General features: G+C 47.1%; 94 protein-coding genes (2 of these 94 cut by a window edge). 47 read left to right on the forward strand and 47 right to left on the reverse strand.

Annotated elements, in window-relative coordinates; genetic code table 11:
• The 3 genes in view from KOD92_RS03745 to KOD92_RS03755 are tightly spaced (at most 23 nt apart) and all read left to right on the forward strand, a layout consistent with a single transcriptional unit that may run on beyond the window.
• A protein-coding gene (locus tag KOD92_RS03745) for a GEVED domain-containing protein (RefSeq protein ID WP_215232166.1) crosses the window boundary here: on the forward strand, positions 1 to 217 show its 3' end. 3,647 nt of this gene lie to the left of the window's left edge; only the last 217 of its 3,864 coding nucleotides appear in the window; its start codon lies beyond the left edge, outside the window; it ends in the stop codon at positions 215 to 217.
• A gap of 23 nt (positions 218 to 240) precedes the next feature.
• Positions 241 to 543: a phage tail protein gene (locus tag KOD92_RS03750; protein ID WP_215232167.1), complete on the forward strand. Its 303-nt coding sequence runs from the start codon at positions 241 to 243 to the stop codon at positions 541 to 543.
• Between the two features lie 4 nt (positions 544 to 547).
• Positions 548 to 925 (forward strand): phage tail protein, encoded by a 378-nt coding sequence (locus KOD92_RS03755; protein WP_215232168.1) that lies wholly within the window; start codon positions 548 to 550, stop codon positions 923 to 925.
• Here the strand turns inward: KOD92_RS03755 and KOD92_RS03760 are convergent.
• From KOD92_RS03760 to KOD92_RS03820, 13 genes are all read right to left on the reverse strand, one after another.
• Entirely contained in the window at positions 906 to 1,538 is a 633-nt protein-coding gene (locus tag KOD92_RS03760; RefSeq protein WP_215232169.1) for a response regulator transcription factor, read from the reverse strand. The two genes, KOD92_RS03755 and KOD92_RS03760, sit on opposite strands and share 20 nt — an antisense overlap.
• Positions 1,539 to 1,641: 103 nt before the next feature.
• Positions 1,642 to 4,758 (reverse strand): ligand-binding sensor domain-containing protein, encoded by a 3,117-nt coding sequence (locus KOD92_RS03765; RefSeq protein ID WP_215232170.1) that lies wholly within the window; start codon positions 4,756 to 4,758, stop codon positions 1,642 to 1,644.
• Positions 4,759 to 4,971: 213 nt separating this feature from the next.
• Positions 4,972 to 7,266 (reverse strand): GEVED domain-containing protein, encoded by a 2,295-nt coding sequence (locus KOD92_RS03770; protein ID WP_215232171.1) that lies wholly within the window; start codon positions 7,264 to 7,266, stop codon positions 4,972 to 4,974.
• Between the two features lie 108 nt (positions 7,267 to 7,374).
• On the reverse strand, positions 7,375 to 7,671 hold the full coding sequence (locus KOD92_RS03775) for a hypothetical protein (protein ID WP_215232172.1): 297 nt from the start codon (positions 7,669 to 7,671) through the stop codon (positions 7,375 to 7,377).
• A gap of 4 nt (positions 7,672 to 7,675) precedes the next feature.
• Complete coding sequence (locus tag KOD92_RS03780) at positions 7,676 to 9,325, reverse strand: S8 family serine peptidase (protein WP_215232173.1); 1,650 nt, start codon at positions 9,323 to 9,325, stop codon at positions 7,676 to 7,678.
• A gap of 75 nt (positions 9,326 to 9,400) precedes the next feature.
• Positions 9,401 to 9,712 (reverse strand): hypothetical protein, encoded by a 312-nt coding sequence (locus KOD92_RS03785; RefSeq protein WP_215232174.1) that lies wholly within the window; start codon positions 9,710 to 9,712, stop codon positions 9,401 to 9,403.
• A 237-nt stretch (positions 9,713 to 9,949) separates the two neighbouring features.
• A complete protein-coding gene (locus tag KOD92_RS03790; protein ID WP_215232175.1) occupies positions 9,950 to 11,410 on the reverse strand; it encodes a RagB/SusD family nutrient uptake outer membrane protein in 1,461 nt (486 codons plus the stop codon).
• Between the two features lie 12 nt (positions 11,411 to 11,422).
• Entirely contained in the window at positions 11,423 to 14,530 is a 3,108-nt protein-coding gene (locus KOD92_RS03795; protein ID WP_229254505.1) for a SusC/RagA family TonB-linked outer membrane protein, read from the reverse strand.
• A gap of 70 nt (positions 14,531 to 14,600) precedes the next feature.
• The gene (locus KOD92_RS03800) at positions 14,601 to 16,094 is read right to left on the reverse strand and encodes a PQQ-dependent sugar dehydrogenase (protein ID WP_229254506.1); all 1,494 of its coding nucleotides are present in this window, start codon (positions 16,092 to 16,094) and stop codon (positions 14,601 to 14,603) included.
• A gap of 1 nt (position 16,095) precedes the next feature.
• The gene (locus tag KOD92_RS03805) at positions 16,096 to 17,160 is read right to left on the reverse strand and encodes a dihydrodipicolinate synthase family protein (protein ID WP_215232176.1); all 1,065 of its coding nucleotides are present in this window, start codon (positions 17,158 to 17,160) and stop codon (positions 16,096 to 16,098) included.
• A gap of 19 nt (positions 17,161 to 17,179) precedes the next feature.
• Entirely contained in the window at positions 17,180 to 18,196 is a 1,017-nt protein-coding gene (locus KOD92_RS03810) for an NAD-dependent epimerase/dehydratase family protein (RefSeq protein ID WP_215232177.1), read from the reverse strand.
• A 6-nt stretch (positions 18,197 to 18,202) separates the two neighbouring features.
• Positions 18,203 to 19,435, reverse strand: coding sequence for an Nramp family divalent metal transporter (locus KOD92_RS03815; RefSeq protein WP_229254507.1), 1,233 nt, complete (start codon positions 19,433 to 19,435; stop codon positions 18,203 to 18,205).
• A gap of 188 nt (positions 19,436 to 19,623) precedes the next feature.
• A complete protein-coding gene (locus KOD92_RS03820; protein WP_215232178.1) occupies positions 19,624 to 20,682 on the reverse strand; it encodes a LacI family DNA-binding transcriptional regulator in 1,059 nt (352 codons plus the stop codon).
• A 204-nt stretch (positions 20,683 to 20,886) separates the two neighbouring features.
• Between KOD92_RS03820 and KOD92_RS03825 the strand changes: the two genes are divergently transcribed.
• The 4 genes from KOD92_RS03825 (at position 20,887) to KOD92_RS03840 (ending at position 22,450) form a co-directional block, all read left to right on the forward strand.
• Positions 20,887 to 21,309 (forward strand): helix-turn-helix domain-containing protein, encoded by a 423-nt coding sequence (locus KOD92_RS03825; RefSeq protein ID WP_215232179.1) that lies wholly within the window; start codon positions 20,887 to 20,889, stop codon positions 21,307 to 21,309.
• Positions 21,310 to 21,316: 7 nt separating this feature from the next.
• A complete protein-coding gene (locus KOD92_RS03830) occupies positions 21,317 to 21,619 on the forward strand; it encodes a nucleotidyltransferase family protein (RefSeq protein WP_215232180.1) in 303 nt (100 codons plus the stop codon).
• Positions 21,609 to 21,947 carry a HepT-like ribonuclease domain-containing protein gene (locus tag KOD92_RS03835; protein WP_215232181.1) on the forward strand — a complete coding sequence of 113 codons (339 nt, stop codon included), beginning with the start codon at positions 21,609 to 21,611 and terminating at the stop codon, positions 21,945 to 21,947. The genes KOD92_RS03830 and KOD92_RS03835 overlap by 11 nt, the downstream gene beginning before the upstream one ends.
• A 128-nt stretch (positions 21,948 to 22,075) precedes the next feature.
• Positions 22,076 to 22,450 carry a hypothetical protein gene (locus KOD92_RS03840; protein ID WP_215232182.1) on the forward strand — a complete coding sequence of 125 codons (375 nt, stop codon included), beginning with the start codon at positions 22,076 to 22,078 and terminating at the stop codon, positions 22,448 to 22,450.
• Positions 22,451 to 22,464: 14 nt separating this feature from the next.
• On the opposite strand, the gene KOD92_RS03845 is transcribed toward KOD92_RS03840, so the two are convergent.
• From KOD92_RS03845 to KOD92_RS03875, 7 genes are all read right to left on the reverse strand, one after another.
• Positions 22,465 to 23,679 carry an ABC transporter substrate-binding protein gene (locus tag KOD92_RS03845; protein ID WP_215232183.1) on the reverse strand — a complete coding sequence of 405 codons (1,215 nt, stop codon included), beginning with the start codon at positions 23,677 to 23,679 and terminating at the stop codon, positions 22,465 to 22,467.
• A gap of 110 nt (positions 23,680 to 23,789) precedes the next feature.
• Positions 23,790 to 26,150, reverse strand: a complete 2,361-nt coding sequence (locus KOD92_RS03850) for a glycoside hydrolase family 31 protein (RefSeq protein WP_215232184.1) — start codon at positions 26,148 to 26,150, stop codon at positions 23,790 to 23,792.
• 23 nt (positions 26,151 to 26,173) lie between these two features.
• Positions 26,174 to 28,075, reverse strand: coding sequence for a glycoside hydrolase family 44 protein (locus KOD92_RS03855; protein WP_215232185.1), 1,902 nt, complete (start codon positions 28,073 to 28,075; stop codon positions 26,174 to 26,176).
• A gap of 202 nt (positions 28,076 to 28,277) precedes the next feature.
• Positions 28,278 to 29,444, reverse strand: coding sequence for a glycan-binding surface protein (locus KOD92_RS03860; RefSeq protein WP_215232186.1), 1,167 nt, complete (start codon positions 29,442 to 29,444; stop codon positions 28,278 to 28,280).
• 19 nt (positions 29,445 to 29,463) lie between these two features.
• Positions 29,464 to 31,089 (reverse strand): RagB/SusD family nutrient uptake outer membrane protein, encoded by a 1,626-nt coding sequence (locus KOD92_RS03865; protein ID WP_215232187.1) that lies wholly within the window; start codon positions 31,087 to 31,089, stop codon positions 29,464 to 29,466.
• Between the two features lie 34 nt (positions 31,090 to 31,123).
• A complete protein-coding gene (locus tag KOD92_RS03870) occupies positions 31,124 to 34,342 on the reverse strand; it encodes a SusC/RagA family TonB-linked outer membrane protein (protein WP_215232188.1) in 3,219 nt (1,072 codons plus the stop codon).
• Between the two features lie 303 nt (positions 34,343 to 34,645).
• Positions 34,646 to 38,782: a hybrid sensor histidine kinase/response regulator transcription factor gene (locus tag KOD92_RS03875; protein ID WP_215232189.1), complete on the reverse strand. Its 4,137-nt coding sequence runs from the start codon at positions 38,780 to 38,782 to the stop codon at positions 34,646 to 34,648.
• Between the two features lie 175 nt (positions 38,783 to 38,957).
• On the opposite strand from KOD92_RS03875, the gene KOD92_RS03880 reads away from it, so the two are divergent.
• Entirely contained in the window at positions 38,958 to 40,322 is a 1,365-nt protein-coding gene (locus KOD92_RS03880) for a glucuronyl esterase domain-containing protein (RefSeq protein ID WP_215232190.1), read from the forward strand.
• 119 nt (positions 40,323 to 40,441) lie between these two features.
• Here the strand turns inward: KOD92_RS03880 and KOD92_RS03885 are convergent, their stop codons facing one another.
• Positions 40,442 to 41,395: a ClpXP adapter SpxH family protein gene (locus KOD92_RS03885; protein ID WP_215232191.1), complete on the reverse strand. Its 954-nt coding sequence runs from the start codon at positions 41,393 to 41,395 to the stop codon at positions 40,442 to 40,444.
• 234 nt (positions 41,396 to 41,629) lie between these two features.
• Here KOD92_RS03885 and KOD92_RS03890 point away from each other — a divergent pair, with 234 nt between their 5' ends.
• The 3 genes from KOD92_RS03890 (at position 41,630) to KOD92_RS03900 (ending at position 45,214) form a co-directional block, all read left to right on the forward strand.
• Positions 41,630 to 42,157, forward strand: coding sequence for a hypothetical protein (locus KOD92_RS03890; RefSeq protein ID WP_215232192.1), 528 nt, complete (start codon positions 41,630 to 41,632; stop codon positions 42,155 to 42,157).
• Positions 42,158 to 42,263: 106 nt separating this feature from the next.
• The gene (locus KOD92_RS03895) at positions 42,264 to 42,599 is read left to right on the forward strand and encodes a PadR family transcriptional regulator (protein ID WP_215232193.1); all 336 of its coding nucleotides are present in this window, start codon (positions 42,264 to 42,266) and stop codon (positions 42,597 to 42,599) included.
• The gene (locus tag KOD92_RS03900) at positions 42,596 to 45,214 is read left to right on the forward strand and encodes an ABC transporter permease (protein WP_215232194.1); all 2,619 of its coding nucleotides are present in this window, start codon (positions 42,596 to 42,598) and stop codon (positions 45,212 to 45,214) included. Before KOD92_RS03895 ends, KOD92_RS03900 begins: the two co-directional genes overlap by 4 nt.
• 18 nt (positions 45,215 to 45,232) lie before the next feature.
• On the opposite strand, the gene KOD92_RS03905 is transcribed toward KOD92_RS03900, so the two are convergent.
• Positions 45,233 to 45,988: a beta propeller repeat protein gene (locus tag KOD92_RS03905; protein WP_215232195.1), complete on the reverse strand. Its 756-nt coding sequence runs from the start codon at positions 45,986 to 45,988 to the stop codon at positions 45,233 to 45,235.
• Between the two features lie 64 nt (positions 45,989 to 46,052).
• Between KOD92_RS03905 and KOD92_RS03910 the strand changes: the two genes are divergently transcribed.
• The 7 genes from KOD92_RS03910 to KOD92_RS03940 all read left to right on the forward strand — a co-directional run bounded on the left by KOD92_RS03910 (position 46,053) and on the right by KOD92_RS03940 (position 55,490).
• On the forward strand, positions 46,053 to 46,439 hold the full coding sequence (locus tag KOD92_RS03910; protein ID WP_215232196.1) for a barstar family protein: 387 nt from the start codon (positions 46,053 to 46,055) through the stop codon (positions 46,437 to 46,439).
• Positions 46,440 to 46,520: 81 nt separating this feature from the next.
• A complete protein-coding gene (locus KOD92_RS03915; protein WP_215232197.1) occupies positions 46,521 to 47,465 on the forward strand; it encodes a nitrilase family protein in 945 nt (314 codons plus the stop codon).
• Between the two features lie 255 nt (positions 47,466 to 47,720).
• Positions 47,721 to 48,131: a hypothetical protein gene (locus tag KOD92_RS03920; protein ID WP_215232198.1), complete on the forward strand. Its 411-nt coding sequence runs from the start codon at positions 47,721 to 47,723 to the stop codon at positions 48,129 to 48,131.
• A 68-nt stretch (positions 48,132 to 48,199) separates the two neighbouring features.
• The gene (locus KOD92_RS03925) at positions 48,200 to 49,282 is read left to right on the forward strand and encodes an efflux RND transporter periplasmic adaptor subunit (protein ID WP_215232199.1); all 1,083 of its coding nucleotides are present in this window, start codon (positions 48,200 to 48,202) and stop codon (positions 49,280 to 49,282) included.
• Between the two features lie 28 nt (positions 49,283 to 49,310).
• Positions 49,311 to 52,517: an efflux RND transporter permease subunit gene (locus KOD92_RS03930; protein WP_215232200.1), complete on the forward strand. Its 3,207-nt coding sequence runs from the start codon at positions 49,311 to 49,313 to the stop codon at positions 52,515 to 52,517.
• Positions 52,507 to 53,946, forward strand: a complete 1,440-nt coding sequence (locus KOD92_RS03935; protein WP_215232633.1) for a TolC family protein — start codon at positions 52,507 to 52,509, stop codon at positions 53,944 to 53,946. Before KOD92_RS03930 ends, KOD92_RS03935 begins: the two co-directional genes overlap by 11 nt.
• Before the next feature lie 230 nt (positions 53,947 to 54,176).
• Positions 54,177 to 55,490, forward strand: a complete 1,314-nt coding sequence (locus KOD92_RS03940) for an acyltransferase family protein (RefSeq protein WP_215232201.1) — start codon at positions 54,177 to 54,179, stop codon at positions 55,488 to 55,490.
• Positions 55,491 to 56,120: 630 nt separating this feature from the next.
• On the opposite strand, the gene KOD92_RS03945 is transcribed toward KOD92_RS03940, so the two are convergent.
• The 3 genes from KOD92_RS03945 to KOD92_RS03955 form a co-directional block, all read right to left on the reverse strand.
• A complete protein-coding gene (locus KOD92_RS03945; RefSeq protein WP_215232202.1) occupies positions 56,121 to 57,641 on the reverse strand; it encodes an FAD/NAD(P)-binding protein in 1,521 nt (506 codons plus the stop codon).
• A 94-nt stretch (positions 57,642 to 57,735) separates the two neighbouring features.
• The gene (locus KOD92_RS03950) at positions 57,736 to 60,108 is read right to left on the reverse strand and encodes a glycoside hydrolase family 95 protein (RefSeq protein ID WP_215232203.1); all 2,373 of its coding nucleotides are present in this window, start codon (positions 60,106 to 60,108) and stop codon (positions 57,736 to 57,738) included.
• Between the two features lie 110 nt (positions 60,109 to 60,218).
• On the reverse strand, positions 60,219 to 61,319 hold the full coding sequence (locus KOD92_RS03955; protein WP_215232204.1) for a helix-turn-helix transcriptional regulator: 1,101 nt from the start codon (positions 61,317 to 61,319) through the stop codon (positions 60,219 to 60,221).
• A gap of 147 nt (positions 61,320 to 61,466) precedes the next feature.
• Here KOD92_RS03955 and KOD92_RS03960 point away from each other — a divergent pair, with 147 nt between their 5' ends.
• Together KOD92_RS03960 and KOD92_RS03965 are read left to right on the forward strand one after the other, a co-directional pair.
• Positions 61,467 to 64,505: a SusC/RagA family TonB-linked outer membrane protein gene (locus tag KOD92_RS03960; protein WP_215232205.1), complete on the forward strand. Its 3,039-nt coding sequence runs from the start codon at positions 61,467 to 61,469 to the stop codon at positions 64,503 to 64,505.
• A gap of 5 nt (positions 64,506 to 64,510) precedes the next feature.
• Positions 64,511 to 66,022, forward strand: a complete 1,512-nt coding sequence (locus KOD92_RS03965; protein ID WP_229254508.1) for a SusD/RagB family nutrient-binding outer membrane lipoprotein — start codon at positions 64,511 to 64,513, stop codon at positions 66,020 to 66,022.
• Between the two features lie 49 nt (positions 66,023 to 66,071).
• On the opposite strand, the gene KOD92_RS03970 is transcribed toward KOD92_RS03965, so the two are convergent.
• The 3 genes from KOD92_RS03970 to KOD92_RS03980 form a co-directional block, all read right to left on the reverse strand.
• Positions 66,072 to 66,446: a hypothetical protein gene (locus tag KOD92_RS03970; RefSeq protein WP_215232207.1), complete on the reverse strand. Its 375-nt coding sequence runs from the start codon at positions 66,444 to 66,446 to the stop codon at positions 66,072 to 66,074.
• Between the two features lie 129 nt (positions 66,447 to 66,575).
• Entirely contained in the window at positions 66,576 to 67,562 is a 987-nt protein-coding gene (locus KOD92_RS03975; RefSeq protein ID WP_215232208.1) for a glycoside hydrolase family 43 protein, read from the reverse strand.
• A gap of 111 nt (positions 67,563 to 67,673) precedes the next feature.
• Entirely contained in the window at positions 67,674 to 70,049 is a 2,376-nt protein-coding gene (locus KOD92_RS03980) for an ABC transporter permease (protein ID WP_215232209.1), read from the reverse strand.
• Positions 70,050 to 70,172: 123 nt separating this feature from the next.
• On the opposite strand from KOD92_RS03980, the gene KOD92_RS03985 reads away from it, so the two are divergent.
• From KOD92_RS03985 to KOD92_RS04010, 6 genes are all read left to right on the forward strand, one after another.
• The gene (locus tag KOD92_RS03985) at positions 70,173 to 70,664 is read left to right on the forward strand and encodes an RNA polymerase sigma factor (RefSeq protein WP_215232210.1); all 492 of its coding nucleotides are present in this window, start codon (positions 70,173 to 70,175) and stop codon (positions 70,662 to 70,664) included.
• Positions 70,665 to 70,676: 12 nt separating this feature from the next.
• Positions 70,677 to 71,297 (forward strand): hypothetical protein, encoded by a 621-nt coding sequence (locus tag KOD92_RS03990; RefSeq protein ID WP_215232211.1) that lies wholly within the window; start codon positions 70,677 to 70,679, stop codon positions 71,295 to 71,297.
• Positions 71,298 to 71,386: 89 nt separating this feature from the next.
• Positions 71,387 to 71,857: a response regulator transcription factor gene (locus KOD92_RS03995; protein WP_215232212.1), complete on the forward strand. Its 471-nt coding sequence runs from the start codon at positions 71,387 to 71,389 to the stop codon at positions 71,855 to 71,857.
• Between the two features lie 113 nt (positions 71,858 to 71,970).
• Positions 71,971 to 72,519: a DUF4199 domain-containing protein gene (locus tag KOD92_RS04000; protein ID WP_229254509.1), complete on the forward strand. Its 549-nt coding sequence runs from the start codon at positions 71,971 to 71,973 to the stop codon at positions 72,517 to 72,519.
• Positions 72,520 to 72,576: 57 nt separating this feature from the next.
• A complete protein-coding gene (gene bla, locus KOD92_RS04005) occupies positions 72,577 to 73,314 on the forward strand; it encodes a subclass B1 metallo-beta-lactamase (protein WP_215232213.1) in 738 nt (245 codons plus the stop codon).
• 138 nt (positions 73,315 to 73,452) lie between these two features.
• Complete coding sequence (locus KOD92_RS04010) at positions 73,453 to 74,334, forward strand: pirin family protein (protein ID WP_215232214.1); 882 nt, start codon at positions 73,453 to 73,455, stop codon at positions 74,332 to 74,334.
• A 90-nt stretch (positions 74,335 to 74,424) separates the two neighbouring features.
• Here the strand turns inward: KOD92_RS04010 and KOD92_RS04015 are convergent, their stop codons facing one another.
• From KOD92_RS04015 to KOD92_RS04030, 4 genes are all read right to left on the reverse strand, one after another.
• Positions 74,425 to 75,093, reverse strand: coding sequence for an NAD(P)H-binding protein (locus tag KOD92_RS04015; protein WP_215232215.1), 669 nt, complete (start codon positions 75,091 to 75,093; stop codon positions 74,425 to 74,427).
• A 54-nt stretch (positions 75,094 to 75,147) separates the two neighbouring features.
• Positions 75,148 to 75,309 (reverse strand): hypothetical protein, encoded by a 162-nt coding sequence (locus KOD92_RS04020; RefSeq protein WP_215232216.1) that lies wholly within the window; start codon positions 75,307 to 75,309, stop codon positions 75,148 to 75,150.
• A 77-nt stretch (positions 75,310 to 75,386) separates the two neighbouring features.
• Complete coding sequence (locus tag KOD92_RS04025; protein WP_229254510.1) at positions 75,387 to 78,617, reverse strand: error-prone DNA polymerase; 3,231 nt, start codon at positions 78,615 to 78,617, stop codon at positions 75,387 to 75,389.
• Positions 78,617 to 80,116 carry a Y-family DNA polymerase gene (locus tag KOD92_RS04030; protein ID WP_215232217.1) on the reverse strand — a complete coding sequence of 500 codons (1,500 nt, stop codon included), beginning with the start codon at positions 80,114 to 80,116 and terminating at the stop codon, positions 78,617 to 78,619. Before KOD92_RS04030 ends, KOD92_RS04025 begins: the two co-directional genes overlap by 1 nt.
• A gap of 173 nt (positions 80,117 to 80,289) precedes the next feature.
• On the opposite strand from KOD92_RS04030, the gene dinD reads away from it, so the two are divergent.
• From dinD to KOD92_RS04050, 4 genes are read left to right on the forward strand one after another with little or no spacing between them, the layout of a single operon-like run.
• Positions 80,290 to 81,129: a DNA damage-inducible protein D gene (gene dinD / locus KOD92_RS04035; protein WP_215232218.1), complete on the forward strand. Its 840-nt coding sequence runs from the start codon at positions 80,290 to 80,292 to the stop codon at positions 81,127 to 81,129.
• Positions 81,130 to 81,156: 27 nt separating this feature from the next.
• Positions 81,157 to 81,756 (forward strand): alpha-ketoglutarate-dependent dioxygenase AlkB family protein, encoded by a 600-nt coding sequence (locus KOD92_RS04040; protein ID WP_215232219.1) that lies wholly within the window; start codon positions 81,157 to 81,159, stop codon positions 81,754 to 81,756.
• Positions 81,757 to 81,777: 21 nt separating this feature from the next.
• The gene (locus KOD92_RS04045; RefSeq protein WP_215232220.1) at positions 81,778 to 82,071 is read left to right on the forward strand and encodes a DUF1330 domain-containing protein; all 294 of its coding nucleotides are present in this window, start codon (positions 81,778 to 81,780) and stop codon (positions 82,069 to 82,071) included.
• Between the two features lie 56 nt (positions 82,072 to 82,127).
• Positions 82,128 to 83,936 (forward strand): glycoside hydrolase family 15 protein, encoded by a 1,809-nt coding sequence (locus KOD92_RS04050; protein WP_215232221.1) that lies wholly within the window; start codon positions 82,128 to 82,130, stop codon positions 83,934 to 83,936.
• Positions 83,937 to 84,001: 65 nt separating this feature from the next.
• On the opposite strand, the gene KOD92_RS04055 is transcribed toward KOD92_RS04050, so the two are convergent.
• Positions 84,002 to 84,244: a hypothetical protein gene (locus tag KOD92_RS04055; protein ID WP_215232222.1), complete on the reverse strand. Its 243-nt coding sequence runs from the start codon at positions 84,242 to 84,244 to the stop codon at positions 84,002 to 84,004.
• A gap of 362 nt (positions 84,245 to 84,606) precedes the next feature.
• On the opposite strand from KOD92_RS04055, the gene KOD92_RS04060 reads away from it, so the two are divergent.
• Positions 84,607 to 85,764, forward strand: coding sequence for an ImmA/IrrE family metallo-endopeptidase (locus KOD92_RS04060; RefSeq protein WP_215232223.1), 1,158 nt, complete (start codon positions 84,607 to 84,609; stop codon positions 85,762 to 85,764).
• A complete protein-coding gene (locus KOD92_RS04065; RefSeq protein WP_215232224.1) occupies positions 85,761 to 86,183 on the forward strand; it encodes a DUF4411 family protein in 423 nt (140 codons plus the stop codon). The genes KOD92_RS04060 and KOD92_RS04065 overlap by 4 nt, the downstream gene beginning before the upstream one ends.
• Positions 86,184 to 86,321: 138 nt before the next feature.
• On the opposite strand, the gene KOD92_RS04070 is transcribed toward KOD92_RS04065, so the two are convergent.
• Together KOD92_RS04070 and KOD92_RS04075 are read right to left on the reverse strand one after the other, a co-directional pair.
• On the reverse strand, positions 86,322 to 86,687 hold the full coding sequence (locus KOD92_RS04070; protein ID WP_215232225.1) for a DUF4180 domain-containing protein: 366 nt from the start codon (positions 86,685 to 86,687) through the stop codon (positions 86,322 to 86,324).
• A gap of 22 nt (positions 86,688 to 86,709) precedes the next feature.
• A complete protein-coding gene (locus KOD92_RS04075) occupies positions 86,710 to 87,291 on the reverse strand; it encodes a Crp/Fnr family transcriptional regulator (RefSeq protein ID WP_215232226.1) in 582 nt (193 codons plus the stop codon).
• A 139-nt stretch (positions 87,292 to 87,430) separates the two neighbouring features.
• On the opposite strand from KOD92_RS04075, the gene KOD92_RS04080 reads away from it, so the two are divergent.
• Complete coding sequence (locus KOD92_RS04080) at positions 87,431 to 88,498, forward strand: SDR family oxidoreductase (RefSeq protein ID WP_215232227.1); 1,068 nt, start codon at positions 87,431 to 87,433, stop codon at positions 88,496 to 88,498.
• Positions 88,499 to 88,597: 99 nt separating this feature from the next.
• Positions 88,598 to 89,023 (forward strand): EthD family reductase, encoded by a 426-nt coding sequence (locus KOD92_RS04085; RefSeq protein ID WP_215232228.1) that lies wholly within the window; start codon positions 88,598 to 88,600, stop codon positions 89,021 to 89,023.
• A gap of 166 nt (positions 89,024 to 89,189) precedes the next feature.
• Here the strand turns inward: KOD92_RS04085 and KOD92_RS04090 are convergent, their stop codons facing one another.
• Positions 89,190 to 90,011, reverse strand: a complete 822-nt coding sequence (locus tag KOD92_RS04090; RefSeq protein ID WP_215232229.1) for an alpha/beta fold hydrolase — start codon at positions 90,009 to 90,011, stop codon at positions 89,190 to 89,192.
• Positions 90,012 to 90,157: 146 nt separating this feature from the next.
• Between KOD92_RS04090 and KOD92_RS04095 the strand changes: the two genes are divergently transcribed.
• The 5 genes from KOD92_RS04095 to KOD92_RS04115 all read left to right on the forward strand — a co-directional run bounded on the left by KOD92_RS04095 (position 90,158) and on the right by KOD92_RS04115 (position 93,413).
• Positions 90,158 to 90,931 carry an NYN domain-containing protein gene (locus KOD92_RS04095; RefSeq protein WP_215232230.1) on the forward strand — a complete coding sequence of 258 codons (774 nt, stop codon included), beginning with the start codon at positions 90,158 to 90,160 and terminating at the stop codon, positions 90,929 to 90,931.
• Positions 90,932 to 91,006: 75 nt separating this feature from the next.
• A complete protein-coding gene (locus tag KOD92_RS04100; RefSeq protein WP_215232231.1) occupies positions 91,007 to 91,348 on the forward strand; it encodes an ArsR/SmtB family transcription factor in 342 nt (113 codons plus the stop codon).
• Between the two features lie 31 nt (positions 91,349 to 91,379).
• Positions 91,380 to 91,889: an SRPBCC family protein gene (locus tag KOD92_RS04105; RefSeq protein ID WP_215232232.1), complete on the forward strand. Its 510-nt coding sequence runs from the start codon at positions 91,380 to 91,382 to the stop codon at positions 91,887 to 91,889.
• A 96-nt stretch (positions 91,890 to 91,985) separates the two neighbouring features.
• On the forward strand, positions 91,986 to 92,408 hold the full coding sequence (locus KOD92_RS04110) for a VOC family protein (RefSeq protein WP_215232233.1): 423 nt from the start codon (positions 91,986 to 91,988) through the stop codon (positions 92,406 to 92,408).
• Positions 92,409 to 92,540: 132 nt separating this feature from the next.
• Positions 92,541 to 93,413, forward strand: a complete 873-nt coding sequence (locus KOD92_RS04115; protein ID WP_215232234.1) for an alpha/beta hydrolase family esterase — start codon at positions 92,541 to 92,543, stop codon at positions 93,411 to 93,413.
• An 8-nt stretch (positions 93,414 to 93,421) separates the two neighbouring features.
• Here KOD92_RS04115 and KOD92_RS04120 read toward each other — a convergent pair whose 3' ends face one another.
• On the reverse strand, positions 93,422 to 93,799 hold the full coding sequence (locus KOD92_RS04120) for a hypothetical protein (RefSeq protein ID WP_215232235.1): 378 nt from the start codon (positions 93,797 to 93,799) through the stop codon (positions 93,422 to 93,424).
• Between the two features lie 41 nt (positions 93,800 to 93,840).
• A complete protein-coding gene (locus tag KOD92_RS04125) occupies positions 93,841 to 94,290 on the reverse strand; it encodes a hypothetical protein (RefSeq protein WP_215232236.1) in 450 nt (149 codons plus the stop codon).
• A gap of 211 nt (positions 94,291 to 94,501) precedes the next feature.
• Here KOD92_RS04125 and KOD92_RS04130 point away from each other — a divergent pair, with 211 nt between their 5' ends.
• Complete coding sequence (locus KOD92_RS04130) at positions 94,502 to 96,061, forward strand: outer membrane protein assembly factor BamB family protein (RefSeq protein WP_215232237.1); 1,560 nt, start codon at positions 94,502 to 94,504, stop codon at positions 96,059 to 96,061.
• Here the strand turns inward: KOD92_RS04130 and KOD92_RS04135 are convergent.
• Complete coding sequence (locus tag KOD92_RS04135) at positions 96,033 to 96,545, reverse strand: energy transducer TonB (RefSeq protein ID WP_215232238.1); 513 nt, start codon at positions 96,543 to 96,545, stop codon at positions 96,033 to 96,035. The genes KOD92_RS04130 and KOD92_RS04135 overlap by 29 nt on opposite strands.
• 200 nt (positions 96,546 to 96,745) lie before the next feature.
• Here KOD92_RS04135 and KOD92_RS04140 point away from each other — a divergent pair, with 200 nt between their 5' ends.
• The 4 genes from KOD92_RS04140 (at position 96,746) to KOD92_RS04155 (ending at position 100,521) form a co-directional block, all read left to right on the forward strand.
• Positions 96,746 to 97,342: a DUF6436 domain-containing protein gene (locus KOD92_RS04140; protein ID WP_215232239.1), complete on the forward strand. Its 597-nt coding sequence runs from the start codon at positions 96,746 to 96,748 to the stop codon at positions 97,340 to 97,342.
• 11 nt (positions 97,343 to 97,353) lie between these two features.
• Complete coding sequence (locus tag KOD92_RS04145) at positions 97,354 to 99,615, forward strand: response regulator (protein ID WP_215232240.1); 2,262 nt, start codon at positions 97,354 to 97,356, stop codon at positions 99,613 to 99,615.
• A gap of 89 nt (positions 99,616 to 99,704) precedes the next feature.
• On the forward strand, positions 99,705 to 100,031 hold the full coding sequence (locus KOD92_RS04150; RefSeq protein WP_215232636.1) for an ArsR/SmtB family transcription factor: 327 nt from the start codon (positions 99,705 to 99,707) through the stop codon (positions 100,029 to 100,031).
• Positions 100,021 to 100,521 carry an SRPBCC family protein gene (locus KOD92_RS04155; RefSeq protein WP_215232241.1) on the forward strand — a complete coding sequence of 167 codons (501 nt, stop codon included), beginning with the start codon at positions 100,021 to 100,023 and terminating at the stop codon, positions 100,519 to 100,521. The genes KOD92_RS04150 and KOD92_RS04155 overlap by 11 nt, the downstream gene beginning before the upstream one ends.
• A 74-nt stretch (positions 100,522 to 100,595) precedes the next feature.
• Here the strand turns inward: KOD92_RS04155 and KOD92_RS04160 are convergent, their stop codons facing one another.
• Both KOD92_RS04160 and KOD92_RS04165 read right to left on the reverse strand, forming a co-directional pair.
• The gene (locus KOD92_RS04160) at positions 100,596 to 102,308 is read right to left on the reverse strand and encodes a serine hydrolase (protein ID WP_215232242.1); all 1,713 of its coding nucleotides are present in this window, start codon (positions 102,306 to 102,308) and stop codon (positions 100,596 to 100,598) included.
• A 104-nt stretch (positions 102,309 to 102,412) separates the two neighbouring features.
• Positions 102,413 to 103,150 (reverse strand): ImuA family protein, encoded by a 738-nt coding sequence (locus tag KOD92_RS04165; protein ID WP_215232243.1) that lies wholly within the window; start codon positions 103,148 to 103,150, stop codon positions 102,413 to 102,415.
• 167 nt (positions 103,151 to 103,317) lie between these two features.
• On the opposite strand from KOD92_RS04165, the gene KOD92_RS04170 reads away from it, so the two are divergent.
• Positions 103,318 to 105,546, forward strand: a complete 2,229-nt coding sequence (locus KOD92_RS04170) for a S41 family peptidase (RefSeq protein ID WP_215232244.1) — start codon at positions 103,318 to 103,320, stop codon at positions 105,544 to 105,546.
• Positions 105,547 to 105,551: 5 nt separating this feature from the next.
• Here KOD92_RS04170 and KOD92_RS04175 read toward each other — a convergent pair whose 3' ends face one another.
• A complete protein-coding gene (locus tag KOD92_RS04175; protein WP_229254512.1) occupies positions 105,552 to 108,200 on the reverse strand; it encodes a glycoside hydrolase family 95 protein in 2,649 nt (882 codons plus the stop codon).
• A gap of 9 nt (positions 108,201 to 108,209) precedes the next feature.
• The gene (locus KOD92_RS04180; protein ID WP_215232245.1) at positions 108,210 to 109,088 is read right to left on the reverse strand and encodes an SDR family oxidoreductase; all 879 of its coding nucleotides are present in this window, start codon (positions 109,086 to 109,088) and stop codon (positions 108,210 to 108,212) included.
• A gap of 144 nt (positions 109,089 to 109,232) precedes the next feature.
• On the opposite strand from KOD92_RS04180, the gene KOD92_RS04185 reads away from it, so the two are divergent.
• Positions 109,233 to 110,573 (forward strand): hypothetical protein, encoded by a 1,341-nt coding sequence (locus KOD92_RS04185; RefSeq protein WP_215232246.1) that lies wholly within the window; start codon positions 109,233 to 109,235, stop codon positions 110,571 to 110,573.
• 12 nt (positions 110,574 to 110,585) lie between these two features.
• On the opposite strand, the gene KOD92_RS04190 is transcribed toward KOD92_RS04185, so the two are convergent.
• From KOD92_RS04190 to KOD92_RS04205, 4 genes are all read right to left on the reverse strand, one after another.
• Entirely contained in the window at positions 110,586 to 111,398 is an 813-nt protein-coding gene (locus tag KOD92_RS04190) for an AraC family transcriptional regulator (RefSeq protein WP_215232247.1), read from the reverse strand.
• Positions 111,399 to 111,720: 322 nt separating this feature from the next.
• Positions 111,721 to 112,488: a LytR/AlgR family response regulator transcription factor gene (locus tag KOD92_RS04195; protein WP_215232248.1), complete on the reverse strand. Its 768-nt coding sequence runs from the start codon at positions 112,486 to 112,488 to the stop codon at positions 111,721 to 111,723.
• Positions 112,489 to 112,652: 164 nt separating this feature from the next.
• Positions 112,653 to 113,489 (reverse strand): endo alpha-1,4 polygalactosaminidase, encoded by an 837-nt coding sequence (locus tag KOD92_RS04200; RefSeq protein WP_229254557.1) that lies wholly within the window; start codon positions 113,487 to 113,489, stop codon positions 112,653 to 112,655.
• A gap of 72 nt (positions 113,490 to 113,561) precedes the next feature.
• The gene (locus tag KOD92_RS04205) at positions 113,562 to 114,479 is read right to left on the reverse strand and encodes an NmrA family NAD(P)-binding protein (protein WP_215232250.1); all 918 of its coding nucleotides are present in this window, start codon (positions 114,477 to 114,479) and stop codon (positions 113,562 to 113,564) included.
• Positions 114,480 to 114,597: 118 nt separating this feature from the next.
• On the opposite strand from KOD92_RS04205, the gene rbsK reads away from it, so the two are divergent.
• A protein-coding gene (gene rbsK / locus KOD92_RS04210; RefSeq protein WP_215232251.1) for a ribokinase crosses the window boundary here: on the forward strand, positions 114,598 to 115,343 show its 5' portion. Its footprint extends 163 nt past the window's final position; only the first 746 of its 909 coding nucleotides appear in the window; the start codon lies at positions 114,598 to 114,600; the stop codon falls past the right edge of the window.

Genomic DNA, 115,343 nt, shown 5'->3' on the forward strand with positions numbered 1-115,343 from the left:
AGGTACTGGCAAAGTATATATTGAAATCAATGCATTGACCAAGGGAACCTGGAACATAAGCAGTTACGATTTGTCAGGCAAACTAATATCGCAGAAAAGTAAGATTCTGAAAGCCGGGTCGAATATCATTACGATTGACAAGCTGTCTCCCGGTCTAAACATTTTGAAGTTTGACAACGGAAGTATTTCCGAAATCAGGAAAGTTGTAAAAGAGTAGCGAAAGCCTGACGATTACGCAACATGGATTATCCTTACGTAGGCGAAATCAAGCTATTCGCCGGGAAATTCGCTCCTGATGGTTGGATGTTCTGCGATGGGAAGCTGCTTCCTATCGCAGAAAACCATTTCCTTTTTCACGTGCTGGGAACCACTTACGGCGGCGACGGACAGGCCACATTCGGCCTGCCCGATCTTCGGGGTGAGATGCCGGTGCACCAGGACGAGGGACCAGGCGGAGGGGAAAGGCCTTTTCACAACAGCGAGCCCTACCTGTACGTCAATTACATTATTTCACTCTACGGCATATACGCGCCAAAAAGTTAAAGTGATGAGAGAACCATTTCTGGCAGAAATAAAATTTATTCCCGCGCGTAAACTGCCCGAAGGATGGGCCTGGTGCGACGGCCGCGAAATGCGCATTGCGGAACATCCTGCCCTATTTGAACTGCTGGGCACAACTTTCGGAGGAGACGGACAATCAACTTTTGCGCTGCCTAACCTGGCGGGCCGCAAGCCCGTGCAGATCGAATTGCATGCAGAAATGCTTGTAATGGCTAATCAGTCGTCGCGCCCATTGGGACTCGAACGCAAGGTTCAGCAGCAATATGTCAGGCCAACTTATGAATCAACCCATTTTTGTATTGCTTTAAAAGGCATTTTCCCCGTGAGTAACACAGTTCCCGGCGTTACACCAACCTCTCCCTGATCGCCAGACTCACCGCCTCGGTAGCGCTATTGACATAAAGCTTATCATAGATGTTGCGGATGTGGTTATTCACCGTATTGTACGCAATGTCACATTCTGCGGCGATTAATTTATAGCTATAACCTTTAACCAAAAATCCTAAAATGTGCTTTTCACGCTCCGTGAGATGGTAGTCCTTCTTGCTGGCTGCATCAGCCGAAAAGTAACGCAGTACCTTGGTTGCAATGCTGCCGGTCATCGGCGCGCCGCCTTCAAGCGCTTCCCGTAAGCTTTCAATGAATCTTTCTGGGCTTGTTTTTTTGAGCAAATATCCGTTTGCGCCGGCTTGCAGACTACCAAAAATCCTTTCGTCTTCCTCAAAGTTTGTCTGGATGATCACAGGCAATGCACCGAAATGTCTCCTGATCAGGATGGTTGCGTCTATGCCGTTTATTCCGGGCATATCAATATCCATGAGCACCAGGTCGGGCTTCGATTCGGTAATGTTCGCTAAAAGATTGTTGGCATTGGGAAAGGTGCCCGTGCACACAAAACCATCCGAAAGATTGAGCAGCATGGACACACTGTTTAACCTCTCCTGATTGTCGTCGAAAATAATGATCCTTGATGCCATAGGGTACATTAACAGCATTTAATACGATATTGAAATTTCATGCTGCAAAATTAACAATCGAATTTTTTCTACAATATAGCAAATACTAGTCATCCTTATTTGGTCAGATCATCAATGTAATAGTAGTGCCATTGTCAATAGCTGCGTGGATCGTAAGCTGCCCCTTCATCTGTGCCGCACGCTGATGCATATTGGCGAGCCCATTCCCTTTTTTAATAAACTCCGGATCAAAACCCTTTCCATTGTCTTTGATAGTTAGCTTAATACGACCATCTTCGCGGGTCGTCAATACCTCCACAATACTCGCATTCGAATATTTAGCAGCATTGTTCATCGCTTCTTTGAAGATCAAATACAGGTTTTTTCGCGTCTGCATATCCAGTTTCAGGTTCTGGATCTGGCTATCCGCCTCAAAGCGAAAAGCAAAGCCTTTGGAATCTGCCAACGTACTGCCGAATTGAAACATACGTGCAAACACGTCCTCGATCTGGTCGCTGCCTGCTTTTACACTCCATACGATATCACTAAGTCCTTCCTGGACCTGCTGGGCATTATCCTTAATTTTCTGGACCACCTGCTGATGTTCAGTTTTCTCCATTTGCATCAGCAAAGCCTGGCTGTAAAACGTAATGCTGCTTAGCGTGCTCCCGATCTCATCATGCATATCCGCGCTGATCCCGTTACGGATCTTTTGAATATCCATAATCTGCCGGAGCCGGTATTGGTAAAATAGGTAAATCAAGGAACCCACGGCAAGTATACTAAGAACGAAAAACCAGACTGATCTGTACCAGGGCGTAAGTACCCGGACCGGTGACTGCCATTCCTGGCTACTCCAATCGGCGCCTCCCACAGAAACCTGCACTTTAAGCGTGTAATTTCCGGGCGGCAGGCTATTGAAGAGTAGTTTATTGCCACTTTCAAACATTTGCCAGCGATCGTCCCCCCACCCTTCCAGCTTGTAGCGAAACCGGTTCAATGTGGTGTTCTGATAATCCGGACTCATAAATGCAAAGGCAAAAAGACGGTCGCCGGGGTTGAAAACGATCTGTTGGCCAGCCGGATGCGTAATGATCGTGTCCGTCTTATTTCGACTGGCATCGAATTTCGAATAGGAAATAAGTTGTAATGCGCTCTCTTTATTGGAGCTCAAATCAAGCTGCTCCGGATTGAATGCAACAACGCCATTCAGGCCACCAAAATAAAGTGTACCGTCTCTCGATTTCAGATAAGACCCGTGATTGAATTCCATGTGCGGCAACCCGTCCGACATTCCGTAGTTGTGAAATTTTCTGGTTCTTGTATTAAAACGCGACAAACCTTTATTGGTACTCAGCCAAAGATTTCCCTGTTCGTCGGGCAGGGCCGCGTAGATATTGTTGTCAGGCAGGCCGTCATGCGTGGTGAAGAGCTGCGTTTTTTTACTGTTCACGTCAATGCGGATCAGTCCCTGCCCGGTTGCTGCCCACAATACATTTTCATAAAATACTGTGTGAAAGATCTGTAAAGCGGGCAGTTTGATCTTATCCCCCGCCGCCTGTCCATAATGTTCATAAATGCTGGCATCCTGGTTCAGCACATATAAGCCATTTGTGGTACTCACTAAAACACGATTTTGCTTCCATGCCATGAAGTTGTTCACACGTTCATTTTTGATATAACGACCGGCTTTGTCATTTAGCAGAACAGGTTTGAGATCCCGCGTGCCAATAATGCCCATTCCACCCCAGGTACCTGTCCAGAATGTAGAATCATTGAGCTTGTAAAAAGAGGTAAAACCACGTCCGCTCACAAACGGAAAATCCACCTCGGTGTAAGCCTCGTTCTCCGGGTCAATTTTGATGAACTCTATCCCATCTGTTACTGCATAAACTTCGTTTTTGGTGAAAAGCACCTTATAAGGGATTACCATGTTTTTTGAAGTTTTGTTACGACTGTGCAGCGGCATATGTCTGCTCCTGTGGGCCACGGGGTCAATCTGATGAAGCAGATATTGCAGACCATCCCGGTTATAACCATAAGAACAAACCCAGATCATTCCCGAATTATCCTCAGTAATGCCCCTGACGCTGCTGCCGATATCACCCGACTTTTCCAGCGGGACACTCATGTACCTTCTGAAAAGTTCTTCGGTGAGCGTCACTTTTATAAGACCATCCACCCCTGAGACCCAAAAACTGCCATCCGTGCTCAAACAGGTGCCAAAGAAGAAGATATCTGCACCCGATTTCTGTAAAAGGCGGGTTGTCAGGTTTGTAAACTGCCCGGTCTTTTGATTTAAAAAACCAATCTCTCTGGAAGATTTATACCACTTGTAATTTCCCTTATCCGCATAAACCAAATCGGGGGCAACCGGGGAATCAATGTCGGTAAGCGGGCCAAAAATTCTCGCTCCGAGCGCGTATGAGCGCATCCGGAATTGCTTACCCATTCTTTGCTTGTAATATATCAGCAATGAATCGGCACCTGACTGCACAACACCGAAGACACTGAAATCCCGCGGATCCATATCTTTTGCGAACAGCTTGGTCCGGTTGACAAGATTTGCTTTTGCATCAATTTCGTCCAGAAAAATACTGTCGCTGAATGCATATCTCCTGTTTTTTGCGTCCAGAAATAATCTATTAACCTGGCTTCCAATAGCAGCGGGATGTCCGGCGTCGGCTGGCGGCGTGTAGAGAGCGACCGGGGCATGATCCTTATTGATTTTAATTAGCTTACCGCGTGGTATCGACACCCAGGCATTTTGATCACTGTCAAAGAAAATATCCAGATGCTGTTTTGAATCAACACTTTTAAAGACAATAGAAGGTTTAATGGTTTTGCAGGTCAGTTCAAGTGGATTAACAATGCTCACGCCGATGTTATGTGCCACCCAGATTTCCCCGTTGGGCCCCGTCTTGATCTGGTTGATCAGCGTCCCGCCGCCGATGGAGCGGGTAAGCATAACAGTAAAATTCTGGAAATTATACCCATCATAACGCCAAAGTTCCTGACCGGTAGCCACCCACATAAATCCCCGGCCATCCTGTGCCAGCGAACGTGTATTCCGGCTGGGTAAACCCTGCTCAGGGCCAAATAACTGAATATTCACACGCGTTTGCGGCGCCTGCGCATTGCAGATATTTGTAAAAATCAGAAATATGAAAGGTAACAGGCGACACGACCGGGAAAGTATACAAGATACATTCAACTTGAACTGCAAAAGTCTGCGCTGCATGAAGAGACAGGAAGTGTTGGTAAGACGGATGTAACTAGTATACTCTTAAAGTCGATTTATAGATTAAAAGACCTACCATTTTTTTTCTAACCACCAGCAGCAATTTGATTGAACAGATAATTGAATGACCTGAGAATTTCTCTTATAAATAAGAAATGCGGTTGAATCTCAGTTCAACCGCATTTCTTATTAACAATATCGCAATTCGCTTTACTATCTCGCTATGAGCACTTTTTGTGTAGCCACCGTACCATCCAGGTGAATGATTGACATCATGTAAATACCCTGTTTCAGCTTCGAAACGTCGATTCCTTCGTGCAAATGTTTGCGGCTTTCGAAGATCTTGGCACCTGATACCGCATGTAAGGATACTTGTTTCACCAGTTCATCATTGGTGATCATGATCCGGTTGCTCGCCGGGTTGGGGTAAGCCGTAAATGTCGATGTTCTGTCAAAAAGCACATTGATAATTTTACTTAATGCGAAGGTTTTGTCGTGATCGTTCATTTTCAGACGATAGAAATTCTGGCCCTTCACCGGAGCTTTGTGTTCGAATGTATAATTCTCGTAAACGCTGCTTTCCCCTTTTGCGACCACTGTTCCAACAAGATTCCAGTTCTTGCCATTGCTGCTATGTTCAATATCGAAGCGGTCTGCATTGGTTTCCTTGGCAGTCGCCCAGGTGAGTGCTACATGATGTTCGCGGGTAGAAGCCTCAAAAGAAATGAGTGTAACCGGGAGAACGTCCGAAAAAGGTAAGAAGTAATCTTCAACCTCTCCGTTCGTTGCCAGTCCCGTCATATCGGCAGCCGTTATAGGGTCTGTGGTAAGCCGGAACCTCGCAAATGTACCTCTACGGCGAAGAAACCCGCTCATTGTTACCGATGGCCAAGTCAGTGTTGCTGCTGTGCCGCCCGGCGCCAATGTTGTGCAAACTCCTTCTTCTGATTCAAAAGTGCCATTATTGTTCCAGTCAATCCAGCCGCACAGGTTGGCGGTCAATACTCTTCCATTACGGGCCGAAACGTTGACAGTATAATTTGAAATTTCTCCGCCGCCAGCTGCCGAAATAATCGGAAACGAGGAAATTCCGTCCTCGTCGTCCTGGAATGTGTTATCGTCACCTGTCGCCAGCAAACCGGAACCACCATCTGCATCGATATCGATCGTTGTTCCCAGCGTAATAGCCGGATCCACCTCATGAACAGCACCATTGTCTGCCGATTTGGTACCATAGGAATCAGCAGCATCGCCATAATCATAGCCTGCATTGACAAACTCGACATAAACGGTTTGACCTGCACCCACCGTGATAGCTGCATTGCGGATAGAAAGATCTGTGACTACCGGACCGCCAAACGTATTGATGGCAACAAGTTTCCACGCAGGTTGCGTAGGATTCTCTTCTACCCGGTAAGTGCCCGGGGCAACTTCTATCACGATACTGTTAGCAGAGCCCGACTCGCGGACCTTGTGGCCGTTCATCCATGTGCCGTTTTCCCTCCGCTGAATGATTTGTCCCCGCTGAGTTGTGGCTACGTCGTCCTCGGCATTCAGAGTCAAAATGGGTGTATCGCCGTCACGTCCTGCTGATATGCCGGATGTATTGGTCCCGAATCCCACACCCGGGCTGTTTGGATCAGCAACAAAGTTGCCGTTTTCCAGATAATAGCTTCTTAAATCATTCACACCCCAGACTTTCCCGTCGGCTGCGACGGTAATATCCTTAAACGAGAAAGATTGGTACGTTTGGACAACAGTCGCATTGGTGCCGTCAAACAATACCTGTTTGACTGTCGAGGTAGTTTCATCCAGCACATATAAGATGCCATCCGCACCTGCGTCAAGCCTGGTGCCGCAGATGTTTGGGAAATTAACAAAAAACCCCGACCCGCTGCTGCGTGAGAGGGTGTGGCAGCCTGTATTACTTTTAGCCAGCACGAATACACCCGAAACCCCCACTGCGGAAATTCCTACATCCACCGCATTGATATTATTCGATGTCAGTTCAAAAGTGCGTTGATTAGGATTCCACGAGAACAAATCGCCCCGTTCATTGATCAGCGCCGATCTGCCATTCGGGTTGACATCGATCCTCGTGCCATATCCGTCAGACTGCACCCAGTTTGTGGTACCGGCAGCCCGGTAATAAACGGGTCCGTTGCCAATTCCCGACGCGTTAGCAGCAACCGCCCACATGGTATTATTATCGCCCATACCCACATCCTGCATGGAAATGAACGAAGGATCATCATTCAATACGAATGATGGAAGGGCCGGCATGTCCGTAAAAAAGGTAAAGTTGGCTCCAGGAGAAAATTCCGGTTGTGTTTTTTTAGTGATAACGATCGTTCCCACATCAGCATTTACCCTGGCATTCTCATTTATTCCGCTGTCGGCAATTCGTTGCTGCGCATAGGAAATGGACAGAATGTTGAGATACACCAGTAGTAAAATCGATCTCTTGCCAATTAATAATAGCTGGTCATTCAAGTATAGAGTTTTCATATTGAGTAACGAGTAATTTACAATGCTGCATTAATTGCCGCCCTGTAAATTTACCGCGCCAAAAGCTGGCGCGGTATAGCAAATAATTGCTATAAAGCACGTTACTACTTATTTACGTTCGCGTACACAGGTGATGATAATCCAATTACCCTGAACTTTCGAACCATCACTTTCGTCTTTTTTAAAGCGAATCCAGACACGCTTATTTTCCGTGTTGTATGCTGCCGGTATGTTAGCCCGATATTGAATTGAATCCACATAAACGAACCAACCACCACACCAACCGCACATTAACGGATCTGCGCGACCAATTATAGCTTCCTTTTCCTTCGTCTTCACTTCGGAGCAGCTTACCATACCAGCAACAGTTAGGAAAATAACAAGGGACGCTACGTGAGTTTTCATAACTCTACTTCGGATTTGAAATATCGGCAGTACCACCCTTTCTAACGATCTTTTGCGCAAATTCAACTGCTTTGAATGCATCTACAACGCCGCCTGTCCGGCTGAGTGAGCTGAATGGAACAAGCTGCTCCGTCCCCGGTTTTTTCACCGTCACCGCGAGCGGCGTTGCCGAGCTTTCGATGCAGGATTTGACCTGTTTGTAAGTCAGGGAAGGATAATAACTCCAGATAAGGGCCGCAATGCCGGAAACCACCGGCGCGGCGAAACTCGTGCCGCTTTCCGTGAGATAAGTTGTATCTCTGGCTGTTGTGTAAATGTCACTGCCCGGCGCAAAAATGTCCACGTTATTTTTACCATAATTACTGTAATAGGCCACCAACCCGCTGTCCGAGGCGGTCGCCCCCACGTTGATCAGATTGGATGCGCGCTTGCCGCTGAGATAATGCGCCGTTGGAAAAAAATGCAGACTATCCACATTGGTTGACTCATTGCCAGCCGCAGAGACGATCAGCACGCCTTTCGTTTCCGCGTAGGCAACCGCTTTATCTACCAAATTTTTCTGGGGGGAGAAAAATTTCCCGAAACTCATGTTAATGACCTTCGCCCCATTGTCCACCGCATATTCGATCGCGTGCGCTACATCCTTGTCGATCTCATCTTCATTGGCGCTGATAAAAATCCGGACAGGCATGATCTGCACATGATTGGCCACACCATCCATTCCCACGCCATTGTTCCGCCCGGCTGCCACAATTCCCGCGCAGGCCGTCCCGTGATCGTCTTTTGGCAGGATGTTGTTGTTTCCGTAGTTCCTCCCGCTATTGACCTCCGGAGCTGTAATATTTTCCCTGGCCGAATAATAGGTTACATCGTTCTTCGCGATCAGCGTATCCGCAACCGCCAGGGTTGGGCCGAGTGTACTTGACAGGTTTTCAAAAAGGGAAAGCCGCTCGTTCAGGCTGACGCCGGCAAGGTCGGGTTGGGCGAAAAGTTCCAGCGATTCTTGATAATTAGCACGCAAGGTTGCGGTTGCCGTATCAGGAACAGGATATTCGACGAGTAACTGATAATCAACCGTATCCTTACCCGTAGTGTTTTTATAATATTCAAGGATCTCCCTGTAATCCGCAATCCGATTGCTGAAACGCGTCGTCATTTCAGTGTATTCCGCATAAAATTTATCTTTCCCGTCTTTGATCTTTTTCCAGTAAGCATAACCCTTTTTCTTAGTCAGCAAAGTGCTGTCACGCTCGCCTTCAAACTCCTTCCTGAGCCTGATGTACTCCCTGACCACTTCAAATGTCCCTGCCTGGGTGTTGCCCACGAAATTCCAGCCCCGCACATCATCTGGATAACCATTTCGATCATCGTCTTTTCCATTGCCCGCAATCTCCTTTTTATTTTCCCAAACTATACTTTTCAGGTCGGGATGCAGGGTGTCAACCCCGGAGTCAATGATGGCGACAATCACTTTTTTAGTTGGCTTTTTGTCTTTCAGCAAAAGGCGGTAAGTCTTTTCCACACCCGCACCGCGCACACCGTCTTCCTGAATATCTAGCAGATGCCAGTTCCTGGGCCGCTCAGCCAGCTGCGGCGCCTGTCCCAAAACGGAAAAACAGATCAGGGAAAGGAGGATGGCAGGCGTCGCATTCATACAAAAAGGTTTTGATCAGATCCAAGATAGCAAAAAGGTGCATATCCAACATCGATAGGACCTTCTATAAAAGCACTACCCTTTAATTTGCGCCTCCCGCCATCGCATTTTTAAAGCGTTTAATTCAATTGCCTGCTTAAAAATCAGCTCCGTTCTTTTCCGTTGTATCCGAAGTTTGTACCGCTGCATTTGCAAATGTTGCCTGCGAATTTGCAGTGCTTTACTCAAAAAGCTCCCTTCTTCTTCGATTGATTCCAGCTTCCTGAAATGGCGATAAAGAAGACGTTGCTTGCGTTCGGCGGCCTCCTTGTCGTAGTTTGATATCTGTGCTTGATGTTCACGTAGTAGTTTGACAATTTCCTGTCTCAAATCCAATTCACTTAACATTAATTCTACATTGTTTATCTAAAAAATTTGAGTTAAACAATTAATTATCAGGGTGGTACGAAGTAACGTGGCTTCACTAAAAAAGTTATGCCGCAGTAATTAGTTTATATTTCCATGATTGAATTTGTTCCGCATTTCCTCTCCTGATCTTCAATAAAATGAGATAGTTAAGGACTTAATAAAAAGAAAAAGCGGCCTGCCCTGTAAAAAGGGCAGGCCGCTTTGCTGCGTCAGAAATTAATATCCGTTATTCTGTTTCAGTCCCGAAGACAGGTCGATCTGCGCCTGTGGGATCGGGTACACACTCATAAAAGGTTGGGGAGAAAGATTAACTACAACCGGCGTTTTGGAAGCGTAGTTATACAGCCTTTCCTCCTGCTTCATCACAGTCAGGAATTTGCCCGTGCGAACCAGGTCAAACCAGCGCTCGTTCTCGTAAGCAAGTTCCAGCTGACGTTCCAGCAGGATAAGGTCCATTAAATCAGCCGCTTCGTTACCTTTATAATTGTGCGTCGCATTGCCAAAAGCACGCTGGCGCACGCGGTTAAGCTGGGTCAATGCGCCTGGTTTGTCGCCCAATGCATTCAGCGTTTCGGCGTAAAGCAGCACCACATCGGCAAATCGCAGCACAGGAATATCAATGCCCGAAGCGCCATAGGAATGTTTCACGGCATATTTGCTCACATAAGGATACCAGATCGCCGGTGCATTGGGTTGTGCAGGTGATACCCACCATTCCTGAATCGTGGCCGCTTTGCGCTTGTCTCCTTCTTCATATTTTTTCATCAGGCTCCACGAAGGCAGCGAAGTTTCCGCGCCACGATCTGTTACACCTACGATCCCGCCATTGGGTGCGTAGTTGGTCGATAAGCTGTGACCATTTGTGCCGTCGATGTATTTCACGGTGAAAAGTATCTCGCTGTTATCCTCCGTACCCAGTTGCCAGAGTGAGGCGAAATCATTGACCAATGCATAATCAAAATCCTTGATCAGCCGTTCAAACTGCGTTTTTGCATTCGCATAATCTTTCCGGTACACATACACTTTACCCAGCAAACCCACCGCCGCGCCCCGGCTTGCGCGCCCGGTCGCAATCGCATTGCGAAGTGGCAGCTTGGCAGCAGCGTCGGTCAGGTCGGCGATGATCTGCGCGTAAATCTCTTCTTCGCTCGATTTGGGCAATGCTGCGGCCTCCGAAATAGATATTTTTTCTGTCACTTTTGGCACGCCGCCGAAAATTCGCACTAGATCAAAGTAGTAGAGCGCGCGCATGAATTTGGCCTCGCCAATGTACTGATCCTTCGCGCCAGCCGCGTAATTGACTGGGTTATCGATATTCAGCAAAACAGAATTAGCCCGGAAAACTCCGTTGTAAGTCGTGTTCCAGAATGCGGCAGTTAATGCGTTATCGGAGTTAAGCGTCAGAAAATCAACGTCGTTGGAGCCGGCAATCGTAGTGTTGGTCGACATATAAAGGTTGTCTCCCGGCACTTCCATCAGCAGGTAATCCGATGCGCGACGGTTTTGCAGATTGTTGTAAATCCCCAGCACCGCCTGGTTGATATCATTGGCAGTTTTATAAAAGTTATTGGCAGTCAGTACCGATTCAGGAGTCGGATTGAGCAGTTTGTCTTCGCAGCCGGCCAATCCCAATGCCAGCGCGGCAAAGCATTTTATGAGGTTATTTCTGATATCCATGGTCGGTTCAGTTTAAAAATTGAAGTTGATACCCAGCGTGTACACCCGGTTGATCGGCGCAGCACCGTTGTTGAAACCCGGCTTGCTGCCCGTTCCCGCAATCTCACCCCCTGTATACCCTTCCGGATTGTAGCCGTGAAATTCCTTTTTGGTAAACATGAATGGATTGGCCAGCGAAGCGTAGATCCTGAAATTCGACAAATGTGCTTTTTGAACCAGATCCAGCGGGAGCGTATAACCGAGGTTAATGTTGCGGACAGCCAGGAAAGAGGCGTCTTCAATGTAAGCATCCGACGAAGACTGGTATGTCAGCTGGCTCAGCGAGCTGCCCGGCGTCATGCCGTCTCCGGTTTCCGATTGCGACCACCATTGTCTCTCCACGAGCGGGCGGCGCATTGCACCCAGTAATGCACCTTCGTAATATTCATTTTCAAAATTGTAGATCTTCGCACCTACCGAAGCCTGCATGGCAATGCTCAGATCGAAGCTTTTCCAGGCAAAATTGTTGATCAGACCGAAATAGGCTTTTGGCTGAAAGTTGCCGAGAATGACCTTGTCCGCAGAGGTGATCTTGCCGTCGCCGTCCACATCCTGATATCTCGGATTGCCCGGCTTGGAGCCTGACAATACCGGCGAATTATTTACTTCCTCCTGGCTTTGCAGTACACCTGCAATTTTATATCCATAATAAGAGAACATTGGCTGCCCCAATCTCAAAATCCAGCCCATTCCGTACGTATCGGTCGTAATGCGTTCCTGCACGCCGCCGAGGTCTTCCACGGTATTGACATTCTTCGCCATATTGAAAGAAGTCTCCCATTTGAATGCGCCAACGAGGTTTTTGGTGGTTAGCTCCACTTCAAAACCCTTGTTACGAACCGTTCCCACATTGGATAATGAACTCGTAAATCCGGTGATCGAAGGAATGGAAACGTTGTAGAGCAAACCATTGGTTTTTTTGTCATAATAATCCAGGACTACACTAATGCGGTTTCTGAATAAACCCAATTCCAGACCCACGTCATAGCTCGACGTTTTTTCCCAGCTCAGACTGTTGTTACCATAAGAAACCTGCGTCTGGCCTTTGGTAAGCGTATTATTAGGCGCATAATACACATCGCCGATCTGCCCAAGGTATTCAAAATCACCGATATTGAAGTTACCCGTAGCGCCATAGCTGGCGCGCAATTTCAGTTCGCTCACTGCAGAAACGCTCTTCATAAATTCCTCCTGCGACACGCGCCACGCAACCGAGGCGGAAGGAAAGTAACCCCACTTATTATCAGGCCCAAATCGCGAGCTACCATCCGTACGGATCGACGCCGAGAGCAGGTATTTATCTTTAAAACCATAATTCACCCGGCTGAAATACGAGATCAAACCCCACTGCGATCTGGTCGAGTTGGTAGCGGAAGGATTAATGATCGCATTGTTCAATGTCCGGACAATGTCGTTGTTAAATGATCCGTTCACCGCCGCCATGTTCGAATTATTCGAGTTGAATTTCTGGTAAGAAGCCCCCGCGATCGCGCTCAGTGTATGTACTTCTTTGAAAGTCGTATTGTAGCTCAACACGTTCTCATTCGCAATGCTATAACTGTTGCTCTGCGCCAGCGAACCCGAATTCAGGTTGGTACTCTGCGCCCAGGAAGCCTGAAAACGGTCCGTTTGGTTGGAAGCCAGGTTGGTACTGATTGAGGAGCGTAACGAAAGTCCTTTAGCAAGGTTCAGGTTCAAAAACGCCTCTCCCAGGTTATTGACAGTGGTCCCGTAATAATGCGAACCTTCGAGTGTCGCCATCGGATTGGCTTGTCCACTCACCACCGCACCCCAGTATGAGCGTGAATTGGGATAGGTCCCGTCGGGATTCTGAACTGCTACAAAACTTGGGAATTTGATATAATTGTTGATGTCCGTCGAAGCAAAACGTCTTTTGGAATAGGAAGGATTGAGCATAAACCCAAGGCTCACCACCGAGTTGACCGTCACATCCACATTGGCACGCACGCCGTAGTTTTTGTACCAGGTGTTTTTCAAAGCTCCCTGCTCGTCTTTCAGCGTTCCCGACACATAGTACCGCACATGGTCCGTTCCGCCGCCTACCGACAGGTTATAATTCTGCACGGTGGCGCTACCGAGCACTTCATCTTCCCAAACCACATTGTTACCGTTTTTCAAAACATCGCTCACCTGATATGCATTGGGGCGGCGCGGGTCGTTCCAGACGGGTAATGTCGGGTCGCCGCCAATCCACGAATACTCCCTGTTTTGATAGCGGACCGCGTAATCGTAATAGTCCTGCCCTACCAGCCAGTCGCCATGTTTTTTCGGACTCGCAACGCCTGCATATGCATTAAAATTGAACTTCGCCTTTCCCGATTTTCCTTTTTTAGTTGTGACAATGATTACACCACCTGCACCACGCGAACCGTAAATAGCGGCAGCAGAGGCATCTTTCAATACTTCGATGGATTCGATATCATTGGTGCTGATGCTGCCCAGACTACCGCCTGGAAAACCGTCGATCACCACCAATGGATCGTTACCTGCGTCAATAGAGCTCGCTCCGCGGATCCTGATCAATGGTGCGCTGCCGGGTGAAGTGTTTGTCTGTGAAACGTTTACCCCTGCCAGCCGGCCAGCAAGCACCGATTCGGGCCTGCCGACTGGAATCTGGTCCAATACCGTGTTTTCGACTTTGGATACCGCCGCCGTCACCGAGCTTTTCTTCACCGCACCATAACCCACTACCACCAGTTCGTCGAGTACGGTGTTGTTCTGCCGAAGCGTCACATTGATCACCGATTTACTTCCAACCGGCACTTCACTTTTTTCGTAGCCAATAAATGAAAACGTAAGCACATCGCCTGCACCTGCCTGGATCCGGTACTTTCCGTCGGCGTCGGTACTAACCCCTTTGCTGGTCCCCTTGATCACCACGCTCACACCCGGCAGCGAAACGTTTCCGACACTGTCGACCACAATACCGGACACCTCGCCAGCATCTTGCGCGCGACCGGTGAAGGTCATGAGCATTGCCAGCAGGAACATGGGTAATGTCCATTGGGGCAATCTCCATTGCGGCAATGTCCACTTTTTGAAAAAATTTAATCTGTTCATAGGAATTGGGTTTATTGGTTATTTGGAAAAACGCTGGCTCGGGCACGTGCCCGGTATTCATCAAAAAAAATCACTTTACGCGCGCGGCTTTGACTTCCTGTTCAGAAACCGCACTGAGCTGATTTCCAAAGTTCTGTCGTACATAGGTCGCTACTTCGGCAAGATCACTGTCTTTTAGAAATGACATGGCCGGCATGTGCTGGTCATAGGATTTTCCACTTACTTCTATTTTGCCTGAAAGTCCATTGAGCACGATATTGATCAGCTGCTCCTTATCCTTTACCTGGGCGGTTTCCCGCAGCGGTGGAAACACTTCGGCTACCCCTTCTCCATTCTGCTTGTGACAGGAGGCACAGTACTGATTATAAAGGCGTTGTCCCTTCGGCGCTTCCGGTGAAGCGGCAATTTGCGCTACCTGGTCGCCTGCTTTGCCCGGCGTAATGCGTAAAATCTGGTCGTCAGCTGGCTTTGGAAATCCGGTTGCCGGGTTCCAGTCGCGGTTGCTGGTGGAAACGTAGATGCTGCCGTCGGGGCCAATGCAAATGTCGCGTAGCCTGCCATACTTAGCGTCCACTACAATGGTTTCCGACACGATCTTTTTACCCGTTTGATCGGGTTTAAGAATGCGCAAATCACTCTCTTTCAGTGTGGTAAGTAAAATGGCATTCTTCCATTCGGGAAACAGATTTTTATTGTAAAAGGCAATCCCTGCCGGTGCAATCGTCGGTGTCCAGGATTTAATAGGTTCAACGATTTTAATTGAATCACAAAACTGCTTTTCTTTTGGCTGATCACAGAAACCTTCCACTTTCGGCCAGCCGTAGTTGCTGCCTTTTTGAATGATATTCAGCTCATCTTCCAGCGCGTCGCCGTGCTCGGAGGCGTACAACAGGCCATTGGCGCCATAAGTCAATCCCTGAATATTACGGTGTCCCCAAGACCAAACCAGGCTTCCCTTGATCGGATTATCTGCCGGTGCGGTACCATCGATATTCATGCGTAAAACCTTTCCATTCAACGAGTTTGTGTTCTGTGCATTGGTGATCGTAATTGCGTCGCCAGTAGCGAACATCAGTTTTCCGTCGGGTGCAAAAACGATCCTGGAACCATTGTGACCCGTGTGCGCGGGAATTTCAAGCAGTATTTTCGGTTCGGTAAGCTTGTTGTTTTTATAGGTAAACCGAACCAGCCTCGTTGTAATCACCGAATCTTTTTTACACATATAATCCACGAACACAAACGGCTGACGCTTGAAATCGGGGTGGATCGCCATGCCCAACAAACCCAGCGAACGATAGCGGTATACATCATCGATTTTTGTGAGCAAAGTTTTCACGCCCGTTTTCGGATCGACTTTGCTGATCATACCACTTTGCTCTGTAAACCATATCTGATTATCGGGTCCCCAGATGATTTCCCAGGGAACATTCAATCCGGATGCTACGATGCTGACTTTCAATGGCGTATCGACGGGCGTTACGGACCGCTGCGGTTCGTTTTGCCTAACCCAAAAATGCAGCATACCCGTCACAAACAAGACTGCCGCTAACCGATACACCACCATGTTACTGGATCAGATTGACTTCTTTTTCTAAAAATGCGCTTACAAATTCATCATCCACCAGATGCGGATACGCTTCGGTAACCCTCGTAATTTCGTCGGCCTGGCCGGGCGAAAGATCTTCTTTTGGATTCAATGTCCAGATTCCCTCCATTAATCCCTGCCTGCGAAGTACCTCGTGAACACCGGTAATGCAGCCGTGAAAATTATTGGCCGGATCGAAAATCGCCGCATTCATGTCAGTCACTTCCACATTCGCGCTGAGCAGTTTTTCAGTATCTTCTTTGGTGCCGTTCATGGCTTTTTTAATGTCTGCCAATAACTGCACCGACCTTTCCGTCCAAACCGCATAATGCCCCAGCAGGCCGCCTACGAAGCGTTTTTCAACTACATTTCCATTGATATTGAATACAAAGGGAGTCAGTAGGTCAGCTACAATATTATCGTCATTGCCAGTATAAAGTGCGATTTGATCTTTCCTTGTTGAGCTAGCCACGGCGCGAACAACATCCAGCGTCTGGTACCGGTTGAATGCCGCCACTTTGATCGCAGTCACATTCGGTATCTCGGCAAATTTTAGCCAAAAATCATAACTAAAAACCCTCCCTCCGACGGCTACCTGCAGATAAAATCCAAACACCGGAATTTTCTCAGCTACCTTTTTTATATGCGCAATAATTTCATCCTCAGCCTCGGTTTTGAATGCGGCCATGCTCACCAGTCCCAGATCATAGCCGTATTTAATGGCGATATCTGCCTCCTTTAATGCCTGCTCTGTTTTTCCGCAGATCCCTGCCACTTTGATAAATGGCCGGTCTAGCGCTGCTTTGTCAATTTCTTCCGAGGTGATCGCAAGTACTTTCTCAAACAAATTAATGTGCGGATCGCGGATTTCAAACTGGGTGGTGTGCACGCCTATCGCGACTCCACCAGCGCCGCTGGCCATGTAGTATCGCGTCAGTCCGCGCTGCCTCTGCTCGTCCAATTGCAGCTCCCGGGTCAATGCAAGCGGGTGCGCAGGAATGACCGTTCCTTCAAACAGCAGCTTTTTCTTCTGTTCGTCTAACATCTTGTATTCTATTTAATAATTAAAATTGTCCCTTCCGCTCCTGGAAATGCGTGGGCTTGTTAATGGTTTGTCCGCCTTCCAGCAGCCATTGCGCGGTAATGCCGATCATTTGTTTCAATGTGGTGCGCGGATAGCCGAACAAGCGGAATGATTCCGCCGCATTGCTCAGCAGGGCCGTGGGCTGTTCTTCACCCAAAAGTTCGGGAACGGTGTTGAATATACGTCCAAATTCCTGAGCCAGCCAGCGCAGGGATACTGTCTCCGGTCCGGTAATGTTTAAGAGTTTCGCAGGTGCCTCGCAATGCAGCAGCGAGCGGATCGCCATTTCATTCGCATCGCCCTGCCAAATCACATTCACGTGTCCCATGCTCACATCGATCGGCTTCCCGTTCAGTACCGATTTCGCAATTTCCAGCAGTACACCGTAACGGAAATCAATGGCGTAATTGAGACGGTAGATCAAAAGCGGCGTGCCGTGAACGGATGAAAAGTATTGGAACAAACGCTCGCGGCCCAGGCATGATTGCCCATATTCCCCTACCGGATTAGCCCGCAGTTCCTCGGTAGCGCCGCCCGAATTCACCGGCGTAAACGGATATACATTCCCCGTTGAATAAACCACAATCTTCGACCTCCGGAACTTCTCAGCCACGCGGCCGGGCAGGTATGTATTCATGGCCCAGGTATAAGGCTCATTATTGGAGGTTCCAAATTTGGTTCCTGCCAGATAAAGCACATTATCTATCTCAGGAAGATCCTGCAACTGCTTATCATCCAGGATATTGGCAGAAATTGTCTCGATACCTTCTGCATTCAGCTCCTCAGCCAGTCCGCCCTCGCTGAACCGGGAAACTGCTACTACGCGTTTGTCCAAACCAGCGCGCTCGATCGCCTGTTTCGCCAGTCTGCAAATGCTCGGACCGATTTTGCCTCCTGCGCCCAGCACCATGATATCGCCGTCAATGCGCTTGATATCCTCGATCAATGCCTCCGACGGGCTCAGCCATTTTTCTTCCAATGAAGCGATGTCAATCATAAAAAGTTATTTGAAAAGCGGATTATTAAAGAATAGTTCTTTGGAATTAATTATCGCCAGACCGAAAATGACCAGCAGCCCGATTCCCGCCACAATTTTTACGAGCGGACTGTTGACCTTATCGCCCATGATCTGCTTATCATTTCCCACCATATAAATAGCAGTACCGATAAAAGGTACTACGAAAATGGTAACACTCTGCGCAAAAACGATCAGTTCGAGTGGCAGCTTGCCGAAACGTACCGCCACCAATGCACCTATTACCATTACAAGTGCAACGAGGTAACGTACTGATTTTGAGCTAAAATTACTACCCAAACCGAGCGCGTCGCCCAGCAAAGTGCCACCCACGGATGCATTACCGATCAGTGAAGAGAAGCCTGCACCGAACAACCCTATAAGAAATAATGTCGATGCGTTTTCACCAAATATCGGTTCAAGTGCTTTGGCCATATCCGTCGCTGAATTCACGGCAATGCCTTTCGGGTTCAGGATTGCGGCGGCGCAAATGATGACGATGGCGCACATCACGCCCAAAATGATAATTCCGGTTGTACTATCGTTTTTCGCCTGGCGCAATGCAGGATTCATGCGGATCCGTTCCTGAATCAGGTACGATTGGTATAATGCACCGACAATGGAAAAGCACGATGCGACAAAAGCGATGATCAGCCCCTGCGAGCCTTCCGGGATTGCGGGCGTGGTAAAGCCTTTAACAATTTTGACCGGATCGGGCGAAGCCCAGAAAAACGTGGTAATGAATGAAAACAGCATGACAAAAATCAGCACGATCATTGTCCGCTCCAACACAGAATAGAAGCTTCTGAAAAACAACAAACTGATCCCGACCGCATTAAAAAATATAATCCACGGAACGGGAGAAGTATGGTACAGCTCCCCCACCGCAATGCCAACACCCACCGAATTCCCCGCCTGAAACGAAGTAGTCACCAGAAATACGCCCAGTCCCATTGCCACCGAAGCCGGCTTTCCCCACTTTTGCTTCACGGAAGCCAGCAGCGACTGATTCGTCGCTACTCCGATGCGTGTAGACATCGCCGTGAATACAGCCATGAAAACGATCGCAATAATCACCACCCACAAAAGCGAGTAACCGTAAACCGCGCCAATCTTCGAAGTGATCGTCAGCTTACTCGGCCCGAAAACCAATGCGGCGGTGATCATTCCGGGGCCAAGTGATTTGAGCCACCTGAGGATTTTGTCTTTCGGATCTTCCAAGATAAAATGTGTTTTAAGGGTCAGGTAAAAGGGCGTTGATGCAATTTACGGGCACGTGCCCGTAAAGGTAGAAAAGAATTTCAAAATTCTAGTTTTGCCCGATTTATTTGTAGAAAATTCTGTGAAATTATTTATCAGTACCGGATTCTAACGCAAATAGAGGTGAATGCACAAGAAATGCAGGAATGCTAATTGTGGTAGAATTCGTAGTTTTCCTTTGTAACAATATCAATGGGCATGTAGCTCAGCTTGCTCACCTGCGCATTCACCACGAGTGTCTGGTAAAGCGCCATGATCCCGCGGTAACCCTGGTCTTCGGGCCGGTGACAGATCAGGAAATCGATCACGTTGTTTTCAAGATAGGCGACATTTTCCGATATAAAGTCAAAGCCGATCAGCGATACGTGTGTCCGGTGACTGTTTTTCAAAAAAGAAGCAACTGTATGCACGCGAGAGTTGGTCACAAAAGCAGCGCCGATATCTTTATTTAAATGAAAAACATAAGTAAGGTGCCGGGCAACGGACTGGTAGTCTGTTTCACGAATATCAATGCGAACGATCTCACCGGACTGACCACGATCCTGGAAGTAGCTTCTGAAACCCTCTTCTATTTTTTGATAATTAAAATTGTCGATCTCTTTGGAGATATTAATGATCAGGATCTTCTTGTCGCGTTCCAGCCGGTAAGTCAGCAGCTTCGCACCGACGTAGCCACTTTTGAAAAGGTGGGGGCCAATATAAGAAAGGCTGTGAAGTTCGGGGATATTGGAGTCGATAAATACGAACGGGATCTTCCGAAGTTCACATTCGGCGGCAAATTTCGTTGTTTCTTCAATATAAGAAGGCGAAATCAGCACACCCTGAAAATCTCCGCGTAATACCTCTGCGATTTTTCCCGAAAAAGAATCTTTGTCATTGAGATCAAAAAAGAAGACCTGCGTGCTGACACCATATTGCTTGATCTCCGCCTCTGCTCTTCTAACTCCCCGCAGCGGCGCCTCCCAAAAGTCGGTTTCTTCCGACACACTCGGGATCACGATCGCAATACTGATGATTTTTTTGGAAGCCAGCCGGCTTGCGAGCAGATTGGGCTGATAGTCCAGCTCCTTGATGATTTCGTTGATCCGCTTCTTGGTTTTTTCAGAAACGCCGGTGCGATTATGCAGTACGCGGTCCACAGTCGCGGTGGAAACGTTGGCACGACGGGCTATTTCTTTTACTCCTTGAGAGGTATTCTCCTTTTTCATTCGGGGCCTTCGTTTCGGTACCTTTCAGTATGTGTCACTATAAAACCGGAGGGTAAATATAGTCTGCTAAGTGATAACTGCCCACATTCTGCTGGATAATATTGGCAATAGCTTTGTTCGGTAACCTACATGGCAAGCCTGTAAATTATCCGAAAACTTCCCGAGGGATTTATATAAATTGCCTTTTCAAAAACAGCTTTCCGCATGACATCCACTACCTCCAACCCCAACATCCACGAAGGCCGGAACCTGAAACGCTTCCGGGAGATGCTCGGAATTAAGCAGGATTTCCTCGCTTTCGAGCTAGGCGACGATTGGAACCAGCAGAAAATCTCTTTGCTCGAACAAAAAGAAAAGATCGATTCCGATATTTTGGAGCAGGTTTCGGCGATACTTAAAATCCCGGCTGAGGCGATTCGAAATTTTGATGAGGAGCAAGCGATTTATAACATATCCTGCAACTTTTCAGACAATGCAGTAAATAACAATGGTTTAAATATTCAGCACATAAATCCGGTTGACAAAATCATTCAATTGCATGAAGAGAAACTTGCGTTGTATGAGCGAATGTTAAAAGAGAAGGATGATATGATGGCGCGATTAGAGAGGTTACTTGTGAGTAAATAAATCAGCAATGGAAACGTTGGAAAAATATAAAGCCGCGATCATTAATCTTTGTAAAAGGCACAAAGTGAAGAGCCTGTATGCATTCGGCTCAGTTCTAACTGATAAGTTTGACGGAGAAAGCGACATTGATCTAATCGTAGATTTCACAAACATGGAGGTTGAGGAATATGCGGACAATTACTTTGACTTCAAATTCTCTTTGCAGGATATTTTCAAACGGCCGGTTGATCTTTTGGAAGAAAAGGCTATCAAAAATCCTTATTTCCTTCAAAACTTAAACCAACAAAGGCAGCTCGTTTATGGACATTGAGATCAAAACGTGGCTGTTTGATATGCTGAATGCGATTTCCGAAATCGAGAGTTTCGTCGCAGATCGTCCATTGCTCTTTGCTAACTATCAAGCCGATTTGCGAACTAAACGCGCGGTTGAAAGAAACGTAGAAATCATCGGTGAGGCGATGAATCGAATCATGAAGAAGGATACCAGCATTCATATTACCAATTCAAGGAAGCTTGTTGATGTTCGGAACCGGATTATCCATGGGTATGATTCGGTTTCCGATGAAGTGATCTGGGGAATTGTAGTTAAACATATTCCGATTTTGCGGGCAGAGATTGAGGCTCTGCTTGGAAACTAGGCTACCGGCGGCGCGTCACACAAGGTAAGTTCAAGCGCGCTCTGCTCGATAGAATATCACAAAGCCAAGATTTATTTTTATTTTTAGATTAATTAATTGATCTTATCAAAAATAAACTTCACGATAATATGAAAATGAAACGCTACATTCTTTTAATGGTGATCGCAGTCAGTGTTTGCTCGGTTGCAGCCCGGAATGCATTTATCGCCGACGATCTGATCGGTACATGGAAATACCAGATCAGCGACGTTCCGCCGGAATATGAAACCGGATTTTTAGTATTTGAACAAAAAGAAAATAAAACCGTCGGCTACGTCGAAGGGGGTGAAAAGAATGAGATGCAGGCATTAACAGTCGACCAGGGAAAGGTCACTTTTACGACAGAAAACGGGAGCGGCGTGTTCAAATACAGCTTTATGCAAACAGGCGACACGCTCACCGGAATAATCGGCTCGCAATACGGGGATTTTCCGATCAAAGCGATCAGACAGCCGAAAAAGTAACCCTGAGCCAGCCTTTAATTCGATTTCCCGACAAAACTCCACTGGTAATCATTACCTGATTTAACAATTCCCCAATAATCAAACGAGCCGCTGGCCCTGTCACCAAAAGTATCGAGCGTGGTAGGGCCGGTAGCGCCCGTATAAGCGTTGGCCTGGGAAACGAAGCTGCTTTTTAAAGTTTCAATATCGGCAGGAATTCCGCCTTCCGCTTCTACCGTTCTGGCGATTACCCACATCGCGTCATAAACCGCTACGCCGAAAGCATCGGCGTCAATGCCGGATTTTGATTTGATTCTGGCGATCAAAGGCTCCCAGGTTGATTTATAAGCATCTGGTAATCCAAATGTTGGCGTGAAAAATTGCGTTGTCACTGCGAATGCTGCGGCTGCGGGGTCAGCAATTAACGCCGCACTCTGCGTTACACCGTCACCGCCATACCAGCGAACGGAACTCAATACCGGATCAGCTGCTGCTTTCTTGAAAAGCGCCACGCATTCGTCAAATGACGCCAGGTACACACCCACGCCGGCTTTTCCATATTTGGAAGTCAATGCATTGATCTCTGTTTTGATGGCAGCAATTGATTCTGAAAAGTCTGATTCCGTCACACTGTAAGGATTGAGCGACCTGGTTTCGCCGCCCGCGCCGGTGAAGAATTCCCCTGTTGCATTTTGCAGACCCTTATTACCCGCATCGTCACGCGCGATGGTCACAAGCCCTTTTATTCCCTGCGAATAGATCGTTTTCGCAACAGCTGCGCCTTCGATTTTATCGGCCGGACAAAACCTGAAAACCCGGTCGCCTGCAATGGCCAGACTTCCGGCAGTACTGCCCTGACTGATCACAATAGCGTTTTTTGTAGCAGATCTTGGCAGAATAGCCGCCAGCTCCGCACTCGACTGCGGGCCGATGAAAAACCGCGCTCCTGTCAAAGAATCGAACGCCGCGGCCGCATTGCCCGGGATCAGCCTGGTATCAAAAGTATTTACCGAGAACCTATATGTACTTCCCTTTTTTTCGAGGTAGGCGTTAATATCTTCTTCTGCAATGATCATTGCGGCCTGCGAAGTCATTCCCAGCGACGACCAGTTTCCTGTGAGCGAATACAGGCCGTCGACCATGATATAGGAAGTGATTTCGTGATCTTTGATACAACCTTGCAGGAATATTATTGAAAGCAATAATGTGCCAAAGAACAGGCGGGATTTTTGTAAAAATGAGGGTAGCATACAATGAGGAAAGTGATTGAATATGTGCTGATAAGTAGACGCAGAGATACATCTACTATCGCAATTTCAGGGTTAATCCTGCAAACTAATTCTAACCTCCCAATTGTCCGCTATCTCACCTGGTTACCCAGCACTAGCTTCCCGCCTTTTTTCACTATCCTGACATCCTTTACCTCATTTTCGCCTGGTAAAAAGAGCTTTATGCTCGTTTTGTTTTTGTCTGAGTTAAAATCTACCAGCTCAATATTTTTCCAGTCGATCTGATCGGTTGATTGCGCTACTTTCACGTGGGGCAATACCGCGCCTTCTCGCACGAGCATTACTACCTCCAACGCCCCGGCTGCTATCTCGTGCCAGCCGCTTTCGTACACTTTGCGGGTCTGGTAATCCACCCATTTTCCTTTTGGCAAATACACCTGCCGACTTTTCACATTCTCAAAAAGCGGCGCAACCAGTATCTCCGAGCCGAACATATATTGGTTATCCACCAGCCACGCGCCCGGATCTTCCGGGAAATCCAACAGCAATGCCCGAACCATAGGCAACCCTTTTTCCGAAGCCAGTTTCGATTCGGTGTAAATGTATGGCATCAGCTTGTACTTCATTTCAACTGCCTTTCTAAAATAGTTTTGAAAATCTTCGCCGTATTCCCAGGGCTCTTTCGGCGCCTGTCCGTGCGTGCGGGTGTGTGAAGAAAGCAAGCCCATTGGTAACCAGCGGCGGTACAGATCTTCCGGCGTTTTCATCGTAAATCCGCCAATATCGTGGCTCCAAAAAGTAAAACCCGACATGCCGAGCGACAGCCCGCCGCGCAGCTGCGCTTCCATTCCCTTGTTGGTCGTTTCCGCGTCACCACCCCAGTGGATCGGGTACCGCTGGCTGCCCGCCCAAGTGCTGCGCGCCCAGATGATGTTATCTCCGGTCAGCTTTTTCGTCAGCTCGGACACGATTTTATTGTATCGTAATGGATATAGATTGTGTTCATAAAAGCCCGTGCGACCCGATGCATACACGCCGGAAAGTGGCGCAGCTTCACCAAAATCCACCTTAATAGCGCCAACACCCATTTTCAGCAGCCCGGAAATTTTATCTTCATACCACTTAATTGTATTCGGATTGGAAAAATCAAGCACCGCATCTTCATAAGGAATCGTACCATTTGCATTCTTCACGGCCAGCCCTTTTTCCACAATTTCAGGGTAGAGGCTGTTTTTTGGAACAAAATAAGGCAGCTGCCAAAGCGACGTGCGGAAACCCTGCTTTTTGAGGTCGGCGATCATTCCTTCGGGATCTTTGAAGCGGCTTGGCGCGAAGCGGTAGTCGCAGCGCCAGTCGGTCTCAAACCAGCCGGTATCGAAATGAATCACGTCGGAAGGAATGCGGTTTTCACGCAGTTTGGCCGCAACATTCCGTCCATCCTGCTCAGAAAAATAGGTAATGCGGCTCATCCACAATCCAAAAGACCACAAAGGCGGCATCGAGGCTTTGCCGGTCAGATTGGTGTATTCATCCAGAATATCTTTCGGTTTACCCAAAAACACAAAAAGGTCCAGGTTCTCGTCGCCGATCTGCATTGCATTCGACTCACCATAAGTAGCTCCGAAATCGCAGGTAATAGGCGAAGTGGTGTGCATAAACATCCCGTAACCGCGCGAGCTCATGTAAAACGGAATAGGCTTGTACATCGTTTGGGTTTCCACACCATTCGGATCGTGGGTCCATAACACAACTTTCTGCCCGTTCTTGTCAAGCCGCGTAAATGACTCGCCGCAGCCGAATATCTTTTCATCCGGCGAAATAGAAAATACCGCAGCGACGCTCCGCGAATAGTCCGAAGCCCGGCGAACAAATGAAAACGGCAAAGTGGGCGTGTAAGAAGATCTTCCATCCGCCTGCCCGCGTGTCTGCGTCAAAATCTTGCCAGCTGCGTCACGAATCAGGATCTTCCAAGGATTTTCGTAAACAGTAACAGATCCGTGTACATTCGTGTATTCGTGGCCCCCACTAACTTTTTTATATTTCCAGGAAGCATCTTTAACGGGCTCCTTCATAAGCATTAGCGAAAGCTCACCGGAAGGCCCCTGAGCGCCTGTATTCGCACGAATGCGCACCGTGCGCGGCGAAGTAAACTCAACCGAAAACGGCAAAACGGGATCCTGCGCGTATTCAATGGATGGAAATTCATTACTGTACGAACGCTTGTAGCTCAGCATTGAATTATCAAAATTATGCGCCGAAAAAGGCTCGTGCCGTTTCCATTTGATCTTCCCCTGGCCAGTCGCAGGATCAAATGCAGCCAGACTATCCGCAAAGAAAATGGTATTGGAAAAATCCCGGAAATCGCCGCTGATATCTACCGGATCGTTCACGAGTTTACTCTGCTGGGCGACCGCCCGAAACCCGGACACGCTCAGGTTCAGCAACAATACAAGGGCAATTGTTTTTCGTAAAAATGGAAAGGTATTCATCATGGAGTGCAATGTGACGCCCGATATCAGCGGGCAATGATTTTTTTGACAACCGACCGGCCGTTGGAGCCGGTAAGGCGGACCAGGTAAATGCCGCTGGTCAGTTTATAATTAATGGTTATTTCGCGTTGCGACTTTGCAAGCTTCTCTTCGTAAATCCGTCTGCCGCTATTTTCGATGATACTGATCTTCTCAAAATCACTATCAGTCCATTTAACGGTTAAATTTTCCCAGGTCGGGTTTGGGAAAACCTGAAATGCTGCTGTTTCTGTCTCCACGCCCGTCACTTCTCCCCCGCCCCGCAGTACAAATGAAGTCACCGACATCGCAGGAATTGTGATAGGAATGGTATTGTCAGCCACATTCAGTTCCGACTTTTTCAATGCATTTTGTGCACGTGAAACGAAGGTTTCAGCGGCGGGAAGTTGTGATAAAGTGTAAACCGGTACCTGCTCTTTCAAAGGCAGAAAGTTCTCAATCTGGATATTGACAGTCTGATTCTGATCCGGCGAGCGGTTGATCAAAACGACCGTCATGGAATCTTTGGCCGCATTAATGCTCGGGTAAGCAGATATTAGGGTTTCATTCGAGGAAACAGCTTTGACAGAATGCGTTTGGTTGAAGCGGCTCAGCAAATGCAATGTTTCCCACATCCCCGTTTTCCAGCTCCACGGCGTGAATATCTCCACCTCGTTTTTCATAAACTCTCCCAGCGTCGATGCATACCAGACAGCCGTAACGGACGGGGCTATACTTTCGTCAATGCCAGTTTCCGTCACACCGAGTGTTACCCCGTGATCGGTGCCCAGGTATTGCGTCAGCCAATCGTTGCAGCGGGCGAAAATGTATTCCTTCGAAATGCTGTTGTCGTAGCCGCCGTTGATGGTTTTCACACCGTTGGCTTCTGGGAAAATGTAGTTTTTATCAAAATAAACGCGGTGCAGTTGCACCACTTCCTCTGTTTTTTTAGTGCCGGGGTAAAAATGAATATCGAGCACATCTAAAAGCTGCACGCCGCTTTTCTGCTCTTCTTCTGCAATGGATTTAATGAAGTATTCGAGCCAGGGATACGTTTTTCCGTTTTCCGTCACCGGCTTTCCGTCCCAGTTGTACCACTGCCACTCATTTGCGGTAACCGGCCCAACGAGCTTAATATCAGGCGATTTGGCCCGCGCCTTTTTAGCAACATCAATATAAAGCTGCATAAATTCCTGAGGAGATACCTGTTTCGGCATCACATCATCGTGCGTCCCCGACCAGATCTCCGGCTCATTGTCCATATTCCAATACCGGATTCCTTCTTTTTTCAGTCCCAAACCCTTTTCACCAAACCAGTGGTCCAGGATCGCGACCGAAGAATCAGCATTCCATTTTTGAAGATATAAAGTGGTATTCCCTTCGGTTTTGGCTTTGGTACCGGTTGCATTCGGTACGCCGCCGCCGGCCAGGTTTTGGTTCACACCTTCCCACCACTGCGACCGGTTAAAAGTCCAATCCGCAAAATTGGCTGCATTGCTTTTCGCCGCGTAACCCAGAAGTGGAAAAGCCCACATTCCCTGTGCGTTCGGAAAATGCTTTTGCAGTGTCAGCGCAGTCTGGTCCCAGCTGTTGTAGTACACGTTATTATACCAATCCGGGTGACTGCCCAGTTTCCTTCGCCAGTTATATTTAGAAGAATTATTCCCGCCGCTTTCCCGAAAAAACCGCACGCCCGCATCACGCAGCCTGACCAGATCCGCTTCCGGTAACGTCCAGTTCGGATCCGTGGAAGAGAAGGAATTGTTGCGGCCGTAGAGGTAAGGGGAAATAGGTTTGACTTCTGCGGTCGCGTCGATATTAATGACAACTTGCGCAGAAGTAATGGGCAGGGTTAAAAGGAGCAACGCAAAAGCGAGGGCGCCTGATAAAGTAATTTTGCGGATTTGCATGTATCGTAGCGGCCTCTCCCCCTGCCCCCTCTCCTAAAAGAGAGGGGTTTTACTTTTCACTGAAGTGAACGGGAGCAGACATTTTTGCTCTCTTAGAGCTATTTGTAAATCTTAATTTCTACCAGCTGAGAGAACGCTCCTGCAAAGGAGCCATTCCCGCCAACTCCCCTCTCCTGATGGAGAGGGGCCGGGGGTGAGGTCATTATTTCTTCACTATCCGGAAATTATCCACACTACCATTGAATGAAGCGATCGCTACATCCGGTGTGTTGAACAATACTTTCAGATCGGTGATTTTGGATGCATCCAGAATGCTGCCGCCAGCTGCGTTTTTGAACTCTGAAAGCTCGATCACAGCTGTTCTCCAACCGTTGGTCTGGTAGCCAGTTGCTGCGTATTCAGTTGAGTTCCAGGGCTGGAATGAATAGTTGAATTCAGTTCCTCCGGCGGTGATCGTAATATCGTATTTACCCGCTTTCCACGGTTCTGCGATATTGTGCTCGAATTTGAACTGTCTTTCCGAAGCTGGTCCGGCGGCAAGTTTGAAATCGAAGCTGCAAGTAGAGAATACCCAAGCGTCCGCATAGCCCGTTGCCGGTAATTTGGTCTGTTTTATTCTCGAAAACTTACCCGAGATAGCAGCCGGATCTGTGGCTGGTACAATAGGAGCTGCGCCCCAGCAAACTTCTGAGCCCCAGCTTGTTGCCGGAATATCAAAATTGACAAGGTTACCCTCGGTACCATTTACTTTATAGCTCGTTTTTACAGTACCAAACTCTCCTTCAACCGTAATAACATCCGAAACAGCAGTCGCAGGCATTTTTACCGTGATCTGTTTTACAGAGCTGTTCACGATTTGCAGATCGGTCGTACCTACTTTTACAGATTTAATATTATAGAAATAATCTCCGGCGATCACCAGGTTACCGCCTGGTTTTACAAACTCAGAATACAAACCCGAAAGTACCGGAGTCGGGGCTGACAATACGAAATCGTAAGTAGCCTCTCCGCCCTTGGTTTGCACGCGGATCTTGTTGGAAACCCCCGCATCCACCGCTTTGGTTGGTGCATTCGCAGGTATCGTCACGATCACATTGGAATTACTGCCCAGTGCAGCATTGAAAGTAGCCTCAAAATCGTTGAAATACACTTTCATCACACTTCCCAGGTTCTGGCCCTGGATCACGATCAGACTACCCGGTTCAGCCGCATTTAGCGAACTGTCCGCTTTGGTAGGATCGAGCAGACGAACATTGCTGATCATCGGCGCGCCGTCTACATCATCGTCATTACAGCTCTGGAACGAAAGCAGCATTCCTGCCGCCAAGCACAGTCCGAAGGCTGTTTTAAATATATTCCTGAAATTCATTGTCAGTAGTAGATTAGGGTTAGTCAACAAGTTTGCTGAAATCGAAAGGAACCGGCTCGTCTTTCAAAGAAGGCGCATTCACGATCTCTCCTTCCGGAAATGGCAGGTACAAAGTGTTCGCCGCCAGCGGGTAATACTCAGCAGGGGAATACGTTACGGTATATTTTTTCGGATTGGTAGAACCTGGCACATACGTCATCGTATAGTTCTCACGACGTTGTTTAGCGGTATAAGCGATCGCTTTCGCAGGGTTGAAATAATACCAGCGTACCACTTCATTCCAGGAGTTACCTTCAAATACCGTCTCGATCCTTCTTTCCTGGAAAATATCTTCGAAAGTCAGTGAAGTTTTGTTAGCCAAACCTGCCCTTTTACGAACCGCATTGAAGTATTCCAATGCTTTTGCGTCCGAAGTTGAAGCCGCATTACCCAATACTGCATCCGCGTAGATCAGGTATACCTCGGCAAGGCGCAGCATGTAGGAATTGATATTAGCCGCCATAAATCCGCCCAAACCACCATTGTCGGCAGGTGAGCCAACGATGTATTTTTTGATAGCAGCAAGCTGTTCCGGGCGCACATATTTCAAACCGCCGGTCGCTTTTTGGAGATTTGGATACACATCGCTGTCGAACATCGCAATCGCTTTTCTGCGAAGTGAATCTGCCGGATTTTCTGTAAAATACTTTACCAAATCCGCTGAAAGTCCCTGAGCTGCACCCCAGCCGTCGCCGGTTGTAGTGATATTGGCATCGTAGGCAAAATACGCCTGGAACGAATTGTTAACACCCCAGGGATTGCTTACCGGCATCCATTGCAGTGAGAAAAGGCTTTCCGCATTGTTTTTGGATGCATTGTGATTTGCACTTTCGAACAGCTCGCCATAAGTCGGCGCCAATGTGCGGCCGCTTTTTGTGATCACATCCTCCGCATAGTATTTCGCACTGTCCAGGTCCGACTGGTTACGCGTTCCGCTCTGGTTCAGTCCGGCGCGCATCAGGTACATACGGGCCAGCATTCCTTCCGCAGAATATTTTGTCAAACGTCCCTGATCGGCAGTTGCAGGCAGGTTTGCAGCTGCATAGCGATAATCCTGGATCAGCAATTTCCACACATCTTCAATACGGTTACGAACCGGCGCTTCGTTCAGCTGCGCCACGTTGTCGTAAACGATCGGAACTGCGCCCCAGTTGGTCACCAGGTAATAATAGGCAGTAGCGCGCATAAAACGGCATTCGCCTAATCCCTGCGATTTCACAGCCGCCGAAGCAGTGCTTCCCGTTGCTTCATTGATCGCCTTGAAAGCGTTATTGCTTTGCGCGATGATCTTGTAGAAAGATTTATAACCCGGCAAAAGCGTGTTCACGTCCGTTGAAGGAACAGCATGTTTTACATAGGCTGTGCGGTCATTGGAATTGAGGTTACCAGCCCGAGCCTCCTGAAAAGACATATTCGCCTTATCATTGAAATCGAACCAGACGATATTATAAAGCGGCGCGGTACCTGCCAGGATCTCCGCATCGGTTTTGTAAAAATTACCCGAGGTAAGTGCGTCCAGCGGCGGGCGATCGAGGAATTCCTCGCTACATCCCTGCAAAAGCATCAATGTGCTGATAGCCGCCAAGATTTTGATTTTGAATTGCATATAAAAAGGTCTTTTGAAATTAAAATTGAATCGATTAGAAATCAGCCGTCAAACCGAAAGAATACATCCGAACCGAAGGGTAGCGACCAGTATCCACGCCTGCCATCACAGTTCCACCGTAGTTCACCATACCAACCTCAGGGTCATAACCTTTGTATTTGGTAATTGTAAACAAGTTTTGCGCACCAACCGAAGCTTTCAGCCCGCGGATGAAAAGGTCTTTCATCAACGATTTCGGGAAGTTGTAGCTCACTGTGATGTTTTTCAAACGCACGTAGCTGCCGTCTTCAATGAAGTTGGTGCTCATCCGGTTGTTACCATTCGGGTCACCCGGTGCGATACGCGGGATCACGTGGCCCGGGTTGGTCAGCGTTACATTCTCCGCGTCGCCTGCTGCATAGCTGCTTGGACGCGCATAGTTCGCTACTGATTTCCACTGATTTCCAAACACACCACCATTGCCCGGTACTTCTGCGCGGTAGCGCGGGTAGTTCAGAATGTCATTTTTGAAACTTCCTGTCAGGAATGCATTCAGCTCGAAGTTCTTGTAGGTCATATTGTTATTGAAACCCAATGTAAACTTCGGCCAAGGATTACCGATCACCGTGCGGTCTTCTGCATCGATTACGCCGTCGGCATTCAGGTCTTTAAACTTGGTATCTCCTACCCAGCTGCCTGTTTGTGGATTGATGGTCAGTTCGCCGTTTGAAGTCTGGATCGCGTGGTTTCTGATATCTTCCGCATTCTGGAAAAGACCTTCGGCCACGTAGCCGGTCAGCATACTTGCAGGCTGTCCTTCCTCGGTTTTAAAACCAACCGAAGTTGCATTCCATATCGGTGTGATCGGGTTCAGGAGTGAGGTTACTTTATTGCGGTCGAACGAAAGGTTAATACCTGTTCTCCAATAAAAACCACCTTTATCGATATTCACTGTATTCAATGTCAAACCAACACCACGGTTTTTCATCGAACCTGCATTCACAGCCGGCCAGCTCAGGTACCCTGCTGAATAAGCAATGTCACCACCATAAGTGAAAGGATAAGAGTTAACCGTGATCAGACTTGTGATATTCTTGATATAAGCATCCACGATCAGCTCCACGCGGTTGCTGAACATGTGCAGATCCAAACCTCCGTTGATCACATCATCCTTTTCCCAGGTCAGGAATTCGTTGGCAAAGTTGGAGGCCAGAAAGCCCGTTCCCCAACCGGTAGGTACTGTTTGAAGGGTGGAATAAATGGCATTGCCACCGCTTCCCTGGTTACCCGAGCGTCCGATCTCGAACCTCAGTTTCAGGTCATTGATCGCATTCACACCTTTCAGAAAAGCCTCTTCCGACACGCGCCATGCTACCGAAACTGCCGGGAAGTTACCCCAGCGGCGGCCGTCGCGGAATGCAGAAGATCCGTCCATCCGGTAAGTTCCCTGCACGATATAGCGCTCGTTGAAGCTATAATTCACACGTGCAAAATACGATTCGCGTGATCCTGCGCCTTTACCGCTGTTGTTGCTCACATTGGAAATAACCGATGCATCACCACCCGAAAGCTCTTCGATCGTATTGGTAATGAACTTTTTACGTGAAGCTGTAAGTGATTCATAAGTAAATGCCTGCGCCTCGTGGCCAGCCATCAGGTTGATATCGTGTTTGCCCAATTTCAAATCATAGGTCAAACGGCTGTGTAAGCTCCACCAGTTATTTGTATTCGCATCCCTTCTTGAAGTTGCTGCATCCTGCGATACTACAAAACCACCGATTGTATAAGATGGATGGTAGGAATAGTATTTCAAGATCTCAGAGCTACCGTTCACTTCCGTGTGCCAGGTCAGGTTTTTGAATGGTTTGATATCCGCGTACAAACTTCCCAGAATAGAGGTCCGGCGGTTGTAATCGTTATAGATCTTGGAGATCATCACCGGGTTCGTAAACTGGAACTGTGTAGAAACAGGTCCGCCCCAGCTGCCGTCAGGATTCGTTACCGGCACACTTGGATTTTGGTCCAATGCAAGCTGGATAATTCCTCCATTGTTGGTATTTACTTTTTCTTCCGTAATACCAACACTCATATTCGCACCGATTTTCAGCCAGTTGCGTGTCTGATTTTCCAGGTTCAAACGACCGTTATAACGTTTAAAACCAGAACCTTCTACAATACCTTTTTGGTTAAAATACTCACCTGAAAGGTAGTACGTCGACTTTTCAGTACCGCCGCTCAATCCCACAGAGTATTTCTGCAAAGTAGTAGGGCGGAAAAGTGCGCCCTGCCAGTCAGTACCTTCGCCCAGCACAGACGGATCGGCAAACTGCGGTTCAGTAGCAGTACTACCCACAGCGGCAGCTTCGTTACGGAACTGCGCATATTCACGCAGGTTCATCACATCAATATGTTTCGGCTCCGATTGCAGGGTAACCAATGCGTTGAATGTGATTTTAGCTTCGCCGGCTTTACCGCGTTTCGTGGTGATCATCACAACCCCGTTTGCTCCAACCGCACCGTAAATCGCTGTGGCAGAAGGCCCCTGCAAAACGTTGATCGTCTCGATATCGTCCGGGTTAATGCTCGAAAGAATGTTTGAAAAACCTGTCGGGCGGTTGTTCGGATCGTCACGCATGTTATCAGGCTTGATCTGCACACCGTCGATCACATATAAAGGTTGTGTAGTACCTGTCAGCGAGCTCAGACCGCGAATCAAAACCGAAGGCGCAGCTCCCGGCTGACCGGAGTTCTGCTGTACCATTACGTTAGCCGCGCGACCCTGCAAACCTTGTTCTAGTGAAGTATTGATGGTTTTGCTCAGATCTTTACCCGAAACAGTAACCTGTGAACTGGAAACATCTGTTTTTTTCATTTCCCCATACCCTACTACCACCACTTCGTCCAGCGCAGCAATGCTTTCCTGCAATCTGACATCAATTTTAGTTTTGTTTCCCACCGGAATTTCCTGCGTCACAGAACCGATGAAGGAAATTACCAGCGTGTTACCCGCCGCCGCCTCGATCGTAAACTCACCCCTTGCATTGGTAGTAGTTCCATTGGAAGTTCCTTTCACCACCACACTCGCGCCCGGAATAGCATCATCACGTTCAGCCGAAACGACTGTACCAGTGATGGTTTTTTTGGCATCGCCCTGCGCAAAGGCACCCAGCCCAGCGCCCATGATCCCCAATGTCAGAAGAAGAGGTCGTAGCAACCCGGCGAGGAAATGCAAGCTGCGATTAACCCGCCTTGTTTCGTACAAATTTTGTTGCATGTTGTTTGGTTTTATAAGTTACTATTGGTTCACTTCCGAATTTATACTTTTCCGATACCTCTGGGTTAAGGCGCTGGTTTTGGTATAAATCGAATGAATAGTTGGACAAATGTGCCTTTAAAAAACGTGCTGGAAGGGATCTTAATGTTTACAAATAGGGTGTCATTTGTAAACTAGCGCAAAAAATCAGGCTATTTTTTCACCTGTAAGTGCATTTGCAAAGGGATCCTCCAAAAAAATGGGTGAGCAGGTAATGAGCAGGCGTATTTCGCGGATATGTTAGTATCAGGCTGATCTTTTGTACTATTCCTGGTCGACAAACTGCTTGCGGTAGGCAGTCGGAAGCATTTTATATTCTTCTTTAAAGAGCTTCGCGAAATACTTAGGGTTGTTGAACCCGATCTGGTAGGCAATCTCGGAAACGCTCAGCTGACTTTTTTCGAGCAAGCCCGCGCCGCGCCGGATCCTGATAATGCGGATAAATTCGATCGGTGTTTTACCGGTTAATGATAGTATTTTTTTGTAGAGATAAACGCGGCTCATCGACATCGCGTCGCTCAGTTCCTCGACGGTATATTCCGCATTCGCCAGGTTCGCTTCCACTACTTTGACGGCGCTGTTCACAAACTGTTCGTCCAGTGAACGTACCGCCACTTCGCTCGGCCGTATCTCAACGTGCTGCTGGAATTGCTGCTGCAACTGCTCACGCTGGCGGATCAGGTTCGCAACCCTCACCTGCAAAATGTCCAGCCGGAAAGGCTTGGTCACATAAGCGTCGGCGCCGGTCTGGTAGCCTTGCAGCTGCTGCTCTTCCTCGGCCCGCGCCGTGAGCAATACTACCGGGATATGTGAAATCCTGCGGTCGGTTTTGATTACGCGGCAGAGCTCGATCCCGTCCATTTCAGGCATCATCACGTCGCTCACGATCAGGTCGGGGATATGTTCGAGCGTAATTTCCAACCCTATCTTTCCGTTCGGAGCTTCGAGTATCTCGTATTCCTTTTCAAATACTTCTTTCAAATAAGCCCTGAACTCGTCATTATCCTCCACCAGTAATACCAGCGGCTTGTTTTTGACGGGTTTTTCAGCAAGAAGTTCAATTTCCGCGACGGGTTCCAGGGTCGACGGTACGTCTGCTGCGGGTAATGCAGGAATGCGCGCCGGACTGTTCAGCAAAGGCAAAGTGACCGTAAATGTGCTCCCTTCGCCCACAAAGCTTTCCAATTCAATGGTACCTCCGTGCATTCTGACAAATTCCCAGGCTATGGAAAGCCCGATGCCGCTGCCCTGGTTCATGATCTTGTCGGGCATCGGATGCTGGTAAAAACGCTCAAAAACTTTGGCCTGCGCCTCAGGCGGAATACCAATGCCCGAATCAGCGACGCTTATTTCCAAAGTTTCACTATTATCCTGACTTACAATCCTTAAAATAACGGTTACTTCGCCATTTTCAGGGGTGAACTTGAATGCATTCGAAAGCAGGTTATACATCACTTTCGACAATTTATCCTGGTCAAAATCTGCATAGCGCGATGTTACTTCACTCTCAAAACGATAGCGAATATGCTTGTGCTCAGACAGATCCGAAAAAGTCTGTGCGATCTGGCTCAGGAACCTAACAATATCTCCCCGCTCGGGCCGGAACTCCGTTTCCTCCACTTCCAGCTTTTTGAAATCGAGCAATTGCGTTACCAGATTAAATAGTCGCTGAGCATTCCGGTGCACGAGCGAAAGCTGCCGGTGTACTGCATGGTCGGAACTGATGTTTTTCAGCAGGTTTTCCAGCGGCGTAAGCATGAGCGTGAGCGGCGTGCGGAACTCGTGGCTCACATTGGTGAAGAATTTGATCTTCATCATATCCAGCTCATGCATTTGCTGGGCATAGTGCCGCTCCTGTTCCAGCTTAAAGTTCATCCGCTCGCGTTCAATCAGTATCCAGCGCGCGATCATCAATGCGCCGGCCGCGATCAGGAAATAAAGTACATAAGCCCACGGCGTACGCCAGAAAGGCGGCAAGATCACAACCCGCAGGCTGCGTTCCGTGGAAGCGCCGCCTTCTTTCATTTGCACTTTGAACACATAAGTGCCAGGGTCAAGGTTGGTGTAAGTTACCTTTCGCGTATTATCCGCCTCAAACCATTGATCGTTAAATCCTTCCAGCGAATAGATGTAGTGGTTTTTTTCGGGATGAAGAAAATTCAGCGCAGCAAATTCAATCGTAAATACATTCTGGCTGTACTCCAGCACAATGCGGTCAGTAAGCGAAATTGATTTTTCGAGCACCGCTTCCCCATCGAATAACTCGCCTGGCTGTACGCTTTTATTGAATATCTGAAAATCAGTAAGCGTTACTTTTGCGGAAATACGTTCATCAGAGATTTGTTTGGGGTCAAAAATGGAAAAACCATTGGCACCACCGAATACCATTTCCCCTGAACGCAGCCTCAGCGCCGCATTTTCATTGAATCCCCTACCCTGTAATCCATCGACCTCGTTGAAAGTACGCACCTGGAATGCTGTCGGTAATCCGCCGCTTCGTTTGGAAATATTGATATTGACCAAACCTTTGGGCGTACCGAGCCACAGATTTTGCATTTCGTCCACCGCCACTGTCAAAATTGAATTATCCGGCAGCCCGTCGGTCGTATTATAGGATACAAATGCATTATTTGCCGCGTCATACCGGTTCAGACCTTCGGAAGTACCGATCCAGATATTGCCAAAACTGTCCTGTGCGAGCGAAGTAACCCCGTCGCTGCTCAAACTGGCCGGATCGCCAGGCTTATTCGCATAATGCACAAACCGCCCAGTTTGCCTCATTAAAACGTCTACACCGTTGGCAGTTCCGATCCAGAGATTTCCCTGCCTATCTTCGAGCATTGCCGAAATATAGTCCGAGTTGACCGAGTTGGGGGCCGCACGCTGGTAATGCCGGAAAGTCTTTTTGTTCCGGTCAAATAAATCCAGTCCGTCGGCCAGCGTACCTACCCAAAGACGTTTTTGTGAATCTTCGAAAATCTCCCAGACGCGGTCGTCGATCAAACTTGTGGAATCGGCCGGGTTATGCAGATAGCGGGTGAAAGTTTTGCCATCGAAACTGTTCAGTCCGCCAAAGTAGGTACCAATCCAGAGTACATCACTTTTATCAAGAAACAAACTGACAATCACATTGTTACTCAAACTTTTAGGATCACCTGGAATATGCCGGTACTGTTTGAAACTGTTATTTTTTCGGTCAAAATAGATCAGTCCTCCCCCGTTCATACCCAGCCACAGGTTACCTTTCCGATCTTCCACAAACATATTCACATCGTCGAAAGGCAGACTGCCCGGGTCGCCCGGCGCGTGCTGAACGAGTGAAAATTTAAAAATATTCTTGTGATAGCTGCAAAATCCAGTCTTGAAAGTTCCTGCCCAGATCATCCCGGTCTGGTCTTTATACAAAGCCTGAATACTATTCTGGCTGATCGTCCTCGGGTCGCCGGGATTGAACAACAAGGTCGAAACTGTCCCCCGCTTTTTATCTAATACATTAATTCCGCCGTGGTCAGTACCGAGCCAGATACGCCCGTCGGGGCCGGCTACCATCGAGCTTACCGTATTGTTACTTAGCCGGAAATCGGAGCCCGCAGTATTGGCGACGCGTAGAGTGTTGTTTTTAAAATCAAAATAAAACGCGCCCAATGCGGCTTTCACAACATAAACCCAGGGTTCGCCATCGTCATCCACAAAAACCTTGTGATTGGATAAGTTGCCCAGGTTACGGTTCTGCAACATTTCGCTCTGCACATCAACTTTAAGCGTCTGCGCATTCACGCGGGCCAGAAACCCGTCGTCACACACAACCCAGAGGTTGCCCAGTACATCTTCGTCAAAATCAGAGATAACACGTTTCGCAGGAGCAGACGGATCTTCGGACGGACCAAACCTGACCTTTACGATCTTTTTTGAACGTGTCAGGAATTTCAGTAAGCCCAGCCGGTTATGGTTAATCCAGTAGTCGCCCGAGCGGGTTTTGATAATGCGGCTAAAATTTGCGTCGGGCAGTCCCAGTCTTTTGGCCGCCGCGTCCGCATGATGATCAATGCGCTCTGTAACAGGATCATAAATATCAAACCCAACCTGTGTATTGATCCAGATATAACCCTGCGGATCTTCAAAGATCGCGATGATGCGGCGGTCTGATATCGTAGTGGAATCGCCCTGAATGGGCTTGAAGACGCGGAAAGAATAGCCGTCGAACCGGTTGAGCCCATTGGCGGTCCCGATCCAGACAAATCCCCGGCTGTCTTTTAAAAAGCAATTGACCTGGTTGTGAGAAAGTCCACGTTCCGTATTGAACCGGGCAAACTGGTATTCATTGGATTGAGCCTCGCCCTTTTCCACCCAACCCAGCACCCCGGCCACTACCCAACAAAAACGCCAAAACCAACTTTGCATCGCAGAAAGAAACGAACCTTTTACCTCACTTTATACATATTGTTTTCAAAGCAAGTTCGTGCCAGATTCTATTCTTGCCCGGCGCACTACCTTCGGAGCTTACAAATTCGTCGTGAATTAGTTAAATTCTAAGTTGATTGCGGGTGTTACTGGTTTTTTTCGTCTTCTTAAGCACATGAGATCGATACAATTCATTCTTTTATTGAGCTGCCTCAGCTTTTCAGCCCTGGCGCAATCCAACCTTACCCCTGCCCAGCGCGACAGTCTGAAACAGGCCACGGTCGCTGATCACAACAATATGCTGCAACAATTGGGCATCGCCGCAGATCAGCTTCGCAAAGGTCCTTCCGGCAACCCAAAGGATCCGAATGCAGCCAACAGCTCGGAGGAAAAAGTGAACAAATACATATTGCCAGATCCGCTGGTTTTGAAGAACGGACAGAAAGTAAAGAATGCAAAAGATTGGCTTGAAAAAAGAAGACCGGAAATCGTCGCGGATTTTGAAAGTGAAATATACGGGCGAATGCCTGCAAATATTCCTGCTGTAAAATGGCAGCTCGTTTCAACAAAGGACACTTTGGTAGGCAACCAGGCGATCCGGGAAAAAACTTTGAAAGGTATCGTGGACAACTCAGCTTATCCGGCTATTCGGGTCGAGATCAGTCTGATATTGGCGACGCCGCTGGCTGCAAAAGGCGCTGTCCCTGTGGTGATTGAGTTCAGTTTCCCCCGCTCCCAGTTTAACCCGGGCAACGTTCAGGCGATCGGTATGGGCTCAGCCGGCGAACCGACCTGGCAGGAGCAGCTGATCTCCCGCGGCTGGGGGTATGCCGTAATTGCGCCGGCCAGCATTCAGGCGGATAATGGTGCGGGGCTTACCCACGGTATTATCGGACTTGTGAATAAAGGTGCGCACCGGAAACCGGAAGATTGGGGCGCACTGCGGGCCTGGGGCTGGGGAGCGAGCCGCGTGATCGATTATTTAGAGACCGATAAGGATGTTGATACGAAAAAACTGGCAATAGAGGGACTGTCGCGATATGGAAAAGCCGCGGCTGTAGCGATGGCATTTGAGCCGCGCATCGCACTCGGTTTCATCGGATCATCGGGTGCGGGCGGCGTGAAACTATTGAAGAGGGTTTTTGGTGAACAGGTCGAAAATCTCGCTTCTTCGGGCGCCTATCACTGGTTTTCAGGTACTTTTATCAAATATGCCAGCAAGCTCACTGCCGATGATCTCCCGGTGGACGCCCATCAATTAGTGGCACTCTGCGCCCCCCGGCCAATATTCATCAGCGCCGGTTCCCCGGAAGTGGAAGGGCAATGGGGCGACGCCAAAGGAATGTTTCTCGCAGCCGTCCACGCAGGCCCGGTGTATCGTTTATTAGGCAAAAAAGACATGGGTACCACCGAATACCCCCTATTAGGTATGCCGCTTATCGACGGTGATATTGCTTACCGCCAACACGCAGGCGGGCACAGCACCGGCCCGAACTGGAGTACCTGGATCGCCTGGGCGTCGCGGTATTGGGGTTTGTAGGTGCGCCCGAGTGTAATCTGGGTTGGGCGTTTGGGCAATTTTTCCCCTAAATCCCCTGAAGGGGACTTTGCTTGGTTCGATAAACCGACGAATACGGGGACTTTGCGTTGTTCACTAGGTCAAACGAAAAGCCCCCTCCCAGGGGGTTGGGGGGTAATTCCCCTCATCCAAAGCACCCCATTCTTACTAACCAACTTCGTAAGATTCCCTTCGTCAACCAGCTTTTGCAGGATTGCGTCGGTTTCGTTGCGGGGGGTTTGTGAGAGTTCGGAAAATTCTTTGGAAGTGAGGGTTTTATATTTGCCGAACAGATTTTTCCAGGTAGGATCAATATCCTTTTTGACTGCGTCGGGAAGCTGTTTCAGCAGCGCCGATTCGTATACTGAATAGGGTTTGGTACCATACACTTTCTCCTGGTTACCCTCCTGATCGGCGAAAAACATGGTTGGGAAACCACGGACTCCCAGCGACGCAGCGAAATTCAGGTCTTCTTTAAAAAGAGCTTCGGCATTTCCGTTAGAATCTCTTTCAAAAGCCTCCATGTCCAAGCCAACCGCCTTAGCTGCGACTGCCAGATTTTCCCATTTTGCAATATTGATCTTTTTCAAAAAAACCATTTCCCGCAATTCGCGGAGCAAATGCAGCGCCTTACCCTCATCCTGTAACTGCGCCGCTTTGAATGCGATCGAGGGTGGATAGGACGAATGCAGCGGATCTTCCAGCCAAACGTCGCCATCAATAGGCATATCATAATGCTCGCTTACCTCGTCCCAGTGGGGCGCCACGTCGGATGGTTTGCTGATGCCGCCGCTATTATAATTCCAGTCAGGCAGGAGCCCGCCCATTCTGTATTCCACCTGAATATACTCGCCATATTCAAGTTTAAGTTTACGGAGTTGCGGCTCGATACCCCAGCAAGAAGAGCAGATCGGGTCTGTGAAATAGATGATTTTCACCAATTTATCGGCAGCAGCTATCGATGTATCTTCCAGCTTTACCGATGCATCGTCGATTTCACACATGCCCGTTTCGATGTCACACAACAGCGGATTACTATTCTTTATTTCTATCATAATACGGTTTACATTCAGACGCCTTTGAAATTTAGCATCTTATTTGAAACAGTCCAAGAGGACGAAATAGTTGCGTTGAATATTCGACTTTAAATTTGAAAAGTCGGACATCCCGTCGGAAGATTCGTAACGCAACTGGCAAGGTGTACTTTACAACCGGTTTTTTTAGTGTGCGTTGAATGGATTTATAAATATTTGTTGCGGAGTTGCAACAAAATACTGCGCATTTTACTTATGAGCAACGCCTTAAAAACCATGCAGTTTGCATTTTTCTTGTTCACAGCGGCGAGCGCGGGTGCGCAGCAACTCAATCTGACTTTCAAGGACAAAACGCAGATCATTAAACGCGGCGATTTTATACAATGCATTAGCAGCAGGGTCGACCGGAATTCACAGTACTACTTCGGAAAGGTTGAAGTAATTGGAACAGACGGGATTTCTATCAAAAAGAATCCCTTCCTGGCAGGGAGCGGCGGATTTTTGAGATACGAAGACATCACTTCTATTGCAAAAGTCAGGATAGTCAAAAGGTCGATACTGCCAGCGATTATCGGCGGAAGTATCCTCGGGCAGCTCGCATCCATCCGTTACATTCCTTCATCGTTCGGACCACTTATTGGGATGCCGGCAGCGTATGCATTACTCGTCCTGGCGATCAAGTACAACAGGAAAGAGCTAAGACGCAACCAGGTTAACAAAACCGTATTCCTTACCCCGTCGCGTAAACCTTCCGACAACGAGTCCTACTTTGAATATCAGTAGTATCAACAGTTTCAGAAGTCAAAAAACTATTTTACATACAAAACATAAATTAATAAACTCATTTTACATACATTTGGTGATAATATAAAAATGTTTGATTGAATAGATGAAAGGAGCCAATTTAGGGGAATTTGAGGAGCTTGTCCTGCTGACGATCGCCTCTATGGCCAGCGAAGCATACAGCGTGGCAATATGTGATGAGCTTGAAAAATACACCGGCCGCACTGCCAAGCTGGGTGTGGTACATTCGGCGCTCAACCGGCTTGAAGAGAAGGGAATGGCGAAGAGCCGGCTCGGCGAGGCGACAAGCGCGCGGGGAGGAAAACGGAAACGCTTTTATGAGGTAAGCCACGCGGGAAAAGTCGCGCTTGTGAAGTCGAAAGAAGTGCGCGAAAATATCTGGCGGAACATTCCTGGCTTTAATCTGGAAGGTTCGATATGAAACAGCAACCGAAAGCCACCCCACCCCGCTGGGCCACCCGCTTTTTACACTGGTATTGCCGCCCGCGCCTGCTCGAAGACCTCGAAGGCGATCTCAATGAATATTTCGGGCGCAATGTCGCCCGTAAAGGAATCAGGAGCGCCCGGCTGATCTATATCCTCGACGTACTCAAATTCCTCAGACCTTATACCATTCGGAAAATAGAATTTTTCCACTTTTTCATCCACTGGATTATGATCGGCAGCTATTTTAAGACTTCCCGGCGGAGCCTGGTCCGCAACAAACTCTTTTCCCTCATCAACATCGTCGGACTTGCGGTCAGTATGTCGGTTGGGCTGCTGGTGATTTCGATTGTCAGTGACCTGTATTCGTACGATGATTTTCAGGACAAAAAAGACCGGACTTACCGCATAATCACGAAAACGGTGGAAAATGGGCAGACGTCGGAGACCAATCTGGCTTCAACCTCGATTCGGGTAGGCGAGAAAATCAAAGAGTCGGTTCCTGCGATTGAAGACGTGACGGCAATGCGCGTTGGTTTTTCGGGCGATGCGAAAGTCAGTAATTCCACCGTTCCGATCGAGGCGACCTGGGCCGATAATTCGTTTCTCAAAGTATTCAAATTCCCCCTGCTAAAAGGTGATCTTGAAACAGCACTCAAAGAGCCCCAGTCCCTCGTTTTGACAGAAAAAACAGCAGAAAAGCTCTTCGGCGAATCGGATGCGCTGGGCAAAACGGTCCGGTTTGATTCAACGATTTATACGGTGACAGGCGTTGTACAAAACGTCCCGAAACTCTCTCATATCAATTTTCAGGCACTGATCTCGCTGTCATCGATCGACGCCGGACACAAGGATGCCGACCTGCATAGCTGGGCCAATATCTGGCAAAATTATGTGTATGTGACTCTCCCCGAACCCATTGATGCGACCAAATTGCAACCCGCGCTTGACCGGCTGAGCAAGCAGGAAAATAAAACACTCACAAACCGGACAGTATCGGTTTCCATGCAGCCGATGAAGGATATTGTACTTGGCGGATCGCTTATGAACAATATCGGCCCCACCTTCGCGCCGCCTGTGATGTGGACGCTGTGCGGTCTGGCGATCGTGGTCATTCTTTCAGCTTGCTTCAATTATACCAATCTTTCCGTAGCCCGGTCTATGCGCAGGTCTCGCGAGGTGGGGATCAGGAAGATCATCGGCGCACAAAAAAGTCACGTTCTGGGTCAGTTTATGGCAGAATCCGTCATCATAGCGTTGCTGGCGCTGGTATTTTCGTTCGCGCTATTTATGGTTTTGCGTAAAGAATTTCTAGGTCTGGACAAGCACATTGCCGACGTTTTTTCACTCAATATCTCTATTCAAAACATCCTATATTTCCTTCTGCTGGCGGTTATCACGGGTATTGCCGCGGGTTTGATGCCCGCATTGTTTTTCTCCAAAATGAATGCATTGCATGTGATGAAAGACGCTTCCAGCATGAAGATTTTCCGCCGCGTCGGGATCCGGAAAGTGCTGATCGTAGTTCAGTTTACGCTCTCGCTTATATTCATCGCGGCCACGCTGATCGGCTACAACCAGTACAAGGGACTGGTTACATTCAATCTGGGTTTCAAGACTGAAAACATCATTAATCTGCGCCTGCAAGGCAATAAAGGAAATATTTTAGCAAAAGAACTCGCGCAGATCCCGGCAGTAAAAGGCATTTCGCAATCTATGATGATCACTAGTCTGGGCTCAAAACACGGCACAAACCTTACTTACAAAACAGATTCAACTTTGGTTTGGGAAAACCAGGTCGACGAACATTACCTGCCGCTGCATCAGCATCAATTCCTGGCTGGCCAGAACTTCACGGCGAGGCCTGAAAAGGGGAAAGAGAGTGAGATTATTGTCAATCAGCAGGTTTTGAAAAGATTTAATATTGCTGATCAAAATCCTGAGAAAGCATTGGGAAAGATCGTTTTTGTGAGCGGTCAGCAGCTGGCAATCGTCGGCGTCGTGAAGGATTTTCATTACGGTTCACTCGAAAACCGGATCGAGCCGGTGATGTTTCGCTATTCCAGCGAGCCGGACAGGTATCTGAATGTGAAAATCGTTTCCCAAGACCTACCAGCGACTTTGGAGAGCATTCAAAAAGTGTGGCGGAAGCTCGATAAGGTGCATGAACTGGATGCTAAAATCTACGACGAGCAAATCGAAGAAGCGTACGCGCAGTTTTCGCTAATACTTAAAATCATCGGTTTCATCGCATTTCTAGCCATCTGCATTGCGTCGCTGGGGTTGTTTGGAATGGTCGTTTTCACAACAGAAACCAAATTAAAAGAGATCAGCATCCGCAAAGTGCTGGGCGCCAGCGAAACGGGACTGATCTATCTGCTATGCAAAGGATTTCTTCTGTTGCTCGTGATTTCAACCGTGATCGCACTGCCGGTTACCTATTTATTTTTCGACAAGGTGGTACTTACCAAATTCCCCTATCATCAGGCGATCAGCATAACCGATATGCTGGGAGGTTCGCTGATCGTCATGCTGCTCGCTTTTCTACTGATCGGATCACAGACCGTCAAGGCGGCGCGCAACAATCCGGCGAAGGTTTTGAAAAGTGAATAGTAATCGCGGAGCAAACGATTAAAGTAGCGGTCTTTTTGAAATGTACACCACGCCCCGCCCGGCTTTGCTATTGCAAAAATTGAAAACACCCGACTTCGCATTAGAACAAACCGCGTCGCTGCCGGTAATGTAAAGCCTTTGCTGATCATCCAGGAACAGGCTTTGCAGCTGGTGGAGCTGCGGCAGATCGATCCGCCGGCCGGTCGAAGTAATCACCCCGGGCGTCTCGAAAACACCGGTGGTCGCATTGGGCCCGTCCAGAAAAACTCTGTTAATCTCATAAGTCAGCGCGCCCGGCCCTGCTATCGGGTTTACACGGAATTTGTCTTTGGACTCGAATTCCGGAATGCCCCCTAATATCGGATTCCGCGCAACGTAGCGGTGCCACGTTTTACCATCGTCTACACTAAAATTGTCCGCATTCGTCAATATCTGTTGCTGATCGCCCATTTTGGATTGAGTACTTAATCCATTCATTGTGAACAGCGTATCCTGAAACTGCACAATGCCGAACATACCAGTTTTCTGCTCGTATACCTGCTCCCAGTGCTTACCGTGATCCGTTGTGCGAAATATCTGAAACATGGTCGAGATTAATACCGTTTTGTCGTAATCGCCCCATACACCCGCAATCTGGCGATCGACAGGTGCTTTTAGCGTATACCAGTCCTGGTATTCGTCGAGTACCGTATCGGGCTGGGTTACTATTTCTGGCCCCTCGTTTTTACAGGACAATACCACCACAAAAGCCAAACAGTAAAGGAATGTTTTCATAGTATTAAACATAATTATAAATTTCTCGTCAGTCAATAGGACGTAAAATGTTAACTTTTTCATAATGATGCAACTGGTGATCAACGGCAGCTCGGTAGAAGATATTGCTTCTTTTTATGATGAGATAAACCGCGTTTTTATGGCGGATGAAAATTGGAAGATCGGACCCAGCCTGGACGCATTTGACGATTTGCTTTACGGCGGATTTGGAGCAATACGAAATGCAGAAAGAGTCGAAGTCGTGTGGCAGGATATTGAGAAAAGCCGGGCTGCATTGGGTTATGAAGCCACCAAAGCTTATTTTCTGGAAAAATTAAAACCTGGCTCCCCGTTCAATAAAGTGCTGTTTGAAGAAAAACTGGCTGCACTGGAAAACGGGACGGGCGAGACGTATTTCGACACGATCATGCATATCATTGCGGAGCATAAAAATATCGCTCTGAAAAACTGAAACTTCGCGACCGGCGACTATTCGTCTGATTTTTTGAGAATCTTTGGACTTTCAAATTGACCCAAAAAAAAGAACACTGACATGCAAAACATTAATATCGCGACGGCCCAGTTTGAGAACAAAAGCGGCGACAAAAAGTATAACCTCGAAGCGATCGACAGACTTTCGGCCGAGGCAGCGGCAAAGGGCGCACAGGTGATCGCATTTCATGAATGCTCGGTTACAGGGTATTCTTTTGCAAGAAAACTGGACCGCGCGCAACTGACGGACCTCGCAGAGTTAATTCCCGACGGCCCAAGTATCCAGGCGCTGATCGGCATCGCTGCGAAAAATAATATTGCAATACTAGCCGGACTTTTTGAGAAAGACGAAGCGGGAAACCTGTTCAAAGCTTATGTATGCGTAGATAAAACCGGGCTTCTAGCCAAGTTCAGAAAGCTGCATCCGTTTATCAACGGGCACCTGACGCCGGGCGACGAATATGTCGTTTTTGATCTCTACGGCTGGAAATGCGGGATCCTGATCTGTTATGACAACAACATTGTCGAGAACGTCCGCGCCACGGCGCTGCTCGGTGCTGACATTATCTTTATGCCACACGTGACGATGATGACGCCTTCCACACGCCCGGGCGCAGGATTTGCCGACCCGGCTTTATGGGAAAAGCGCCACGAAGACCCGACTTCGCTCCGGTTGGAATTTGACGGGCTGAAAGGTCGCGCCTGGCTGATGAAGTGGCTGCCCGCACGCGCCTATGATAATGCGATCTACGCCATTTTCTCAAACCCGATCGGAATGGACGATGACCAGCTTAAAAACGGCTGCTCGATGATCCTGGATCCTTTTGGAGATATCATCGCTGAATGCAGAAACCTCGGCGACGACATCGCGATCGCAACCTGCACACCGGAAAAACTGACCCAGGCGGGCGGCCACCGCTACCGAAAAGCCCGTCGACCGGACTTATATAAAGACATCATCGGCAAGGAACACAGCCCGGAACAAAAAGTAGCGTGGTTGAGCTGAGATGTTCATCGCGGAAAATTCATATTAATCCTGAGTAACATGCCGGTACTGAGCAAATAGCCGGTTGTTGCTGCGACCTTCGTGAAATTTTAATGCCATTTTAACTTGCTTTTAACGCCCTATTAAGGGCGAGTAGCGGTTTTTGTATTAAAGTTTAGAAGGTCACTCCAACATGAACAAAATCGCTTCGCAATACAAGCTCGCCGGCGCAGCGGCACAGTACCTGAATATCGTCAAATTAGTCTTTCTGATCTGATGATAAAGGCATTCAGGAAAAACGCGATTCCCCTGTTACTACTCCTGCTGAGCGGACATTTCTTCGTGACCGCCAGCGCGCATGAGGGGATGGTCCAATATGCACAGCAGAAAATCCACCAGGCTGGCGCTGCTCTTGAAACCAATTTCCATCACCATAACCTGCTTCCCGGCTTCGGGATCGGCGACCGCAAATCACGGGACAAGGTTTTTTTCGAGGAAAAAGAAGAGGAGAACCTAAACCTTTTTCTCCCGAAAACGTATAGCTGCTATCGTGGCTACTTCACAGATTTCTACAAAAGTGCAATCGAATTCCGTCCGGTATTCATTGCAAAGTGCATTACCCCCTGTACACACTGGCTTCGCTCCTCAACCCGCAGATACCTGATCCTCAGGGTATTCAGGATTTGAAATAATAGCCTATCAGGCTTTTTCCACAAGAACTACTTACCTATCAATTATACTAATAGCATAACATCATGAAGAGAATTCTCATGGTCATTGGTCTGTGTGCAACGTTGCTCAACACAGCTTGTGAATCCAAAAAAGAAGAAAAGGAAGAAGACGTTAAATTCCTGGTTACCAGCCCCCTGCAAAGGGATACGCTGATTACAAAAGAATATGTAAGTCAGATCCGGGCGATCAGTCACATTGAGCTGCGTGCCTTGGAAAGAGGTTATTTACAGAATATCTATGTGGATGAAGGCCAGACGGTTAAAAAAGGCCAGCTGATGTTCAAGATCATGCCGATGCTTTATCAGGCTGAACAACAGAAAGCACAGGCGGAAGCCAATTTTGCAGAAATTGAATTTAAGAATACCAAGTCGCTGGCGGACAGCAATGTGGTTTCTAAAAATGAGCTGGCACTATCCAAGGCGAAACTGGATAAGGCAAAAGCAGAACTCGGATTGGCTACGACACATTTGGGCTTTACTGAAATCCGTGCTCCGTTCAATGGTATTATGGATCATTTTCAGGTGAGGCTGGGAAGTTTGCTGGATGAAGGCGATTTGCTGACAACATTGTCTGACAACAGCGAAATGTGGGTTTACTTCAATGTTCCCGAAGCCGAATATCTTGACTATAAAGCGAACGAAGCCACAGCCGGCATGCTGCATGTGAATCTTCGTATGGCCAATAACCAAATGTTCCCCCACTCCGGAACAGTGAAAACGATTGAAGCCGATTTCAATAATGAGACTGGTAACATCGCTTTCAGGGCCACATTCCCTAATCCAAAAAGGTTGCTGAGACACGGTGAAACAGGGAATGTCTTAGTAACCGTTCCGATGAAAAATGCCTTGCTGATTCCGCAGAAAGCCACTTTCGAGGTTTTAGAAAAGAAATACGTGTATGTGGTGGATAAAGACAATAAGATCCGTTCGAGGGAAATCGAAATCGAAGCAGAGCTTCCGCACATTTTCGTCGTGAAATCAGGTCTGAAAGTGGATGATAAAATCCTGCTGGAAGGTTTGCGTCAGGTAAAAGAGAACGAAAAGATCCACTCCAATTTCGTAAAGCCTGATTCTGTGATTTCCAATCTGAGTCTGTACGCCGAATAGTCCGCTATCTTAACAAGCACAAAACGACATGTTTAATCAATTCATAAGAAGACCTGTATTTGCAATCGTGATCTCGATCATGATCGTATTTATAGGCATCCTGGCGATTGAGAAATTACCCATTTCCCAGTTCCCGGACATTGCCCCTACAACCGTCAACATCTTCATCGCCTATCCTGGCGCGAGTGCCGATGTATTGGTAAAATCAACATTAATTACCCTTGAACAGGCCATTAACGGTGTTCAGGATATGCGGTACATTGCTACCGATGCAACGAGTGCGGGGGAGGCGACGCTCAGGATCATCTTCGAGCCCGGCACCGACCCGAACGTGGCCGTTATCCGGGTAAAAACCAGGGTTGACCAGGTTATGCCGCTTTTGCCGGAACTCGTTCAGCGCGAAGGTGTTATTATCTCGCCCGTTCAGCCTAGTATGTTGATGTATGTCAATCTTTATTCAAAAGATAAAAGCATTGACGAGAAATTCCTGTTCAACTACGCAACGGTAAAAATGATCCCCGAAATCCAACGGACCAAAGGGATTGCAAGAGCACAGATCTTAGGATCAAGAAGATATGCAATGCGTCTCTGGCTGAATCCGGAGCGTATGCGTGCTTACAATATTTCTACGGAAGAAGTCATGAAGGCGGTGGGCGAACAAAGTATCGTGGGTCGCCCGGGTCGTATCGGACAAAGCTCCGGTATTGCTGCACAGTCGCTGGAATATGTGCTTACTTATAAAGGTCGTTACGACAAGCCCGAAGAATACGAAAATATCATTGTCCGCGCCAATGCACAGGGTGAAAGCGTTCACTTGCGTGACATTGCGAAAGTGGAACTTGGATCAGAATTTTTTGACATTTACTCCAACCTCGACGGCCATCCTTCGGCAGCGATCGTGTTGCGCCAAAACTACGGAAGTAACGCGAGCGACGTAATTGAAGAGGTGAAAAAGAAGCTGGATGTGATGAAAGAATCCTTCCCTCCGGGCGTGGATTACAAGATCAGTTATGACGTTTCCCAATTCCTGGACGCGTCTATTGAGCAGGTTATTGACACATTAAGGGATGCATTTATCCTTGTTGCGCTCGTTGTATTCATATTTCTTGGCGACTGGCGTTCCACATTGATCCCGATCCTGGCCGTGCCGGTTTCGCTGATCGGAGCATTCTTTGTCATACAGGCATTCGGGCTTTCGATCAATTTGATTACGCTTTTTGCGCTTGTACTTGCGATTGGTATTGTGGTCGATGATGCGATTGTCGTCGTCGAGGCCGTCCATGCGAAGTTTGAGGAAGAGCCGGGGATATCGCCTTTTAATGCAGTGAAAAAAGTGCTTGGTGAGATCAGCGGTGCCATTATTGCGATCACAGCCGTTATGGTTTCGGTATTCCTTCCGATCTCGTTCATGTCTGGTCCGGTCGGCACATTCTACCGGCAGTTCTCCATCACCATGGCCAGCTCTATTGTTATTTCGGCCCTTATCGCCTTGACGTTGACGCCGGTTTTGTGTGCAATGCTGCTTCAAAATCACCACGGTCACCAGAAAAAGAAAAACTTACTTACCAAAGGGCTTGATGCATTTAACAGAACATTTGATAAGCTGACAGGAAGATATGTAAGCCTGCTGAAACGCATTGTTAGCCGTAGGGTTGTAACCTGGGTTGTGTTACTAGGCTTCTGTGCAGGGATTGTGTTTGTAAACAAAATTCTGCCCGCAGGTTTTATTCCAAATGAAGACCAAAGCACGATCTACGCGATCATTCAGACGCCTCCGGGTTCCACTTTGGAAAAAACCAACGAAGTTTCCCGCCGTCTTCAAAAGATATGCGAAGAAGTGGAAGGAATTGAGTCGGTTTCGTCACTGGCTGGTTATGAGATCATGACGGAAGGCCGAGGTTCCAATGCCGGAACGTGTTTGATTAATTTGAAACCTTGGCACGACCGCAAGCAGAATGTGAAAGAGATCATGGAAGAACTGGAAAAAGAAACGCGCGGTCTTGGTGCCGTAGTCGAATTCTTCGAACCACCAGCGATCCCGGGTTTTGGTACATCCGGCGGTTTCTCCATGCGTCTTTTGGATAAAACTTCTGACACGGATTACGCAGAGTTTGACAAGATCAACAAGAAATTCATGGATGACCTTGCGAAACGTCCTGAGCTTACGGGCTTGTTCACATTCTTCGCAGCCAACTATCCGCAGTATGAATTGCAGATCGATAACCAGCTCGCAATGCAAAAAGGCGTGTCGATTGGAAAAGCGATGGACAACCTGAACATTATGATCGGTAGTACATATGAGCAGGGTTTCACCAGGTTCAACCAGTTCTTCAAAGTGTACGTCCAATCTGACCCGAGTTTCAGAAGGCTTCCTTCCGATCTACTGAAATTGTTTGTGAAAAATGACGCAGGCGAAATGGTGCCTTACTCTTCATTCATGACATTGAAAAAAGGCCAGGGCCCTAACGAGATCACGCGTTTCAACCTCTATAATTCAGCTGCGATCCAGGGTCTTCCGGCCAAAGGCTACACCACAGCCGATGCCATTCAGGCGATCCGCGAAGTGGCTGCCAAAACATTGCCGCAGGGATATGACATTGCATTTGAAGGTCTTTCCTATGACGAATCGATCCGTGGAAATGAGTCGCTCGTTGTGTTTGCAATCGTGTTAGCCTTCGTTTATTTCGTGTTGGCAGCGCAGTATGAGAGCTTTATTATTCCTTTTGCGGTGGTGTTGTCATTGCCGGTTGGGGTGTTTGGTTCTTTCCTTTTGCTCAAATTAATGGGCTTGGAAAACAACATTTATGCGCAGATCGGCTTGATCATGCTCGTCGGGTTGCTGGGTAAAAACGCCGTACTAATCGTCGAGTTTGCCGTCCAGAAGCGGTCACAGGGAGAAACCATCCTGAATGCTGCTATCGAAGGTGCCAGGGTTCGTTTCCGTCCTATTTTGATGACGTCGTTCGCGTTCGTTGCCGGCTTGATCCCATTGATCATTGCAACAGGTGCCGGTGCGATCGGTAACCGCACAATCGGTGCGTCAGCGATGGGCGGGATGCTTTTCGGGACCATCTTCGGGGTGATCATTATCCCAGGATTGTACTACATATTTGGCACCCTGGCCGACGGCAGAAAAATGATTAAAGACGAGGAAGACGGCTCGCTTACCGAACAATTCGTTCACGCAGTCGACATTTTCCCTCACACTCAAGAAACTCAAAATGATGAGCAATAAAAGAATATTGACGTGGGTGGGGATCACTTTAAGTGCCCTCACCTACACCGCCTGCAACGCCCCTTCTCAGGTCCAGCGATCTCCTAACAAAACATTATCAGCTGCCTACAATGGTCAGGCAGCTGATTCCACAGGCAATGTGGGCAAGATGAAATGGAAGGATTATTTCACCGATCCGCAACTGGCCGCCCTGATTGACACAGCGTTAAACAACAACCAGGAGCTGAACATTACTTTGCAGGAAATTGAGATCTCCCGCAACGAGATCCGCGCCCGAAAAGGGGAATATCTGCCTTTCGTGGGTTTGAGAGGCGGAGCCGGCATTGAAAAAGCAGGCCGTTACACGCAAGTGGGTTCCAGCGAAGCAACTACGGAAATCAAGCCCGGCAGAGAAACGCCTGAGCCATTACCCGACTTCGTTGTGGCCGCCTACGCACGATGGGAAGTGGATATCTGGCACAAATTGCGTAATGCAAAGAAGGCTGCTGTGAACCGCTATTTGTCTTCGGTGGAAGGTAAAAATTTCATGATGACCAACATCGTTTCCGAGATCGCCATCTCCTATTATGAGCTTTTGGCACTCGACACGCAGCTGAACATTGTCACGCAGAACATTGAGATTCAAACCAATGCATTGCGTATCGTGAAAATGCAGAAAGAAGCCACGCGGGTTACCGAGCTGGCTGTGCGCAGGTTTGAGGCACAAGTGCTGAACACGCAAAACCGCCAGTATGCCATTCGTCAGCGCATTGTCGAAACAGAAAACCGGATTAATTTCCTTTTAGGAAGATATCCACAGCCTGTTTTAAGATCAAGCACAAATTTCGAGACCATGGTGCCGGCAGTGATCCAGGCAGGGATTCCTTCACAATTGATGGAGAACCGTCCGGATGTGAGACAAGCGGAGCAGGATCTGGAAGCTTCGAAACTGGATGTGCTGGTTGCAAGAGCGAATTTCTATCCTTCATTAGGACTGAATGCAGCCGTAGGTTTACAAGCGTTTAACCCGATTTATCTGGGTAATGTGCCAAAATCGCTGATGTCGACATTGGTGGCCGATCTCGCTGGCCCGCTGATCAATAAGAACGCGATTCAGGCAACTTATAAAAGCGCCAACGCGCGTCAGGTTCAGGCGATTTACAATTACGAACGCACGGTTTTGAATGCTTACATCGAGGTTGTGAACCAGTTATCGAACATTAACAACCTGCAACAAAGCTTTGAAACCAAAACACGGGAAGTGGCTGCATTAACCGAATCAACCAACATCGCGAACCGCCTCTTCACTTCGGCAAGAGCGGATTATGTGGAAGTTTTACTAACGCAACGCGAGGCTTTGGAATCTAGATTTGACCTGATCGAAACCAAGATGCAGCAGATGAATGCGACGGTGAATATTTACCGGGCGCTTGGCGGGGGTTGGAATTAGCATTGCCGTAAAGAGATACTTTGAATAATAGATCAAAAGCCCGGAATTCCACATTCCGGGCTTTTTGTAATAACTGCTTGCCGCGGGATCACCGTCGATACGTTTGATAACTAGCGCCAAGCCGATAGGACATTTGAAGATTGTATTGTAAAACAATGCTGTTGTTTAGTTTTCCTTTACGCAGTTGTTAGCACATTTTTCAGATAAAAAACGCGTAGGCGGATAGTCCTATGAATCTCAGACACACTACAAAAAACCAAAAAACACGATATTACGAGCTGGATGCATTGAGAGGTATTGCGGCCGTCAGCGTGATGCTATTTCATTTTACAATCAATACCAATAAGACCCTGCTCGGATGGGAATTCCGGTTTGGCGTCACCGGAGTGGATCTTTTCTTCATGATCAGTGGGTTCGTGATCCTGTTGAGCGCATCCAAAACGAGTACTGCTGGCCGGTTTGTAAGATCACGGTATGTCAGATTGTACCCTGCCTTTTGGCTGTGTGCGCTGCTGACTTTTCTGGTCAAACAAACTATTGAACCCCTGAGTACCTCGACAAACGAACTGCTTGCCAATGCAACAATGGTCCCGATTTTCTTCGGGCATGAATACCTCGATGGCTCTTACTGGACACTTGTTATTGAGCTGACATTTTACCTAGGCGTGGCCGCACTATTGTTCTCTGGCTGGATCGGCCAGATCGAAGAGGTTGGACTGTCTTGCATTGCGGCTATCGTGCTGCTGCACAGTAACGCAGGCTTTTATCCCGGCTTTTACCATTTTATCACCAATAAGGTGCAGATTATTAATCACTTTCCATTGTTCTTCTCAGGCATTGTTTGTTACCGGATCAAAAGTCTGGGCTGGACATTTCGTAGATCATCTTACCTGATCATTTCGATGGCAGCTTCTATTTATCTGCACGACAAAGGCGGCCCGGCGCACCATTTCGTTAGCCTGCGGGAGCATAGCGTGCTGATCATCTCGTTTCACATACTTTTCATCCTTTTCATCCACGGACAGCTGCAATTCCTGAAACAGCGAGTCCTGATTTTTTGCGGAGAAATATCTTATTGCCTCTACTTGATCCACCAGTATGTCGGTCTGAAAATAATGGACGCCCTGGCGGGAGCCGGCCAATTCAATATGTACGTTGCATTAATCGTAACCGTTTCCATTTGCATTTTTTCCGCGTGGCTTATTACGACCTGCATTGAGCTTCCGGTTATCGGTTATTTAAGATCAAAAAGGCAGCAGGCACGCGTGAAGCCCGCCTACATCATAAACACAGTAGCGATCGACACTAGAACCACGGAGAGCATCATCGAAAGGAAAACGAGCAGCGAAGACTGTTCTTCGTCGGCTTTGAGAAAAGCTGCAAATACGGTCACATTGGCCGCGACGGGAAACAGCGGCACGAGCATCAACATTTTAAAATCCTCTTCTTCCAGATCCTTTGCTACCAGCGACGCGCCCAATGCAATTACTGCCAGGATCAAAGCAGCAGCGATAGTTCGAAAACCTAGCAGCTTTGCGAAATAAGGCACTTTTATATCTTTAAATTTCACATTGGCCAGCTGAAACCCAACGATCATCATACCTGCCGCCGAGACCATGAAACTCACTACTTTCAAAGCAGGCTTCACAACATCGGGCGTTTCCAAACCAACAATCTTGCAGATCACGCCCGCGACAAAAACGTACAAAAACGGAATACTCAGCATTTCTTTCAGCGCCTTGCCCGAATCGTACTTCGTTTTCGCAACCTGGTAATAGCCGATCGTGTCGCCGTAAAGTGCCGAACCAAGGTAAATGCAGATCAGGACACTTACTTTATCTTCCCCAAAAAGGGCAGTGACAGTTGGGATACCGAAGAATGCGATATTGAAAAATGAAAACGAGCTTCGCAAAAGCAGCGGATCCGTTTCGTTACCCAGCTTATTCTGAATGCCTTTTGCCGCGTAATTCATGCCCAGCGCAAGCAGGAAAGTCAGGATAGGAAGTACGATCAGCTTCGAAGGTTCGGCATCGAGCATGTTGGTGAAAACCACCAGTGGGAGCAGCACATTGATCAGCGGTTTGCTGACATAATCCGAATTGAAATCGAATTTCTTGCTGATCAGATAGCCCGCCGGGATAAATGCCATCACCGGTAAAAGCTCCTTATAGAGTTCAAGAAGGGTTTCCAATGAGCTGGGTAGTAAGGTGACGAGATAATTTACCGATCATTTTGACATTGAACCAAACCGCATTCACATCCAGCAGCAGTCCGTTTGTAATATGTCCGACTGCGTAGAAATTCGAGTAAGTGTCATTTCCGGTGATCACCTGCATGGTTTCGGTATTGATCCTGATCCCGCCCGCCTTTTCAGGCTCTACCAGTCCGTCCTCCGACAGGTTTTGCATCAGTTCTGATTTCATCATTTTCACCGCCGAAGCCGGACCCGTTGCATTGATCAGATACTTTTCAGAGAATTTTTCTCCCTTCTCGGAAGTCAACACAAATTCATTTTTTTCATCATCAAAAATCACCTCTTTCAAACCTGAAATCACTGTGAGTTGCCCGCTTTCAAACAATTGATTCACCCGCTCCGCGTTGACCAGCGGCATACAATGACGGCTCACGCCCCAGTATGCACCAAGCCATTTCTTGAATTTCAGCTTTTCCGATTCGTCCAGCCACTTCCACATTTCCGAACTTTCGTAACGGAGTGAATAGGGAATATTGATCAGTGCGTCGCCGCCGTCCCTGGCAATGCGAATATCTTCTTTCAGGAGCTCACCGGCCGGCTTTCCGATCCGTTCAGTCGCTTTCCAGTCTATTTTTCCACCCGCATTATCTTCCGCTTCCTGCATAAAAAGTCTGAAAATTTCCTTTACCGTCGGATTCCTCAGCTCCTTTCGCTGGATTTCATGCAGGTTTCTGAGTGTCAAAAACCTACACTCCACCTTTTGCGGGAATTCCGGTTGTACCCTCGGCATCAGACCATCGGGCGAATAGCAGGTTATTTTACCGGTATATTCATTATCCGTCAAAGTCATCAGCGCATCAATAGCGCTCAGACTCGACCCTAAGATTCCAACATTTTCATCTTTCGGGATTTTTTCCAGAAGCGGCGAAGAAGGCCACGGAGAGCCGAAATAATGCTCCTTATCTTCCAGTTCAGGGTAATTATTGGCAACCGGCGTACCTGGGGCGAGCAACAGAATGCTACACTTATGTGATTGATTTTCAGATAGATGAATCTCAAATCCATCTTCGAGCTTGCTGACCCTATTTGCGCTGGCGTGGATAACATTTACTTCCATTCCCTCCGATTGCGCAAGCTGAAAGTAGTGTTCAAATTGCTCTTTTAAATAATCCCCGTATAACCGTCTGGTCGTAAATGCGCGATTTTCTCCCTGGTTATCAACCACTTCGTCCCCTATCCTCGCCTCGTGTTCGATAAGCCAATCGCTGAAATGCTGTGGTTCGGTAAAATGGATCCCCATCAGATCCGCCTGAGTGTTGAGAATATGACCCGGTTGTTTGGTCCCGAAAGCAAGTCCTTTCCCAACTTCCTCATTCTCCTCGATGATCGTTATGCTGACATCCTTGTGACTTTTCGCGATCCTGAATTCCAGAAAAAGCTCTATAAATGCTGATATTCCACACGCTCCGCCACCTATAATGGCAATATTGGTTAAACTCATTTCCCGGTTTCTGTTTGCATCCAGCCACCCACCCGGCAGCTATTTCGTGACGGGTTCTTAAATAATCATGCTTGATAGAACGGGAACAATCGGGCTAATGCGGCAATGCAGCGGAAGTGATCTCTTTTTTCTCCCCATTAACCTTCACCACTACCTTTCGGGGAGTTTCGGAGGAAATCCGGTAGTCGGTGACTTTACCGTCTTTCCATTCAAAATCGACGGCAAAATTGCCTCTCGCTTTAAATCCTCTCACTTCGCCCGAGGCTTTCCATGTATCGGGAATGGCCGGGAGGATATTTATATACCCGTCGTGACTTTGTATCAGCATTTCGGCAATGCCCGCGGTGCCGCCGAAGTTACCGTCGACCTGGAACGGCGGACCTGCCGACAGCAGATTGGGGTATACGCCCCCGCCGCCGCCATAATTCATATTGGTCTGTAAAGTGGGCATAAGCAGCTCTTTCAGCAATTTATCTGCACGGTTACCATCGTGTAACCTTGCCCAAAACAGCAACTTATACGCTTTCGACCAGCCCGGACTATCGTCCCCGCGCACTTCCAAAGTCTTTGCAGAAGCCGCTGCCAGCTCAGGCGTTTTTTCAGGCGTGATCAGCGGGGCCGGGTAAAGTCCGTACAAATGGGAAATATGCCTGTGCTTGGGATCCGTTTCCTTGTATTCTTCAAGCCACTCCATTAGTCTGCCGTCGCTTGCCACTACACCGGGCGGAGGCAGTTCTTTCAGTTTATTTTGAAGAGAAATTTTAAAATCCGCATCCAATCCCAGCACCTCGCAGGCTGTGATCACATTTGTAAAAAGCTCCCGGGTGATCTGGTTGTCGATCGTCGGGCCCATGCATATCGCCGCCTTTTTTCCATTGGCAAGATAAAATGTGTTCTCCGGCGAGATCGAAGGCGCGGTCACCAGCCAGCCCGTTTTCGGATCTTTCACCAATGCGCTGCTGTAAAACTCCGCGGAGCCTTTCAGGATCGGGTAAATTTCTTTGAGGTAATTTTTATCATTTGTAAAAGCATAATGCTCCCACAAATTATTGCAAATCCAGCCCGACCCTGCGTTGCTCGCGCCCCAGGAAGCTTCCTCGCCCGGCTCTGTAAATCCCCACACATTCGTGATCACGTGCGCCACCCAGCCGTTTGCATTGTAGTAAGCTTTGGCCGTTTTTTCTCCCGGCTTTACCATTCCTTTTACCAGGTCGGCCAGCGGCAAATTCAGCTCCGAAAGGTTGGTCACTTCCACGGGCCAGTGGTTCATTTGCACATTCACATCCAGGTGGTAATCGCCATTCCAGGGCGTGCGGATCTGGTTTGCCCATAGGCCTTGCAAGTTCGGCGGAAGCAGTCCCACGCGCGTGCTGCTGATGCTAAGATACCTGCCGAACTGAAAGAACAAAACGGGCAGCGCAAGATCCGATGCAGGCTCTTTTTGATAGGCAAAAAGGCGCTGATCAGTAGGGATATCATCAATTTTAGCCTTTCCCAGGCGAAAGTTAGCACGATTGAAAAGTTTCTGATAATTTAACAGATGTACTTGTTTCTGAACACTGTAAGATTTTTTCACCGCGACATCAATCAGCCTCTGCGTCTCAAATTCAAAGTTTTTGACCTTAAAGTCTGTTCCTGCTGAAAAGTACAGAATGACTTCATTTGAATTGGTAATCACTAATTCCTTACCTGAAACGGCTACTTTTCCGCCTTTCACCTCCGGTCGGACCTTGGCCAGGTACCGCATTCCTTTTCCGTCCGTTCCGTTGTTTAATTGGCCCGACATTTCCAGGTTATTACCTTTAATAATGGTTTGAAATCGCTCGGGACGGTCGAGGCTGAGGCGTAGGTTCAGGTTGCCGGGCTTGTCAGCGGATAATTTTATAACACCGATATCATCACCAAAACTCGTAAAATATTCCCGTCGGTAAGTCACGCCGTTGACGGTATAAACCACACTCGCCACCGCGTCATTCAGCGACAATTCTCTTCTGTAATTTTGAAATTGAATGTTTGAAGAATCGACATTTTTGTATTCAAACTGCATACGCAGATTTCCCAAAACTTGGTAGCAGCCGAATGGTACATCCGCGCCGTCGCCATGCCCCGACCCCGCGCCTTTCGCCACAAAATTTTTGTTGACCAGCTGCTGCGCCTCGTCGTTTTTTCCTTCCAGGAGCAGCCTGCGAATTTCGGGCAGACTTTTGTGCGCCTCGTAATTATTGGCATCCTGCACCCCACCCGACCAGAGTGTAATATCATTGAGTACGATATTTTCGCGCTGCACTCCCCCGTCGCTCATCATCCCCAGCCGCCCGTTACCAAGCGGGATCGTTTCCTCCCATTGCCGGGCAGGTTTGTCGTACCAGAGGCGCAACGGATTTTGAGACCACGCATTTTGCGGGGTTAGGCAGACGATAAATAGTAAAACAGCAAGCGTACTCGGCAGGATATTTTTGCAGATCATTTTGGCAATCGGTTAATTTCCTTTAATGCATAAAACATCCGCCGGGCGCAGCACTACTGCATCCCGGTGATGTAATATTGAATTTTCTGAAACAAGTTTGGACTTCCTTTTTAAAGCGGCGCGACTTCTGCCAGCGATATTCCCTCGGCAAATTCCGCACAAAGCTGGCTCACATATCCCACGAAATGAACCAGATTAAGCATTCCGAGGCGGATTTTGTTGGGTAGTACCTGGTAGTATTTTTTAAATGCAGCGGTAAAATGCGTCGGGTTTTTGTAGCCGGTCTTTTGTGAAATTTCGGAGATCCTCGTGCCGGGCTGTTGCAGCAGCTGCATGGAAGCTTCCATCCGCAGATCGTGCAGGTAACTAAAAACGGGCTTTCCGAAAACTTCCTTGAAATGCTTTTTAAGGCTGAATTCGTTCGTGCCGATATGATGCGCGAGGTCTTTCAGCGACCAGCTTTTATCCAGGTTCTCTGTCAAAATACGCCGCGCCAGGTGCATTTTCTCGACATCTGATTCTTTCAGTGCAATGGTAATATCAGGTGCCGGAAGCTGCTCATATTGCTCAAATTGCAGCGCGAGTAGCTCGATAACTTTCGCCTTGATAAACAGCCCTTTTTGGTAATTACTATATGTACAATTCAGAATCTCGAACAGTGAGGAGATCATCCTGGAAGTGACGGGCATATTGCGCCAGCTCATAAACGCAGGCAGCAGCGAGCGGATACCCTTTTGAAAATGCGCGTAAAGCGGGTGCGTTTTAGGTAAGTTGTTGAAAAAGAAGTCGGTACTGAGGTTGATAGCAAAGACTTCCACATCCTCCTGCGGCCGCCATTGTATCTGCATGTCTTTTTGCGGCAATAAGAAAAGGTTATGCTGCTGCGAGCGGAATTTTACAAAAGGTTTTGTCGAAGCCTCGGAGAAATAGGTAGTAACGCTTTGCAAGCTGAAATTCATCTGAATGTGTGATCCCAGCATTCGGACAGGCAGCGGATCGGAGGAACGCACGTGGAATTTCCCGTACCATACGTACACACCTTCCATGATCAGCTCTTTCCCTACTCCAACTATCCGCGCGTCGTCGTAAACAAGGTTGCGCTCAGTCACCTCGTCCCCTTCCGGCGAAGCAAAATCCGGAAACTGCCAGAATTTCATTCCTACCACTTGCTCCACCGGCTCCACGCGCGTCATTTCTCCCTGATTCGTCATTTTTTCTCCTTTTACCGTCATCGCGGTCACTTCTCCAAAAGATACCTTTGCGCAAAAGTAGTCTGTATTTAGACTGTTTTTAAACAATACTTAAAAATCTACTAATAAATCAATTAAAAATTTCACAAATCCCTAACATCATTTGAAATGATATTTTACAAAAAGTGCTTTTTTCTCCTCCTTCTCTGGCTACCGGGGCTCGTTGCCTTCGCGCAGAAAAGCGAGATTGCGGGCCGGGTAATCGAACAAACCACCGGCGATCCGCTTCCTGGCGCCAATATCATCCTTAAAGGCAGTTCCGACGCGACGATCGCAAATGAAAAAGGGGAATTTCGTATGCAAACCGAAGCCGGAGATATACTGGTAGTTTCGTTTATCGGTTTTGAAACGCGGGAGATCATCGTTGATAGAAATGCATCGGCGCTGACGATTGCGATGAAAGAAGATGTGAACCAGCTTTCCGAAATCATGGTAACGGGTGCATTGGGCATCAAACGCGCGGCGCGGGAGCTGGGCGGCGGCTCGCAAGTAGTAGGTTCCGAAAACCTCAACCAGGCCAAGACCATTAACCCGCTCAACGGACTGACCAGTAAAGTGGCCGGTTTGCGTATCAATATGTATGATAGCAAGGTCGACCCGCAGATCCAGATCACCATGCGCGGTACCCGCTCATTAAACCGCTCCAAAAATGCGCCGATCTACGTGGTCGACGGGGTGCCGGTGCCTGATATCAGCCGCATTAACCCAAATGATATTGAAAGTGTGACTGTTCTGAAAGGCGCCAATGCAGCCGCATTATATGGTTCAGAGGGTGTGAACGGGGCGCTGATGGTTACCACTAAAACCGGAAACCGTGACAAAGGCCGGGTTACATTCGGTCACACGACCACGTTTTCAAACGTATATATGCTTCCGCCCGCTCAGACGCAGTATGGTCAGGGGGTAAATGGCGTGTACAATGCCACGCAGGCTGAATCGTGGGGCCCTGCATTTGATGGTTCCATGAAAGATTTCGGTCCGAAACTGCCTGACGGGACGCAACCTCAGGCATTATATGCCGCGCCAGGCAGCGACAACCGGCTCGACCTGTTCCAGACCGGCGTGAATATGCAAAACGACATTTCTTTCTCCGGCGGTGACGAAAAAACGACTTACTTCTTTTCGGTTCAGGATGCTGCGATCAAAGGGATTATTCCGGAAGATAAGAGCCGCAGGACCGGCGCGCGTTTCAACGGTTCACGGAATTTCGGCAAGCTGAAAACTGCCTACAATATCAACTATGTGTATTTTACCAAAAATACAACGCCCGACGGCCCGTGGATCACAGCCTATTCGCTGCCTGCCAATTTCGATTTTAATTCGATGAAAGACTGGCAAAACCCGCTTGCTATCGGTAACCCGAACAACTTCTTTACAGATCTTCAAAAAAACCCTTATCACCAGATTGATAACATCCGTGACGAGAGCGAGCAGCAGAACCTGAATGGAAAAATCGAACTGGACTACGAGGTAACTCCCTGGTTCAATGCGATGTACAGGCTGGGACTTTACAATAACAATGTACAGACGCGTAGCACAACCGGCAAGTTTGAAGCCGCTGGCCGCCGGAATGTTAATGGTAGTGTAAATGACGGTACCAACAATTTTCGCAGATTGAACGGCGACCTGATCCTGAACTTCCATAAGGACTTCGGAAAATTCACTACCCGCCTTTTGCTGGGGCAGAATTTCCGCGCCGATAATACCAAAGCATCGTCGATCAGTACGAGTAACCTGCTTTTGCCCGATGTATTCAACCCGGGAACGCGCATTGGTGAACTGACCGGAAGCTCTTCCATTACAGAATACCGCTCGCTGGCCGGTTATGGGGAATTTACGGCGGGTTATAATAACTATCTCTTCCTGACTTTTACAGGCCGGAACGAATGGGTTTCGGTGTTAAGCCAGGAAAACCGCTCGTATTTTTATCCGGGTGTAAGTGCGTCTTTTGTGTTTAATGAGGCTATTCCGGCATTTAAAGACAACAATTTCCTGTCTTTTGGAAAACTGTTCGGTTCGTGGAATAAAACGGGTAACGTAACGCTCGACCCGTATTCGCTCAATAATCCTTATACCCAGAGCAACGGTTTCCCGTTTGGTAACCTGGTCGGTTTTACGCCTGGGTTAAGGTATCCAAATCCGAACATTCAGCCTGAATTTGTGACTTCGTTTGAAGTGGGTACGCAGTTAAGTTTTTTCAATAACCGCCTGCATTTCGAGGGAAGCTATGTTTTCTCTGATTCAAAAGGGCAGATATTCAATGCTACTACTTCCCGCGCAACAGGTTACAGCAGCGCAGTTGTGAATGCGGGACGTTTGACAAACAGCATTGTGGAACTGAGCGTGAGCGGGGATGTAGTGCGGACAAATGATCTGAAATGGAATGTTGGTTTCAATTTTACCCACATTAATAACCAGGTAAAAGAGCTTTATGAGGGACTGAGGTCTTTTAACATTTTCAGACAGTCTTATGCCAATATCGGCCAGGCTTATCCGAGCTTGCAGGTAAGTGATTATCAGCGTGATCCGCAGGGGAGAGTAGTCGTGGACGCTGCTACCGGCGACCCGCTCGTGGCGGCCGATCCCCGGCATCTTGGCACGATGGTACCGCCTTATCAGATGGGTTTGAACACCAATGTAAATTATAAAGGGTTCAATCTGGGCGCACAGTTTGACTGGCGCATGGGCGGCTGGCTGTATTCGGAGATCGTTCCCCGCATGTATACCGCCGGAACTGAGCCGCGCACCGCCGAATTCGGCCGTGAAGCATTCGTTTACCCCAATTCTGTGATCGAAACTTCTCCCGGGGTATTCACAGAAAACACTGAATTGAAAACTTCCGGCGGTGGAAAGGCTTTCTGGACCAAACAGGGCGAGGTACAGATCAATACAGCGGCGAAATCGGACTTTTTCAAGTTGCGCGAGCTGAACGTTTCCTATTCCCTTCCTACTGCATTACTGGCCAAACAGAGGTTTGTACGTGACGCGACGATCGGCTTTGTAGCTACTAACCTGTTCATTATCCGCCACAAAGACAACAAATACGGAGATCCGGAATATCTCTATAACAGCACAGACGGCTACCTCAGCTTCCGCCAGGTACCGCCTTACAGAACTTACGGATTTAACGTGAATGTAACTTTTTAATGAAAATGAAGTATATACTCAAACTAACATTCTGCCTGTTTGCGGCTCTGAATATCACCTCTTGCAGCGATTTTCTCGACGTCAATAATAACCCCAATGCACCGGTGTCCGAAAACCTGAGTCTCGGTGCCAAACTTTCCGCTGCATTGGTAAGCAGCGTGGTACAGGAAACAGGCCAGCTGAACCAGATCGGCGCTTTTTGGGGAGGCTATTGGGGAACTACAAGTGAGGGGATCAACAATTTTATCGACCTGAAAACTTATAACGGACCCGCGATCCGCCACCAGCGCGACGGTATTCCGGTTTGGGAAACGGGCTATGCCAACCTGCTTTACTACCAGCTGATCAGGGAAGAAGCGACCGCAGAAGGCGCTTTGTTTTATTCAGGTGTGGCCAAGATCATGCAGGGCTGGCATTTCATGCATTTGGTGGATGTTTATAATAATCTGCCTTTCGACGATGCATTGCAGGGCACCGTTCACCCGACGCCGCGCTACGAAGAAGGCCGCGTAGTGTACGAAAAGTCGATCAACCTGATCACAGAAGGTATTGAAGATATTAAAAATGCGCCCGCCGGAACCGAGGCTGGTGCGGACGATGTGATGTTTACCGGAAACAAAACGCGCTGGGTGAAATTTGGGAACACAGTCAAACTGCGTGCTTTGCTGCGCCAGAGCGAAGTGGGCGACCAGGGCTATATCACTGCTGAAATTGGCAAGATACAGGCGGAAGGCAGCGGGTACCTGGGAGCGGGAGCAAGTGCGCTGGTGCAGCCGGGTTACCTGACAACAGCAGGCAAACTGAACCCTTTTTGGGAAAATTACTACCGCACGGTGCAAAATGTGAGCACTGCCAATCACCAGGATATCCGCCCTACCGCATTCCTGATCAATACTTACAAGCAAAGAAACGACCCGAGATTAGCTACGCTCTATGTGGCAGTTGGTACGGATTACAAAGGCGTACTTTTCGGTAACCCGAATGCAGAACCTGAGTACGAACGCGCTAATACTTCGGCTTTCAAAGGGCCGAATGAAAACGGGAATGCGCCTGCTGGTTTATTCAAAAGCGCCACCCAGGCTTCGGTATTGATGGGTTCGTTTGAGAGTCTTTTCTTGCAGGCGGAAGCCGCACAGCGTGGCTGGATCACAGGTTCTGCCAAAAGTCTGTACGAATCTGCTATTCAGGAATCTTTCAAATATCTGGAAGTGAATACCGGTGCATTCGCGGCTTACAATGCGCAACCGCTTGTAAACTTTGATAATGCGACCAATAAAATAGAGCGGATAATCGAGCAAAAATGGCTTGCATTAAACAGTATCAGCAGCCTCGAAGCGTGGAGCGATTACCGCCGCCTCGGGATTCCTGCACTGCCCAATTCGCTGGATGCGCCTTCGCCTGCATCTTTTCCGCTGCGGTTTATGTACCCGGAATCAGAGCGGCAGACCAACAACGAGGAAGCTTCCAGACACGGTAGTGACGACGTAACCCAGGCAAAGGTTTGGTGGGATAAATAAAGTACTGGCTAATCAATGAAGAAGGGGTGGGAAGATTTTCCCGCCCCTTTTATTTTATACGTTTGGCCGTCGTTTCGAACATATTCATCAGGCTGCCTTTCAGGTTGTCATCGTCTACTTTGTCAAGATCGATGGTGACGTCGTAACCCTGTGCCGAGAAAGCGAGCGAAAGTTTGTTACCATTCTCGGTAACAGTTACCGGAATTTTTTCGGCTGTTGAATCCGTCGGATTGACAAGCTGGCCGGAAAGAACCCCGCCTTCCCGCACGAGGTCGGCAACCAGTTTGGAATCGCCATCAGGTGTGCCTTTCACCAGAATATCCCACTTTCCAGCGAAATCGTCCGGCTTCACAGTCTGCGCGTTGCCTGTAAAGACAACAAAAAATAACAAGGCAATTGCGTAAATAAAGCTCGTCCTCTTCATAGTAACTTATGTTTAAGTGGAATTAACAGGAAGCAATATAAGCTGAATAGCGTTATTGTCTTTAATTGAGACAATAATTATTTTCCTATTATATATCCACCCGATCCAATAGCGGCATGAACGGTATTATCATGGAATAAATGGTTTTCCCACTACGATCTTGTCTCCGGAATCGTCAACTTCAAACAAATGCGGAATGCGTACCGTGCGACCGTTAATATCCTTATGACTGTGAAGCGACATGACTAATTTGCCTTCAAAAGTGCGAAACAGCATTCCGTGGCCAAAGTTTGCTTTGTTGATCGGCTCCTTTTCCTGTATCCACGGACCGTCCAGTGTGCCGCTTTCAGAATAGGCAACTCCTTGTGTGTAAACATCATAGATCCAGCTCGTCCACAGCATTCCCAGTTTACCTGTTTGCGTGCGGAACAGCCAGGGACCGTCGGTAACTTTATTTGGCCGGTCCTTTCCGTCCTTCTCCTTTTCACGGCTCCACGGCGAATCGCTGGCCAAAAACAGGATCTTAGGCTCTCCGGTCGTGCCGCTCAGGTCGGGCAGGAGCTCGATCTTTTCAACCGTTCCGTTTCCATTTTGCAACCATTCGTGACAATATACCATGTACGATTTCCCGTCTTTTTCCGTCCATAGCGTGGCGTCGAGGGTAAGTTTGATGGCAGGCAGGTACACGGGCTCTTTCATAGGTACATACGGACCGTCGGGCTTATCACTTACCAGCACGTGGCTTGCGCGGCGTTCCAGGTCCTTCTCAACTTTGACAGCCTTATTGGTAAAAGTCGCAAAATTGTAATACTTCCCATTGACGTAATGCAGCTCGGCCGCCCACACCATCGGGTTGGGCCCCATCCACGATTTCGGGTCTGTTTCGAGCACTTTATATGGGCCGCTCCACTCTTTCAGATCTTTACTTTTCCACAACATCCCTCCCGTTCCGGTCATATAATACATTTTCGATTTCTGGTCAGCCAGGATAAACGGGTCACTGACGCGGATAGAATCGAGCGGAATATCGGTCTTAAATTTCTGTGTGGGTTGCTGTGCAAAAACCGGTGTAAGGCAGGTGATCGCAAATAGTATGTTCAGGAATATCTTTCTCACGGTTTGTGTTTTGGTTGAAATAAATTGAAATAGAGCATTCGTAAATGCGCCGGTCAATTTACGAATACAGCGATCGCAATCAAACAAATCACTATTGTAGCTATCTCTCGTTTACTCCGACCTCAATGTATCAGCGGGATTAGAGTTGGCCGTGCGGTAAGCCTGCACGCCGATCGTTCCTAATCCGATTAGCAGCAAAGCGCCTGCGCATTGAAAGAAAACGGCCGGACCAAGTGACACGTGATACGTAAAAAATTGAAGAAAAAGCGCGCCCAGCAGGTAACCCAGCGGCAATGCAATAACGGACGCGATCACGATGAGCCGGACAAATCCGCCGGACAAAAGTGCCATGATCTGCGCGACACTGGCGCCCATCACTTTCCGCACACCCACTTCCTTAGTCCGCTTTTCGGTGGTGTAAGTAACCATTCCCAGCAGCCCCATTGCAGCGATCACAAAAACGATCACGACGATAACGCCGGTAAATTGCGGGTCGCCACCGTCGGCGTAATTGTCATACATCTGCTCTTCATACCACGAAAACACAAACGATTCGTGTGGATGGAACTGCTTCCATACTTTTGAAAGTGTAGCTGCAACCCGCTCTTTGGGTGCACCGGCTGCGATTTTAAGTGACAAAATTTTGATTTCGGAAGGATCGTAAGCCAGTACAAGCGGGGCCACAGACAGCTCGTAGCGCATAAAACAGAAATTTCTAACAACACCCGAAACCTGTACCTTGCTGGCATTCAGCATAATAGTCTGCCCGATTAGATCTTTCGGATTTTTAAAACCCAGCACACTGGCTGCCCGCTCGTTAACCACCGCAAAGTGAACGGAAGTATCCGCCGAAGCTCCGGGCAAGTTCGTTCCCGCCACAAATCTGAGCTTCATATTGTCGATAAAACTGGCGTCGGCTGCGTAGATGTACGTATCCTGCGCTGGGATATCTTTACCCCCGGACCCGATCCGGCTGATCTTCGCTTTGCCCGCACTTTCATTCAATGTGGCCGAAGCCAGCCCGATCTGTCCCACGTCGGACAGCTTGCTCATTTCGTTGGCGAGCAGTTTGAAATCATCGGTCAGCAGCGGGATATTCAAGATATTTTTTCGGTTAAAGTTCTCATTATCAGTCGCCATATATTTAAACTGACTATTTGAAATACCTGTGAAAGTCATGAAGACAAGCGCCACCACAAACTGGACCACCACGAGTGATTTACGGAAACTGATCTTCCCCAGACCGGCTGGCCCGATCTCTCCTTTGATAATGCGGGCGGGTTCGTAGGAAGATAAGATCCGCGCAGGCAATATCCCGGCAAGAATGCCCGTCAGGAAAGTGAAAACGACGAATGAGATCCACAGCAGATATGTTTGGCTCACCTCAAAATGCAGCCAGCGAACATGGATGTAGGACTGCATGAACACAAGCCCGAGATAACCGATTCCAAGCGCAAGAAACGCGATCACAACCGTTTCAGTCAGAAATTGGGTCACGAGCTGCCATCGTTTGGCGCCCGCCACTTTCCGTACGCCCACTTCCCTGCCGCGGCTCAGCGAGCGGGTTAAGGTGAGGTTAACGTAATTGAAACCTGCCAGCAAAATGACGATCAGCGGGATCAGTAACCCCGTCGCTATTTTCCAAAGCGGCTCCACGTGCGGGTTGTTCAGCAAGTTTTCCGTATCCGGAGAAATCTCGCCAAGTAGCTGACTGCGAAACGTATGTTCTTTAATATCAGTAAATGCAACGTGCTTTTGATTGTCCTCGGCTATCTGTGCAATAGCGCGGTCGAGCTGGGTCCGGTTGCTGCCTTTTGTCAGCAATACAAAAGTATATGCATTGTAATCCAGCCAGTTATCTGTGTTAATTGTTTGATTTAAATCGGCGAAACTGGCCATGGAAACGAATATATCCGACTGTAAATGCGTTGTGAATGGTTTGATGGAAGCAAAAACGCCGGTCACCGTGAAATCACCCAGTTCCGGGTCCCGCAGCGACTTGCCTACCGGATCAGCATTTCCGAAAAAGCGTTCGGCCGTTTCCTGAGACAAAACTACCTGCCGCGGTTCGAGACAGGGTTTACCCTTCGCCAGTTTAAAACCAAACAGCTCGAAATAAGCCGGGTCCACGAACATCCCGCTCACCCGTAAAGTTTTGATACCATTATTAAGGTTACCTCCAAAGTTGCGTACCACGCGCGCCGACTTCTCGACCACACTATGGTCGCTTAACAGCTTCTCAGCCAGCGGCATAGGCGTGGAAGCCAGTGCATATTGCTTGCCGTCGTTTCCTTTCGCGGCCGTCACGATCCGATATGTTCGGTCAGGGAACGGGTGAAATGTATCCTTTTCAAAGCTGCTCTGAATCTGTATCAGCTGCAAAAAGCAAAATGCCATTGCCAGTCCGAGGCCCACTATATTGATCAGCGAAAACATTTTATGTTTCCACAAATTGCGAATCGCGATTTTCAGGTAGTTTTTGAACATAGGCTCTGGCTGGTCTTAATAATAGAAAGTTCTGATTGAAAAAATATACCATTTATTTACACAACACCTGTAATTTTTTGCCTTTCCGTCGACTAATACATAAACTGTATTTCAATCAATAATATGGAAAAGCAATTTGTCGGACTTCTCAACCAAAACCGGGTGGTGCTTTACAAAATCTGCAAAATGTACTGCCCGGACGCAGAAGATCGCCGTGATCTTTTCCAGGAAATCGTTTTCCAGCTCTGGAAAGCCTTTCCCACTTTCCGCCAGGAGTCCAATGTGAATACCTGGGTGTACCGCGTGGGCATGAATACCGCGATTTCTAACTTCCGAAAAGAAAAAAAGAGGCAGTCGCCCGCTGGGTTCGCACTCCCGGATATTGCTTTCCCGGATTTTTATGAAAACGACAATAGTAACTCTGAAACCGTGTTGCTCTATCAGGCTATTGAGCAGCTTTCGGCCGTGGAAAAAGCGATCGTGCTGCTGTATCTGGACGAAAAAAGTTACGACGAAATGGCCGGGATCCTGGGGATCAGCAAATCGAATGTGGGCGTGAAGCTCAGCCGCATTAAGATCAAACTTGAAAAAATTGTCAAATCACTTACATTTTAAACACCAAAAAACATGAACCTGGACGACCTGAAAACAAGCTGGAATACCATCGACGCAAAACTGCAAACCACGCAACTATTGAGCGAGCAAGTTGTGCTTTCCATGATCCGAAACCAATCCAATAGCACTGTTTCCCGCGCAACCCGGAAGCTCAGGAACACTACCCTATTCTTTTCGGGCCTGCTGGTGCTGTTTCTTGCCATATTGTCCGGTAATCCGTTCGACTATACGCACTGGTTTGAATATATTCCGACTGTTTTATATGCATTGTTGATTATCGCGGGGCTGCAAATTGTGATTTCTGCAAATAAAGAAATCGGCGGCGTGCCGCTGGTAAAAAGCAATCTGCGCGAAAGTCTGCAAACGGTCATATTGATCCAGCAACGCTACCAGGTTACTATGAATAAAGTGTGGAAAATAAGCCTGGCTGCGGGTTTCCTGATCGGAATTTCGCTGCTTGTCCGGAATTTTGAAGGGTATGGATTGACCAAATCCCTGCTCGTAATCGCTGCCAATGCATTGACGGTATTGGTTATGTTCGGCATCGCCAGATATATTTTCAGCCAGTTCCCCGACCGGACCATATCAGACCTGCAAATGCACCTGACCGAGCTCGACGAACTGGGGCAGTAGGCGCAATAATCTATTTCCAGGAAGGATTTGCAACAGTAGTTTAGGCGGGTATCCGTTTTTTTTGATCAAAACCAATCCTATTCGTGCTGATGATAAAGAATATATTCGATCGGTACAGTCAACTCCTGTTCTACGGATTTTGTCTTTCAATACTGCTGTTTTTGCTCAAATGGCTGGAATGGAAGTTCCTGATCATTGATAATTCGCTCGATATTTACATTGGACTGATCGCACTGTTTTTTACGATGCTTGGGGTCTGGGTAGCGAAGCAGTTGACCGGGCAGAAGGTCAAAACCATCATCGTCGAAAAAACAGTCGAGCGGACCATTCATGAACCTACCGACGCCATTGCCATGGAGCAGTTCAACCTGACGCCGCGGGAGCGCGATGTACTGATGCTGATCCTGCTGGGAAAAAGCAATATGGAGATCGCTGAGCAACTTTTTCTTTCGATCAGTACAGTAAAAACCCACGTATCGAATGTATTCGTAAAAATGGAGGTTAAAAGCCGGACGCAGGTGATGGAAAAAGCCAAGCGACTGAGGATCATGGCCTATTAAAGTTGGGACTTTAGTATGAAATTGGCTGGCAGGATCAAAATTGGCACTAAAGTATGAGCTGCGAAAAAGGCAGGTGACCTAGTTTTACCGGAAAGCTAACCAACCAAAAGACTATGAAAAAATACGTTCTGATTTACGGCCTGATCATGGGCGCGATCCTCTGTGTCAATGCGCTTTACCAGGTCAATCTATGCTACACCAATCCCGATTTCAAGAGTAATGATGTACTTGGGTACACTGCGCTGATCGTGATTTTTTCACTTATTTTCTTTGGGATCAGGAATTACCGGAACAAGCAGCTCGATGGTGTGATTACATTCGGAAAAGCATTCAAAATGGGCGCGATCATCGCGTTTACAAGTGCTACCATGTATGTGGTGGTGTGGCTGTTCTATTACTATCTCGTGGTTCCCGATTTCCTCGACCATTATATCCCGCATGTACTGAAAGAAGCGTCGCGGAACGGCGCTACCCAGGCGGAGCTCGCCCAGAAAACCACTGAAATGAACCAGTTTGAGGAAATGTACCAGAACCCGGCTTTTGTCGTGCTTACTACTTATGCGGAAGTGCTGCCGATCGGGCTGGTAGTGGCGCTGATCAGCTCTCTGATCTTGAAAAGTAAGTCGGGCCGCAGTGAGACAGGCGCCAATAATTTTGCTTGATAATCTGACCGCAACTTACGTTATTGGTCGTTCCAACGCAATCTGACCACTTTCCGCATGATCCGGCATTATCTCCTTCTGAGCATCTGTTTTTTGTTTTCACTCATTACCACAGCACAAACTGCGCCGAAAGGTTTTGTGGCAGATGATATCAGTATTGTGAAGGTAGCCGACCACGTGTATCAGCATATTACCTATTTCAATTCAGAAACTTTCGGAAAAGTATCGTGCAACGGAATGATCGTTTTTGACAAAGGTGAGGCCATTATTTTCGACACGCCGGTCAGCGATTCCACCTCGGCGGTATTGCTCGACTGGCTGGCAGATAGCCTGAAATGCAAGGTTAAGGCGGTAATCGCGACGCACTTTCATGAAGATTGTGTTGCAGGTTTAAATGAATTCCACCGCCGCGGCATCCCTTCTTACGGGAGTAACAAAACCATCGCATCGGCCACACTTGCCAAATTTCCGGTACCTCAGAAAGGCTTTGACGGAAACCTGACGCTGAAAGTGGGGAAAAGAAATGTGGAAACCGCATTTGTTGGGGAAGGCCACACCAAAGACAACGTGGTAGGCTATTTCCCGAGTGAAAAAGCATTGTTCGGCGGCTGCCTGATCAAAGAACTGGACGCAACAAAAGGCAACCTGGCGGATGCCAATGTGGATGCCTGGCCGGCTACGGTCACCAGGCTGAAAGCCAAATATCCGGGTACCCGCATTGTAATTCCCGGCCACGGAAAGATCGGAGACCTTGCGCTGCTGGATTACACAATCAGGCTTTTTGAGAAGAAATAACAACCTAACCTGGCACACTATACGCCACTAACCATTTGTATAGTGGTCGATTGCGCACAGGCGAGGGGTTTATTTTGTTTTCCTGATAAGTCTGCAACTCAGGTTGCGGGCAGTTATTTAAACAAGGAAAGCAAGATCATGGAAACTTCAATTTTGAAAAGAAAACTCGTAAATATCAAAAGTCCAGCAGCTCACCGTGGATTTCTAGGACCAGATCACACGGCCCGCGCGGTGATACAGAATGAATTCAAGGACAGTGATCCATTTATCATATTGATGGATGATTTTCTGGATAAAAAAGATACTGAGCCCGTCGGCGGCCCGCATCCGCATGCCGGTTTTGAAACAGTATCCCTGTTACTGGAAGGGGAGATCGGCGACGATGCGCACAGCATGCAGGCAGGTGATTTTCAGATCATGACAGCTGGCAGCGGCATTGTGCACACCGAATCCATTGAAAAAGAATCGAGAATGCGGCTGTTGCAAATGTGGCTGAACCTGCCAAAAAAAGATCGTTGGGCGACACCGAGGGTGCAGGATATCGCGCTGGGAAGTGTTCCAAAAATTATTGATAACGGACTGGAAATCAGATTATACAGCGGGGAGCTGGCTGGCCTGAAATCGCCGATACAAAATCACACGCCGCTGATCGTCGCAGAAATTCATTTGCAACCCGGCGTAGAAACGAGGCAGCAGCTGAATGCTTCTTACAATGCATTTCTTTATGTAGTTGAGGGGAGTGTGGAAGTGGGTGACGCGCGGGAAACTTTAACCGAAAACCAGATCGGCTGGCTCAGCAAGTCGACCGACGCTGGGGAAAGTGAGCTGGTACTTACGGGTGGAAGTTCGGGTGGAAAAGTGGTATTGTATGCCGCAGAGCCACAAAACCATCCGATTGTTTCATATGGACCGTTCATCGCAGACCGGGAAGACGAGATCAAAGACCTGTACCGTGATTTCCGGCAGGGTAAGATCGGGCACGTTTCGGAACTACCAGCGGCGCAGCGGTTCAGTTATTAGTATTTGAGTAAAAGATTGAGTCAGATAGAATGCGAAAAAGCCTCCTGCGAAATGCACGGGGGCTTTTTAGTAAATATTCTGAAATATTGTTTAGCTTGAAGTTAGTAAGCTATTCATTTCCTGCCATTCATAGATCTTCACTTTCTCCTTCGGATGTTTAGCTGCGACTACCATAGCACGTGCTACGTCGGCACCTTCAATTCCTTTGAATTTCTTCATCGGCCCTACCAAAAGTGGGTTAACAACCGAGAATATACTCATGAAAGTTTTTTCCATCGGGCGATTTTCCTTCCGGTTTCCCATGATCATCGATGGCCTGAAAATATAGGTATGGTCCATATTGAGCGCGATAACATCCCGCTCAGTCTCGCCTTTGGTACGAACATAAAATACAGATGAATTTGCATTTGCGCCTATTGCGGTGACTACAAAAACGGATTTCGCGCCGTTTTGCTTTGCCAGCTTTGCGGCGCGCACAGGGTAATCGTGGTCAACCTGATAATAGATCTTTTCGTCAGGGGTATTTTTCCTGGTAGTACCCAGCGCAATGAAAACATCGTCGCCAATTAAATCCGACCGCATTGCGGGAAGCGAATTGAAATCTCCGATCAGCGTTTTAAGTTTGGTGTGAGTTACACCAAGATCTTTACGAACTACAATAGTTACTTGCTCGTACGTCGGATCATTCAGAAGTTCTTCCAGAAGAAAAGATCCGATGAAGCCGCTGGCTCCGAACAAAATGGCATTTCTTGGTTCCATAAGTTACAATCATCAGATCGTTTTCTGCCCGGCCGTGAGCAATATTGAATGCAATTATGACAAACGAACTGAATATAGCGGCTTCATAATGCGCGGCCTTTTACCAGCCTTTTGCATGGAAGCGGAGGAACTGTTACGCTGAAATGGGTTAGTACTTTCTTCGAATGAATTCAGGTCGTCGAATAGGTCCTGGTGGTTTTTTGCTGATGATTTCATGTTGTTAAGGTTTTTATTATTGATGATATGTAACTGAAGGAATAAAATCCGTGCCAGCAAAAACAGACCACTAAATTTTATCTAAAATTTCTGCCGGAAGGAAAAATTTCTGTTTGTACATCCTTCCTCACCTGAGTTCGCTTATTAATTGCCTGAGAAACGTATTCATCTTTTTCGTCTGCGCGGGAAAGGGTGAGAATGTCCGGATTTTCGATTTCAATGGCTGTGAGTTTTTTGAGTAAAACAGATAAATCATGGCATTTTTGAACAATTACGTGGGTTACGTCACCTTCTCTTTGCAGCCGGCCTTCGACCATTAAAAGCCTCGCCCGCAGCACTTCCTTTCTGTATGTTTCAAAAAGTTTTTCAAAAACCACCAGGTTCGCATAACCCGTTTCGTCTTCAATGGTAATAAAACAAACGCCGCCAGCCGTGCCTGGTCGCTGCCTGACGAGCACGAGCCCCGCCACTTTCACCGGCCGGTTGTTCCCGATCAGTTCCAGATCGTTGGCGGAATAGATACCGCGTTCCTTTAATTTTTCCCGGACAAAACTGACCGGATGCGCTTTTAAAGACAGCGAAGTGGATGCATAATCCTGCACCACGTGCTCAGAAGCGGTCATAAAAGGCAACTGAACCTGTGGCTCGGTGGCGCTGGGCGAAGGCTGGCCTTCAAATAAACCAATAGGCCGGTCGCTTAATGCAGTTACCTCCCAGAGCGCCTGTCGCCTGTCCAGCCCGATAGACCTGAATGCATCGGCATCGGCGAATCGCTCCAATGCAGCCTGCGACACGCCCGCTTCGCGCAGATGGTGTACACTGGTATAAGGTTTTTTTCTGCCCGATATTAAAGCCTGAATATCATCTTCCCGCATTCCTTTTACCTGCCTGAAACCCAACCGGATCGGACAATACTTACCTGTTTTTGCTTCCAGAAGATTATCCCATTGAGAGTGGTTAATATCCACCGGCCGCACTTCCACATCGTGTTTCCGGGCGTCGATGATGATCTGGGCGGGCTGGTAAAATCCCATTGGCATACTGTTGAGAAGCGCCGTCGCAAAAACGTCGGGATAATGACATTTGAGGTAACAGGAAACATAAACGAGCAATGCAAAACTGGCCGCGTGACTTTCAGGAAAACCGTAACTGCCGAAACCTTCGAGTTGTTTGAAAATCCGTCTGGCAAATTCCTCGGTATAGCCTCTGTCCGTCATTCCTGCAACCAGTTTTTTTTCAAATCGCTCTACCATTCCTTTTACTTTAAAAGTCGCCATACTCCGCCTCAACTCATCAGCCTCGGTAGGTGTAAAACCGGCGGCAACAATCGCGATTTTCATAGCCTGCTCTTGAAAAAGAGGCACTCCCAGCGTCCTTTTTAGTATTTCTTTCAGTTCGGGAGTAGGATATTCAACCGGTTCTTCCCCATTTCTTCTTCTCAAATAAGGATGCACCATATCTCCCTGAATGGGCCCTGGACGAACAATTGCAACTTCAATGACCAAATCGTAAAATACGCGGGGCTTCAATCTCGGCAACATCGACTGCTGGGCGCGGCTTTCGATCTGAAAAACTCCGATGGTATCTGCTTTGCAAATCATATCATACACGCGCGAATCATCTTGCGGAACATTCGCCAGCGTGTAATCTTTATTATAATGCTGTTTGGCCAAATCAAATGCCTTGCGAATGCAGGTGAGCATTCCCAGGGCAAGCACATCTATTTTCAAGAAACCCAGTGTGTCAATATCATCTTTGTTCCATTCAATGCAGGTCCGGTCTTCCATTCTTGCATTCAAAATCGGGCACAGATCGGACAATTTGCCCTGCGTAATTACAAACCCGCCGGTATGCTGGCCGAGCTGGCGCGGGAAGCCCATGTATTGTTTAGTGAGATCGAGGATTTTGAGCAAATGCGGATCTTTCGGATTAAAACCCTGTTCGGCAACGCGTTTTCCTTCAAACCATTCATTTGTAAACTCCCAGATAGAACTGGAAAGTCTGTTGATCGCATCGAGCGACATACCCATTACTTTCGCCACATCCCTGATCGCCCCGCGTTGGTGTACCTGCGTAACCGTTGCCACAATGCCAGCCCGGTCACGACCGTATTTTTGATATATATACTGAATCACTTCCTCCCGCCGCTCATGCTCAAAATCTACATCAATATCCGGCGGCTCATTTCTGGCTGAGGAAATAAAGCGTTCAAAAAGCAAATCTATCTCCATCGGGTTTACCGAAGTAATCCCCAGACAATAGCAAATCGTAGAATTAGCCGCCGATCCCCTCCCCTGACACAGTATTTTCTGTTCTTTTGCAAACCTGACGATATCGTAAACAGTAAGAAAATAAGGCGCATAATCCATTTCCTTAATGAAAACCATTTCGTGCTCGATCGCAGTTCTGACTTTATCGGGAATACCTTCGGGATAACGTTCATTTGCTCCTTCCCAAGTCAGGTGAGCCAGTTCTTCCAGCGGCGAGCGGCCCACATTGGTGATCTCTTCGGGGTAAACATATTGAAGTGAATCGAGTGAAAAGCGGCAGGCATCTGCTATTTCCTGGGTTCTTTTAATAGCGTCGGGGTACCAAGCGAAGAGGCGCTTCATTTCTTCTTCGTCTTTTAAAAACCGCTCCCCGTTTTGATACAACTTAAAACCCGCATTATATATGGTACACTTTTCCCGGATGCAAGTCAGTACATCCTGCAATTCCCTGCGTTGCGGATGGTGATAGTACACATCATTGGTAGCCACCATTGGAACTTCAAATTCCGCTGCCAATTGTGAAATCCGGTACATTCTCTTGGTATCGTCACCCTGGTAAGTTCGCGTTGCGGCGATATACAATTCATTGCCAAGATTCTTTTTATATTCCCTTAATGCTCTTCTGAACTCCGGCTCAAAGTCAAACTGCTCGTTTAAAGTGGCAGGTGGTACCACGATGAATTTTATTCCCTTTGCATATTGATACACATCTTTTCTGTACAAATGACATTGTCCTTTTTCGGTACGTATATTTCCTTCCGTTAGCAATGCAGAAAGTCGGGAATAGGCATTTCTGTTAGTCGGGTAAGCCAGCAAACTGGGTCCGTCGAGCAAATCGAGCCGGCAGGCGGGAATAATTTTGATCCCTTTCAATTTTTTGGCAGCAGCAAATGCCCTTACTACACCAGCGAGGGTATTCCGATCGGTGATCGCGATTTTTTTATACTTGTATTCAAAAGCCTGCGCAACCAGTTCTTCCGGATGCGAGCCCCCCCGAAGGAAGCTGAAATTGGTAGTGACTTGTAGCTCGGTGTACATCAGACAAAAAAACCGTGAATAAACCAAATCCGCTTTTGCTCGTCATAGTGACCTAGCCGGAAAATCCAGTAACGCGCACCTTCCTGATCCTCAACGCAATAATAGTCCCGGTGTTCACCTTCTTCGAGCCACCATTCACTTTCTATCCGCTCAGGTCCATCCGCCTTTCTGATCATATGTACCTTGCCTTTGTAGTTAAAAAGTATGGGTGGATAATCGGGCAACAGCGCCGATACAAACACTTTTTCGGGCAATGCCAGTAACTGTACCGGCCGGACTCGATCTGTTCGCCAGTCAGTTAGTATCAAATCCTTCAAAGAAGCCGCCTCACTGACCGACCTTTCCGGCCAGTAATGTTCAGCTGGTAAAAAGCGGTGGATTACCTGCATTCCTGCCCTGCCCCCCAGTCTGTCCAGCAATTCCATTAAGGTAACCCGGTCATTTTCCCCGGCAAAGTTCCAGATCGATTCCTGAACCGGATCAACGTCCTCTACCTCAGTAGCTTCCATTACAAATAGTTCAATACCCATACCTGGTTTTATTGTCTGGATTTTGAGTTCAAAAAGTTTGAAAAGGTGCTCTCTATGGTTAGACGCGCTGCTTGTTACTATTTCAATCTGTACAATTTTTCCATCTACACGATATCCTTTAAATATTGCTTTTCTTAAACCTTTACCTTCCTTCAAAAAGCGTAAACAGAGCTTTTTCAGAAGAATTTTCAATGCAATTGCGATCCCCGTCGCGGTAACGATCGGTTCCATGCAGGGTAGCCTTTCCTGAAATGGCACCAGCGGTTTGAAAGGCTCAATAATTTCCAGCGCATGCCCGGTCGCCTGATCGAGCCGATCCAATAATTGTTGTCCAAAACGCCTTCTCAGCACCTGGCGAGGCATATTGATAAAATTGCGGATCTGGTACAAACCCAGTTTATGCAGCTTTTCAATGATCACCGGTTCAATTCGCAAAGCAGCTGGCGGCAGGTTTAGCAATGCATTCGCCTGATGATCAGGCGGGACTATTGTTAAATTCGGCCCGAAATGCGCCACTGCCCAGGCAGCCCCTACCGTGTCTGCAATCCCAGCCTGAATGTGATACCCTTGTTTACCCAGCTTTTCAACTATTTCCGCCAGATAATTTTCCTCCCCGTTCCATAAATGTGTACAGCCGGTAATATTGAGAATCAGACCGTCGGGCGGATCAACTGCAACGATTGGCGAATAGCGAATGCACCATTCTGCAAGACTTATTAAAAGCGTCGCTATTTCCTCAGGATTTTCGTCGATTACTTCCAGATCTGGAAATAGCGCCCTCGCATCAGCCACCACCATTCCATGCTCAATTCCATTCTCCTGTGCTTGCTGACTGGCTGCTTTTACAATCATCCTATTCCGCTCGGGCGCGACCAGTACAAACCGGCTATTTTTCAAACCTGGCTGCCTGATTATTTCCAAATCTGTCGCTAAATGCCGGAACCATATGTTAGCGAAGCGCGATTGCATATTTTATGTCATTTCAAAAGTTAAAATATTAAAAATGAGTTAGTTAGATATTTAATGATACTTTTGATATCAATAAAATGATTACAATAATATCAAATTGTTTGTATAAGTGCAATCTTTTTTTGAAGTTTGAGCCAGACAAAAACATTTCTATACACCTAAAAGAAAGCACTATGACAACAAACCAAAAACCATCGCTTTTTGAGGAAATCAAGAAAACAGACGACAGCGGAAACGAGTATTGGAGCGCACGTGATCTTGCGAAAGTGCTTGAGTATTTAGAGTTCAGAAACTTCAAGCCTGTGATTAAAAAAGCACAGCAAGCATGCAAAATGAGCAATCAGCCTGTTGAAAACCATTTCGTGCAAATGCACGAGATGGTCAAGATCGGTTCTCGTGCGGAGAGAATATTTGAAGACGGTGTAAAACTCTCCCGCTACGCTTGTTACCTGATCGTACAGAATGCTGATCCTTCTAAAGAGGTAGTCGCATTGGGACAGACCTACTTTGCGGTACAAACGCGCTTGCAGGAGATTCAGCAAATGCAGGAGTATAACAACCTTTCAGGAGAAAGCGAGAAGCGGGTTTTCCTGCGCGAGGAAGTGACCAGGCACAATTTACTGCTCGCTAACTCTGCGCGTACAGCCGGCGTAATAGAACCGATTGACTATGCAATTTTCCAAAATCACGGGTATATGGGATTGTACGGCGGGTTAGATGCAAAGGCAATACATGAAAAGAAGGAGCTCAAAAAGAGCCAGCATATTCTGGATCACATGGGCAGCTCCGAATTGGCCGCTAACCTATTCCGTACCACTCAAACGGATGATAAGCTGCGGAGGGAAAATATTACCGGCAAGCAAAAGGCCAACGAAACGCATTTTGAAGTGGGTCAGAAAGTACGGCAAACCATTCAGGAGCTGGGTGGAACTATGCCCGAGAACCTGCCTAATGCAGGTAGCATTAAAAAATTAGCGAAAGCGAGTGAAGTTAAAAGAATCAGGAAGAAGTAGTTAGAACACAAAAATGGGTACGGGGAGATGGAACAATTCAAATTATTCAACGATAGGGAGCACCTTTCGCTTCCGCAACACTTAATGGATTATGTGCCCGATTTCTTTGATAAGAAATCCAGCGACCTTTATTTAAAGATCTTCGTTCTCTCCATTCCCTGGCAGCAAACGAAGGTGGTGATGTATGAAAAAGAAGTACTTACTCCCCGGCTCTCAGCCTGGTTTGGCGACCGGCCTATGGTAAAAGGGGACAAACGGCCACCTATTGCGTGGACAGAAGAACTATGGGAAATTAAAACAAAAGTAGAGAACCATACAGGAATGAGTTTCAATGGTGTGTTGCTTAATTATTATCGGAATGAAAAAGATTCCGTCGCCTGGCACAGCGACAAGGATACGGTGCCCGGAATGGCAACGGAAATCGCTTCGGTAAGCTTCGGGCAGGCAAGGAATTTTGATTTCCGGAACAAGCTCGACCACCGTCAGCAATATTCACTCGAACTGCAAAATGGCTCACTGCTGCTTATGAAAGGCGATTTGCAACGGTACTGGGAACATCGAGTTGCCAAGTCGACAAAACCAATGAATGCGCGCATTAATTTAACATTCCGGAAAATTCTGCATTGATTGCACAAACATTAAGTCGCTATGATCCACATTACGCAATTTGTTTACGTCCGCGAGGGAAAGGAGGACATTTTTCATGAATTTGAAGCCCGCGTTTTGCCCCTGCTCGAACGCCACGGCGGCAAGCTACTAATGCGGATCAGGCCGGGTGCTGCGGATTTCATTGCCGGCGAGCTCGATCCGCCTTACGAAATACACCTTGTAAGCTTCCAAGATGAAGCCGGATTGCAGGCTTACGGCAGTGACGAAGAGCGGCAAAAGTGGCTGAGCATGAAGGAGGAATCTGTAACGAGCGTGATCATGGTGAAGGGATAAAACTTCACTGGCGTGATAATTTAGGCACTTGAATTTTTAAAACTACACGAAACCAAATGCCTAAAAAGAACCCTGAATATACACGGATTGAGGATTACGGATTGATTGGAAATCTCAAAACCGTCGCCCTCGTTTCCGTTGAAGGCTCTATCGATTTCATGTGTTATCCCGCTTTCGATTCACCCACGGTTTTTGCCAAGTTGCTGGATCATAAAAAAGGCGGCAGCTTTGCCATTTACCCGCAAATGGACGGCTACAACACCAAGCAGCTTTATCTTCCGGCGACGGCAGTGCTGCTAACCCGGTTTTTTTCGGAAGAAGGCATTGCGGAAGTCACTGATTATATGCCGGTTGACGATCAGATGGACAAGTCCAATGCGATCGTGCGACAGGTGAAAACCGTTCGTGGCAACATTACTTTTCAGGCCAAATGCGAGCCTGCTTTTGATTATGCCAATGCCACGCACAAATGCGAGTTACGCGACGAAAGTGTTTACTTCAACGCTGATAATGAGGATGGAACGGTGATGCGCCTCATTGCGGACGTTCCTTTGCAGATCAAGCAAAATGCGGGTTATGCTGAATTTACGCTCGAACAGGGCAAAACGGCTTATCTGGTGCTGGAATGCGGGAAAAGTCAGGTTGAAGATGAGAATCCGATAGAAGTCTATAAGAAAAGCACTTACCAGGATACGATTGATTTCTGGCGGAACTGGTCCAAAAAATCCACTTACAAAGGTCGCTGGAACGGGACGGTGAACCGCTCGGCGATCACTCTGAAATTGCTCACTTCGCGCGAGCTGGGATCGATGGTTGCTGCCCCTACTTTCAGTTTGCCTGAGGTTGTCGGCGGCGGTCGCAACTGGGATTATCGCTTTATGTGGATAAGGGACGCGGCTTTTACCATGTATGCGTTCCTCCGGCTGGGTTACACGGAAGAGGCCACGGCGTTTCTCGAATGGATTCATGACCGCGCCCAGGAAGACCAGCTTTATCTGATGTACACCATCGACGGCGGGCATGATATGGAGGAAGAAGAGCTCACACATTTGAGCGGTTATCAAAATTCAAAGCCAGTCCGAATCGGCAATGGCGCGCAGGGCCAGCACCAGCTCGACATTTACGGCGAGCTGATCGACACCATTTACATTTACAACAAACAGCACGCACCGATCACGTTTGAGTTTTGGGAAACCATTGTAAAACAGGTCGATGTGGTTACCAAAAAGTGGAAAACGGCCGATCACGGAATCTGGGAGATCCGCAACACCGAAAAGCACTTTTTGCACAGCCGGCTCATGTGCTGGGTGGCGATGGACCGCGCAATTAAAATCGGTCAGCACCGCTCATTCCCTTTTCCCGAAAGTGACTGGAAAAAAGTGCGTGACGACATTTACACAGACATTTACGAGAACTTCTGGAACGATGAAGTCGGTGCGTGGGTGCAATATAAAGGCGCTAAAAATGTGGACGCAAGTGTGCTGCTGATGTCGCTCATGCATTTTATTTCGCCCCGCGAACCGCGCTGGCTATCCACATTGAAAGTCGTGGAAGAACAGCTGGGCGTCGATGTGCTGTTGTATCGTTACAAAAATGGCGAAGCCTCATTTGACGGTCTGGAAGGCGAAGAAGGCACATTTAATATGTGTTCTTTCTGGTTCATCGAGTCCCTCGCCAAAAGCGGGGAAGTAGCAAAAGCGCTAGATAGTTTTGAGAAAATGATCGGTTATGCCAATCACCTGGGCCTTTTCAGCGAAGAAATCGGCCACAAAGCCGAGCATCTGGGCAACTTCCCGCAGGCATTCACCCACCTCGCCCTCATCAGCGCCGCTCTGGAAATCGACAAGCAGCTCGACAGACAATAATGCAAAAGCCAGGCGATCTCTTGTGGATTGCCTGGCTTTGTTTTCAATAATAACGAATCAAATCTTTACTTTTTCATCTCGCCAATTCGCTGGAAAAAGAACAGCAGTTCTTTAAACGAAGCGAAAATGTGACTTGCGCGTGGATTGTAGCCGAGCTCTGGCTGGGCGATCATGTAGCCTGAATAAATGTCCCAAAGGTCATTGACCCAAGTGGAAGCGTGGCTCTGGCTGAGCAACTCTGCGACTTCCCGGCCGTAAGCCAGGTGTGTCGAATCCAGGGATTCGTTGGTGTTTTGTTGTGTTTGCATAATGTATATGTTTTAGGTTTTAATAAAAAATGCCCTGTCTAAGGTGTCCTAACGTCATATACAACGTTCGGGGGGCTTTCGCCACACCCACACCATAACAGGGCAATGCTCGCAAGATTTTTCATAAGAGTATATGTTTATAGGAGGTTGAAGATTCGAAAGAAATTTGGAGAAATGCAAATTTTTTAAGTGCAAGAAATTTGATAAATTACTACCAAATATTTTTCGGTAATTATTTAGGAATTTTTACCGGAGGATAAACGGATTATTTTCGTTAAAGTAAAAACTGCAACATTTAGACGTCAAATAATATCTTATTTTAAGGCACATCAAATCATTGCAAACATCAAAATAGATCAAACTTGAAAGTTGAACAGAATATAGCCAGACTAAAATATTTATTGTCATCCTATAAAATGACAATAGAAGACCTGTTGCCTATAATAAGTGAAGGTTTGAAAAAGATGATATCAAAAGAGGATATTTTGTCTGATAATATTGAAGTTGGATATTTGAAGCGTATTGATAAATTCTTTAATAAAGGCATACATTACTATCTTGATCCAAAGTCGCCGGAGATAAGTCGGGATGCGAGCATCTTTTTTCGAAAACAAAAATTTAATACTGACTTAAACATTGGAGCGAAAAAAATAGTAAATCAGTTTGAAGAATTCAAAATTTCCTTATCGGCAATCGCCAAACTAGCTGATATAAAGATAAATCGGTCTTTGCCAATATACAATGTTCATGACAATCCCCGTCAAATAGCGAGAGAAATACGAAATCTTTTACATCTAACATTTAATACTGATAAAAAAGACTTTCTTAAAGCCATTATAAGCAAACTTGCTGAGCAAAACATTTTGGTATTTGAGTTTGTAGAAACGTGGAATAAAAAAGACAAAGCAAACATTGATGGATTTTTTCTTAACCCCAATGTTATTGTTCTCAAAAGACAGCAAACATCTTTTCGAAGAGAAATATTTACCTTAATACATGAACTGGGACACTATTTGCTGAATGAAGAAGAAATAGAGCAAATCGACTATCAAGGTCTGGCCAAAGTAAATCTAAACAAAATTGAAAAGTGGTGTAATGATTTTGCTTACCACTTTTTGATTGGAGATTCAATACAAGAAATGGAATCAATTAGTGTTGCTAATACGTCTAATGATTATCATTTTGAACTGATCAGGAAAATTTCGAGTGACACTCATTTAAGTCAAATCGCCCTTTTTACACGATTGCTGTTCCAGAATAAGATTTCCCAAACTGACTACAATGTCGTAAAAGCTGACTTGGAAGAACAATATCGAAAACGTGATCAGGAAGTAAAAAAGCAAAGGGAGCTAGACAAAGAAAATGGGATTCCATCGGGTGGGTCTACACCGAAACCAATAAATTCCCCATTACTAATCTCTACAATCCAAACAGCATTTTATGAAGGTGTTATCAATGAGCATGAGGTTTGTAAAAGACTGAATATTAAGCCAGATAAGCTTGAAACAGTTCTTCAATGAAAGTAGCAATTGACACAAATTCACTATTGTCATTTGTCCGCTATTACTTACCATTTGACAACCAATCGATCTTATACGATTTTTTCAAAACACGAATTGAGAAGGGTGATATCGTAATTATTGACAAGATATTGGAAGAATGTGAGTACACTTCAAAAGGTGCTGTGCTAGACTCACTTAATTACCTGACCGACAAAGCGTTTCTTAAAAAATGTAGGTTACCTGTAAACACGGAATTCGTTTTAGCACCATCGCCGGCAAAGTTTCTAAGGCAAGTAGATAATCAATTCATAAATGCAGTGATCAGAAGGACGCTAACTGACATTGAATACGAAAACCGAAAAGATGATTTTATGAATTCAGCAGACATGAAACTGATTCTCTACTGTCTCAACTTGAAAAAAGAAAACCCTTTGTAAGAAATTTATCTGGTCACAGAAGAAACTGAGGGGTCTAATGATAATAAGACATTCAAAAAAATACCAGCCATTTACAAACTGTTAGAACTGGAAACGATCACCTTGCCGCAACTTCTGAAAAAGTATGAGCGGATAGGATTACATTTTAAATGAAAGCCTCCCCAACGCCTCCTCAACACTCGCCAAAAAATTAATTTTTCCAACCTTATTACTCTCAAAAATAAAATCCTGAATGCTTTTTGCGGGGTATTTTTCGAAATTTCCGATGATGGCCAGGCGCATTCGGTAGTTTGAGAATTTTTGGAGTATTTCTCCGGCTATGCCTGTTTTTAGGTCAAAGAATGCGGGTGTGAGGTTTTTTTCGTGGAGGATGATGCTGTCAAATCCTTGATAATAGAGGTTGCCCATTAGGTCGAGTCCATCTTCGGCGGTTTCAATGATCAGCTTGTCGGAAGTGACTTCGGCGATCTGGATTTCGTTTTTTGTATGTGATGTAATGGTCATTTTCTTCAATATTTAACACAAATTATTTCCTTAAAGCCAGGTTTTTCTTGATCCGGCTCAGCGTTTCCGGGGCGATACCGAGGTAGGACGCGATCAGGTTTTGGGGGACGCGTTCGATCATTTTTGGGTTTGATTCTGCTAGTTTCACGTATTTTTCTTCGGCCGAATGCGTGATGGAGCTCATTAGCCGGCGTTCTTTGGTGACAATGCTGTTTTGATAAAGGATTCTGAAATAACGGTCCATGATCGGGACGGCGAGCGTTAATGCTTCATAATTTTCCCGCGAGATCAGCAGCAACTCCGAGTCTTCAATGGCATCAATGTTGAATACGGCTGGCTCGCCCGACAAAAAGCTGTTGAAATCCGACAACCACCAACCTTCCCACCCGAAAACGCTCATGTGTTCGTCTCCCTTGTCATCCACATTGTAAGTCCGCAGCAGGCCTTTCGCGATGAAAGTGAGATGCTTGCACACGTCGCCTTCTTGCAATAAATACTGGCGTTTTCTCAGTTTTTTGGGAATAAAAAAGGCCTTGATCGCCTCCTTATCCCCGTCCGAAAGCGAAACCTTTTCCTGAATGTGCTGAAAAAGTACTTCAATCATAGCTAATCACATTTACGCCGGCAAAGATAGGAATGCTTGATTTAGATCAACTGCATTACTTGACGCATGTCAACGCCCATTGCCTGCGGGTGCGGTAATTTTGTAACATTAAATCAAGTATTGAAAAATCCGCAAGCATATGACAAATATCGCATTAGTAGTGGGCGCAACGGGCATCACCGGCAGCAACCTCGCAGAAAAGTTAATTGAAAAAGGGTGGATCACTTATGGCCTTTCCCGTAATCCAAACACAGAAATTGCTGGTCTAAAGCCAATCGCGGCAGACTTGCTCAATCCTGCTGACCTGGCGGCGAAACTGGCAGAAGTGGCGCCTACCCACGTGTTTTTCACAAGCTGGATGCGCAACGATACGGAGGCTGAAAATATCCGCGTCAACAGTGCCATGGTGAGAAATTTATTGGATAGCCTTTCCGCAAAAAAGTCTATTCAGCACGTTGCGCTGGTAACCGGGCTTAAACATTATCTTGGGCCGTTTGAGGCTTATGCACAGGCAGGCACATTGCCTGAAACGCCCGTCCGTGAGGAACATCCCAGGCTCGATCTGGAAAACTTTTACTATGCCCAGGAAGACGAAGTTTATGCTGCCGCCGCGCGCGATGGCTTTACTTGGAGCATTCACAGGCCGCACTCCGTAGTGGGCAAAGCGGTTGGTAATCTCATGAACATGGGCACAACATTGGCTGTTTATGCAAGCATTTGTAAAGAAACTGGCAGGCCATTTCAATTTCCCGGATCAGTCGAGCAGTGGAACGGGTTATCCGACGTCACCGACGCGAAACTGCTGGCGGAACACATGATCTGGGCAGCCACTACAGAAGCCGCGCATAACGAGGCATTCAATGTTGCGAATGGTGACCTTTTCCGTTGGAAATGGCTTTGGAAACAAATAGCAGATTGGTTTGCGATTGAGCCGGCTGGTTTTGATGGACAAATTCGCCCATTGGAGCAGGAAATGGCAAACGACGCGTCGGCCTGGAAGGAGATTGCCACGAAATACAATTTGAAAGAATCCAACATTAACCGGCTGGCTTCCGCCTGGCATACGGATCTCGATCTGGGCCGCCCTTTGGAGGTCATGACCGCCATGTCCAAGAGCCGCAAACTGGGTTTTACGGGTTATCAGGATACGCGCGATTCGTTTTTTGATTTGTTCAAAAGGCTGAGATCGGAGAATTTGATCCCGTAAATTCTGAAATACTTCGTTAAATAAGTGAGGCTCATGATAATGCAATATATTATTTATATTTCGGAACAATCAAATCTTCTAACTCAAAGATGTCCAGCCATGAGAACTAAACTCATTTTGTCGTTTCTGCTTTTAACTTGCTTTGTTGCATTTAGCCGGGAAAAAAATCTTGAAAAACCGAAAAAACAGGACATTACTGTGGATGAAAAAGGCCTGATCAAGATATGTGTTATGTACCCATTTTCCGAAGGTAAAACGTTCAATATGGAGTATTACGAAACGAAGCATATGCCGATGGTGGCGGGTTTTCTGGGGGCAAATCTGGTAAAATACACGATTGAAAAAGGGCTTTCGAGCGGTATTCCCAATCAAGCATTACCGTTTATGGCGATTGGAACATTCTATGTAAAAAGTCTTAGTGAGTACCAAGCGGCAGTGGCTCCAAACCGGGATGCGATCCGCGCAGATTTTGCAAATTATACCAATGTTACGCCTGTGATTTTGGTGAGCGAGGTGGTTAAATAGATCTAAGCAGCCCGTTTTGCAAGGTAATTGAGCCATAAAACCGGGCTTTACCGGTTAGCAGCATACGTATAGCTGGAATTTCGTGTTAGCAAACCAAAATGGCCGGACTGAAACATTTCAGCCCGGCCATTTTTATTATTCCGACAACTATGCAGCGCCGGTCGTTTTATTCCTGAATGAAAGCCAGAATATCCTTATTAATAGTCTCCGCTTCCGTCGTTGGCATTCCGTGAGGAAAACCTGGATATGTGATCAGTTTGCCATTTTTCAAAAGTTCAGCGGCTTTCACGGCTGTGATTTGATAAGGCACAATTTGGTCGTCTTCACCGTGCAGCACCAACACGGGCACGTCAACACTTTTGAGATCTTCGGTAAAATCAGTTTCCGAAAACGCTTTAATGCACTCGTAATGTGCAAGAATGCTTCCTGTCATGCCCTGGCGCCACCAGTTATCGCGAATGCCCTGCTTTGGAACAGCACCTTCGCGATTATAACCGTAAAAAGCTTCTGAAAAATCTTTGAAATATTGCGGTCTTTGCGTGGCCGTCATCTCACGGATTTCATCAAAAACACTCATCGGCACACCGTCCGGATTGTTTTCTGTTTTTACCATAATTGGCGTTACAGCACTCACCAGCACCGCTTTTGCCACTCTTCCATTTCCATGTTTGTTCACATAGCGTATCACTTCACCGCCACCCGTAGAGTGACCAGCGTGAATGGCATCTTTAAGGTCCAGATGCGCAACGAGCTCCGCTACATCGGCAGCGTAAGTTTCCATTTCGTGACCTTCAAAAGTCTGCGAAGAACGTCCGTGTCCACGGCGGTCGTGGGCAATGACGCGAAAGCCTTTTTGGAGGAAAAACATCATTTGATTATCCCAATCGTCGCTGGAAAGCGGCCATCCGTGGTGAAATACGATAGGTTGTCCGGTGCCAAAGTCTTTGTAAAACATTGTGGCGCCATCTCTTAGCTGCAAAGTGCTCATGATTTTGTTTTTTGAGAGTGAAAATCTTGCAACAATAACGCAAGATTCGGGTCACTTTTCAAGCGCCAAGTGTGAATGTTGTGTGAACGTTTCCACGATATTTACTAAAACACCTTACCTTGTGGGGCGGTATAATTACTTGGAAAATGAGCGAGACTAAATTTAATATTGCGGTATTGATCGACGGCGATAATGCGCAGGCGAAGTTTATGAAAGAAATGCTGGAAGAGGTTTCCAAATATGGAAAAGCCACGATCCGGCGGATTTACGGCGACTGGACCACTTCGCACATGAACAGCTGGAAAGATACGGTCAATAACCACTCGATCAGCCCAATACAAAAGTTTTCCTACACAACCGGCAAGAACTCCACCGACAGTTCGCTCATTATTGATGCGATGGATATCCTCCACAGCAAAAGTGTCGACGGGTTTTGCATTGTTTCCAGCGACAGCGATTATACCGGATTGGCTAAAAGGATCCGCGAAGAAGGTTTGTTTGTGATGGGGATCGGCAGAAAAACGACTCCGCTGGCATTCGTGAATTCCTGCGAGATTTTCACTTTTAGCGAAAACCTTATTGCTGAACTGGATACTGCAACCGAAGAGCCTGAAATCAAAAAAGTAGATGTAACACCGCAGGAACAGATTCGGAAAGGCGCCAGAAAGCCGGCCGAAAAGCAGAAATTCCCCAAAATAGATATCAGCGTGATCGATAAAGCTTTCGAAATATCGACCAACGAGGAAGAGGAAGCGCTCATTTCAAAAGTAGGATCCTCCCTCCGAAAAATAGACCCAAGCTTCGACTCCCGAACCTACGGCTTCAAGACTTTGACCCAGCTTCTGAAAAGTCTGTCCAAATATAAGATCGTCAACAACTCCGTAAACGGTTTGAACCACCCCCTGATCAAGCTTAAATAACACTTTAAATTTTAAAAACCACTTGCGTAGGTGAATACTTACATATACATTTGCGTAAGTAAATACTTACATATTATGTCTATTGAAGCAAGAAGGGACGTTTTTCAAGCCATAGCGGATCCTACGCGGCGACAGATTATCAACCTGATCGTACAGAAACCTATGAACCTCAATGCGATCGCTGACAATTTTCAGATCAGCCGTCCTGCCATTTCTCAACATATTAAAATTCTGACAGAGTGCGGAATGGTGGTGGTGAGGCAGGAAGGCCGGGAGCGGTTTTGCGAAGCGAAGCTGGAAAGTCTGAGCGAAGTGGCAACCTGGGTGGATCAGTACAAGCAATTCTGGAATGAAAAACTGGATTCACTGGATAGTTATCTAACTAAAATTCAGTCTAAGAATCCGGAAAACGAATAGTCAAATATAAATCAATCAAACAATCAAAAACATGGAAAAGCAAGCAGACAAAAAAGCGGGTTTGAGAATTGTGCGGGAGTTTAAAGCGCCTAAAACACTGGTTTTCGACGCATTTGCAACGCCGGAAGCATTTGCGGCATGGTGGGGACCAGCGGGCAGCCAATTGTCGGTCGAGCGTTTTGATTTCCGGGCGGGTGGCAGTACGCATTACAAAATGGATGGAAACGGGCACGTGATGTGGGGTTTGTTTCAATACAAAAATATCCAGCGCGCCGACCTGCTCGAATTCATTAATTCTTTCGCCGATGCAGAAGGCAATATCATCACTTCCCCTTTCCCGATGGATTTTCCGCTGGAAATCTTTAACCGGATCACACTGGAAGAAAACGAGGGAGTCACTACGCTAACCATTCAGGGACACCCTATTAATGCAACACCAGCGCAGGAAGAGACCTATTTTTCAATTATGGATGGTATGCAGCAAGGTTTCGCCGGGACGTTTGATCAGCTGGAAGCATATTTGGCAAACGTGCTTGAATAGGATTTTCGTCAGGGTAGTCATTGAAATGAAAAGCCTTTTAGCTAATTTGAAACGCGCTATTCTGTCCTGCTTTCATACAGCTAAACCTTAAAATAAATGATCAAGCCACTTTATCCTTGCCTTTGGTTCGATGGAAATGCCAAAGAGGCCGCGGACTATTATTGTTCGATTTTTAAAAGCTCCAAAATCACGGCTGAAAATCCAATGGTAGTCACATTCGAGCTGAATGGTTTCAAATTTATGGGGCTAAATGGCGGGCCGCAATATCAATTTTCGCCTGCTACTTCCTTTGTGGTTGAATGCGATAAGCAGGAAGAAATCGACTATTACTGGGAAATGTTGGGCGCAGGCGGGGTTTATAACAAATGCGGCTGGCTCGACGATAAGTTTGGTATGTCGTGGCAGGTGGTACCGGCGGTTCTCCCGAAACTGATGTCCGACCCTGACAAAGCGCCGCGGGTAATAGAGGCTTTTATGCAAATGTCGAAGTTTGATATTGCTGCGTTGGAAGGCGCGTGAGGGGCTTCCTACCTTTACCCCTAAATCCCCTGGGAGGGGACTTTCTCTGGTACTTTAACACAAAGGCGTGCTCCCCTTTAGGGGTTTGGAGAAGGTGACCCATATTTAATTTTACCAAATCAAAATTTCAAAATGTTAAAACCGATTCTTGCTACTCTTCTGATACTCTCCACAATTGTCACGAAAGCGCAGATGGTGTCTGATTCTCTGTTGATTGAAAATCGATACCGTGTTTTTGTTCATGATAGATCTGTGAAAGTGAAGCCCGGCGCCAGCCTGGTTTTTGTAATGCACGGCTCGGGTGGTGATCCGATGGGAATGGTGCCGCGGGCGGCGAAGTTGCAGGCGAAAGCCGAAGCCGAAAATCTGGTTTTGGTATATCCTGCTGGCTATAAAAGATATTGGAACGAATGCCGCAAAGCTTCCACGGCCGTCGCGAACAAAGAAAATGTGAATGAAGAAGCTTTTTTCTCGGCAATGATCGATTTCTTTTCCGATAAATATAAGATCAATAAAGCACACGTTTTCGCAACGGGCTTTTCGGGAGGCGGACATATGTCGTACAAACTCGCCCTGACGATGCCTGGTAAAATCAAGGCGATTTCGGCGATCGTCGCCAATATGCCTACGGAAGAGAATATGGATTGCACGCCTATGAACGTGCCGCTGCCGGTTATGATCACCAATGGTACCGCAGACGAAACGAATCCTTACAACGGCGGCGAAGTGAAAACATCCGGCGTAACGCTGGGTACTGTACGCGCGACCGATCAATCATTTCAATATTGGGCAAAACTGGACGGTTATAGCGGAGAACCCACAAAATCAATGCTTCCCGATGCCGATAAAACCAACAATATCACCGTCGAGAAACACACCTACCATCAAAAAGGCAAACCCGAAGTAACCCTGCTCAAAATCATCAACGGAAAGCATGAATTTGTAACAGATTTCGACATGTTTGAAGAAACCTGGGCGTTCTTTAAGCGGCAAATTGGGCGGTGAAACTAGAATTATGAAAAAATCTTATGAGCAGCTTCAATTGCATTAAAAACTAGGCTGGACTTTACAACAGTTAATTCGAATAGATCACGATTCATGTAGGATTCGGCCACGTCGTCAATAGCAGCTGCAATTTCGGAAGATGAAAGTGTGGATTTACCTAAATAGTTTGTCTTAGGATGCAGCGCCGATGAGATGACGAGTTTTTGAGAGGCGATTAGGGAATAATATATCCGGTAACCACCACTTCCATTTAACCGCTTTTTCAAAAAAGGATTGGGAGAATTACCATTCAAGACCGTCGCGGCTCTGAGTTCCGTTGCAGTTTTTGTGAATAGCCAGTCAATAATAGCTTGCTCTAAGTCTGCGTGTGAATTCTTCTTGACCAACTTATCGTAAATTCTCTTAAACTCGTGTGTGCAACAAATTGTCATTTAATCAGGGATAGTTTCTGGTTTGCCAGGAGAAAGGACGGATCATTCGGGTATTCGAAAAAGATCTTTTCGACATCTTCAATCACTTCTCTCAATTCCGCAATACTGCTTTGAAAAAGGGTGAAATACTCTTTCGTCACTTGATCCTTAAAAGCATCACCTATCGCTTCAAGATCGTTGGTAATTGCATTTAGCGAAATGAGCATACCATTTAATTTAGGTAACTCAGCATGAGAAACAGTCCAGGCTGTCATTTTATCCATCAGACTGGTAAGACCTATTGCAGATTTTATCAAAGATTCCAAAATATCAGCAGAGCGGTTTTTGTTCTGAGCGATATCATGGGTGTGGCCATAAAATGTTACCCTAACGTTATATGAGAATAGATCCAAACTTTCGCGGACCTCATCAATGCCTGCTTCATTAAAGTCCATTACCAGTTCCATAGTATTCGCCTTTACTGACCTTTACTTTATTTTCAACCTTAAATCAAATGTAAGTAATCATAACACTAGTAGCAACCGGATTACCTCAATAAACTACCCCGCCGTTCTCTCGCTTCTTTTTCTATTACTAGTAATTCTACAATTCGATAAATTCATATTTTTACAGGAAGAATACCATTGACTATCCTCTCATATCACTAGTTTCCTCGAAATGAACAAAGCTTTACTGCCGCTTATTTTTCTTTTTACATTCTCCACATCGTTTGCTCAATCCCCGAATCAAGTTAAGATTTCTACCCGCGAAGCTGGGATGGATTTGAGGACTAATACGCCCATTTCAGCAAAGGAATATGTGTTTGACCTACCGGTATTCGGTTTTTACCCTACCGCTAGAAATAATTCTATGACGGTTCAGCTCCGCAATAAGAACCCTGAGACTAACGTATGGAAAGGCTCGGGAGAGGTAATGGTGATTGATCCTGAGACGGGGCAGAGCAAGTGGCAACGAAAATTCAAGTATGGGGGCAACTATCTCATGCAGATTGACGATGTTATTTTTGAACAAAGCAGAAAAAAGTTACAGAAGCTCCATTCAGAAACCGGGAAGCCCGTTTGGTGGAGAGAAAGTACAGTTTTCAAAGCATTCCCGGAACTGAATCTGGCGTTGTGCTATAATTTAGAACCAACCGAAAGTGATGTTTTACATGGTATCAACCTGCAAAACGGCCAGTCGCTCTGGCGGCGGACGTTTGCATCAGAATATGGCTGGGAAAATACCAACTGGCTCAACGATTCCACACTCATGATCGTCGCGTCGGGCCTGCATACCCTCAATCCGGCGACCGGTCAGGGTTGGGATATGAACCGGGTTTCGCATTCGAAAAAAACGGATATGGGGAAAGTCGGAATGTTGGTGCTCGGAGGCGTGGCGCTGGGTGCAATGGGCAGTATGCTGGTTCCTTCAGGTACATTGTCGGATATTTTCCTGAACATATCGTCGAATGTTCTGATGGAAGAACAGGTGCTTTATTATGCTGCAAAAAATAAGATCAGCTGCCAAACGCTGGCTGGCGAGCGGCTTTGGGATACGGACCTGAACGAAAAGATTACCAGCAAATCGCATATTTTCAGAAAAGGGAATACCATTTACATGATCAATACCGGCTACGCCATGAAATACGGTCGCCCGGCCGCATTGGGGAAACCCTACGTGGCCGCCTTTGATGCATTCAACGGAAAGCAACTGTTTCACAAAGAGTGGTTTGAACGGAAAAACTATATTTCCGATTTCCTGATCCAGGAAGACCAGATGTACCTGCTATACAAGGATAAAGTCGATATTTACCGGTTTTCAGATGAGGGCCTGACCCAGCGGTTTGCTTCCCGTGTCGATGAGGATTTTAAAATGCGGAGCTTTGTAAGCGATCAGGTATTCATGAAAAAGGACAGTGCATTTGTGCGTTTGAGCTACGACCAGGACCATTTTCACGTCTTTACCGAAAAAAATGAGCTGATCCGGTTTGACAATGATTTTCAAACCTCAGAAAAAGTGGATATCACGACACTTTACAAGAGCTATATTGAAAATGAGGCGTACTTATTCCTGGGCAATACCGATGAAACGATCGTTTTGAACAGAACTGACAGCAAGCCGGTAGCAAAATACAACGCGCCCGTTAACTCAGCAAATTTCGGGTCGAAATTGTATTACTATGGCGAAAACAAAATATCCGAGCTGGATATCAGTGCATTTGTAATCCAAAAGGAATAGGCATAATAAAACTGCTGCTCACAGACTTACCGTCCTTTTCGGCAGGCTTCCATTTTGGCATTGTGGATACTAATCTGACCGCTTCTTCGTCACAGCCGAAGCCTAGCCCTTTCAGGACCTCAATATCTCGGATCTCCCCGCGCGCAGTTACCTCAAAAGCCACGTGTACATTTCCCGAAATACGTGCTCTGCGCGCAGCTTTCGGCATTTTTTGATTTTTTTTAATGTACGCAGCCAAAGCCGACATACCACCCGGAAACTCAGGATCGGTGTCGGGGATAATTTCTTCATTGGGAACCACATATGCTTCTCCCTCCGGATAGTTAGGCAGCAATTTCGGCTCTACCTGATATTCAAGTGGCACTTCGAGCTCACAGCTTAGCGTGTCTGCTGCATCCGACTGCTCGGCGACATTACATTTCAACATGGCCAATACGGTCCATGAGCAGATAAATGTAGTCCCGATAAGTACTAAAATCTTCATAATTAATTATTTAATTTTATATATAATAAAACTATATATAAGCTTTTAGGATTAAAAGTATAATCCATTTTTATTTACTTATTCCTGGAAGTTTTACAGGAATAAAAAGAATTGAAGAATAGTCCTGATTCGCATTTTTAGATTAAATTTGATAACAAAGACAATTTTTAAAGAACCCTCATATATAGATATTTCTACTAATGATTAGAATAGCCTTGGTGACTGCCTGGCTCACGCTTTTGTTATCCGTAGTTGGGGCTTTGTTTTGGTACAATGATTGGGTGTATCAGCTACCTACTCCTGTTCCGCGAAATTATGTTTCGGTTGCAACCGGGACCAGGATCAATCTGGGTCAGGATATAAACGTGAGCGAAAAACCGGTTCTGCTTCATTTTTACAATCCCGAATGCCCGTGTTCCCGGTTCAATAAATCGCATTTTCAATCCCTGGTCCGCTCCTACGGTGACAAGGTCCAGTTTACGGTCGTGGTGCTCTCCGATAAAAAATATTCAGTTGAACAAATCCAGGACAAGATCGGACTGGATATTCCGGTCAGTTTTGACCAGTCGCTGGCAACGCGTTGCGGTGTATATTCCACTCCGCAGGCCGCGCTGATCGATCAGGAACAGCAATTATATTACCGCGGAAATTACAACGCCAGCCGCTATTGTACGGATGAAAAAACTGCCTATGCAAAGATCGCGCTGGACGGGCTGCTGAAAAGCGAGTCGCTGCCCACACTTGGCACACAAGCACTTACGTCCTACGGTTGCTCGATGCCGATCTGCAAAAATTAAACTCCTGCCAAATGATATTGGAAAACAAGAGTACTTTGCCCGACCTGCCGGTTGGCAACTTTCTCTCCGGGATCAAAGAAAGATCCGACCATCTGATGAATTTCTTTTTACCCGGCTATTTCGTGATCGGGCTGCTGCTGGCCGTTTTTTACGATACCTGGCTGATCGCTATCGGTGTGGGCGGGATTTTATTAATAGCTTACTATTCCATCAAACTGGCATTGCCGAAATCGGATCTGTACCAATATGTGCTGAGTGCGATTTTAGGGATTTATATGGCCCAGTTCATCTACCAGATGCACGGACTTTTTGAGATGCACTTCTTTGCATTCATCGGCAGCGCGGTACTGATCACCTATCAGAAATGGAAGTTACAAATACCGGTTATGCTCGTTGTGCTGCTGCATCACGCCATTTTCGGCTATTTACAAAATACCGGACTGACCGAAATCTATTTTACCAGACTTACCTATTTTGATCTGCTTACGTTTACAATTCACATTTTGCTCGCTGCGGCAATTTTTTTTATATGCGGTTTGTGGGCTTATATGCTGAACCAATTCTACCAAATGCATATTAAGCAAACCATGCAACTGGCTGAGCTTCAAAAGGAAGCGCAACTTTCGCTGGTGCGTAAGCAGAACGAAGAAATCCAAAAAAGAGCGAATGACAGGCTGCGCATCAGCAATGCGAAACTGGAAAAAGCGCGCCAGGAAGCCGACAAAGCCAATCAGGCAAAAAGTGTATTCCTGGCTACGATGAGCCATGAAATACGTACACCTATGAATGGCGTGATTGGAATGGCGGCTTTGTTGCAGGAAACGCAATTGACTGAGGAACAGCGCCAATTTACCGAAACCATCGCTAACTGCGGGGATACGCTGATCAATGTGATCAACGATATTCTTGACTTTTCCAAAATAGAATCGGGCAGCCTGGAACTGGAAGCTGAGGATTTTAATCTCCGCCAGAACATTGAGGATGTACTGGATATTTTCGGTGGAAAAGCGGCCAAGCTCGGCCTGGACCTGGTGTACCAGATCGACGAGCACATTCCGGCCCAGGTCGTCGGAGATCAGCTTCGCTTGCGTCAGATCCTGATCAACCTTGTGGGCAATGCGATGAAATTTACCGAAGAGGGTGAGGTTTGCGTATATGTGACTCAGGAAGAAAATTATGCGGACGGAAGTCTGAAATTGCGGTTTGACATTCGCGATACAGGAATCGGGATTTCAGAGGATAAAATGAACAGGCTTTTCAAAGCCTTCTCCCAGGTGGATTCTTCAACTACCCGCAAATACGGCGGTACTGGCCTTGGGCTGGCTATTTCCGAAAAACTGGTAAAGCTGATGGGCGGCGAAATCACAGTTTCCAGCGAGATAGACCAGGGTTCCACATTCTCATTTACGGTAAAAACCACCAAAGGCACCAAGGAGCTTCCCGCCTTCGAAAACCAGGATATGGACGAACACCGGGGCAAGAAGATCCTGCTGGTGGACGACAATGCAACCAACCTGGCTATTTTGAAACGTCAAATGGAAAACTGGAAATTGGTACCTGTTCTTGCAGCCTCAGGTGCAGAAGCGCTGGAAATCCTGTTCAGTGACCAGGAAATCGATATGGTGATCACGGATATGCAGATGCCCGTGATGGACGGAGTGACTTTGGCGGCAAATATCCGTCGCTACACGCCCGAAACGCCTATTATACTACTTAGTTCAATTGGCGAAGAATTGAAGGACAGGCACCGGCAGCTATTTTCTTCGGTACTATCCAAGCCGATCCGCCAGCATATCCTGAGTACGCACCTGATGAGTGCATTACAAAAGAAATTTCTTCAAAAAACCGAGCACGCGACGCAAAACCGCCTTTCTACCGACTTTTCAAAACGATACCCGGTACAAATGCTGGTAGCCGAAGATAACAAGATCAATCAGCACGTAATTGTCAGGATCCTGCAAAAGCTGGGTTACGAACCCGACGTCGCCAAAGACGGACAGGAAGCAGTACAGGCATCAAACCTGAAAAATTACGGCCTGATCCTCATGGATATGCAAATGCCGGTTATGGATGGAATCGAAGCGACGCACCTGATTCGCAGGACCGTTTTGCACCAGCCTGTTATTGTGGCGTTAACAGCCAACGCACTCGAAGGCACCCAACAGGAATGCCTCGATGCCGGAATGGACGATTACCTCAGTAAGCCGATCAAACTGGAAGAACTAATGGCCAAGATCCGGAAGTGGCACTTGAAAGCTGAGACCTATATTTGATTTAATCCAAAATTTTTAAATAAAAACTTGCGCAACCATATTGTTGCGCTTATATTTGCAACCATAACATTGCATATATGCCGAAGGAGATCCGAAGAGATGTATTTCAGGCTATTGCCGATCCGACCCGGCGAGCTATACTGAGCTTAATCGCGTTACAAGCCATGACGCCCAATGCACTGGCCGAGCATTTCGATACGAGCAGGCAGGCGGTTTCCAAACATATCAAGATATTGACGGAGTGTCAGCTGGTACGACAGGAGCTTTCCGGAAGGGAAATTTTTTATCATTTCAATGCAAAGCAAATGAAGGAAGTGGATCAGTGGCTCGAACAGTTCAAAAAGCTTTGGGAAGATCGTTTTAATCAGCTAGATCAAGTATTAATTAACTTAAAAGCAGACGATTATGAAAAGTAATGTTGTAATGAATTTCAATGTCGACAAGGAGAATAAGAAGATCAAGGTAGAAAGGGAGTTTGATGCACCAGTGACCAAAGTGTGGGCTGCATGGACAGAAAAAGAACTTCTTGACCAGTGGTGGGCTCCAAAACCCTGGAAAGCCCGGACCAAAACGATGGATTTCAGAGAAGGCGGGCACTGGCTGTACGCGATGGTAGGGCCGGAAGGTGAAGAACACTGGGCGCGCGTGGATTACAAATCGATTGCTCCGCTCAGATCCTTTACCGCAGCTGACGCATTTTGCGATGAAAACGGTAATATCAATGATTCCATGCCCGGATCGGACTGGGAGAATACATTTAAAGAAGAATCAAGCAAGACACTGGTGTTCATTGAGATAACTTTCAAAGAACTGAAAGATCTTGAACAAACCCTGGAAATGGGCTTCAAAGAAGGTTTCGAAATGGGCCTTTCCAATCTGGACGAATTACTGGCTTCACAGGAATAGCCGCATTATAATTATATAAAAAACTGCTTCAAGTAACGTAATTGTACTTGAAGCAGTTTTTCAATTTCCAATAACTACTTTTTATCCGCAAAATCTTCCGGGAGCTTTTGAAAACGCAGGTTAGCAACGCGACCGTTTGTCATTTTCATGCCGGTAACAATGCCTGCTTCATTCCTAACCATATCTATCTGCTGTACCCACCACCACGGCGCTTGCAGCTTGTCCTTATTCACAACCGACAAATCGACTTCCCCGTGGTGAATATGCACTAGTTTGAGCGTATCTCCGTGTAATTTAATGTGGTAAAAAGTTTCCAGTTCCGGGCTGTAATATCTTCCTGCAAACTGCTCGCGCGGGATCGCTTCCTTACTTTTCGGCTCCACGCGGGTACCGGCATGGTCCCCATTCTGATGCAGGGTAATGCGGGTTACCTGCCCTTCTTTGGGTCTGTGAAAAGTTACTGACGCGTCTACTACTTTCAGGAAAAAGGTGGAATCTGAGGAAGGAAACAGCGGAAACCATGGCTGCCCGGTTCCCTGCGTGAGATATTTATCACCTTCTTTTTTAAAAGTCATCACAAAATCGGGGGCCTCCGTCAATGAATAGGAGCCGGCATATTGCCGGAATAGAGTCGAGTCGAATTTGGCTTCTGTTTTGGTAACAGCTGGTGCTTTGTCTGCCGGTTTTTCTTCTTTAATAAATGTGGCAAGATACAGGTCGGCTACTTCGAAAGCTTTTTTGGACGGATTGAATTCCGCCTGGTTACTCAGTACAATAAACCCGTAATCTTCCTTTGGAAAATAGGATAAATGCGCCCGAAAACCGGCATCTGCGCCGTCGTGGCCATAATAATCCAGATTTTTGTATTTGCCGTGAATGAGCCCGGAAGCATAAGGCAGCGTATCTCCCTTGGTCAGCCTGCCGCGTTCCAGCATTTGCTTCATCGTCGCCGCTGTGCCCAGCTGCGGTTCGCGAAAGTTATTGATCCAGAGCGCCAGGTCATTCACAGTTGTGAACAGACTGGTGGCACCTACATTTCCATAGCTCAAAATACTTTTACTAAACATCGTCGGCCCGAACGTGCCCGGGGTACGGTGAAATGAATATGCGCGCCCCTTCACGATCTTTTCCTGATTATCGTAAAACTGTGTGCGCTTCATTCCCAGCTGTTTAAATACATTTCGCTCCATCCAAAAGGCAAACGGTTGCCTGGAAATGCGGCTTACCACCTCCGCTAGCAGCGTGTAACCGGTATTGCAATAGGCATAGGAAGAACCGGGCTCGAAATTGAGTTCTTTCTGGCGCGTGAGGAGGTTAAAAACGTGTTGCTTGGTGATCACATCGTCCAGCTGCCAGCCGGCCATCGCCAGCAGGTTCCACTGGTCGCGCAAGCCGCTGGTATGGTTCATCAAATGGCGGATCGTGATCGTTTTTCCAAAGTCGGGCACTTCCGGAATATGTTTCCTGATATCGTCATCTAAAGAAAGCTTTCCCTGCTCAGCGAGCATAACTATTGCAAAATCAGTGAATTGCTTGGAAACCGAAGCGATGTGAAAAATGGTTTCAGGCGTAATTTTAGCGCCCGTTTCCAGATCTGCTTCGCCAAAACCTTTGGCATAAATAAGCTTGCCCTGGTGCACAACCCCCACAGCCGCTCCCGGCATTCCCGGCTTATTCCACTCGGCGAAAATGGAGTCTGTTTTGGCAGCAGGTACCGGCTTTTGCGCCAATGCAGAAATGTGGTAAAACGAAAGAACGAGAGCCAGATAAAGTAAGCGTATTTTCATTGCGGAATGGTAGTAAATCGGTGTTGCGCGTATTTAAAGTGATAAACTACGCAATTACCAAAACTGCGCGGCCAGTTTTATGATGAATGGAATGCGACTTTACCTCAACCAGTTTGCAGCAAATCCTTATTTTCTTGCGCCGGAACTGCCTTTTTAATATGACTGAACTTGCCCGACCACTCCACATCCCATTCGCCCGGCTCTCCATTTCGCACCTTCATCAACTTTACATTCCACCTCGGGTGCCCCACTCCCGGCATTCCATCTTCCAGCTGACTGGGGATAGGCGTAATTCTCCACTTCGAAACACTGGCCAGCGTATTCATGCTGCGTGGATTTGCACGATGGATCAAACCGGTCACCCGGCTTTGCTCAACAGCCAGTTGTAACCGCCGTGATTCGGTCAGCGTTATTTCTTTGATCTCCCCTACCACCGCTGCCACAGCCTTGCATTTCAGTGATTCTTCAATCGCCCACAGCAGGTCCTGCTCTTTTTTTAAATCCACAAAAATGATCCTGTGCGGCTCAACCCCAAAAAATGCCAGCCCGGGTGGAAAAATGGTCCGGTTGATACTGATCCACAAACAAAAACCGCCTTTTCGCATCAGTGTGCCCAATAACGTCGCCATAAAACCGCTGGTAGCCGCACCGCCTTCTTCACTGTCACTGATAAATTCATGCACTGCTCCTGTCGGAAAAGTATGGTTGGGGAATGCAGCTTCAATAGGGCCCAGCCCGAAATCAGTCCGCTGCCCGTCGATTGGAGCTCGGTAGCCCTGGAAAGACAGAATATCATTCCGCAGCTTTTCCAGCATCTCGCTTTTATTGACCAGATTGTTCATAGAGGAATTGAGTAATGATATTTTTAGCATCACAAAAATGATTCCAATAATAACAAATCGCAATGGGCAGCTAATAATTTTTCTTACGGTAAGTGTTAAATATTAAACGGTGACTTTGGTATAACAGCAGAACGAACCGCTTTACAAGTTGAAACAAAGTCACTTCCATGAAAAAAACTTTAACAGCACTCGCATTCCTCTGCCTGCCCTTTCTGTCGGCAGCCCAGAACCAGCCGGCACCAGCCGATTTCAATCTGGATTTCGAGAAAAAGAATCCCGGGCAAAAGCTGCCCGATAAATGGATGCAGTGGGGAACGAGTTATCAGGTTGTGACAGACAGCACCGAAAAACACAATGGAAAAAATTCTGTTCTCCTAAAAGCCCCCGACCCGATCCCAAACGGGACTTTTGGTAGCGTAGCGAGCACGATTCCAGCACAATATATGGGGAAAGAAATAGAGCTGAGGGGGTATTTGAAATTCAGAAATGTAACCAGCGGCTGGGTTGGATTAATGCTGCGGATCGATGGAAAAGCGGGTACGCTGCAATTCAATAATATGCAGGAAAAGGCGATTAACGGGACTTCCGACTGGAAACAGTATAGTATCAAACTTCCCTATTCCAGCAGTGCGGCCAAAATCCATATCGGCGCGCTACTGGCTGGGCCGGGCGAGTTATGGACAGACGATTTGGAGCTATTCATTGACGGAAAGCCATTTTACGAAGCACCTGTCAGAAAGCCTATTGCGGCTGAGCTGGACAAAGAATTTGACAAAGGTTCGAATGTGGTTCTGGATAAACTGACCCCGGCGCTCACACAGGATCTGTCTGATCTGGGCAGATTGTGGGGCTTTTTGAAATACTATCACCCGGCTGTCAAAACTGGCAACCATAACTGGGATTATGAGCTTTTTCGGATTCTGCCTCAGCTAACTAGTGCAAAATCAAAAGCGGAAAAAGAGAAGATATTATATCAATGGATTAAAAAGCTGGGACCGGTAAATCCGGGATCGGCACAGCCAATTCCAGAAACAGCCGTATTGAAACCAACCTTAAACTGGCTCTCGAATCCTGCAATAGGGAAAGAAATGCAAGCTTTGCTCGATACAATAAAAAATGCAAAGAAAACGCATGAAAGCTATTACATCTCCATGTATCCGGACGTGGGAAATCCTGAATTCAAAAACGAAAATCCATACCCGCAAATGCAATATTCCGACGCGGGTTACAGGTTGCTGAGTTTATTCCGATACTGGAATATGATCGAATATTTTTTCCCATATAAATCCCTCATTAAAGAAGATTGGCAAGCGGTGCTCACTGAATTTATACCAAAATTTATCAATGTAACCGACGAAACTTCCTATAAGCTGACCACACTCGAACTGATCGGCAGGGTAAAGGATACGCACGCTAATATTTACAATCAGCAAGGCGCATTAAACAAATATTTCGGAGAAAAATACGCGCCGGCGCAGCTTACATTTGTTGAAAATAAACCGGTTGTTACCGATTATTATAACGCTGCACTTGGAGAAAAGTCGGGATTGAAAATAGGGGATATTGTTGAAAAAATCAATGGAAAAAGCATTGCGCAGCTGATTAAAGAAAAACTACCCTATTCACCGGCTTCCAACTATCCTACTCAGCTGAGGGTATTGTCTTCCAATTTGTTACGGACCAATGATTCTACGATTTCTGTCAGTATCAGACGAAATAATAAGGTGCAGGATCTGGTGGTTCCTGCATTCGGTACCGACAAGATCAATATTTATGCTAATTTCAATAAAGCGGATACCTGTTTCAAAATGATCAGCCCGGATATTGCTTATTTGTATCCCGGAAAATGGAAAAATACATACATGTCAAAGCTTACCCCTGAGATCTCAAAAAGCAAAGGTCTGATCATAGATATGCGCTGCTATCCTTCTGATTTTATGGTTTTTAGCTTTGGACCATACCTGTTACCCGAGGCGAAACCTTTTGTTAAATTCACAATGGGTAGTTTCCATACACCCGGAACGTTTACATTCGGCAGAAACATCAGCATAGGGAGCGCCAACCCAAATTATTACAAAGGAAAAATTATCCTGATCGTCAACGAAAGCACGCAGAGTCAGGCGGAATATACTTCTATGACATTCAAAACCGCCCCGAATATCACTGTAATCGGCAGTACCACGGCCGGCGCAGACGGAAACCTTTCCTCCATCGTGCTTCCAGGAAATATCTACACCGGCATCAGCGGGGTTGGCATTTATTATCCCGACGGCAAGGAAACCCAGCAAGTAGGAATTGTGCCCGATTTGCAGGTTACGCCTACTATTCAGGGTATTATTTCAGGAAAAGATGAGCTGCTGGAAAAAGCGGTACAGCTGCTGACAGACAGCAAATAAGTGCTTTATTTTCCGGGCGTTACCACATAAGTTTTACCAGCCGAGGTTTGAAAATCTTTCAATATCCCGGCTGGCAACTTTTCTTCCGCCGCTGTTCTGTTTTTTTCAGGATTGATAAAAGAAAACAATGCGTTGGTATTTGCACCGGCGGCCGGCTTCGCTATTGCGCCTTTCACGATAGTCTCTTCATTGGTCCTGATCCTGCAATTTCCGCCCAGCGCCGATTTCACCGACGCACTTTTCAGCTTGCCGTCCGCCCATTCCAGATCAATTTCAAAACCACCGCGGGCTTTCAAACCTGTGATCTTACCGTCGGGCCAGGCTTTGGGCAATGCAGGCAGCAAATGAATTTCGCCCGCGTGACTTTGCACAAGCATTTCTGCAATACCTGCGGTACCGCCAAAATTTCCGTCGATCTGAAACGGCGGGCAGGCGTCGAACATATTGGGATACAACCCGCCTTTTCCCTGCAAAGCCGGATCATTTTCCCGCACCAGCGTGATCAGGTTGGTGAGCAGCGTGTGCGCCTTATCTCCATTTAAAAGCCGCGCGTGGATGTTGATCTTCCAGCCCATCGCCCAGCCCGTGCCTGAATCCCCCCGCCGTTCCATGGATTTGGCAACCGCCGTATTAAGGGTCGGATTGGTAAAACGGTTGATCTGATTCGAAGGATGCAATGCGTACAAATGCGAGATATGCCGGTGCTCGGGCTCGCCATCCTCAAAATCAAATTGCCATTCCTGCAACTGCCCGTACTTCCCGATCTGGTAAGGCAGCAACTTTTCCTGTTTTGCCTTAATTTCATCATAAAGCTTCTGATCCTGAACACCTAACAGATCATAAGCTTCAATAAACCGGGCGAAAGATTCCCGGATCAGCGCCATATCCATAGTCGGGCCCGGGCTCATTGTAGACTTTCCGTCCTCATACTTAAACTGGTGCTCAGGCGAATGCCCCACCGGCGTCACGAGGTAGCCGTCCTTATTCGGTACCAGCCAGTCTTTGTAAAACAGCACAACTCCTCTTAGCAGCGGGTAAACGTCATTTTTCAGGAATTTTTTATCTCCGTGAAACAGGTACCTTTCCCAGTAATGACTGGTGAGCCAGCCCTGCGCCATCGGCCAGAAAGAGCAGTTACAAAGGTCGATCGGCTCGGTGTGGCGCCAGATATCCGTATTATGGTGCACCACCCAGCCCTGGTTTCCATACATCGAGCGGGCAGTTTTGGATCCGTTTACCGACAACTCTTTGATCGCTTTCAAAAATGGTTCGTGGCATTCCGATAGATTAGTCAGCTCCGCCGGCCAGTAATTCATTTCTGCATTGATGTTGACAGTATAGCCTCCATTCCAGGGCGGGATAATCCTGTCGTTCCACATACCCTGCAAGTTAAGTGGCTGCCCTCCCGGTCGAGAACCGGCGATCATCAGGTATCTGCCGAATTGATAGAATAGCCCGGTCAGCGACTGATCCTTCCCATTCGAAAACTGCGCGATACGCTGGTCAGTCGGGAGCTTGGATTGCTCATTTAATGTGCCGATCTGAATTTTGGATCTATTAAAAAGCTTCTGATAATCAGCTAAATGCGCATTATATAGTACTTCGTAATTTTTGTTTTGGGTAGAAGCAAGATGCTTTTTGGTCAGCTCGGCCGGATCCAATCCTTCGGTAGCCGGACTTTTATCAAAACCATTATAACTCGTAGCGCAAGCCAGCAGGATCACCACTTCCGAAGCACCTGAAATCCTGACCTTATCTCCCGCATATTCCACTTTACCGCCCCTGTGGGTGGTTTGAATGCGCGCCTCAAAGCCCATTCCCCAACCATTTGCATCCTCGCAGTACAAAACCTGCGAAGCGCCGGGCAGCCGGCTTCCGTCCTTGGCATACACTTCCGGATATTTGTACATATCCCCCGCTTTTTCAACCTGCTTAAAAGAACGCCGGAGTACAAAACCAGGCGCTTTGGCCGACATAATATACTGGTTATTTTTGGTTGAAATATTGGCCAGCGGCGTGTGTAATGTAGATAATTGCAGTTCCCCGTTCAGCTTTTCCTTCCCGCTGGCAGTCAGCCGGATCACGATCACGCGGTTGGGGTAACTGGCAAAAATATCACGTTTGAAAGTGGTACCGTTTACCTGATATTCGGTGTGTGTAGTAGCAGTAGCGAGGTCGAGCGAGCGGCGGTAACCGGTTGCTTTTCCGCTGTGTTCCATCTTAATTTTCAGGTCGCCCAGCGGCTGGTAATCCTGGTGATTTCGCCCCAGCCATTCCGCCGCGACGAGACTTTCTGCCTCTTTATATTTTCCTATTTTAAAAAGTGAATCGACCTTCCGGAAATCCTTGCGAACATCCAGCGAAGTAAAAGTACCCTTGGGATCGCCCGAGTAAAGCGTGACTTCATTGAGCTGCAAATGCTCCTCCTCCACCCCGCCAAAAATCATCGCGCCCATACGTCCGTTGCCCACCGGCAAAGCCTCCGTCCAAACTTCTGCCGGCTTCTCGTACCATAGCCGCAGGTCCTGTGCGAAGATTGAATTTACCATTAAAACACTGAGCAGCAGCAAACAAGCTTTCATGATGAAGTTATATTGGTTGTAAATGCAAATCAGCCCGAACGAATGCACGGCGGGCTGATTGTATGACTCCAATTTGGGCGTTTAACCCGCATTCGCCTCGCTATTTCTTAAAAGCTGCGTGAGGTATTCTTCCGTAGTGAGCCGTTTTTTGCCCAGCAGCTTTTCCAGTTTCGGGTCTGTCAATGCAAATTCCCCGGCTGTGATACTGTCGCCCATATTGAGATAAAAAACGGCTTCTTCTTCCGGCAAGCCTGCGTTAAGCAATTCACTTTTAAAAATCTCCCCCGGAACATCGGTATAGCTGCATGCAATGCCCTTGATATTTTGAAGCAGCCCGGCTACATCAGCGAATGTAAAAGCCTTTTCACCCGTAATTTCATAAATCTGATTTCCTTCTTCCGGCTGAGCGAGTATCTTGCTGATCGCTTCGGCGATATCGATCCGCGACACAAAACTGACCGCCCCATTTCCCGCAGAATAATAGATCTGGCCGTTTTCCATCGCGCTGCCGATAAAAAGCGGGATCGTTTCCATGTACATACTATTCCTGAAAATTGAATACCGCATGCCCGATTCGCGGATAGACTGCTCCGTTTGCCGGCAGGCTTGCCCGCCCCAGAAGATCGGGTTTTCGGAGGGACTCAATGTACTGGTGTAAACAATATGCGCTACCCCCTGCCGCACAGCCGCCGCGACAACGTTTTGCTCTTCGGTTACCGCCTGCTCTCCATAACTTGCAGAAGAAACTTGCAAAAGCCGCTTTATACCCTGAAAAGCAGTTTCTAAGCTTGCCGGATCATTATAATCCGCCTTCCGGATCTGAATACCCAGTCCGGCAAATTGCGCCATTTTCTGAGGTTCCCGAACGACCGCTACGATATTCGCAGCCTGCGTTTTTTGCAATAAAAAGGAAAGTACCGCCTTCCCCAGATTCCCATTTGCTCCTGTGATCGCTATCATGGTTTTTCGTTTTTTTCAAAACTAGAATGGCACGATTCGAGAAAATAGAATGAAACCGACAGGGGTATTAAAAATTAGACTTTGTTGTATAATAAAAAAGCACCACGGATCTTTAATATCATATCAGATCCTATTCCCGCCTTAATGCAAACTTTACTCCGACTTTTTTGCATGATCTGCATTGCTGGTATAAATCCGGCAACTGCGCAAAGCGACTCAACGCGGCTGGCTGTTGTTTTTCCCAGGTTCAATATTCTCCATAATAAGGTAGCCCGACCTTACCATTCCTATTTCATGTATAACCGTAGTTATATTTGGCTGGGGGGTAAATCAAGATTTGAGGCGATGAGCGAATTGATCGAGATCAAAAAGCAAAGCCTCTATCCAGAGCCGGATTCACTTGCACAAAACATTGTTTATCAATCACAAATGTGCGCGGCGAGTAACGACATGAATGGCGATCCTCCGAAAGTAGCGTCGTGGGATACTTTCGAGACAGTTCCCTTGATGTTTGAGTTCTGGAATGCAGAATTTCCTGTTTGGTATGCCGGCAGGATTACCCCCATCGCCGACGATCAGATTTTGCAGAATGCCGCACCTTTTTATCAAAGCATTATTGATTTTAAAATAACAAATGGAAATGCGGTTTTAAACAACAAAAAACTGACGTTTAAACCTTTGCGTTACGAGGGTTCCTTTGGAAATGAAGCACAAATGAAGCAACATATCAAAGCTTTAAAAAATGCGCAGGTGAATACCGTGATTGTCAAAAATCACAATAAGCGGTGGCTGGAATTGTGTGACAGTCTGGGACTTTATACCATTATTGAATATCAGCTGGATGAGAGAATGAATGGATTGTCGGAAGAGCAGTTGTGGCATTCCCTTCAATTTTCGAATTTTTCGGCTCAAAATCTCCCTTCGTTTGAAGATCGGCGCGTGCCAAATGCGTCACTTTTATTTTACTGTTTAAAAGGTGGCGATCAGAATTTGAATAAGGTCGTAAATCAATACTTAACTAACGCAGGAAGATTCAATCCGATGGCTTATCCATTGAAAGAAATCGAGAAAATGGGCGTAATGAATGCGCCGGTATTTTATGCAGATAGTGCTTTGCAATGCAATACCAATAAACGTATTTTGGAATTATCCGCTGAGAAATATAAGCCTGTTATTGTAGCTATTACGAATTTTGATCAAGGCGAATTAATCTTACGGAATACGATGGATTTCAGCGATTTGTCCAGCTCTGTTTATGAATGGAAATTGTCGGAAAACGGGCAACTGGCCGCGAAGGGAAATGGAATATTAAACGAATTAACTCCTCAAAATCAATTCCGAAAAACGCTTTTTACAGATGCTATTACTTTTCAACCTAAAAAAGAATACGTGCTTGAAATAGCGCTGACGATCAGGAATGAAAGAATTGCGCAAGTCGAAAGTAGCAAAATGACTTTTTCACGAAAGCCGGTTAATTCCAGATAACGACCGATAAATTCACCCGATAATCTCAGGGAAATTCTCTACTAGTTCGCTGGATTTCTTTTGAAACCGAAACGGCGAATCTCCTGCAAATTCTTTGAATGAACGAATGAAATGCGACTGGTCAGCGTATTGATTTTCGTAAGCGATATCTGAAAGCTTTTCGAAACCGTTTTCGCGAAGCTGCGTTAGCGAAGACTGAAAACGAACGATCCTGCAAAATTGCAAAGGTGAAATACCGATTACACGCTGAAACCGGCGTTCTAATGCGCGCTCCGAAAGTCCCGTTTTTTCCTGCAAAATACAAAGCGAAATCGCACCCTTTTCTCTGTAAATTATTGACAACGCAAGCATTACATCAACGTCGGAAGTAGCGGAGTTACATGCAATTTGTTGCTTTAAAAAAGTACTTAAAACAGAAATCTTATCCTGCATTGAATTTGTTTCAATCAGCCTTTCGGTCAGATATTTGCTATCGCTATTGAGCATAGTAACATCAACGCAGGTATTGGTGAGCTCGCTTGCCGGTAGCCCGAAAATCGTTTTCAAAGCGTGCGGATAAAGATAAATGCCTATTGCTCGAAACGCGGGCGGCGATTTGATTTCCGTCGCAGAGGTGGTTTGACCATATAAAAAAGTTGACGGAAGTTGTTTCTCAAACTGATACAAAGAACCGTTTTCGGATTCATGAAAGATCATTCCGGGTGAACCGTCGGCAATAGTTTGGAAGCGCCTGGAAGTAGCCTGCCCCCGATTATCTTCCAGCACCCAGAAATACTTCACATAATCGCGTAAGTCAGGAGCCGGCTGAATAATATGGTGTTTCATACAGACAAATTACTGAAACAGACATTTTCAAGCAAAGTTGTCGCTTTTTATTCTGAAAGATATTTAGGGGAGTTTAAAACAAGGAAGGGGAGGTCGCCATCTACCGGTCTCGCTCCCCATTCCAAGGTTGATGCTTTGATCAACGAATCTTAGTCAAAAAGGGGTAAGTCAAGCAATTTCTGACCTAACACTTGCACCGATTAAAGAAGAGAGGTTGTTATTACGTGATATAAAACTAGTCATATTAGTTACCTCTGTTTTGAGAATTATACCGATACGGTATTTGATCATTCCAAATCCGGGATTTTACAAACGAAAGTTTTTATCTGCTTTTCACCACATTCAATTTGGCGATCAAATCCTGGCGGCGACCTTCCGGAATAGGGATTTTGTGGATTCCTGCGATGATCTGATTTGCACTTAACCTGCTGATATGGTCGAGGTTAATAATGTGCTTTCTTGATAGTTTATAGAAGTAGCTTTTCAGTTCAGAATAAATGCGGCCAATGTTGGGTGAGACGTAAATGTAGTTGAACGATTTTTCAGGATAGAGCCGTTTAAATTCTTCTTCGGTAATATAAATCTTGGCATAAGGACCATCCGCTTCGATGAAAATAATATTACTCTGTCGCACCTGAATATGTTCTTTATCCGTAAAAAACACGATATATTCACTCTGTACACTTTTAGCCGCCGGCAGGTTACCCGCCTGAAAATTGTGTAGTGCGAGATTGATCTGCACAAATAATTCGCTCGGCCTGATCGGTTTTTCAAGAAAGGCGGCCGGGAAAGTGGATTGAGAACGTTCCGCTATTTCCTCGTAGGATTCTTCTCCGGTTATATAAATAATAGGGATCCATTTAATTCGCAGCAGCTCCTGTGCAGTAGCAATACCATCCTCCGGCCCGTCAAGCCGCATATCGATCAGCGCCAGATCGCAGGCCTGCGTCTTCATCAGTGAAACCGCATCCGTCAGGTTGCGCGCGATACCGGTAATTATAAATCCTTTCCCATTAAGTTCCGCTTCCAGTTGCCTGGCCATCAAAGGATTATCTTCAACAATTAGAATCTTAGCGGCTTCCGTAGTCATAAAATTTTATTAGTTGCCAAACATATCTCCAAACTCGTTTAACCACAAATTAGAAAAATTATTTTACAGAACTAATTCTATTCGAAATCAAATGGAACCTTGTAACAGGAAAGTACTGAAATCCTGATCTTAAATAAATGCAGAAATTTCTTTTTATCAATAGGTTATGGACAGGCGGATGACCATTTGTCCAGGTCTCTTTTCTTTAAAACTGCATAAATCCGAAGTGATTTGGCTTTGGGGCAAAATGTGTTTTCAAAAACTGCCTTGCTGGTCATATCCGTATATTCGGTAGCGAAAACAGGTTTATTAAGTGCTGTGAAAGGCTGCGCCTGATCTTGCCAGCCTTGTTCAAATGCATCTTCCGTCAGCATCCAGTCAAACTTTGCACTATAATCCGGTGCCAGCTCAGGTACATTTTTCTGACCGATTCCCAGTCCGTTCCGGTGCGCCATTTCGATCAGAAAGTCGCAGTACCTCCGCGTATCTGTTTCGGTTATCTGAAAACCGGTCTCATTTTCATAACTGTCGAGATTATCCGGCTCGATCGCGTCAAAACCCTTGTTGATGATCATATTAAACCGCGAATTAAGCCAGGGCCGCAATTTTTCCGGCTGCCGGATATCCAGCCACCTTTCTTCCGGCCACTCGGGATATACTTTCCCAATCACTTCTTTCGGAAGCAAACCGGCATCGGGCCGGTCGTTTTCCAGGGTTCCTACCGAGAGATAAGCTATTACTTTCTTCCCCTGTGCATGCAGCGCAGCTACCTGCTCGGCCGAAGTTGTGAATGCGTCTACGTCGACAACATCCGCAGAAAACCGGTCACCTGCATTCAGATCATCGAGGTCCCAATCGAAAGAAACTCCATATACCGGCTTCCACCAGTCGGTTTTGTCGTTGGGCAGGTCAGTCCCGTCTACCACGTTGGTATCGTCGGAATCAATATCATCCGATTGGCAATTGAGCAGAAATAGGCCGGCCAGCAGCGGAAAGAGCATTTTTTTCACAATAGAGGAAGTGTTAGATCAAGTTGTAGACGACCGACACCGCGATTTATTGCAACCAGACCATTATTTCCCTTTCCTGAGGACTTCCCGCAGCGGCGTCCAATTGATTTCAGGATAGCGGTGATTGTCGAGAGGATGCAGTTTGGGAAGCCCGGTAAGCATATCGTACAGGTATTGCATTCCCTGCCAGGCCGGAAAAACCTCTTTTTTCTGTGGGAATAAGGTACGCGCAGATTTGATCATGAATGCAAGCAAACCGAGTCCGCCGATACGAAATATCCCGAACTCCTCCCCTTTTGCCAGGCTGGCCGCCTTCGCCAGGTCGCGCACATTCGCTACTTCCCCGGCCACGCGAAGATAACGTGGCGTCGTTGCATCCAATGCGGCAATTGCTGTAAAGAGGGCGGTATCTTCCATGGTAGTAAAATCCATCTCGGTATCTGCATTACCCCAATAGATCACTTTGTTGAGACCAAACTGCACAAGCGGCGCCTCGCCGGTAAGCAGGTCGGCAAACATACCGTTCAGAATGGAAGTAGCTCTGATATTCGTCCGATCGAGCCTTTCGTTAAACTCGCGCCGGAGGTCCAGGTTGCGATTTGTTCCTGGCCGGAGTTTGGTGTAATCAATACAAAAATCGGAAGGGATAAATCTGGGCACATTTGCCTCGACCGACGCATTAAGGAGCCTGATCTGCAGATCAACAATCACTTCCCGCAGACCGGAAACCGCCGATACCATGCAAGCCCCACCGGCCAGTGCAGCTGCCAGCCTGAGGTGGTTGTTAAAATCAACTTCAACAATTTCGGCACCACTGTTGCGAAGTGCCGCTATGCTTGGATTTTTACTTCCTTTTCTAATCAATGCACGCACTTTTGCGCCTTTTTGTATTAAATGGTGTGTGATCCGTGAACCGAGATGTCCGCTCGCGCCGGCGATGATAATCAGTTTATTCTCAGCTTTTTCCGAATATGGGTACATATATATGTGGTGCGGTAAATGAGTTGGTTCGCACTATTTACACAGGTATAATTATCGTTCCCAGGAAAAATTGCGCGCGAGGTATAGTAACATGGATTTTCTGTTATCTTTCCATGTTATGATTTATGTTGTAGGGAGTTCCAATACCGATATGGTTGTCAAATCAGACAAGCTGCCTGCGAAAGGCGAGACGGTAATCGGTGGAGAGTTTTTGATGAATGCTGGCGGTAAAGGCGCGAACCAGGCCGTGAGCTCGGCGCGGCTGGGCGGCAAGGTTTGTCTGATCTGTAAAATAGGCAACGACCTTTTCGGCAAGCAGGCCCTGGAACAGTTTCGGCATGAAAATATCCTTACCAAATACATTGCAACTGACCGCACGCTGCCTTCCGGGATAGCCCTGATCAACGTCGATACGGAAGGACAAAACTGCATTACGGTAGCGCCCGGCGCAAATGCCGCATTGAAACCGGAAGAAGTCAGCCTGGGAATGGAGGAGACCGGAAGCGATGATATTCTATTGGTCCAGCTGGAAATACCCCTGGAAACTGTCCGGTTTGCAATAAACGCAGCGCACCAGAAACGTACCAGGGTGATATTAAATCCGGCACCCGCCCAAATCCTTCCCCAAGAAATATACCCATATCTTTTTGCTATCACACCCAACGAAACGGAAGCAGAACTACTCACGGGCATCCGTGTAACCAGCGACCCCACCGTGGAGCAGGCCGCCAGGATCCTGATTGACAAAGGCTGTAAAAATGTGATCATTACGCTCGGCAGCAGAGGCGCCTATCTTCGCACTTCACAGGGCGGCACATTTATAACTTCTCCAAGTGTAAAAGCAACGGATACCACCGCCGCAGG

Origin of the sequence: Dyadobacter linearis, from assembly GCF_907165045.1 — a bacterium.
In the GTDB taxonomy this organism is placed as follows: Bacteria; Bacteroidota; Bacteroidia; order Cytophagales; family Spirosomataceae; genus Dyadobacter; species Dyadobacter linearis.

Excerpts from the sequence above, each read along its gene's own strand:
- KOD92_RS03970 (WP_215232207.1), bottom strand. The coding sequence starts at position 66,446 with ATGAAGAGGACGAGCTTTATTTACGCAATTGCCTTGTTATTTTTTGTT.
- KOD92_RS03920 (WP_215232198.1), top strand. The coding sequence starts at position 47,721 with ATGATAAAGGCATTCAGGAAAAACGCGATTCCCCTGTTACTACTCCTG.
- KOD92_RS04115 (WP_215232234.1), top strand. The coding sequence starts at position 92,541 with ATGTTAAAACCGATTCTTGCTACTCTTCTGATACTCTCCACAATTGTC.
- KOD92_RS04000 (WP_229254509.1), top strand. The coding sequence starts at position 71,971 with ATGAAAAAATACGTTCTGATTTACGGCCTGATCATGGGCGCGATCCTC.
- KOD92_RS04055 (WP_215232222.1), bottom strand. The coding sequence starts at position 84,244 with ATGCAAACACAACAAAACACCAACGAATCCCTGGATTCGACACACCTG.
- KOD92_RS04200 (WP_229254557.1), bottom strand. The coding sequence starts at position 113,489 with ATGCTCTTTCCGCTGCTGGCCGGCCTATTTCTGCTCAATTGCCAATCG.
- KOD92_RS03965 (WP_229254508.1), top strand. The coding sequence starts at position 64,511 with ATGAAGTATATACTCAAACTAACATTCTGCCTGTTTGCGGCTCTGAAT.
- KOD92_RS04050 (WP_215232221.1), top strand. The coding sequence starts at position 82,128 with ATGCCTAAAAAGAACCCTGAATATACACGGATTGAGGATTACGGATTG.
- KOD92_RS04155 (WP_215232241.1), top strand. The coding sequence starts at position 100,021 with ATGAAAAGTAATGTTGTAATGAATTTCAATGTCGACAAGGAGAATAAG.
- KOD92_RS04165 (WP_215232243.1), bottom strand. The coding sequence starts at position 103,150 with ATGAACAATCTGGTCAATAAAAGCGAGATGCTGGAAAAGCTGCGGAAT.
- KOD92_RS03795 (WP_229254505.1), bottom strand. The coding sequence starts at position 14,530 with ATGAACAGATTAAATTTTTTCAAAAAGTGGACATTGCCGCAATGGAGA.
- KOD92_RS03940 (WP_215232201.1), top strand. The coding sequence starts at position 54,177 with ATGAATCTCAGACACACTACAAAAAACCAAAAAACACGATATTACGAG.
- KOD92_RS03875 (WP_215232189.1), bottom strand. The coding sequence starts at position 38,782 with ATGCAAAGTTGGTTTTGGCGTTTTTGTTGGGTAGTGGCCGGGGTGCTG.
- KOD92_RS04040 (WP_215232219.1), top strand. The coding sequence starts at position 81,157 with ATGGAACAATTCAAATTATTCAACGATAGGGAGCACCTTTCGCTTCCG.
- KOD92_RS03880 (WP_215232190.1), top strand. The coding sequence starts at position 38,958 with ATGAGATCGATACAATTCATTCTTTTATTGAGCTGCCTCAGCTTTTCA.
- KOD92_RS04180 (WP_215232245.1), bottom strand. The coding sequence starts at position 109,088 with ATGATAGCGATCACAGGAGCAAATGGGAATCTGGGGAAGGCGGTACTT.
- KOD92_RS04170 (WP_215232244.1), top strand. The coding sequence starts at position 103,318 with ATGAAAAAAACTTTAACAGCACTCGCATTCCTCTGCCTGCCCTTTCTG.
- KOD92_RS03990 (WP_215232211.1), top strand. The coding sequence starts at position 70,677 with ATGAACCTGGACGACCTGAAAACAAGCTGGAATACCATCGACGCAAAA.
- KOD92_RS03835 (WP_215232181.1), top strand. The coding sequence starts at position 21,609 with ATGGACATTGAGATCAAAACGTGGCTGTTTGATATGCTGAATGCGATT.
- KOD92_RS04070 (WP_215232225.1), bottom strand. The coding sequence starts at position 86,687 with ATGACCATTACATCACATACAAAAAACGAAATCCAGATCGCCGAAGTC.
- KOD92_RS03785 (WP_215232174.1), bottom strand. The coding sequence starts at position 9,712 with ATGTTAAGTGAATTGGATTTGAGACAGGAAATTGTCAAACTACTACGT.
- KOD92_RS03845 (WP_215232183.1), bottom strand. The coding sequence starts at position 23,679 with ATGCTACCCTCATTTTTACAAAAATCCCGCCTGTTCTTTGGCACATTA.
- KOD92_RS03915 (WP_215232197.1), top strand. The coding sequence starts at position 46,521 with ATGCAAAACATTAATATCGCGACGGCCCAGTTTGAGAACAAAAGCGGC.
- KOD92_RS04130 (WP_215232237.1), top strand. The coding sequence starts at position 94,502 with ATGAACAAAGCTTTACTGCCGCTTATTTTTCTTTTTACATTCTCCACA.
- KOD92_RS03825 (WP_215232179.1), top strand. The coding sequence starts at position 20,887 with ATGACATCCACTACCTCCAACCCCAACATCCACGAAGGCCGGAACCTG.
- KOD92_RS03840 (WP_215232182.1), top strand. The coding sequence starts at position 22,076 with ATGAAAATGAAACGCTACATTCTTTTAATGGTGATCGCAGTCAGTGTT.
- KOD92_RS03950 (WP_215232203.1), bottom strand. The coding sequence starts at position 60,108 with ATGATCTGCAAAAATATCCTGCCGAGTACGCTTGCTGTTTTACTATTT.
- KOD92_RS03980 (WP_215232209.1), bottom strand. The coding sequence starts at position 70,049 with ATGTTCAAAAACTACCTGAAAATCGCGATTCGCAATTTGTGGAAACAT.
- KOD92_RS04010 (WP_215232214.1), top strand. The coding sequence starts at position 73,453 with ATGGAAACTTCAATTTTGAAAAGAAAACTCGTAAATATCAAAAGTCCA.
- KOD92_RS03810 (WP_215232177.1), bottom strand. The coding sequence starts at position 18,196 with ATGATTGACATCGCTTCATTGGAAGAAAAATGGCTGAGCCCGTCGGAG.
- dinD (WP_215232218.1), top strand. The coding sequence starts at position 80,290 with ATGACAACAAACCAAAAACCATCGCTTTTTGAGGAAATCAAGAAAACA.
- KOD92_RS04100 (WP_215232231.1), top strand. The coding sequence starts at position 91,007 with ATGTCTATTGAAGCAAGAAGGGACGTTTTTCAAGCCATAGCGGATCCT.
- KOD92_RS04185 (WP_215232246.1), top strand. The coding sequence starts at position 109,233 with ATGCAAACTTTACTCCGACTTTTTTGCATGATCTGCATTGCTGGTATA.
- KOD92_RS03960 (WP_215232205.1), top strand. The coding sequence starts at position 61,467 with ATGATATTTTACAAAAAGTGCTTTTTTCTCCTCCTTCTCTGGCTACCG.
- KOD92_RS03910 (WP_215232196.1), top strand. The coding sequence starts at position 46,053 with ATGATGCAACTGGTGATCAACGGCAGCTCGGTAGAAGATATTGCTTCT.
- KOD92_RS03905 (WP_215232195.1), bottom strand. The coding sequence starts at position 45,988 with ATGAAAACATTCCTTTACTGTTTGGCTTTTGTGGTGGTATTGTCCTGT.
- KOD92_RS03800 (WP_229254506.1), bottom strand. The coding sequence starts at position 16,094 with ATGGTGGTGTATCGGTTAGCGGCAGTCTTGTTTGTGACGGGTATGCTG.
- KOD92_RS03805 (WP_215232176.1), bottom strand. The coding sequence starts at position 17,160 with ATGTTAGACGAACAGAAGAAAAAGCTGCTGTTTGAAGGAACGGTCATT.
- KOD92_RS04135 (WP_215232238.1), bottom strand. The coding sequence starts at position 96,545 with ATGAAGATTTTAGTACTTATCGGGACTACATTTATCTGCTCATGGACC.
- KOD92_RS03865 (WP_215232187.1), bottom strand. The coding sequence starts at position 31,089 with ATGCAATTCAAAATCAAAATCTTGGCGGCTATCAGCACATTGATGCTT.
- KOD92_RS04065 (WP_215232224.1), top strand. The coding sequence starts at position 85,761 with ATGAAAGTAGCAATTGACACAAATTCACTATTGTCATTTGTCCGCTAT.
- KOD92_RS04105 (WP_215232232.1), top strand. The coding sequence starts at position 91,380 with ATGGAAAAGCAAGCAGACAAAAAAGCGGGTTTGAGAATTGTGCGGGAG.
- KOD92_RS03775 (WP_215232172.1), bottom strand. The coding sequence starts at position 7,671 with ATGAAAACTCACGTAGCGTCCCTTGTTATTTTCCTAACTGTTGCTGGT.
- KOD92_RS03955 (WP_215232204.1), bottom strand. The coding sequence starts at position 61,319 with ATGACGAATCAGGGAGAAATGACGCGCGTGGAGCCGGTGGAGCAAGTG.
- KOD92_RS04025 (WP_229254510.1), bottom strand. The coding sequence starts at position 78,617 with ATGTACACCGAGCTACAAGTCACTACCAATTTCAGCTTCCTTCGGGGG.
- KOD92_RS04075 (WP_215232226.1), bottom strand. The coding sequence starts at position 87,291 with ATGATTGAAGTACTTTTTCAGCACATTCAGGAAAAGGTTTCGCTTTCG.
- KOD92_RS03755 (WP_215232168.1), top strand. The coding sequence starts at position 548 with ATGAGAGAACCATTTCTGGCAGAAATAAAATTTATTCCCGCGCGTAAA.
- KOD92_RS04125 (WP_215232236.1), bottom strand. The coding sequence starts at position 94,290 with ATGGAACTGGTAATGGACTTTAATGAAGCAGGCATTGATGAGGTCCGC.
- KOD92_RS03945 (WP_215232202.1), bottom strand. The coding sequence starts at position 57,641 with ATGAGTTTAACCAATATTGCCATTATAGGTGGCGGAGCGTGTGGAATA.
- KOD92_RS03765 (WP_215232170.1), bottom strand. The coding sequence starts at position 4,758 with ATGCAGCGCAGACTTTTGCAGTTCAAGTTGAATGTATCTTGTATACTT.
- KOD92_RS04045 (WP_215232220.1), top strand. The coding sequence starts at position 81,778 with ATGATCCACATTACGCAATTTGTTTACGTCCGCGAGGGAAAGGAGGAC.
- KOD92_RS03890 (WP_215232192.1), top strand. The coding sequence starts at position 41,630 with ATGAGCAACGCCTTAAAAACCATGCAGTTTGCATTTTTCTTGTTCACA.
- KOD92_RS04140 (WP_215232239.1), top strand. The coding sequence starts at position 96,746 with ATGATTAGAATAGCCTTGGTGACTGCCTGGCTCACGCTTTTGTTATCC.
- KOD92_RS03895 (WP_215232193.1), top strand. The coding sequence starts at position 42,264 with ATGAAAGGAGCCAATTTAGGGGAATTTGAGGAGCTTGTCCTGCTGACG.
- KOD92_RS03830 (WP_215232180.1), top strand. The coding sequence starts at position 21,317 with ATGGAAACGTTGGAAAAATATAAAGCCGCGATCATTAATCTTTGTAAA.
- KOD92_RS04095 (WP_215232230.1), top strand. The coding sequence starts at position 90,158 with ATGAGCGAGACTAAATTTAATATTGCGGTATTGATCGACGGCGATAAT.
- KOD92_RS03750 (WP_215232167.1), top strand. The coding sequence starts at position 241 with ATGGATTATCCTTACGTAGGCGAAATCAAGCTATTCGCCGGGAAATTC.
- KOD92_RS03770 (WP_215232171.1), bottom strand. The coding sequence starts at position 7,266 with ATGAAAACTCTATACTTGAATGACCAGCTATTATTAATTGGCAAGAGA.
- KOD92_RS03925 (WP_215232199.1), top strand. The coding sequence starts at position 48,200 with ATGAAGAGAATTCTCATGGTCATTGGTCTGTGTGCAACGTTGCTCAAC.
- KOD92_RS03850 (WP_215232184.1), bottom strand. The coding sequence starts at position 26,150 with ATGATGAATACCTTTCCATTTTTACGAAAAACAATTGCCCTTGTATTG.
- KOD92_RS04015 (WP_215232215.1), bottom strand. The coding sequence starts at position 75,093 with ATGGAACCAAGAAATGCCATTTTGTTCGGAGCCAGCGGCTTCATCGGA.
- KOD92_RS04190 (WP_215232247.1), bottom strand. The coding sequence starts at position 111,398 with ATGAAACACCATATTATTCAGCCGGCTCCTGACTTACGCGATTATGTG.
- KOD92_RS03885 (WP_215232191.1), bottom strand. The coding sequence starts at position 41,395 with ATGATAGAAATAAAGAATAGTAATCCGCTGTTGTGTGACATCGAAACG.
- KOD92_RS04085 (WP_215232228.1), top strand. The coding sequence starts at position 88,598 with ATGAGAACTAAACTCATTTTGTCGTTTCTGCTTTTAACTTGCTTTGTT.
- KOD92_RS03820 (WP_215232178.1), bottom strand. The coding sequence starts at position 20,682 with ATGAAAAAGGAGAATACCTCTCAAGGAGTAAAAGAAATAGCCCGTCGT.
- KOD92_RS04080 (WP_215232227.1), top strand. The coding sequence starts at position 87,431 with ATGACAAATATCGCATTAGTAGTGGGCGCAACGGGCATCACCGGCAGC.
- KOD92_RS03780 (WP_215232173.1), bottom strand. The coding sequence starts at position 9,325 with ATGAATGCGACGCCTGCCATCCTCCTTTCCCTGATCTGTTTTTCCGTT.
- KOD92_RS03790 (WP_215232175.1), bottom strand. The coding sequence starts at position 11,410 with ATGGATATCAGAAATAACCTCATAAAATGCTTTGCCGCGCTGGCATTG.
- KOD92_RS03860 (WP_215232186.1), bottom strand. The coding sequence starts at position 29,444 with ATGAATTTCAGGAATATATTTAAAACAGCCTTCGGACTGTGCTTGGCG.
- KOD92_RS03900 (WP_215232194.1), top strand. The coding sequence starts at position 42,596 with ATGAAACAGCAACCGAAAGCCACCCCACCCCGCTGGGCCACCCGCTTT.
- KOD92_RS04205 (WP_215232250.1), bottom strand. The coding sequence starts at position 114,479 with ATGTACCCATATTCGGAAAAAGCTGAGAATAAACTGATTATCATCGCC.
- KOD92_RS03855 (WP_215232185.1), bottom strand. The coding sequence starts at position 28,075 with ATGCAAATCCGCAAAATTACTTTATCAGGCGCCCTCGCTTTTGCGTTG.
- KOD92_RS03935 (WP_215232633.1), top strand. The coding sequence starts at position 52,507 with ATGAGCAATAAAAGAATATTGACGTGGGTGGGGATCACTTTAAGTGCC.
- KOD92_RS03760 (WP_215232169.1), bottom strand. The coding sequence starts at position 1,538 with ATGGCATCAAGGATCATTATTTTCGACGACAATCAGGAGAGGTTAAAC.
- KOD92_RS04090 (WP_215232229.1), bottom strand. The coding sequence starts at position 90,011 with ATGAGCACTTTGCAGCTAAGAGATGGCGCCACAATGTTTTACAAAGAC.
- bla (WP_215232213.1), top strand. The coding sequence starts at position 72,577 with ATGATCCGGCATTATCTCCTTCTGAGCATCTGTTTTTTGTTTTCACTC.
- KOD92_RS03995 (WP_215232212.1), top strand. The coding sequence starts at position 71,387 with ATGATAAAGAATATATTCGATCGGTACAGTCAACTCCTGTTCTACGGA.
- KOD92_RS04160 (WP_215232242.1), bottom strand. The coding sequence starts at position 102,308 with ATGAAAATACGCTTACTTTATCTGGCTCTCGTTCTTTCGTTTTACCAC.
- KOD92_RS03870 (WP_215232188.1), bottom strand. The coding sequence starts at position 34,342 with ATGCAACAAAATTTGTACGAAACAAGGCGGGTTAATCGCAGCTTGCAT.
- KOD92_RS03985 (WP_215232210.1), top strand. The coding sequence starts at position 70,173 with ATGGAAAAGCAATTTGTCGGACTTCTCAACCAAAACCGGGTGGTGCTT.
- KOD92_RS03930 (WP_215232200.1), top strand. The coding sequence starts at position 49,311 with ATGTTTAATCAATTCATAAGAAGACCTGTATTTGCAATCGTGATCTCG.
- KOD92_RS04145 (WP_215232240.1), top strand. The coding sequence starts at position 97,354 with ATGATATTGGAAAACAAGAGTACTTTGCCCGACCTGCCGGTTGGCAAC.
- KOD92_RS04110 (WP_215232233.1), top strand. The coding sequence starts at position 91,986 with ATGATCAAGCCACTTTATCCTTGCCTTTGGTTCGATGGAAATGCCAAA.
- KOD92_RS04020 (WP_215232216.1), bottom strand. The coding sequence starts at position 75,309 with ATGAAATCATCAGCAAAAAACCACCAGGACCTATTCGACGACCTGAAT.
- KOD92_RS04030 (WP_215232217.1), bottom strand. The coding sequence starts at position 80,116 with ATGCAATCGCGCTTCGCTAACATATGGTTCCGGCATTTAGCGACAGAT.
- KOD92_RS04195 (WP_215232248.1), bottom strand. The coding sequence starts at position 112,488 with ATGACTACGGAAGCCGCTAAGATTCTAATTGTTGAAGATAATCCTTTG.